The organism is Hymenobacter perfusus (genome assembly GCF_003944765.1).
GTDB lineage: Bacteria > Bacteroidota > Bacteroidia > Cytophagales > Hymenobacteraceae > Hymenobacter > Hymenobacter perfusus.
In genome coordinates, this window is record NZ_RWIU01000010.1 from 1 (window position 1) to 115,343 (window position 115,343).

Genomic DNA, 115,343 nt, shown 5'->3' on the forward strand with positions numbered 1-115,343 from the left:
CACTTCGCCAATTGTGCGGCCGCCTTGCTGACAAGCGGCCACCACACGTTCACGCAAGTCGGTGGAGTAGGCTTTCATCAACGGAATCTACACTAAAACCTGTACACAAACCTGGAATTCGCTCTAACTCCGCTTTGCCATGCCTAAATCCTATCAGCCGGAAGAAACGCCCCCGATGAAGTCGGAGGATATGACACGTGACCTGGTAACAATACCCGAAGTGCTGCGCCGCCTTGCTGAGCAGAATGCTGAGTGGCAGCTTCTGGCTAAAGCCCTGTTCACTCTTGATAGCGACGCGAAGGTCCCCACGGGCAAAAAACTACAGCAGGACCTAGGCCTTTCACCTTCCAAATACCGCCGCTGGCTTGACGCATTATATGCGGCCTTCCTGCACCTGCTGGAAAGCGATGCCGATGCCGTAGTATTCAAGCAGGTAGAGCACCAACTCATCTTGACTGGCCGGCGGGCCTCGCAGACCTTCAGTTGCCGCCTTCCCCTAACGCCCCGGGTGGGTGAACAGCTGCAGCTGGATTTCCTACGGGCCGTGACTGGTGAGACCATGTTCTATGTCCAAAGCATCATTCACGATTTCACCGAGGGCCACTACACAGTGCTTGTATACCTAGAACACGGGTATTTCAACGCGTATCAGCACCAGCTGAGGGAGCGAGCCCGCTTTGAGGAGACCATCGGTCTGGATGTCTTTTTTCATGCGCCGGATTATCTCCTGGATGATCTGCTGCGGATGCGGTATCCACCCCCTGCGGAGTCATACAAAGCAGAAGAAGCGCTTGACAAAGCGGAAGCCCGCTATGGGAGACGCTCCCTGTTTGGGAGGAGGAGAAGGTGATAAAGCGGTGACTACTTCAGAAGGCTGATGTCAGGACAAGGATATGACTTTCGGTCATAACAGTGCAGCTGACCTTTCAGCTGATTCATGTTATCCGGCGATCTGCCGCCTGCTCAACTGGTCGGGCCGTTGTCCGTGCGGGCTTCCACCGTTTGCTGCACGGCAGGAGCTACTACCGAAAGCACATCTAGGCCCGTTGCTGCTTCAATAGCGTCGACGCTGGTACGGTACTGTCCCCAGTTCGTGCTCAGGCTATTGTCGTTGGGGGTATCGATGGCAATCACCCGCGTCGCACTAGTCACCCGGGCGGCATCATCTGTCCCGACGGGCAGCACCACGACCACCTTCCAGCAGCGCGCCGGCACGGTTACCCGCCCCTGATCCAGGGTCGTCAGGTAGCCATTGCTGCCAGTTCCTCCCCGCCCATACGAGCCGCAAATGATGTAGAGCTCATTGCCCTGGCCTACCAGCGTGCGGCAGTAATCTTCCAAGTTTGCCCAGGTTTGCTGGTTGTTGCGCGGGGCCTGCGGCATCATGTTGGTCATCAGAAACGTGGCCGAGTTATCGGCCACCGTCCGCGTGCGGTCGGCCGAGGGGCAATTGTGGCCGCGGTCAAAGCCCGAGCCCGAGTAGCTGCTGGCCGACACTTGGTACCAGCCCGCCGGCAACTCGGCATCGGGGCGAAAGTCATCCTGCCGCGCGGCACTGCCCAGCCAGTCGCTGCTCAGGTGCCAGCTCACCCAGTTCGGCTTGCCCTGATCCCGGTGGTAGGACAGCGCGAACTGCGGCTTTAGCAGCAGGTAGTTTGTGGGCTGGCTGGCATCCGCGGTTGCTCCGCTAGGGTTGCCCAGCGTCAGGTGCTCCGGCAGCACCGCGGTGGCGGGGGTTGACGGGGCGGGGTCCCGGGATGTCTGACAGGAGACGGCTCCGAGCAGTATCAGGGAAAACAGCCAGCGGCTGAGTGGAAAATTCTTTAACATCATACAAAAGTAAAATACGGCTCTTCCAGCCTCTCATCAGCAGAGCCCGCTACCTGAATCCTAGGGTATCGCCGGGAGGAGAGGGCAAAATTTCAAGGTCATTGTGCGTATTTAGCCAGCCCTAACCCTGACTTAGCTGAATTCAACGCCCTGCCCTACGAGCGACAACTAGTGCTTGTATATGACCAGGGCCGCTACCTGGCCCGGCGGTGGGAGGAAGAAGACGGCGTCAACCTGTACCTGCTCCCCGGTGGGGTATTCGTTGAGCTGTACTACGACACCCACCGCAACGAGATCGCGCGGCTCCGGGCATTCACCAGCTCCGACGAGCTGCTGGACTTTGTTGGTGGGGTTCGATTGCCGGGGCTGGATTGAGGCAGCCGGCCGGCTCACCGCTCCAGCTGTTCCGCTCCCCGGTCGGCCCGGGCCGGGCCGGCGGATTGTCGCTCGGCTGCCGGGAGTGGCAGCTGCAGTACAGTCACTGCCTGGCGCAGCTCCTCCAGCGGACGACTGTTGTGGAGCGCGGGCAGCCTTTCGGCCGTTTCGATTGCCCGGCCGACATTCTCGCGATTTAATCCTCCCAGGTAGGGGTTGCGGTCCACATGGCGGATTGTTTCCTGCAGGCGCGCGGCCGCCAATGGCTCCCCGTGCTCCCGCAGGGCCCGGGCCAGCTGCGTGGCCGCCACCCCGAACGCGGCCTGGGCTCGCTCATGAGTGGGGGCTTCGGCCGCAGTTGCCCGCTGGCTTTGCTGTTCCAGTCCCTGCTGCCGGGCAATTGCGCTTACCTGACCGGCTGCTTCCCGAAAGCGCCGGGCATCGGTCTGGTCCTGCCGGGCATCCGGCCCCTGCAGGGCGGGGTGCCTGGCAATTTTTTCCGCCGCCTGTTCAAACTGCGATAAGTGGGCCTGAATCGCAGTGGGGTTTAGGTTCGTCGCCTCTACCCCCTTACCCACCGCCACGCCCTTCTCGTAATTGCCCGCCCCGGGCATGTTGGCTACTATGTCCATCACCCGGTAGCCCGTCACTTCCAGCTCGCGGCGGGTATCCATAGCTTTCATCTCCGGGGATAAGCCCGTCAGGGGCCGCGCCTGGCTGGGGTCGCGCACCCTCTCGGCTTCAAGTCCCGGCGCCGGGCTGATGACCTGCTCAAACATGGCCTTCAGCGCCTGCAAGTTCTTGGCTGCTTCCTCGGGCGCATGCGGACGGACCATGGCCAGGTCACGGGCCCGATTGAGCGTAGCCGGGTCAATGCGGGCAAAGTCGACCTGGTAGCCGGCTTCCTTGCCCAGCTGCACAAACGTGGCTTGCAGTGTACGCCCGTTGCCGTCCCGAAAAGCGTGGGTGTGGTTGTACTGGTCAAGGTAGTAGGCCGCACGCTCGGCAAACTTCTCTTCCGATAGCCCTTTGAGGTAGTTCTCTTTGCCCAGCTGCTCGCCGATGGCGTTCAGGCGCGGCTCTATTTCCTTATAGGGCGCATAGGTCATCGTCTCCTTAAAGCCGGTGACGTAGGTAGGCTTGTGCCCCTGAAACTCGCGGTCGGCCCGGGTTTCGCCGGCCCACGGGTAAACCCCCTCAAATAGCTTCTGGTGGACCTGCTTGAGGTGGGCGTGGTCGTAGCGCCCGCCAGGAATACCGCCCTGCAGGTTGAGCCGCTGCAGGCGCAGCAGCGAGGAGTCGGTTTCGGCCTGGGCCAGCTGCTGGGGATCGGTAATGCCCAGCCGGTTGATCCGTACTCCGTTCTCGTCGCTGAAACGGTCGCCGGCTACCATCAGCGCGCGGGGTTTGCCTCTGAGGTAGCAGACCCGGCTTCCGGCCGGTAGCGGGTCAGCAGCATGGCATCGGTGAGCTTAATGGCCTCCTCGATGCTGATCTCCCCGTCCACGTGTCGCTGCATGATGGCCAGCGCTTCCGGGCTGGGTGCAGGTCCGTTGCTCATCAGGATGGCAATGGAGTTGTTGGCGTGCCGCTCGCGCTCATGGCGGGCGGTCATCTGCTCCGGGTCAAGGCCGGCCGGGGCGGGCGTAAAAAAGCTCTTCATCATGGGTCTGGGGGTTGGATACTGAGGTACTTACTCAACAGCAAAAAGGGGCTAAACGTCGCTTTTTGCGGGGTTTTTGAGGCTATTCGACCTCATTCTTTGTGCCTCCTGCTAAGGTGTTTACATGCAGGGCCAGGGTTTCTCTTACCTGCTGGCTGATCCGCCGGTAATTCTCCTGCACTACCGTCGACAACGCGGCGGCACTGTCCTCCTCGTCGGTGCCAAACGTGGCCACGGGGTGCAGCGGAAATCGCTCCTGGGTAGCGTCGGCCCGGGAGATGACGCCCTGGAAGAAGGTGCGCTCGGTTTCCACCGTCTGCCCGATAAACTCCCCCTGCTGCAGGCTGATGGCATCCTGCACCCGCACTAGGCTGCGCTCCTGGTAGCTGGTGCTCAGGTTCGAACTGTGGCTGCCGTGGCTGCCGGCCCCGCCCTGGCTCTTACCGGTACTGGTACTGTGCATCTGCTTGTCCTCACGGCCCACGAGCTCGGAGATGAACTTGGCCGTGTCCAGCGAGTTGACCTTGCCAAAGAACTGGTTATTGAGGTTGGAGACCATAACTTTCATCTTTTCAGGCCCATAGGCATCAGTCATTTGAGCGAGATCCTGGGTCATGTAGATGGTGGCCACCTTGTTGCTGCGGGCCGTGGCCGGCAGCAGCTCCAAGCCCGGCACGTAGACGGTGGCAGCCTCGTCCAGGAAGACGTAGCTGCGGTGCTTGTGCTGCTGGTTCATGAGCTTGATGGCCACCGTAATGATGCAGCTGACCACGGGCGAGAAGGTTTCCTTCAGCGTGGGGTCGTTGCCGATGCACAGCAGTGCGGGCTGCTTAGGGTCGTTTAGGTTGAGCGAGAACCCCTCCCCTTTCTCCTCGTCGGGCGTGAGCACCCACACGATTTCCGGGGAGTTGATGCGGTTGAGAATCACCTGCAGCGTGCCCACGACAGCGGCCACCTGCTTTTCGGCCCGCTGCTCGACGGCCGTCACGATGCTGCGCACCATGCCGGCGCACTCCGGGTCGGTTTCCAGCATCGAAAGCACGTGCTTGAAGTCCTTGTGCACGGCCGTGGCCACCACGTGGGGAATGGTGCAGTAGCGCGGGAAGTGCTTTTTGTAAAACCAGATGATGCCCGTCAGGTAGGCCACCGCGCTGATGTCGAAGAACTCCATCTTGCGGATGCTGGCCGGGTTGAGGTTGTTGATGATGGCCCGGGAGTACTCCTCGGCAAAGGCCACCACGGGCATGTCCTCGGCCCGCAGCGGGTTTACCCGCTCGCTGCGGGTCAGGTCGCGAAAGTTGATGACGTGCAGCATTACCGCCGGCTCGGGCTCCCCATTGGGCATCAGCCGCGGCGGATCCTGCCGGCGCCCGGCCAGCTCCAGCGCCTTCTGGGCCACTTCAGCCAGCACCGGAAACTTGAAGTCGTAGATGAGCCCGGCAAAGTTCTTGACCGCCAGCTGCTCGATGACCGGCTCCCCAATGGAGTAAGTCTTACCCGCTCCGGCCCCCCCGAGCACCAGCATGCCGCGGTAGGGATTGGGTACGTTCACCCAACCGCCCCCTTCCGTGGGCAGATTGAACCCATCCGGCGTCTCCAGCTTCTTCCGTTCCACGCTCAGCCCGAACTCCGGGCTCTTCGTCATGGCCCGCAGCAGCCCTACCATGAAGCCACAGGCCAGCGTCACCGTCGCCGCACCGGGGTACGCCACCCGGATAAAATCCGGGCCGTACGTGGCCATGGTCAGCAGCACATAGGCACCGAGCAGAAACAGCCCCGCGCAGCTGCCTGTCACGATGCGCACGGCCTCGGGCCGCAAAGGCTTGCGCCGGGCCTGTCCGGGCTTGCGCTGGGGCGCTGCCTGCCCGAATACCAGTCCGATGGCAACGAGCAGCAACAGTCCCCGCAAATAGATGCCGGCGGCGTCATAGAACCGGCCGGCCTTGACCAGCAGCCTGGCTTTAACCCCCGGCCCGGCGCTGCCTACGCTTACCGCAGCTGCCCCTCCCCTGCTGACCAGCTGGTCGCCGGCCCGGCCAGTGGCCGTGACCAGCCCGGCGGCCGGCTTACCCACTACCGGGGCGGTCTGCCGCTGCAGCCGCTGGCGCCGGGCTTCGGCGCGCTGTTGGTTGATGACAACCATTCGCGCTGCCAGCCGCTGCGTGGGCGTCAGCACAGGGGCCTCGTGCTCCTGGCGCTGCCTGGCGCGGGCGGCCGCCAACTCGGCCGGGCGCTGCAGCAAGTACCATTCGCCGGCCAGCAGGCTCAGCAGCAGTAGCCCCAGCAGCAGGAATATGTTTTGCGTATTGGCCGCGGGCCGGGGTGGTTGACTGTTCATCCGAAGGTAAAAAGGTGGATAGTGAATGGGCCGGGCTTACATCTCGATGTCCAGCTCCGCACTGCGGCGCCCCGGCTTTTCGGCCACGTGCTCGGTGCGCTCGTCCTGGCCTGCCGGCGTGCTTCGCACTAGGCGCTGCACCGCGTGCAGGGCCGTAGCCGCTTGGCGCTGCGGCGTGAAAGCCTGCTCCCGGCCGGTCGTCAGCAGCTGCACGGCATTGTCAATGGGACGGCCGTCGCGGGCCCGTTCCTCCACGCGGCTGAGCATCCGGTAAAAGGTCTTGTCAAACTGCCGGCTGACGGCAATGCCCTGCACCTGCTCAGCCGCCAGCCGCTGCTCCGGGGGTACCAACAGGTTGATGCGCGCCACCCGCCCGGCAATCTTGTCCAGCCGGCCGGCATCGTGTGTGGTGTCTCTTTCTCTTGCTTTTGGCCGCAGCTTTTCATGGGCCTGAGCCACGTAGCCGAACTGTCGCTCAAACTGCCGGCCGGCAGCTTCCTGCCAGCGCATCAGATCAAACCGCTGCCGGCGCCCGCCGGGGTTCAGGGTAAGCTGCTGCTCCGCGTTGCGGGCGCTGACGATGACGTGCACGTGGGCCTGCAGCCCCGCCCGCTTCTCTCCAACTTTAGCAGTGCCGGCGACTACCTCGGGGTCGGTCCCCCGGTGGGTGCGATCCTGGTGCAGGATGGCACCCCACTTGATATCCTCGGGGCCCAGCTGCCGGCCGCCGGGCAGGGCGAAGTTCTGCGCGTATTGACGCATCACCTCCCGGGTATACGCCCGGAGCTTGTCCGGGTCGCTGCCGATGTGAGCCAGCTCCTGCTCACTCGGGCTCAGCACCAGGGAGTAGAATTTAGCTTCCGTCGCCCGCAGCCCTTTCACGTTGGTGTCGATGGTGTGCAGCAGCTGCCCGGCACTAATCTCGTCGGATTCCGAGGTGAAAAAGGCCGCTTCCCGCCCCTCCCCTACCGCCTCGTGCTGCAGGTAATTGAGCGTTTGCGCGCAGCTGCCGGTATTGGTATAGGCCGCTTTGCCGTGGGTCTTGGGATTGATTAACTTGGCGTACATCCGGGAATAGAAGGGTATTTTTCGCGTATATCGTGGGGACTTTTCCCGGCTATTGCTCCTGCCCTGCTGCCGATCCGGCCGGCTTGCTGCGCTGACCGGGGACCTCTTTTCGAGCCGCTTCCAGAGCTTCTCGCACCTGTTTTTCCACGGCCTCCTCGTTACGCTGCCGCAGCAGCTGCAGGGCTTGCTGCTGCCGTTGCATCTGCGCCTCGCTGAGCGTTTCCAGCTGCGCGTTGAGGTTGCCCACCAGGATTTCATTTAGCCGTAGCACCCGCTCCAGCGTGATGCGCGTGCGCAGCATCTCCTCCAGCATGGGCGTGAGCAGCGTACGCTCCTGCTCCTGCATAAACTCGAATACCCGGTCCCCGAGCTTTTTTATTTGCTGCATGATGAGCTGCCCCTCGCGGGCTTCGGTCTCGCGCGGGTCCAGGCCCCGGGTAGCAAAGTATTCCACCGCCGCGCTAGCGTACACGTTCAGGCTGGCGCCGACTTCCCTAGCAGCCGCTTCGGCTTTCCGGTGGGCATTGTTGTCCAAGGTGACCCGCTTGCGTAGCTCCGTGCTCATCGTGTTGTTTCCATTTTTCAGCCTTGTGGGCCATCTTTACTGCTTTAAATCAGCCACTTACCTTACCATGGCCCACAAATCAGCTCTGCTGGTTTATAAACTACTCAAGACTAGTGCGTTAGCCACGGTATTGGGTTGTTCTTCTTGCTAAGACTATTCTACGGTTAGCAAAAAGTTAGTGATAAGCTAGTACGCAGCTTTGTACCGCCGTGTTAGCCGCTGGTGCTTTTTTCACCTACCGCCCTGTTCTATCGTGCTCCGTGGTTAGCGTATTAGACCGCTGCTTATAGTTTCGGCAACTGGCCAAGCGGACTGATTTGGCCTTGGCTCAGGGTCTCCGAATTGCTTTTCAGAGCCAAGCCGTGAGTTCTCAATTCCGAACCTTCTCCCTGTAGTTCTGCAATCCTGTATTTCTGTTGCTATAGGCAAACTGAACCTAACAGCAGTACAGCAGCGGTAGCATCGATCTTCTGCTTTTCTGTTGTTCTGTTTTTCTGCAACTCCACACCCACGAACAGCAATTAGGCAAAGACAGCATTTTCTGCTTTTATGCAAATCTGTTTTTCTGTATTTCTGTTGTCAGCATCGACAATACCTCTTTTTTTTTGGGGGGGGGTCTACAGATTTGTTATTCTACAGCTACACAGTTTTGCAGAACAGAATTTCTGTTAGTCTGTGGTAATGTTGTATTGTTTTTCTGCTTTTCTGTTGTTTTGTATTTATGTTGAAAAACTGATTAGCAGAATTGTTTATCTACGTTTTTGCATAACAACATTTCTGCTAATCAGCAAAAGAGTGATTCTGTGTTTCTGCTTTTCTATTACATTTGACTCATCGTCCCGCTGGTCGTCGCAACCGGCCTCTACTCCCGACCTCAACCCCGCACCAACTATGTCCAAGGTTATCAGCTTTGCCACCCAGAAGGGGGGCTCCGGTAAATCCACCCTCGCCCTCGTGCTGGCCGCTCCGCTGGCCACCGAGTACGGCCTGCGCATCGCCGTTCTCGACTGCGACTACCAGCAGAGCATCGTCAAGACCCGCGAGCAGGTCGACGCGGCCAACTTCGCCAAGCTGCGCGAAGCCAACCCCGACGCCCAGTACCCCTACGACGTGTACCCCTGGCAGCTGAATCGAATTTTCGACTTCATCGACAACCCCGAGCACAACTACGACCTCATCATCATCGACGTGCCGGGCCGGGCCGACGGGGACGACGTGTTCAACGCCCTGACGGCCTGCGACGCGGTGATTGTGCCCCTGGTATCGGATTACCTGGACCGGGCCTCCACGGCCGAGTTTATGACCATCTTGGAGGCCATTAAGAAAGCGGCCGACGACGCGCAGATTGACTTTCAGTACTACGGCCTGCCCACCAAGCGCGTGGCGGGGCAGCGGGAGGAGAAGGAGATGGACGACTACATCGACGGGCTGGGCCTTTCGCGCTTCAACTCCTACCTGGGTCACCGCAAGGCCTATACCCGGGCCTCGACGCTCTACAGCCTGCTCAACCCGGCCTGGGCCCGCTACGCCGGCGGCACCAAGGACACCAGCGACGAAATTCGCCGCGTGTGCGAGGAGCTCATCGAGCGCCTGGGCCTGCCCGACCGCCGCGCCACGGCGGGCGCTTCTGTATCCACCGCTTCAACCTCTGCGAAATAATGGCCTTCGAGAAACCACAAATCACCCCGCGCCGCCGCATTGAAGTGCCCGAAGAAGCCCGCCAGCAGGCCCGGGCTGGGATGGGAGGGGAAGCCACCCGCACGGCCACCGCGCCGCCCGCACCGGTAGAGCCCATTGCCGCGCCGGCCACAGTTGCTGCCCCAGCCCCGGCGTCCGCTCCGGTAGAGGCACCCGCGCCAGTCGCTGCAGCACCGGTAGCCCCGGCGGCTGCGCCTGTACGCGCCTCCACACGGGGACGGAAGCCCGCCGCGGCAGCCTCGTCCGCACCGGAGGCCGAAGTGCCGTTGCACACGGTTCAAATCGCTAAATCCGTGGTGCAGGAGATTAAGATGAGCCTGCTGCTGGCCACACCCGGCCCGGACACGCCCACCACCATCAAAAATTACCTAGAAGCCGCCCACCGGCACTACGACGCGCACCTACGCAAAACCGGTAAGCTGCCGCCGGCCAAGTAGGGGAGGGGTAGAAAGAATTGAACCAACAAAGCCAGCCTCCTTGGGGGCTGGCTTTCATTTTGGGCGGTGGGGGAGGGGAGAAGTCAGTCAGCTGCTTGCTGGGTTCAGCTGTTGCCAGGTGGGCATTCCATCTCTCACATTTTATAAGCTTTACTCCCAAAGCTTGGCGCTGGAGCCTGCCGGCCCGCGGGACGCCAACCGACGCTGAAAATCCAAATAACCTTACTTGAGTGGCTTAAAACGGCATTCCGGAAGGGCAAAACCGAGGCTTTACTGCCATTGCTGAGCTAGGGTTTCGCTTATAAAACGTGCTAGTTGGCCCTCTTCAGGAGCTAGGTGACTTATAAAACGTGGTAATTCGTTGTTAGTCATAAGTTAGTACAAAGTTAGTATCAACTGATTCTACCCTGAAAGAAGTTGATATGGCTTATAAAAAGTGGTGCAGGTCCATGAGTAGCCATGGCTTCTGCCGCAACTACAGTAACTTATGAAACGTGGTTTTAAGCGGGTAATATGCTGTGACCGCTTAGAAAAGTGCAATCCCTGTGGTCGTTAGGTCAGCCTTCTTTTTTTGTTGTTTTCTTGTTTGTTCTGGCCCGGGGTTTGGACCACCATCCTAAAAGCTATTCCGAATGCGCATCAACAACCTTTGTGAGTTTATTTGTTTTTACTTGTCTATTTGTAGGGCTCACAAGTACTTGATAATCAATAGTATGTAAAGGCATAAAACCACTTTTTATAAGCGTAAAACCACTTTTTATACCTTTTATTACCACGTTTTATAAGTGAACTCTCACGTTTTATAAGTCTAACCACCACGTTTTATAAGCCAAAAACCACGTCCAACTACCACTGTGGTTTTTTAGCTTCCGGTCGCTTATATTTGCTTTGTCCCCGCGTTCTTATGTCCTAGTCTATGAAGCTTGAAGATACTGCCGTTGTACTTGTCGAGCCAGCTCCGGTTCCGGTTGTCCGCCAACATAACGCCATCACTCAGGCCCGCTACGACTACACTGCCTGCCAGCTGGACATCTTCTTCTACCTGCTCTCCCGGCTGCGCCGGGACGACACGGCCGACCAAGAGTACACCATCTACGTGAAGGACGTGGAGGCGCTGACCGGGCGGCAGTGGAATTACCAGCAGCTGCGCGAGGCGACTGCCGACATGGGCTCGCGCATGTTCGAAGTGGAGAATGAGCGCACCTACCAGCAGCTGTGGATGTTTCAGCGGGTGGAGTACATCAAGGGCAAAGGCTGCCTGCAGATTCAGCTGGCAGCGCCCATCCGGCCCTTCCTGTTCAACCTCAAGGAAAACTTTACCTCTTACCAGCTGCACTCGGCCCTGAAGCTGAGCAGCAAGTACGCCAAGCGCATCTACCAGCTGGTAAGCCAGTGGAAGGACAAGACCAGCACGCGCACGTATCCGCTGGACGAGTTCAAACAGATGCTGCATCTGAAGGACCCGAAGGGCAAGGAGCCGGAGCTGTTTCAGAACATCAGCCAGCTCAAGGCCCGGGTGCTCGACATCGCCGTGCGTCAGGTTAGCGAGCATACCGACCTCAAGATTGACTATGAGCTGGTCAAGAAGGGGCGGGCCTACGACGCGGTGCGCTTCACCATTGCCCGCCAGCAGCCCCAGCAGTTGCCCATCCCGTTTGAGCAGCCGGCCGAGGACGCCCGCGTCCACGCAGCCCGGCAGAGCCTGGAAATGCTGGGCATCACTCAGCCCCAGCTAGTGGCCACCATTCTTGCTGACCCTAAGCACTTGGATCAGCTCTTCAAGTTTACCTACCAGCTGAAAACTGATAAGGTGAAGGCGACAAAGAACCCCGGCGGGCTATTCCTGAAAATCTGCGGCCTGCGGTAACCGACGGTTGTTCGAAGGGAAAAACAAGCCCGCCCATTTAAGCAATAGGTTCTGAGCGGTATAGGATGCGTGCTTTTTATACCCTTTCGGGTATAAAGCTCGTTAGCGTGGTTATCTCTACACCCGTTCGGGTATACAATATGACTTCTTCCCTGGTAGCTTTTGTGAAGCAACGCCGCAAGTTGTTGCGTCTAACCTAGGCTGAGACGGCTGCCAAAGCCGGCGTCGGGCTACGCTTTGTACGTGATTTAGAGCAAGGTAAAGCGGCGCTTCAACTGGCTAAAGTAAATCAGGTTCTGCGTCTGTTTGGCTACCAGTTGGGCCCGGTGGCCATGGACCGCTATTAACTCCTGAATGAGTACGACTAATATCTTAATTGGTGTAGCTCGTTCAGGCTAATGCGCAATATAATGAGCTCCAATACGTATAATTGTGCACTATATTGCACATTATGCCCAAAGATCCCGTTGTACTTTTACCCCGCCTTCAGCAGTTGCTCACCCAAATGGGAGAAAACATCCGCCTAGCCCGCTTGCGCCGCAAGCTTAGCGCGGCCCGCGTGGCAGAGCGCGCGGCCATAAGCCGCAACACCCTACACGCCATTGAGCAAGGCGCTTCCACGGTGAGCATGGGCGCCTACCTGCAGGTGCTGTTCGTGCTAGGCCTAGAGAAAACCATTCTGGAATTGGCCGCCGACGACGTGTTAGGCCGCAAGCTGCAGGATGCCAATTTAGTGGTTAGCATGCGGGCTCCGAAACAGTCTTCTGGCGAGTAGACCCATGGCTAAAACCGCTGAACGTCGCCAGCTCTACGTGTACGCCGACTGGCAGGGCCTGGCCGATGGACCGCGGCTGATGGGCACGCTTTCGGCCGTGCCGGTGCGGGGCAAGGAAGTATTTTCCTTTGCCTACGACGCGCAGTGGCTGGCCCTGCCGCAGGCCCAAGCGCTGGACCCGGCGCTACAGCTGTTTGTCGGCCCGCAGTATCTGCCTGAAGACCAGGCCAACTTCGGCCTCTTCCTAGATTCTTCGCCCGACCGCTGGGGGCGGCTGCTCATGCGGCGGCGCGAAGCCGCCTTGGCCCGGCAGGAAGAGCGCCGCGAAAGGCCGCTGCTCGAATCGGACTACCTGCTGGGGGTCTTCGACGGCCACCGCATGGGCGGGCTGCGCTTCAAAGCCGACCCGGCGGGCCCCTTCCTCAACGACAACCGGGCCATAGCCGCGCCGCCGTGGACGTCGCTGCGCGAACTGGAATACGCCAGCCTGCAGTTGGAGCGGGTAGATGCGCCCCAGGACCCGGACTACCTCAAGTGGCTTTTCCTGCTGGTGGCGCCCGGCTCCTCGCTGGGCGGCGCCCGACCTAAAGCCAGCGTCATGGACGAGCAAGGTGGACTATGGATTGCCAAGTTTCCCAGCGGTCAGGACGAGCACGACGTAGGCGCTTGGGAAGCGGTGGTCAACGAGGTGGCCCAAGCCGCTGGCCTACAGGTGGCCACCGGCCGCGCCCAGCGCTTTAATAGCCGCCACCACACCTTCCTTTCCCAACGCTTTGACCGCACGGCCGTCGGCGAGCGGCGGCACTTTGCCTCCGCTATGACACTGCTGGGCTACCAGGACGGCACCGACCACCAGGACGGGGCCAGCTATCTGGAGCTGGCCGGGCTGCTCGTGCAGCAGGGCGCCCGCGTGGCCGAGGACCTGACGGAACTCTGGCGTCGCATTGTGTTTAATATCTGCGTGTCCAACACCGACGACCACCTGCGCAACCACGGCTTTCTGCTCACGCCCCAGGGCTGGCGCCTCTCGCCTGCGTTTGACCTGAATCCCATCCGGTACGGGCAGGGCCTAAAGCTCAACATTTCCGAAACCGATAACGCGCCCGACCTTGACCTGGCCCGGGAAGTAGCGCCTTATTTTCGGCTATCCGCGGCGCAGGCTGAGGCCGTGCTCGCTCAGGTGGTGGCCGCGGTGCGGCAATGGCCGGAGGTGGCCAGCCGCTACAAGCTGTCCCGAACCGAGCAGGAAATGATGGCCGGGGCCTTTGAGGCGGCGCGGTAAAACCTGGCAAGCAACGCGGCAAGCCCGTGCAGCCGGAGGTGGCGGCTATAAGCATGCCGCTCCGATTTAACCTTTGCACCAAACTTTTAACCAAGGCCAACTATGTCCCGATGGTGCCTTGCTCAGCTAAACCACTTCAACTCTATAAATCTTCTATTGACCAAGTGAGTGCTATGTACTTAGCGGTTGACATACTCAACGTGAGGTTCTGCCTGGCCAAGGAATCTTGATGCCATTGACTGAGAATAGGCACCTGCGTTATCAAAGGCTAAAAGCTCTCCTACTTTCAAATCATAGTTAAGTAAGGCTGATCCCAGTATGTCCCTGGAAAATGTGGTTCGTCCAACTACCAGTGTTTTAGTAGGAGTCTCTTTCTCAGTAAGGCACTCCTTTGTACCTATATGCCGGATCCGATGAGGAGTCTCGGGATGATGAAAAGGCCTTGGAAAAATGGCAACGCTACCGTCTACAACTGCTATCTGCTCTCCGTCAAGATCTTTGACGTCAGTTACTGAAGTAACAAACGTGCCACATCCCGCTGCTAATCCACGCCCTGGCTCAAAAACTACATCAATATGTCTACCTAGGCTAGTTTGTAATTGATTTACCAGGAATTCGATGCTTCTTCCAAAGAAGTGTATATCGAACTCTGCGCCCTCGTGTTGGTAGTTAACACCGATACCTCCCCCAATATTTATATACCTGAGAGAAGGGATACTTGCAGCTAATTCAAAGAACGCTGACAAAGTAGGCAGCATTGGTTCAGGCCTTTGAAAGTTTGTACCAAGGTAAATGTGCAGTCCTGCTAATGAGCGCCCTAAAGTGGCGGCCATTGCAAGAGCTTCCTGTACAGAGGAAGCTGGAACTCCTATTCTATTTTTTTCAAGCCCAGCTCCTAATGAGGATGCGTTAATACGTAGTCCCCCTTCAGGCGCACCTAATTCAAACCATGCTTTTAACTGAGAAAGCGAGTCCAAATTTGTGCGTATTCCAGCGTGCTGTAGAACACGCATATCATTCTCCGTTATCCCTGTAGAGGTGAATTGTATTTTACAGTTTGAAAATCCTGCTTCGCCTGCCATCCTCAAGTGAGGAATGGAATTGACGCAAGCACCTACACCGTACGCCGCTAACATCTGGAGCACTGGCAAGCGATCGTTGGCCATTGTGGCGAAGAACAGGCTCACATCTGACTTGGCAAAGGCATGTTGAATCTCCAAAAGCCTTGATCGAAGACGAGCCAAGTTGTAAACATAGAGCGGGGTTCCATGCTGGCTGGCGAGAGTAGCCAGCATAGCATCAGAAATGAGTTGGTTTTCGGGTATCGTGTCTACCGAGCCGAGCCGAGTTGCAGTTTCAATCATGATGAACACGGATTAACCCTTCGCGAGCGGCATTACTCAGCGAAGCAATGAGCGTTGAAACATCTTTTTGGGGAGCAATGCCCATCAGATCCTCATTTCCGTCAAGCTGAAATACAAATAGTTCGGCGGCAGTCATAGTACCTCGCTTAAGAGCCTTGATTACCGCATAAATACAATAGTCAACTTGCAGCAATCTAATTGAGCCGTCGTCCTGTATCTGCCACGCCAAAAATGTAGGTTCAGGATTCGCAGGCAGGTCGGAATGACCTGACAAAGCAGGCGTGACGTCATAGTCCAGAGCTATGCTTTCCAAGATTGCCCCCTGTGAGAAACTGGTACCCAGGAGAATGTCCGGAAGAGACTCTAAAGTCGGCAGTATCAATGACCTATAAGATGCGATTGAAATGCTCTCGAATGTAGACACATGTTCAGCAACCCGCATATTAACCAGTATGGCCTCAGCCGCAGCTATTGCAGCTGACCGCACTGGTGGCTGCTTACGCAGCTCCGCCAACACAAACGTTGCGAAATCGGCAGGTGTGCCATAACCCCTGCGATAGGACTGGGCATCTTCAGCATCGTTTCTTGTGTGTATCCAAGTAAGCCATGCCCGGTAGACCTCATACATCCCGCCAGTTATATCAGCAAGCGCCAAAGTTGGGGCCAGCATAGCTTCTACCAAGGGCGAGAATTCATCCAATGCATCAATGACTCCTTCTTGACCGGGCATGAGATCCGGAAGAATTGCTCTATAGTAGGAGCCAAACAAATCGGGATCGCTTTTAATTATGACTCTGTTATTGCGATCTGTCTCCACCCCAAGCGGAAGGTCCACAAAATGACCGCTACACTGCAATCCATTAAGCCTAGCGTACATTGAAGAGTCCACAAAAGGGCAATAGCCAAATAGATGCGTTGGACGGCTACCTAACCGTAGTGCCTTCTCATAAGCGTTGAACGTCTCCATTAAGCTTTGGCGATCCTCCGTAGGAAAGCCAGCAATGAAACCCGCGTTAGGCGTAATACCCGCTTTCAGACATACTTCCAACACATCCAGGGATTGCTGAAGCGGGATATCCTTACGAATTTCATGCAGCATGCGCTGTGATCCGCTCTCCAGCCCGAAGTAAATTGCATTACATCCGGCCCGGCTCATAAGATCTAACAGAGGCTTATCGACGGTATCTGTACGAGCACTACACGTCCATCTTACAGGGGATCCGGAATCGATGAGTGCGTTGCAAACCGCGACTACCCATTTTCTGTCGGTCGTGAAGAGGTCGTGTGTAAAGTGAACACGAGTGGTGCCATATAACTCCCGTAAAAGAGCTATCTCCTTTAATATTCGGGCTGGCGACTTAACCCGGTGTCTTCGCCCCCAGAAAGGTGCGGTAGAGCAGAACTCGCACTTGAATGGACATCCCCTGCCCACCTCCAAGAAAATCTCTTCGCCTGGATCAGGTTGATAATGATCATACGCTGGAATGGGCAAATCATCTAGATGAGCGATCAAAGGGCGCGAGCCACCTTTGAGTATATCCCCATCCGCACCTCTGGTTAGTGCACCAAGAACAGATTTTTGTATATCGCATTCGAGTGCGCTCAATAGGTCAATAAAGGTTAACTCGCCTTCCCCCAACACGATGGCGTCAATAGCTTTATACCTTTCGAGAGTTAGTTCTGCTACTGCTGACGCATGTGGCCCTCCCAATACAATTTTACTCTTCGGCGCATGTTCTTTTATCGCCATAGCAATCTGTAGCACGTGATGATAAGAGTCACACTCCGTCATAAAGCCTATCACGTCCGGCTGGTCTGCACAAATGTCTTCTGCTGCCGCCCTGTAAAATTGATTATCCAGTTTTAAAGCTCCGGATAGGACGCGTCTGTTTATATCGTAAAGCGCGCAGGATATATCAGGCCGACGTTCCTGCACTATGGCAGTGAGCGAAAGCAAACCAAGCGGCGCAAAACTATACATGACTGTTGCCAAAGGCTTAAAGTCACTTTGCAGAACCGCAGCGTGCCGAACATGAGGGCTGGTAGCAAGGAGCAACTTCATGGGCAAGATTGTTACTCAGCAGCACTAGCTGAAACATGAAGGTTGGTTGATTTGCCAACCGCGGAATTCTCCAATAATACAGTGCGGTAAATTGTGCTTTGTATTTCAAACTCGGAGGCCCCGCAGTTGGTAAAAGTACCGTGCCGAGCATGTGACATGGCCGGGCAGCGGGAAGCACAATAATATTTAGGATCATTTATAACACAATTGGCGCAAGTTGATGTAAAATTTGTCCAATTAAATGCACGTATGTCCCAGTTGCCTCTCCATACCTCAGCAAAAGAGCGATTGTAGACGTTTCCGGCGGAAAATATGTTCTCGGCAGCACACATAGTACAAGGGAACACGGTGCCGTCGGATGCTACATAACATAAGAACCGGCCGCTTGAGCACCTGCGAGTCATGTAGGCTAGGCTTAGGCCATAGTTGAAGATAACGCCTACACAAAGCCCCGCGGCCTGGTGGTATTGATGCTCCCATTCACACTCGCGTATCCAAAACCGGGCAGCTCGCTCAACGTCTTCAGGCCCATTCTCTAAGTCCTTTCTAAGCTTACCCCGGCCTATTGGGCTAAATGGCACACTTCTTACAGACACTCCATTTAACTCTGCCCATTGCATTAGGTCTGCTAAACCATCTATGTTTTCACGGTGGGTGTTGGTCATCACATTTGTCAGAAACCCATGTGATTTTGCACGCAGGATTGCTTCTTTACCTCGCTCAGCGGGACTGTTATGACTGCCTCGGCCTTGGTGCAAATCGTCGATACTGACACTGATGATGACCCCTTCCCGCGGTAGGCTGTCGAGTACCTCATCTGTAAGAAACAGGCCGTGTGTTGCGATGCCTACAAGCAGCCCCTTCTTCCGTGCATACGTAACAAGCTCAACGAAGTGGGGATGTAAGGAAGGTTCGCCTCCAGTAAAGGCAACAGCCCAAACTCCCATTTTTGCCATCTCATCTAAGAGCGCATACCACCGTTCTGCCGGCATCTCGTGGGGCCTAGCTGTACCACCGTTAATGTAGCAGTGGGGGCACGTGAGATCGCAACGTCGGGTCAACTCCAGCCAGACCAACGGAGGAGTTGCCAGATGAAATCCTTCGACTACCTCCAAGCTCGTGAGCAGGTGAGGGGCCAAATCTTCACGAGTGGTCTGCTCGTGGAGCACAGACATGGCTGTTGGTGCTGCCAGAACTATCTCTCCATCAGGGAAAGCCACAATGAATCCAAAGTATTCAGCATTATAACGAACGGCACCTGACATCGCTCCCTGAATTTTTAAAGGTCTCATCGGTTTCGTTCCTCGATAAATCCGTACTGCGCCATGGTGGAAATCATATTCCTGATGTGCAGTTCACAAGAAGGTTGAAGCTCGCCATTATCCTGCACCGAACAGCAACGGTTGATAACCTCTTCCACAGTTCGCGCACCATCCAAGAATCCCCAGACCGAGTATCCTAGGTTATCAAGTTCGAGAAAATAGCGACGCTGTAAATTATGTAGAACAATACCGTTAGGTGCCAATGTCCAGAGTACCCAATCGCTGCGCTCTAATACTCGTTCATCCAGCTCATTCGAGCTCTTGGGCCTATGCTCCCTTGGAGCCGAGACGTGAAAAGGGGTTGCTTTCATATTAGCACGCGCTTTACAGGTATAGTACAGCGTCCCCGAACTCATAAAAAGAGTAGTGCAGGGAGGACGCTTCACGATAGGTATGCATGGCGTTTTCCATGCCTGCAAAAGCAGCATCCAAAACAATCAAGCTATTTTGATATTGGTGAAAGTTTGTAAAATAGGCGTCTACAACATGGAATTTGTAACCAGGAGTGATGTAAAGCTTTGACCTACCCGATGTAGCCGTTAGCTGGCCATCATCTCCAACAGCCGATTCCAATGCGCGCAGGCTGGTACTTCCGCAGGCAACTACTTTGTTACCGTGCTTCCGGGCGTTTAGAACCACGTTCACTGTTTCTTTAGGAACGCAAAAAGATTCGGCCCACATTTCATGCTCCTCCACTTTGCTTTCCAAGAAGGGAAGCCAGCTACCGACGGAGTGTAATGTGACAAAGCAGACATGGACACCGTGCTGCTTCAGGGATTCTACCAATTCGGGGGTAAAATGCAGCCCGGCGAGCGGGCTTTCTACGGATCCTTCTTCAGTAGCGAAATATGGATTCAGATGTTCAGCTGTCCATATACCTTCATAAAAGAATCCCAAGATGGGTATACCCTGTGATTTAAGCAGTTCCCTTAATGAATCATTCTCTGGTCGTACTCTGGCCAGCTTGTACTTTGTCAGCTCTGTTGCCAGCACCTCCACGCTCCCACCCCTACGAAGCTCTATGCGCTCACCTGGCCGCACGTCATGCATCGGAAAGATGCGACACAGCCCCGTGTTATCGCTGTCCAGATCAACAAATCTTAATTCTACTTGCCCGCCAACAGCGGTGAAGCCTTTAAGCACGCCGGGAATACGTTTGCTGTTATTCAGCACAAGGACATCTCCTGGTGCAAGCCACTTTGGCAAATCGAACACAGTGGAATGAGTAAGAGCACCTGAGGTGCGGTCAACTACGAGCAGACGCGAAAGGTCACGTCGTCCTAGCCTGATCTCGCGAGGCGTGCCCTCGAGGTTTTCTGGGGCGAGAGTATAGCGGAACTCTTCAATATTCATACAACAACCTTTTTAGATCAGCCTGAGAGAACCATGGAAGAGACTCAATAGCACGGTAGAAGCCCTATTGTGCTACCCCGACAGTAGCTGCGACTGTGGCGATGCGTTCGTTCAGAACTCGTATTTCTTCCATTGATAAAGCTTGGGCGTTAGCTCCAGTTAACACGGGCTGCCCAACCAGGGCACTGTGAATATGACTCATCTGCCATTTGCCATCTGCCCCTTTGTCCCAGATAATCGTTTGGCGGACGGAAGATTCTATTCCATTGACCTCAACGCTGAGGTTTCTGGCAGCAAGAACTTTATTAGCCGCAATCATCTGAACGTTCAGACTCACTTCATTTACAGAACGCTTGGTTTCGAATTGAGTGAACTTTTCCCTGAATGTTTCTCGACCATCAATTGCCTCGGTTTCTTTTAAGGCAAACAGGCGAGCATCATTCGAATGGATTTGAACTTTTTCATGCAGATAATCAAAAAAGCGCTGATCTCCTTCTGCATAGGCTTCCAGAGAATCTCTCATTGCAAACTCTAGGGCGGGGTCCAAAAAATTAGTTTCCATTTCAGTATTCTGCATTTCAGCAGCGTTATTTGAGTTGAATAAAGATTCATGGAGCAGCCGCTGCATGGCTAGCCCAGGCAGTGTACCAGCTGCATCCTCCCAAGCCAAAGGGAGTTCCTAATACCTTGAAAGATAGAAGCGCTGATAACCTGAGAAATCAGTGTTATCACTGAATTATGAGCTGAACTACCCCACATAGCCATGCAATTCGTCGACCTCGCCGCTGCGCACCTGCTTCGGAGAAGCCTCGGCCATTTGCTGCTCGGCGCGCCAGCCGTAAGCTCTGACCCAGCGCAGCACCGTTACGGTCGGCATTTCAGAGAGGTGCCGCTCGTTGTTCTTCAGCAATGCAGATGCTGAAAGTAAGCTGTGCTTGTACTAGGCCGCTCGGCTTGGGCAGTGTCGTAGCAGTTAGCATCTCATCGGTAGCTGGCTAGTGCACTGGCAGTGTCGCTGCGCAGGTGCCAGGACAGCCTAGGCCCGCCGCAATCGGCTTGGATGATGAGCCGTGATCCGGGCTAACGCAGCGTTAGGGCATACTCCAGGGAAATGAGTCCCAGCTCGGTCGGCATCTATGTGTTTATATGTGTTTAGGTGTCAGTCCACCACATGCTCCAAACAGGCATCTCCAAGGCTTTGGGAGTGGACTCGTCTACCAAGCAGTTCTCGTCCCCCACAGCTTATTATCGGCTATGATCGTACTCTGCTGCAACGGGAGCTCAAGGTCTCCAAGCCATGGCCGCGCAGCCCAGTGCATAACGCATAGCGACATAATAAGTGGGGATTCAATCTCCCTCTTTTAAACAACACTAGCCTGTGCAGGACATGGAACAATGGATGGGCACAATGCTACGCTAGCTGCTTCGCACTTGGAGACACAGCCTGCAAGCGATCGACTGTCAAATCTGAGAAAAAGCCCCATGGAAAGACTGTGAGTAATTGCTTGGGCGATCCAATGAACTCTTCGGCGAAGAGAATGTAGCCGGTCCAGACCAGAACTCCAGCAATCAGCAAGGCCTGAATAAAACGTGTTCGGTTGCGAAATGATGTAAGCGCTTTGGTCCACTGTGAGAGCCCTGTGAGAGTCGTTAAGTCAGGTGCGGTATTAGTGCCTGTGTCTGGTTCTCTTGCCTGAGCATATTCGGATGCGAAAAGCAGGCTAGGAGCCGATGGTTGATTGGCAACTTTAGGGCGCACATTTCTTACACCAACTTCACGGGCGTATAACTCGCGGATACGATCCGTCGCAGCTAAGAAATCAGCTTTCGCCAACAACTCTTGAATGGCTTGCTCACCATCGGGGGAAGCCGTAGGTGGAAGTTGGTCCCCCAGAATACGCTTCCAAGCCTGAATAAAGCTCGGCACATCCGGTTCCGGTGCGTTGGTATCTCCTAGTGATGCCTTGAACTGCTTTCCCAATGCTAGCACATGCGGGTGCAGCTTTGGCAATAGAGCCGGCTGCACGATCCCAGGCAGAATAGTTAAATCGCGTTCGATCTTATTACTGAGAATGGTGAGAGCACTGATGACATTTGTTGCTTGAGCAGCCAGATTAATCTCCACATCGTGAGTTGCATTGAAAGCCGCCATAAGCTTGTCTTCCGACATGCTTACTGAATCTATTGATATGGTTTGAAGTTTTGGTAATAGTTCTTTCACAAACGCATTCCAAGCGTCTTGCTGAGCAGGGGGAATAACGCTGCCAATGTTTTGCAAAAGAGATTCACGACTAAGTTTCCAAGCAGGTAACTGAGTATTTAGTTTTTCGCACAGCTGACGAAGTAGCAGCTTCAGTTCAGAGTCAGCGCCATACGCATTTCCTGCCAGCAGAAGCCGATCTACTAGTGGCAACTTCAACCGTCCTGCTTCCACAGTATTGGCAAGCGGTTCAGGTAACTGCCATTGGGGATCTAGCAGAACATGGGTGCCGTCCGCTTTCGCTTTAACATTTTGTAAGCGCCCATCAAATTCTTTCTGCGTTTCATTAAACGAAATGGAAGCGCTGTCAATGGCTTTTGCTAATTCTATAGCAGGGCTCTCATGCACCTTGGTGATCAATTCATTTTCTATAGCTCGTAGGCTGTTGATTAATAGTTGATCTGCTGCATAAGAACTCCGCCGATTGATCTGTGTCAACAACTGTCCGGCTTGCTGCTGAGCATCGGTTCGCTCTATTGTTCGTTGCAACAATTTGCGAACCAAGTGCCCGACAGCAATTCCTACCGCCAGCACCAACAGGATCAGCCAAGTAGAGCGCCGGGATTGAACTTCAAAGGGAATAGCCAGGGGTTCTGCCAATTGAGTGGCACGCACAAGAACAGTACCCGAGAAATTTCCCACTGGAAAGTTCCCTGTCAGCTTCGGGGTTAACCTTAGCACCCCATCTGGAGCTTCAGCCTCAAAGTGAAGGCCGCCGCCGGGGGCGAGTTGCACGCCATCGAGCGTAGCACTCACATGGGTGAGCTTAATTGCCCGGCTTGCGGGCTGTACTGTCAACGGCATCAGTGGCTCGCTGTCCCACAAAGGCATGCTGTTGCGTAACTGCTTCACTGTAATCTTGCTCGCCGGCCGGAACACAGCCGGTAAAACAGCAACTTCCAGCACGAGAATACTTGCTGTGCGCTTTGGTAGCCTGCCTTCCAGAGTCAGGCTGTACGTACCGGGTTGGGACAAATGATTACAGTAGATGCTAATTTGCAATAGTGATCTCTCTGGTAGGCCGCCCAAAGTACTTGCAACAGTAAAAGCGGGCTGTCGTCCCTCAACTACCTGGTTTCCCAGACGCACACCCATTAAATGAATCTGTATAGAGGCCGCTTGTAGTGTCGTCGCAGTAGAGAGAATTACCGGTGCCACCAATTTTAGGGTATCCGATTGGCTTACTTGAGGCCAGCTTAGTTCGTAGTGCGCTCCGGCCGGCGGGAGGGATAGAATTGGCTCATCGGCAGCCATGGACTGCATGGCCCTGCACAGGAGGACTACTAGGCTAAGGCAAAATACCTTGGTGCAGGTCATGGCGCTTTAATCAACACGAGATAGTAAGCAGATTGACCTGATAAATAGAGCCCAGACCCTGGTAACCCGGAGCTTGTCAGATTTCAATTAATTCCGGAACATCAACACCCGTGATGACAAGCGCAAAGTCCTGCGGTGCCTTCAATAGATTCGCTGCAAATACTTGGACGAAATAGGTACCCACTGGCGCTTGGTTGATTCTGATGCACTCAACATTATTATCTGGATCTGGAAGCGTTAGTGCATCTGGAAGCTCCTCATTGCCCAAGTACTTTTTCCCACTTTCCTGGTGGTGCAGGATCATGTTTAGATTGTTCTGTAGGGAACGGCCCGGAGCATCCGTGTAGGCCATACATAGTCGTAGCTCAGGAGTTTCTGCCGATAGAATAAACTGATAACGCTTGCGTTCCCCGGTCCGCACAAACTGAAAAGTCTGCCACTCGTCCACAAAGCGTAAGGTCATTTCAGGGTGCAAGTCGTTAGGAACTGCTTGGCTTACGGTAACTCTACCATACCCCTGGTGAAAATTAGGCTTTCCTGTAACCAAAGCGGTAGAATCATGTCCTGACAACCACTTCGTGCTGTTTATTATCGTTGCCTTCAGCAACGCCGCGCTAGGGGAAGGGTGTCCTGTTTCTACATAATACTGGCGAACCAGGGCTGCGCAGCCTGCTACTAATGGAGCTGCCATACTGGTACCACCGTCAAAAGCGTAGTGAGGATCTTTAGGATGCCCCTGAGCTGGATAAGGACCCCAGAAGTTGGAAATGGGCGCAATTGATGACTTGGTGGAAAGGATGTCAGTCCCGGGCGCCACAACGTCCGGCTTGATTCGCCGATCATCACAGGGTCCTCGGCTGCTGAATGCTGCCAAGCACTCGGGATCACCCGATATTTTGTCGTTAGCAATAGGAGCGGAAGGAAAGTTGCCCGGCCAACCACTTCCCCATGTCTCATCGGACAAGGCCCCATCGGAACGGTCGCTACGGCTTGCCCCCACTGTCAACGCATTCTTACACGAAGCTGGTGACCCTATGGAAAGCCAGTCTACGAACCCCGGTGCAGCCTTCTTAGGCTGTAGCCCCGAGGTGCCAGCATTCCCAGCTGCAATAACGACGAGCATGTCGCGATAACGGTGGACGAATTCATCTACTTCTTCGCTGTTGACCGTGTAATAGGACGGTGTGTCAGAACCCCAGCTATTGTTGTGAATGCGCACGCCTGCCTGGTATGCCTGATAGAATAAGTCATTCAAATCGACCGGCAACCCGCCAAGCCCCCCCTGGGAATCGAGAAGGGACTGAAAGAACAGCTTCGCACCCGGCGCGATGCCTTTGATTCTTCCTGCTGAAGCCGCCCCATGGCCAAGTACCGATCCTGCGACGTGCGTGCCGTGCCCATGCGGATCGCTCGCGTTGTTTGGCCTTCCCAGAGCAACGGTTGCAAGTATGCGGCCTTGGAAATCCGGATGTTGGTCATCAATCCCGGTGTCCGCCACTCCTACAATCTGATCGGATCCGTCCAGTGTTAGCCCACTTGCCCACTCATTGCCCGTCCCAAGTTCGACACCTAACAGCCGCCGGGCATGATCGTTGAAAATTTTTGGCACAACGTATTCAGCCACAGCATCGACTTGGGGTAAGCGGGCTAGCTCATCCAGCAGCGGAGAATTTTCCGGGGCATAAAATCGAATTTTGCGACGGCCCGTTCCTGCTAACGTTGTGTTGCGCTTGAGGAGCCATTGCTCGACGCTGTCACGTTCTTCCGGAGAATTCACCCTCACATCAAAAGTGAGCATTTTCACACCGCTTGTTGGGCTGTACTCTGTACTTCCTCCGCTCACTGACTGCGTAATAACTACTGGTGCAGTCTCAGATGGGCTGATCCACTTAACATCAGCCACATAGGATAATGCTCGCAGGTTCTGTACTTGCTTTGTACTCAAGCGAGCTTTGTAGCAGCTATCCCCCAGTGATTCTAACAGGTTCACTTGTAGGCCAGCCAGCTCAGTCCTCAAATTTTCCAACAAGGGACTATTTAACCAGACTTTGTAGTAATCAATGACTTGAGGATATTGATCATCCTTTTCGCCACTTGTCATCCCCTCCAGTCCAGCATCTGCCTCCCTGCTTCGCACAGAAAAGCGGTCGCTTCTCATTTTTGTGCCTGCAGCAGGCGCATCCCGATTTATAACTGGCAGCTGCTCCTGCACGACCAATCCCTGCTGTCGTAGAGCATCAATTTGAATTTCATCGATGTTGCCAACGACAAAACTTTCCGTACCCTCAGCAGATTCAAGCATGTTAAGAGCCGCCGCTTGCTCGGTCTCGTGCATAAAATATGCGATTACACGTTTCTTGGCCATAGCGATTGCGGTGAGAGAGCAAATTCAAAGAATACAAAGCATGTGGTCTTAAAGCATTCTTACATCAGTGCCAGCACTGTAATTGATGTAAGAACGGCCTTAACTTCGTTGAGTATAAATTTTAACTGGCTTTTGTAGTTGTGCTTAATCAGTTCCACTGATTAAGCACAAGGCCTGTCAGCAGTGTTAGCCCTTATAGGACTTTCATACCGCACTTTCTCGTTGCCAGGCGCAGACCGTGCCTATTAGGAGCCAGTCATGCGCACGGGCCGGCGCACCACCCGAGCGTGGCGCAGGGCTTCAGGCATCGCGAGAGCAGACGTCCCAGCCGACGGTTTTGCGAGAGCAGCGGTCGAGTCAGAGAGCTAGGTACAGCCAGCCAAGCCGCCACCTTGGGGCAGCAAATACGTGATGAAGCGACCCGGACCCGGTTGGTGGCTGTGGGGGTCAGCTGGCCTAGCAAGCGGTTGTGCGCGGAGCGCACGTCGGAGTCGGTGGTACGGGGCACGAACGAGCGCTACTGCTGGGCCCACAAGCTGTGGGCTTTGAGCACACGGCGGATGCCCTGCGCCTGCCTTTACATCGGCTTGGGGCCAGCGCTGGCCGTAGCGCCGAACTGAGCGCTCAAAAACGTGCCGCACGCCCCTTAGTCTCTCCAACTGACCACTGAACATATGCTGGGGCCAAGGTGGAGGACGCTGGACTAGGTTTTCAGGCTCGCATCCAAATAGAACTCTCTGCAGGAACCATCAACCCATTAAATCTGATGCTTGCAACGATCATATTATACCCTTACAGGTATAATATGACTTCAATTGTATAAATTTATACCCGCTCGGGTATTATAACGATTTTACGCGTTAAATTATCCCCAAGCGGGTATAACTTATGACTACTCCCTTAGCTGCCTTTGTGAAATATCGCCGAAAGCTGCTGCAGCTGTCCCAGCCCGACCTGGCGGCGAAAGCGGGGGTGGGGCTGCGCTTCGTGCGCGAGCTGGAGCAGGGCAAAGCCACGCTCCAGCTGGACAAGGTCAACCAAGTGTTGCGCCTCTTTGGCCATGAGCTGACCCCAGCCCCGCTGGACCGCGCCCATTTACTGGATCAGCAGCCGTGAGAAGAGCCGAAGTGTATCTGCACGAGCAACTGGCCGGGCACCTGACCCAGAACGAGCAAGGGTACACCTTCGCCTACGCCCCGGCGTACCTGACGGCAAATAGCGCCGAGCCCGTCAGCCTGACGCTGCCCCTACGCCCGGCGCCCTACGTAGAGCGCGTCTTGTTTCCCTTTTTCGACGGGCTGATTCCCGAGGGCTGGCTGCTGGAAGTGGCAGAAAAGAACTGGAAGCTCAACGCCCGCGACCGGATGGGCCTGCTGCTGGCCTGCTGCCGCGACTGCATCGGTGCCGTGAGCATTCACCCTCTGGAAACCGAAGACCAATCATGAGCCGCTGCCTGTCCTGCTACCAGCTCCTGCCGGAGGGCGCCGGCCCGGACTATCACCCGGCCTGCAGCCGCCGACTGTTCGGCAAGCCCGTACCGCCCGCGTTTCCCTACACCGAAGCCGAGATGCTGGCCCTGGCCGAGGCGGTCGTACGCCAGCACATTACCGTCACCGGCGTGCAGCCCAAGCTCTCGCTGACCATTGCCCCGGCGAGTGCCGCAGGGCAGCCCGGGCGCTTTACCATCGTCGGGGCGCTGGGCGGCGAGTACATCCTCAAGCCGCCGACGCCCCGCTACCCGCACCTGCCGGAAGTCGAGGATCTGACTATGCACCTGGCCCGGCTGGCCCGGCTGCCCACCGTGCCCCACGGGCTGCTGCGTCTGGAAGGCGGAGCCCTGGCCTACGTCACGCGCCGCGTGGACCGGGTGAGGGGACAGAAGCTCGCCATGGAAGACATGTGCCAGCTCACCGAGCGGCTGACGGAAAACAAGTACGACGGCTCCCACGAGCAGGTAGCCCGGGCCATTCTGAAGTATTCTGCTAACCCCGGCTTGGACGTGGTCAACTACTACGAGCTGGTGCTCTTCAGCTTTCTGACGGGCAACGCCGACATGCACCTGAAAAACTTCTCGCTGCTGCAGACGCCCGGCCTGGGCTACGGGTTGGCGCCGGCCTACGACCTGGTGGCCACGGCCCTGGTGAACCCGGCCGATACCGAGGAGCTGGCACTCACGCTCAATGGCAGGAAACGACGGCTGCGCCAGGGTGACTTCCGCCTGGCCGCCGGGCGGGCCGGCATCGACGAAAAGGTTCTTACAGGCATGCTCACACGCTTGGTTAAGGCCCGGCCAGCCTGGCATTCATTTATCGAGCAAAGCTTTCTGCCTATGGCCCTGCAGGAGCAGTTTCACGCCCTGCTGGCCCAGCGGTTCGCGCAGCTGGACCTGGCGTAAAAGTTAAGGTTTAGCCAGCCCGTTCAGTCTCCGGCGGAATTGTCCGCCGCCCGGGAGGCCTCGGCCCGCACGACCGCAAACAGCTCCTCCTCCGACACCTGGAGCACCTTGGCCAGCTGCTGCAGCTCGCCGATGGTGCAGGTACCCGGGCTGCGCTTGCGCGTGTCGTAAGTGCGGGCCGATACCCCCCAGGCCTCCACGATGCGCTTGCGGGTGCCCGCTACCTCCAACAGCTCGGCCAGCGTACCGGGGTGGTGCACGCGCGGGGGACTGGTGAGGGGTTCGGTGAAAGCTACAGTGGGAGCAGGCATTTTAGGCATCGCGGAAAGGCTAAAAAGGCACAGAATAAAGTGCGTAAGGTAGCCTTTCTACGCGGTAAGCAGTTCGCCCGACCATCAGAGCAGCATTAACTGCCTTCAGCGGCCAGCACCAACTCTTCCCAGCGCCCGCATTCGGCCACGGCCAGGGCCAGCCAGTGCCGGAGCCGGGCGGGGTCAGTGCATTGGCAGATAAGCCGCTCGGCTGCTTGCCGCCGGGCGGGCAGGATGGCCGGGTGCTGCAGAATGCAGCGCAGCTCCGCACGCAGCGCGGTCAGCTCATCGCGGTGACCCGCCGCGCGGGCCAGGGACAAATCAGGCGAAACAGGCATCCGCTTGCGGTTAGGGGCAGTGGGGAAGGGAAGTACCCGGGTAGCCAGGTAGCCGCCCCGTAAGGAGCGGCTACGCATACCAGCTAGCGCATCATCCTGGATTTCATCAGCAACACGGGGCCGGCTACGACATCGACGGGTGAGTAGTGCTCCAGCGGGTACGTTTCATACCAGGCAGCCGTGGCCAGCGGGTTGATGAGGCGCCGGCGGTTCTTGCCCTCGTCGTCAAACACCAAGATGTACCCTTCGTAAGGTCCGTGCTGGGGGCAGTGCACGTCGATGTAGTTGGCTTCCAAAGCCGCGCACAGCTGGGCTAACCCAAAGGTTTTGCGGCCCCGCTCGGGGCGCACCTCGCGCAGGCTGCCGTCCACACCCAGCAGCATAGCCGCGCCCTCCGCGGGCAGCATGCCGGCGTGCTGGCTTAGGAAGTAATCTCCCAGCGCCTGCCGCGTGGCATACTCGTCGCCTCCGACTACCTGAAAGGGTCCCCGGTCATAGGTCGTCGTGGGGAAAAGCTGGCCGGTGGTGCCGCACAAAGCCACAATCGAGGAGGGCTGACCGGCCGGGGTGCGTAGAAACAGGCGGGGCGGGAGGGGGAAGCCGGCACCTTCGGGCTTAACTAACTCGGTGTTGTGCAAACTAAAAAGCAGGGAAGTGGCGGGAGTTGAACGCGGGCTGTTTTCCATGATATTGAGCTGTTTTGGTGGTTTTCGCTTCTGCATTAAAAACAAAACAGCAGGGTCAAACATTCACTTTTTGCTCCTTTTTTAGTATCATTTTGCTCTTTCACCATGGCCTTCTTTGCTCCCTTGCCCACCACGATATCTGCGTTAATGGTGTATCCCGCTGGGAAACCCGCTTTGCTAAGAGTGGCCGGCTTCGCCCTTCGGCTTCAATCAGCACCGGGAAGGTTTGGAGTCCCAGCAATGGGCAGGCGTTGGCCTGAACGGCGGCTCGTGACCGGTCCCTCGTCCAGCGGCGGCTCAAACCAATCCCGGTAAGCGGTCGTCAGCCGGTCAGCCACGATGGCCAGGCGCTCCGTGTCGCCGGCCCGCCTTATCCAGATGTGGGCGCTGCCGCAGCCTACCTCGTACCCGCTGCCCAGGAGCTTCTTCACCGCCCCCGCCAGCTCGCGCAAATCCGTGGTGTGGGTATGGGCCAGCACGTGCCGGCGCAGGGCCTGCAGGCTCCGCTTCTCCGCTGCATCAAGCGGCTTTAACTCGATGGCCAGGTAGGCCTGCTGCGGCGGAAATGGATCAGTAACCGGAATGGATTTCGGGGGTTGGTTCATGGGAGTGAAAAGGAATGGGAGGTAAGAGGGTTAGAGCAATAGCAGGGCAAACTGTCCGCCCAGCTCCTCGCGCGTGGCGCGCACGGCTTCCCGGGCGATGGGGCGCAAGGTCTTCACCAAGGCTTCGAGCACCTGAAAGTCCTCTAGTGTGGCCACGCCCAGCGCCAGGCGCTCGGCCACTTCAAGCGTCAGGCCTTCAAGGCTTAGGCCATAGCCGCGCTGCTTCATATCGGCTTCCACGTCGGTCAAGGCTTCGGCCACCCGGGCGCGGTACTGGTTCCAGGCAGGGTCCCCGAAAACGGGGGCTTCGCTTGCATTCATAGGGCGGTGGGAAGGAAAAAAGTAAAACAATGACCGGGCGGGACGCCGCTGCCGGCGGCCCGCAACATAGCCTTAAGCGGCGGCCAGCCAGCTGAGCTCCGCCTCCCGGTACTGCCGGCTGACTTCGTCTTCTTCGTTGGCAAACTCCAGCACGCGGGCAGGAGCGGGGGCCGGGGCCGTTTCGCCCTCCTCCGGCATGCCAAGTATCAGCTTGGCGGCGCGCTGGGCCTTGCTGCCCGCCTGCAGCACCAGCTTTTTATCGTTTTTCAGCCGCTCCAGCCACGACTGGATATAGGCCACGGCATTGGTTTCGGTCTGCTCAGTGTTGAGGCCGGAAGCGGCGCACAGAAACGATGCGCCCATCTCCGCCGTCAATTCCTCCCGAGCGTAGCTGGCCGAGAGCTTGCCCTCGCCGGCGGTCAGGTCCGGGCGGTCCAGCCGCGAAGCGTGGCCGGTGCTGTGCGTCAGCTCGTGAAACAAGGTAGCGTAGTAGCCTTCGCCTGTAGTGAAGGTGGCCCGCTCGGGCATGTTGACCAGATCCAGCGCCGGGGAGTAGTAAGCGCGCTGGTGCCGGTGCTCAATGGCCGGGCGCTCCTGCCAGCCGCTTACGATGGCTTCCGCCGCTTCAATGGGCGTATGCGCGTGGCGCTCCACCGCCGGCAAATCAAATTCGATGCCTTCGATGTCCTCCACCGAAAACACGGTGTAGTACTTCAGGAAGGGCATCTTCTCTTCCTTAACGGTCTGCTCGTTCTCGCGCACCGACACGTTGTAGTACACCACAGGGTGCCCCTTGGCGCCCTTGCGCACGTTGCCGCCCAAAGCCAGCGCCTGCTTGAAGGTCAGAAAGAAAGGTAGCGCCCCGCTGAAGTGCAGTAGAAAAGCATTGATGCCCGAGTAAGCCGCACCCGTGGCGTAGTTGCGGGGCAGGCCATAGACGGCGTTCCACGGCTTGCGCCACGGAATCACGCCACCTTCCAATGCCGCCATAATCCGGTCGGTGACCATCTGGTACACATCGGGGCGGGAGGGGGCGCCCTTGGCAGCTTGACGGGTGGCAGTTTTGCAAGTGGACGTTTTGCGGGCCTTTTTCATAATAAAGCGCTGTTTTTGTGAGCGTTTGCTATACCTATTAAACGAAAAAGACAGTCCCAATGTTATCTTTTTGCTCTATATTTAATATCTTTTTGCTCTTTTTGTTCCACTTTCTTTCCCCACTGCCCCTTTGAGAAATTGGCGTAAACCAGCGCTTCTTTCCACTGCTCAGCTTTTGGGCTGATGAGCGGAAAAACCACTTTTTATAAGCGACGGCAGCCCCGACGCGGACCTGTTTTGGAGCAGGCTGGCGTCAGGGCACAGGGGGCTGGTCCGGTGGAGTTTGGTCGGATTGAGCCGAACCAATCATCGCCTTAGCTATTATCTTTAGCTTTATTGCTACTAATTTTATTAGCAGCGCGTATTATTGCCAGCCCACCTACTTTACACCACCAATGCGCAACGTCGAATTAATCCCCGTCCACGACTCCCAAACCCCGTTTTTACTTCCGCTTTTCAGCTGCTCGGTATCCGCGGGCTTTCCCTCCCCGGCCTCTGATTACACCGATGAGCTCTTCGATTTGAACCGCTTGCTCCTGCGCCACCCCGACGCCACCTACTTGGTGCGGGTGAGCGGCGAGAGCATGAAAAACGCCGAGATTCACGAAGGCGACCTGCTGGCCGTGGACAAGCAGATGGAAGCCGACCACAACCACATCGTGGTGGCCGTGGTCGACGGGGAGTGCACCGTGAAGCGCCTCGTGTGCGAGCACGGCACCTGGTGGCTGAAGCCGGAGAATCCCGACTACCAGCCCTGGGAGATTCACGACGCCGGCGCCGTGCGCATCTGGGGCGTCGTGACCCACGTGCTGCACGAGCTCATCCCCGGTAAACTCGCAGCCCTGCTGCGCACCCGAGACTAGCCATGTACGCCTTAGTCGACTGCAACAACTTTTACGTCAGCTGCGAGCGGGTTTTCCAGCCCCGACTCGAAGGTCGGCCCGTAGTGGTCCTATCCAATAATGACGGCTGTTTGATATCCCGCAGTGCCGAAGCCAAGGCCCTGGGCCTGCAAATGGGCGACCCATACTTTCAGGTCAAGCCCCTGCTGGAGCAGCACAACGTGGCCGTTTTTTCCAGCAACTACGCCCTCTACGGCGACATGTCGCGCCGGGTAATGTGGTACCTGAGCCAGGTGGCACCGGCGGTGGAAGTGTACTCCATCGACGAGGCCTTTCTGGATCTGCACGGCATGGAGCGCTTCGTGGTCAGCAGCCTGGAGACCTTTGCCCGCACCTTGCGCGCCAACGTGCTGGCCCGCACCGGCATTCCCACCTGCGTGGGCGTGGCACCCACCAAAACCCTGGCCAAGCTGGCTAATCGACTCGCTAAGAAAGACCCGGCGATAGGCGGCGTCTGCTACCTGGACACCGCTGAGCGCCGCCGCTGGGCGCTGGAGCAGGTAGCGGTGGAAGACGTGTGGGGCATCGGCCGTCAATATGCCCAAAAGCTCTACGCCGCCGGCATCAGCTCCGCCGCCGGACTGGCCCGCTGCTCGGATGCGTATGCCCGCAAGCACCTGGGCGGAGTGGTAGGCGCCCGACTCGTACGCGAGCTGCAGGGATTCCCCTGCCAGGGGCTGGCGCCGAGTGAAGACGGCACGCTGTCGCGCCGCAGCTTGTGCGTATCGCGCACCTTTGGCCGGCCGCTCACCGACTTCCCTGACGTCACGGGTGCCGTCAGTGCGTTTGCTTACCGGGCGGCCGAGAAGCTGCGCCGGCAGGGCGGCGCGGCCCACTTAATGACGGTGTTCCTGAGCAAGAGCCGCTACGGGCTGGAGCCGCCACCGTACTCCTGCTCGGCAGTGCTCACCCTGCCCGTGGCTACGAATGATACCGTGGAGCTGGTGCGCTTTGCCCGGGCGGCCCTCAAGCGCCTCTGGCAGCCCGGCAACCGCTACACCAAAGCGGGGGTCATCCTCGATGGGCTGGAGCCGGAAGGACAAACCCAGCTCTCGCTGTTTGAGGCCAAGCCCGCTTCGGAAAAGCGGAACCGGCTCATGGCCGAACTCGATGCGCTGAACCGCCGCTTTGGCAAAGGCACCGTGAAACTGGCAGCGCTGGTGCTGCCGCCCGGGCGACAGCAGGCTCCGTGGGAGGGGCAGGCACAGTGGCGCACGCCGCAGTACACCACCCGGCTGGAAGATTTACTTTTGGTAGGGTAGGGCTACAAGCACATGTATACTCAAGCCTAATGTAAAGCGGTGCTGTTATACTCATTACCTTCTAGCATCAATCCAAATTCTATCACGAATTTATACTTTCGAACCTCGAGAGAAAATCGCACCTAAACAGCATGACGAGAATTGCACTTTTCGATAATTGGATACCATTCCATATTGGAAATGAGGTGAAGCACCCACTTGTAGACAATCCTATCAACTGGTCTGAGTTTACAAGTTCACCAAATTTCAAGTTAGTGTATGATGAAGGTAATCATCAAGAATATCGCTTAGAGGACAGACGAGCTATAGATGAAATTCATAGGTTGCTAAAATTTCAAACCTGTCCCATATGCAGAGCACAAATGGCGGCGAGGGAACGTGATTTCAATGAAAGCCTATTCGTCTGTTTAAGATGTGGTTTTTGGGGAGGTCGGGGAAGTAGGATGGACAATGTGCACGAAGGCATTCCTTTTCGGGGTGTTCTTGGATTTTACAAACCCTTAAAGCCACTACAAGAGCTTTCAACAGAGTACTTAGTTACGCATCTAAAAAGATTTCCTGACGCGCTACCCAAAATTGGTCCCAAACGAGCCGAAAAATTTGTAATGGACTTGCTGTCCGATTACTTGAACTGTGAAGTAAAGCCCATTGGAGGTTTTAAAGACAAAGGGGTTGATGGATACATCATCAAAGGCGACGAAATCAGTTCTATTGTTCAAATCAAATGGAGGGAGAATGTCAAAGGAGCGGAAAGCGTAAAGGTTATAAGAGAGGTAGCAGGAACATTGTTAGCGAGGGGTGTTCCATCAGGAATTCTAGTTTCCAATAAAGACCATTTTTCCAAAGACGCTATTTCGGATGCAAATTCTATTTCAAATATCACTATTGAAAAGCTTGGGAAAATGGAGCTTCAATTAATTGATTATCACAATATTATAGATATGCTAGACATTTCTAATACTTTACTTACTGACAACATGAAAATCAATGACTGGATAGATATAGAGAATGCTTATGACGTTTTTGAAGGCGCGATGCGGCTGCATGAAGATTTTGTCAAAATGTTTAAATAACTAGCTCTTGGAGAAGCGTAATTAGCTATTAAGTCGACACTTCAATTTATCCTTACAGCTGAAGTCTTGCTTATTCGACTCATCGTTCCATTTGCTGATAAGCCTGCTTGTCTTCATGCTTAGACCAAATTGCCTCGTGCCGCTCCGCCCGGTCGCGGCTATGCTCAATCAGCTGACTGCCATCTTGCTTCCCTACGGCATCAAGTGTTTGACTTATCTGCGCAATTTCAGGCTGGTCGGTGCGGTAGGACACCTTTATTTCCGAGTGCCGAATGCCTTGCTCGTCGGTTATGGACTGCACGTTGCCTACTCTGGCCCCGCTGGCTACCACGGCAGCCTGTACGGCCTCTGCCTGGCCTCGCTCGCCCGTAGCCAGCGCCGGCTCGTCCACCCGAATAATTGCCTGCTTCTCGCTGCCTGACGTTTCGGGGCTAACTGCCTCCTGTGCCGCCGCACCAACTGAAGCTATCGGCTTAGCGGCCACGTCCAAGCTTCGGTCCCGATTGTGGGGCTGGATAACCGCGGCTTCGGCCGCCAGCTGCCGGGCGGCGCGGTCTTCGTCGCGCTCATCAACGCGCACCCCGGCGTATTGCTCTTTCCCGGAAGCGGCCCGGACGTTGGTGTTGGTCACGATGGCGTGAATGATGGCAATATCGGGCTGGTCATTGCGGTACCGCATGTCAAACTCGGCCCGGCGGATGCCTTGCTCATCCACGGTGCTGCGCACTTCGCTCGTGTGCATGGAGTAGCCGGAATTATCCAGCAGGGCTTTCCAGGCCTCGGCCCGCCCAGTGGCGTTGGGCTCCAACTCATCCACCTTCCAGGTGGCGGTTTTCTCCTCAGCAGCCGAAACTGTGCGCACACTGGCAGCCGCGGAGGCCTCGGTGTAGCGGGCGCGGGCCCGCAGCCCTTCCTGCTCGGCTTCGTCGACTTTACGGCCGGTGGGCGGGGGGTTGTCATGGATGTACTCTTTCAGCAGCACCAATCCGGCGTCTTTAGCGTACACAAACTGCGCAGTGTGCTCGGCAGCTTCCTGCTCGCTGCGGTAGGAGCGGGTGGGCCGGTCTGCGTCGCTCGCGGCAGCGGCCAGTACCGCCTGATTGAGGCGCTGGTCGTTTCGCTCCTGCTCGGCCTGGGCTTCGGGGGTGTTTTCCCGCTGCCGCTGGGCCTCCCGCTCCAGGGCGCGTTGCTCCCGCTCCAGGCGCTGGGCTTCGGCAAGGCGCTGCTGGCGCTCCGATTCCCGCTGCTGCTCTTCGCGCTGGGCCGCGGCGCGAATCTGCTCGGCGCTCAGCCCCTGGTTGGTGTACTCCAGCTCTTTGTTGAAGTCTTTCGCCAGTGGGTAATCCACGCGCAGAAAGCTTTCCTGCTGGCGTTCCGCTTCAGGCCGCAGCTGCTCGCGCTGCCGGTAGAGCTCCTGGGCCACCACCTCCAGCTGGGCCGTGTCGGCGCGGGCCACGGTCAGGCGCACGATGGTGGCCTGCTCGGTGCTGCGCTGAATTTCTACCGCTAGGGAGGGGCCATCCTGCTGCGTCCGGTTGATGTGCTCCACCCGCTCGCGCAACTGCTGCACCTGGCCCGCACCCTGTTCGGCCGACTCGTGGTGCAAGGTCACCTTCAGGCTGGTGTGGTACTTGTCGCTGGTGGCGTGCCACTCCACGGGCCGAGAGGCCTCGCGGTAGGCTTCCTGCTCGGCCACGGGCACCAGGGCGCGGGCGGGCTGCAGCTCGTTGAGGTAGTTGATGTTGAACTGCCGGCCGCCGGCGTCGCGGTCGTTGGCCAGTACCACTTCCTGCGGGGCCTGCTTGTCTATGACCCGCTGAATCAGGGCAATCTGGGCCTCGGTGGGCGTGCCGCTGGTGGCAATGTAGAGCGTGTTCCTGGGGTCCTGCGCGTGCTTGAGCTGAAAGTGGGAGAGGGAGTCGATGGCCGATTCGCTCACCACCACGCGCTCCACCTGCGTATCCTTGCCGTCGGTGGGGTGTGACACCCAGACGCCGTTTTTGGGCAGCGGCAGCAGGCTTTTGTAGTGCTCGTTCTTCTGCTCCACACTGGCCAGCCCGTGCTCATTATAGAGCGGAAAGGCCGTGTTCTTGTGCTCGTTCTGCTGCGCGGTGAAGATGCGCCCCTGAAAAGCCGGGCTGTCGAGGGTGGCATCCGTGATGCCGCGCCCGTGCAGGTAGCCGCGGTCCGTAAGCTCTTTTTTGACGCCCAGCACCTCCGAAATCAGGCGGGTGCGGCGCTCCTCCTCGGCCTGCCGGGCGGCCTGCTCCGGGTCGCCCACCGGCAGGCTGCTCAGGCGCGCGGCATCGGGTGGGGTGGCATACTGGCGGGCCGGGGCCGGCGCGCCGTCCAGGTACTCCCTTAGCTGCTGGCGCACCTGGCCCAGATTTAGGCCGTGACCGTCACCGCCCCGGGTTTTGGCGAAGTCGATGATGGAGCCCGCGTCGCGGTCGTCGCCGGTGTTCAGGTACACCTGGTGGTCGCCTTTGCGGGTGACGATGACGTGCTCGTCGTCTTTAACCAGGTGGTGCCAGTCGCCGCGTCGGCTTTCCTTTTTGATGGTGTAGCCCTGGCGCTGAGCGTAGTCAACCAGGTCAATGTCGCGCTTGAAGCGGTCGAGTTCAGTAGGGTCGTTTTCCCGGGGTGCGTTCATAGGGTGGGCTGGGGGAGTGGAGCCGGACAGCTCCATCTCCTTGCCAGCACCCGGGGGCGGGGCCCCAAGCAGGAAAGCTATCCGGGGTTAGGTGGTCGGTGGCGAACCGCCGGCCCGCTGCGCGGCGCCGTCGAAGAAGGCCAGCTGCTCGCGGAATTGGGTCAGTAGCTCACTGGTGCCAAACACGTACTGATTAGCACCGCTGCCGATGTCGATGCGCACGATTTCCGTGGAGACACCCAGCGCTCGCAGTACCTTCTGCACGAGGCGCGGCTCGTCGCGCTTGAGCTTGCCATTCTTCAGGTTGACGACATTGGTATAGGTCAGGCCATGCTGGGCACAAAAAGAGGTTAAATCACCCTGCGGAAGGGCTTTAAGGCGAAACTGCACGTAGCGCAGGCACTCCGTGTAGGGCGCGGACAGGCTAAGGTCAGGAAACCCCAACGGGGCAGATAGATGGTCAGATGACGACATGCGGGGAGGTGTGCTGCCGGGGGCAGTAGGGGCTAAAAAATCGGAGCAATACTCCAAAGGACGCAAACCACGGCTACAAGATGCCATGCCCTTGGGTAAAAACTCAAATCTTCTATCTACTACCGATTGCAGGGTCGCAACTGGCAACACACTTCTTCACGCATAGCCGCTTCATACGACCAAGTAATTTTTAAGTTTTTACTAACTTTTTACTAACACAAACACGCATCCTCCCGTAAGGGGCCGGTATGCGTTCCGGATTACTCTTACTGGTGGTGATACTGGCCATGGCCGCGCTGGCGGCGCTGCTCTGGTGGCGCTTCAAGGGCAGCGGCCTGCCGGCGGCCCCGCCTGCAACGGCCACCCGCAACCACCATTCCCTGCGCACCTTCCACTACGGGACGGCCTTAGCCGCGCAAGCTTCGCCTGTAAATGCCGGCGCCGCCCTGGCCCGGCTACTGCCCAAGGAAGACCTGGCTGCGCCCGTAGTCGCGCACTCCGCCGAGGAAAAGCAGGCCCTGAATCCGGCCGCGGATTCGCAGCCGGCCGCTGCTGACCAGGAGGAAGGGAAGCAAGAAACGTCCCTGGACGAAACACCCCGACCCACCTCTATTCGTCACGCGGCCGGCGCCCTGGCTTCCCTGCTGGATGCGCAGGAAGAGGTAGTCGCACCTCCAGACCCAAGTTACGAGCAGGAGTCCGAAGCTGACGAAGAGCCGGCCGCAGCCTTGTTTCATAACCCCATGACCGCACCGGCGCCCACGGCCAACGACCAGGCTAACCGCGCCGCCGAAATCGCCCTGCGCCAGCAGCGGCGTGCCCTCATGAGCACAGACGCGGCCGCTCAGCGCGCCGCCCTTAGCGGGCTGTTTCCCAGCGCCGGCAGCCCCGTGCCCACTGCTAAACCCTCCTAGATGTCACACCTGCTTTCCGGGGAGATAAGCGCCCTGTTTCCACCTATTACCCCTTTCTATGCTAACCCATTTGCTTTTCCGGGCCCGAACCCACGCCGCAACGGCTACTGAAACCCTGCACACGCTGGCCGCCGCCGGTCAGACTTACCAGCCTTCTAAAGCCGAACAGCGCGTAGCGGCCCTGGTGACCACCCTGGCCCTGGCCACCACCCCCGCCAGTGCCCAGCGCGGCGGGGGTGCCGCGGCCGCGCTCGAAGGCGTACAGGAAACAGTAGTCAGCATCGTGCAGGTCATTTTCGCCATCGTGCTCATCGTGGGCCTGATTCGGGTGGTGATGAAGTTCGTGCAGGGCGCCCCCGACGCGCTGGGCTCTCTGGGCTGGCTCGTGGGCGGCGTGATTCTGTGGTTCGGCTTCCAGTTGTTCAAGGACGATTTGGTCAGCGCCGTGGGCGGCGGCGACGGGGGCGTACGCTAAGCTGCCATGCGCTCTTACAAATCCATTGAGCGGCCCGCCCAGGTGCTGGGCATGAACATCCAGGACCTGGGCATCATGGTCGGCCTGTTCATCGGCTCGGTGCTGCTGCTCGGCTTTCTGGGCATGGCGGTCAAGATTCCGCGCCTGGTGTACCTGCTCGTCATCCTGGTGGAGCTGAGCCTGATTCTGGGCCTGCGCTACCTGAGCAAGCGGCAAGCGCCCGGCTTTTTGATGGGCTGGCTCTCCTTCACCTTCATCCAGCCCCGCCGCCTGGCGGTGGGGCCCCTTCCCACTCCCAACCATGACCAAAAAGCCCAAAACGGCCGCGTTTAACGCCGTGATGCCCGTGCACAGCTTCGAGGGCGACAAGGTAGTTTTCAAGGACGGCCGCGTCGCGGTGGGCTTCCGCGTGGAGCCCGCCGAGATGGAAAGCTGGACCTCGGACGACTACGAGGCCTTCCAGACCGCGCTGGTGGGCGTACTGCGGCCCCTGCCGGTGGGCACCATCGTGCAGAAAACCGACATCTACTACGACCGGCCCTACCGCGAGGACAAAACCCAGCAGACCTACTTCGAGAACAAGATGAACAAGCACTTCTTCGAGCGGCTGGTGCTGTTTCAGAAGTCATACCTGTTCCTTTCGTTCGCGCCGGTGGCGGTCAAGTCGCCCAAAACCAACGCCGTGAATGCCCTGGTGGCCCGCGCCGGCGAGGCCGTGCTCAAGAACCCATTTGCCCAACTCGTGCACACGCTCGAAGCGGCCGAGAGTGGCGCCGTGGAATTCATTCAGGGCATCAAAAACCTGGGTGGCGTGACGTTTGAGCGGCTGCCCAGCGCGGAGATTCACCAGCTCTACCTGCAGTACTTCAACCTCAACTTCGACGGCCAGCCTACGCGTCAAGAGCGCGAAATCGGCAATGACCTGGGCACCTTCAGCGTGGGCGAGCACAAGGTAAACGTGCTGTCGATGGTGGGGCAGGGCTCCGACGCCTACCCGGCCGTGCGCAACTCCTACGGGGTGACAGCACCGATGCTCTACCCGCTCACCCACATCCTGCAGTGCCCGCACGTGCTCACCCAGGCGTTGCTGATTCAGGATACCCGTGCTGAGCTCAGCTCGCTGGATACCGACCGCAAGCTCAACGCCTCCCTCTCGTTTCTGGCCACCCAGAACAACCACCTGCGCGCGGCAGAAGTCGAGGAATTCACCGCCGAGGTGCGGGCCGAAAACAAGCAGATTGTGGGCCTGCACCTGAGCTGCGTGCTCTGGGACACCAACGACACCAGCCGGCGCGAGAACGTGGAGCGGGCCACGGCGGCCTTTCGCTACATGTTTGGCACCGAGAGCGTGGTGGAAAGCTACCTGGCCCTGCCTGTGTTCTTCGGCCTGCTGCCCGGCAACGCCTGGCAGGTGCCGGACCGCTGGCTGACGAGCACCGCCGACCGCGGCGCCTGCTATACCCACTGGACGGCCACCTACAAAACCGACCCGGTGGGGGAGTACCTCACCGACCGGTTCCGCAACCTGGTGCAGGTAAACCTCTTCAACACGGCCCTGGATAACCAGAACGCCATTGTCATCGGGCCCTCGGGTTCGGGCAAGAGCTACACCTTCGGGAACCTGATTGTGCAGCGCTTCGAGAAGGGCGCCCGGCAAATTATCATGGACGTGGGTGGTACCTACCGCAACGTGCTGCAGTCGCTCAACGGCGAAGACTTCGACAACACCTACTTCGAGTACGACCCGCAGCGCCCCATCGAGTTCAACCCCTTCGTGGTGCCGCGCGACGCGACGGGCAAATGGCTCTACAACGACGAGAAAACCAATTTTCACCTGGCTCTGCTGGCCGCGCTCTGGAAGGGTGGCAAGGACACGGCCCTGGACAAGTCGGAGCGTACCATTCTCTCGCGCTTTCTCATTGAGTACTACGCCTGCCTCAACGAGAGCCCGCGCCTGAACCAGAAGGACGAGGAGTTTCCCGGCATGGAAAGCTTCTACCGCTTCGTGGAGCAGTACGACCAGGAAATGCAGAAACCGGTGGCCGTGTCAGGGGAGGGCGCAGAGCCCGACCCGCTGGACGGGGCCCGCCGGCAGTACCAGAAAAACCTGAAGTACATCGACATGCACCAGTTCTTCCTGGTGCTGGGTCAGTACATCACCGGCGGCCGGTACGAGCGGGTGCTCAACGCCAAGCGCGACGTGGACTTGTCGGAGTACCGGCTCATCTGCTTTGACCTGGCCAAGGTGCAGGCCGACCCTGACCTCTACCCAGTGGTGGCCATGCTCATCACCGAACTCTCGCTGGACCTGTTCCGCAAGTTTCCCGACGACATCAAGTACATCGCCCTGGACGAGGCATGGACCATGCTCTCGGGGGTGCTGTCGGAATTCATCGAGTCGATGTACCGCACCATCCGCAAAACCAACGGCTCGGTTACCATCATCACCCAGGGCATCACCGAGATTACCAGCAGCAAAATCGGTCCGGCCATCATCAATAACTCGGCTACCAAGATTATCCTGCGCCACGTCAACCCCGACTCGCTAACCCAGCTGCAGGCCCCGCTGGGCCTGACCGGCCACGAGATGGATCTGATTAAATCGGTGCGGTCCACCGAAGCGCTGCGGGAGTTTTTCATCAAGCAGGGAGCCAAGGGGAAAGTTTTTGCGCTGGAGGCATCGCCGCAGCTCGATGCCGTTCTGACTTCCAAGCCCGTGGAGCGCAACCACCTCAACAAGCTGGTCAAGTTCTACCAGCAAACCCAGCAGCGGCCCCGCACCGACAAGAACGGTCACGTGCTGCTCAACGCCGAGGGGCAGATTGAGTACGAGCCCGTGCGGGTGCAGCGCCTGGACTACGCCGTTGACCAGTTCGTGGAAGATAAACAGGCCCGCAAAGGGGCCCTGGCGAAATGAGTATGCTCGCGATGGTAGCCTACGGCATCGACCCGGGCTTTCTGCGGGCCTGCGACCAGACCCTGCAAGTGGTGCTGACCGCCTGCCGCTTCATCACGCCCAGCTTGATGGGCATTGCCCTGCTCTACACTATCGGGCGCGGCTTTATCTCGGGCAGCGGCCTGGCCATGGACTGGGGGCCGATTATCAAGGCCACCTGGATATTTTTCCTGCTCTTCTTCTACCAGACGCTGATGGATACGCTGGGCACGGGCATTGCGGCCTTTACGGCGCTATTTGCCACGAACCAGTCAGCGGCCGAAGCTCTGCGCGACCTGACCACCCCGCCGGCCGTGGCAGCAGCGGCTCGTAACGACTCCATGGGTATCGGCGACATCGTCTCGGGCGCTTCGGCGCTGATGACGAGCATTTCAGAAACGCTGTCCACGTTCACATTTTCGGGGCTGATGACCCGGCTGTTTACGGCCACCACGGTGCTCATCATCCGCAAAATCATGACGTTCATCCAGCAGTTCATCCTGGGTTTCCTGTACGTCTGCGGCCCGATTGCCATGACTCTGTCAGTCGTCCCCTCCTTCGGACAGCTGGCCATGAAGTGGCTGCAGAACTTTTTGGCGGTGCAGATGTGGGGCCTCACGTTCGTGCTGCTCGACACGCTTTATAAGTTCTACGCCGAGTCGGCCCGCGCCCCCGGAGGGCTGTTTGGCAACATCGTGAACGGGCCCCAGCAGTCAGTCGATGACCAGATGTTCATGCTCACCTCGGTAGCCTTCGTGCTGCTCTACGTGATGGTGCCTTACCTCACGTCGATGTTTATCGGCTCCTCGGCCGCGCAGGGTTTTATCGGCTCCATGACGGGCATGGCTGTTGGCGCGGCGACGGCTGCCGCCGGCGTCGTGGCTCCCGGTGGGGGCGGCTTATCGAGTGCCGTTGGTCGCGCGCTGGGGAACGGGGGCGGCGGTGGGAGTGGGGGCGGCGGCACTACTCCCACCGCCTCAGGCAGTAACGCCTCCGGTAGCGAAGCTCCCAGCGCTTCCGCTTCCTCCGGCCTGCCGGTCATAACGATGTCCGATGCGCTGAACCCATCCTACCGGCAACGCGCCTCCGGCATCTGGACCAAATAGCTCCTTCCACCTAACCTGTCACGCTATGAAAAGCCTGCCTTTATCCTTCGCTGCTATCATACTTTGCTGCCTTGCTTCGAGCTGCCAATCAGACAACACCACACCGGCTACTACCACCCCCGAACCTGGCTCCAGCCAATCTGCCCCAGCGGCAGCCGCTCCAACCGGCAGCGCGCCGGCTCCTTTGTCCCCTTCTACATTCGATGTGCGCCCGGGCGTGGAGCAACAAACGCCAAAGCAAGGCTACCTGCAGGTCGTTTCCGCCAAAGTCTTGAAGGCAGAGCCAATGCAGCTAACGCTACCCTGGATGTGGGGATCGGACCCGGACCGACCCGGTGGTCGAAAAGTCGGAACCGCGCCCGGCTACCGCATTTCCTACGAAGCCGTGCTCCGCTGGCAACCCATAGGAGGCTACGGGCCTAAGGAAAAAGTACCGGCCTCGCTGCCGCTGTACGCTCCTAATGGCACCGATTCGCTGGCCAGCTTCAAGGTCGGAGCCCAGGACCTGACAAAGCCGGAGCACTTCACGGTGTCGCAAATCCAGCCCCACACGCCCGTGACAGTACGCGGCACCTTGTATGCCTACACGGGCCAGAACAATCAGAAGCAGCCTGCCCTGATAGTGTACCCCTACCGCGACCCTTCCGGTTTGCCGGAACCCAACAGGATGACCTTCCTCACGCTCCAATCATCGGGGCAGTAGGGCAAAAAGGCATTCCCTTCCAACACTCACAACCACTCACCAATGGATTCCGCCAAAGACTTAAGTACTTCTTTCTCCACCATGCGCAACCTAGCGCTGGGCAGCGTGCTTGCCCTATTGCTCGTGGCTCTGGCCTCGGGCTTCCTGGTGTACCGCGCCTATGAAAACAGCGGCCGGCGAGTGTATGTCGTCTCGCAAACCGGCTCGGTAGCGGCCCTATCGGCCGGCAACGACGCGCATACGCCCTACGAGGCCCGCAACCTGGTGCGCCAGTTCATGCAAACCATGTTCGGCCACGACCAATACACCTTCAAGGCCAACCTGGACGCGGCCCTGCCCCTGATTGAGGGGCGCGGTGGCCGGCGCATCTACGAGGGCTTCACCCGCGGGCAGGTGCTGCAGAACTACGAGCGCTACGCGGCCCGCAACGTGGTCACCGTCGACAGCGTGCTGGTGGACATGAGCAAGCGCCCCTGGTCGGGCTCGGTCTACATCAAGCAGCGCATTTTCATCGGGGGCCAGCAGAAGGAGCCCCTGCCGCTGGCCGCCAAGTTCAACCTGGTGGAAACCAACCGCTCGGATGCCAACCCCTACGGGCTGCTCATCACCAACTTCGACTACATCCCTTACTCGCCGCAGCTGACGCGGGAAGAGCAGGAGCTGCTGCAGGCCCAGGAGGCCGACCGGCAGCGCCGCCTGCAGGAAGCCGAACGCGGCCTGGCCCCGGCCGGCGCGCCCGCCGCGCCGGCGGCTCCGGCCACCACGCCCGCTCCAACTGCCCCCGCCAACTAACCACCAATCCCTTACTCCGATGCGACTTTACACCCTCCCGGCCTTGCTCGGGCTGTTTTCACTACTTCTTCGGACGGCGCCGGCTGCCGCGCAAAGTACTGCCGCCACCCCGACTACGGCCTTAGCTACCTCCGACAACCTGTTGAATGTGGCCGTGTCCGACTCCTCCACGACCTACCTGGTTTTTGGTGGCCCCGTGTCGCTGGTCGATGTGGGCATGGCTAATAACTACCTGGTCAAGATTGAAGCCAACGCCGTGTTTGTGCGCGCCAGGCGCAAGCACGCCCCGCCCACGCCCATGCTCATCCGCTACGGCTCGAAGTACTGGATGGGCCGGCTGGTGTACGCGAACCGGCCGGTGCTGCAGCTCTACGACTTTCAAAAGGACGGCGCGCTGAGCATCAACGGCAAAAGCGTCTCGTCCACAGGGGCCGCGCCGGAAAACGAGCTGGCCCTGGACAAGGAGCGGGAAAAGAAGGCTGTTGTGGAAGGCAAGCTCAGCCAGCTGCGCAAAGCCAGGGAAGAGCACCAAGCCGTGGCCGTGGTCGACAACGACTTAGTGCTGTCGCTGGCCAACGTGCGCAATGACAAGGATTTTACCTACCTGCGCTTCAAGGTCATCAACAAGACCAACATTGACTACAACGTGGATTTCACCGACTTCCAGCTGGTGGAAAACGCCCAGAAGAAGTTTCTGGCCCGCAAGAAGAACGAGGCCCGGCGCCCGCTGGCCCCCTCGGGCGGTAGCCCGAACCAGGTGATTACCGGCCGCACTACCGGCTACCTGACTTATGCCATTCCGCTGTACGCGGCCACCGAGCGCGGCTTCCTGGAAGTAACGCTGCGTGAGCTCAACGGCGCCCGGGTGCTGGTGCTGCCCGTGCCTTCCCGCGTCATCAATCGCGCTGCCACCATTTAACGCCGCTCCTCCCGTTATGGAACCTATCACACCTCTTACTTTGCCTAGCCGTCCGGACAGTGAGCAACCCACTCCGGCAGCAGAGTCCCGCAAGCGCACTCCGGCAGAACTACTTCGCGCCAATTGGGTAGCACTGGCTGGCCTGCTCGTGGTCCTTATTATCGGTGGCCTGCTGCTGTGGCTGAAAGCCGCGCAGCGAGCGGCCCAGCAGGAGCGCGAGCCTGTGGCAGCCGCCTCGGCTAACATCGAGCCCGAAATTCCCTCGGTGGAAACCGCGCCGCCGGCACCGGCTGCCTCGCCCTCTGCCCAGATTGAAGCTCAGCGCCGCGCCGAGCAGGATGCTCAGAGCGCCCCGGCCCGGGCGACGGACCAGGATGTGGTGGACGTGTTTGCCGTTGACACCACCGGTCTGGCCCTGCGCAAGCGGCGCCGCGCCCAGGCTGCCGCGCAGGCCGCGAGCCGCCGGGCAGAAGCGGCCCGCCTGGCCGCGGCCGACGTGGACACGATTGAAACCACCATTCAGGATCCCTCGACGGGCTCTTACCGCGCCCAGACCCTTGTTGTGCCCCGTCGGCGCCTCGCGGCAGGCAGTAGCGGTACTAGTGGCCGCCGCTCTTCGGGCACCGGTCGCGGGGGCCGCCTAATGCCGGCCCGCGATACGGACGGCACCCCGTTTGAAACCGACCCGGACGTACTGGCCATGCTGGGCTCCTCCCCACCGGAAACCCGCGCGGCTTACGAGCGCATGACCGGCAAGCGCTACCGCGACCCCAACCAGACCGCGCAGCTGCTGGCCACGCGGATGAGCGCGCCCGGCATGGACGGCTTCAACACGGTCAAAGTGGGCAACGCTACTCGGAAGATGGCCCAGGGCAGCCAGCGCGAGCAGCAGCTGGCCCCGGACGTGTTTTTCAAGTGCGTCATTAACGGCGAGCAGAAGGTGCGCACCGGCTCGGTGGTTATCCTGCGCCTGCTGGAAGACGCCGTGGTGTCCGGGGTGACCTTCCCCAAGAACCTGGTCTTTGCCGGCGTGGCCACCGTGGGCACCAATAACGTGACGCTGGAAGTCAACCGCCTCGGGCCAACGCGGGTGCAGGCCGACATCTACGACTTCAACTACATGCCGGGCATCATGATTGACCCGGTAAAACGCGTGGCCCGCGAAGCCGGCCTGGCCGGCAACGAGCTGCAACAGCATACCACCCAGGAAATCAGCACGGCCATCGACCGCTCGGCCTCGGCCGCCAATTCGGTCGTGGGCGTGGGTGGCCGCGTGGCTGCTACGGTGCTGTCGCGGCCCAAGACCCGCACCAAGCTGCGCGACGTGCTGCTGCCCGATGGCTACCCCATCCTGATTACCACGGCTGCCGCCGGCCAACTGGGCCCGGAAGCCGCGGCGCGCTGATTCAGTTCCACTCACTAAACCGGATACGACGATGAAAAAGACGCTTTCCTCGGCCCTTGTGGCCTTCGCGCTGATTCTGGCTTCTGGTCAGGAGGCTACCGCCCAGATGGTGGTCAACGACCCCGTGCACATGGGCGTGCACATCGGCGACTTCGCCAAGCGCCTCAAGCAGTGGACCGAAACGGTCAAGAACTATCAGGTCATTAAGGACGCCAAGCAGATTGCCGGCGTCACCAAAGACATTACCGGCCAGGTCAAGAATATCACCGACGAGACCCTGCAGCTGCAGCGCCAGGTGCAGGCCGACCTGCGCAAGGTGCAGAGCATCCAGGACCTGCGCCTCTCCAACCCCCAGGAACTGTTTGCCCGCGCCCTGGCCATGTCGGGCCGGGGGCAGAGCAACCAGTACATGCCCGTGTTTCAGAAGGCTGAGCGCCTGCGCCAGGCCCTGCAGCTGAATAACCCCCAGCAGGATTTGAACACGGTGTACGACGTGTTTTCGCGCTTCGGCTCGGGCGCTACGGCTGGCAATAACCGCATGAGTTCCCAGCAGTACCAGCAGAAGCGCGAGGAAGCGGCCGTCTCTACGTTTGCTTACGAGGAGATGATGCAGAAAAAGAAAATTGCTACCGCCTTCGGCTACTACAAGATTGCCGACGAGATGACGCAGCAGAGCATTGAGATGAATGCCACGCTCAAAAACCCCGGCCGCTACGCCATGACGGAAGGAGAGCGGATGGTGGCCCTGAATACCTCGAACGACAACATGATTAAGGCCATGCAGCTGCGCCAGGAAGCCGACCGCCTGCTGGCCGAAGCCGCCCAGCCCGGCCCCTCCCGGCAGGCGGCCGAGATGGTCTACTCCGACATCCTGGTGCAAAACGCCCTCATCAAAGCGGACCGGGCCCGCCCCCGCAACTAACCCTTATGAAGAACCTACTGCTAGTGGCCCTGCTGCTGGCGGGGGCCGGCGCCGTACCGGCCTTCGCTCAGCGCCACGTCCATCACATTTCCAGCTGGGGCGCCCATCTGGGCCGCTCCGAAACCGGCGACTACTACGAGCTAAGCTACACGGCCATGCTCACCAACCGCCTGGCGCTCCGGGCCAGCGGCCTGCGCGACGCCGGCAACCTCGCCGGTCGCGGCGAATATTCGAGCTACGTGGGCCGGGTACTGCTCGCCCCGCAGCTTTTTCGCCTGGGCGAAGTGGCCTACGTGCACCTGCTGCTGGGTGCCGGCGCGGGTTACGAGCGCACAGGGGAGAACGGGACCGGTGAAATAGCAGCAGACGCCAAGGAGCCGCAGCGCTTTACCTACGGCCCGCAGACCGGGGCTGAAGTCGATGTATTCCTCGGCAACCGCTTCTCCCTGGTGGCCACCGCCACCAAAGGCTACTTATTCAACAATCCTCTCATCGACCAGTGGCCGGGCTACGCCAGCGCCGGCCTGCGGTATCATTTCCGCTAACCCTTTCTGACCTATGAAACGACTTGCTTATTTACTCCTGAGCTGTGCCGCCCTGGGCCCAACCACGAGCTGCTCCAAGGACGAGGCAGCCCCCACTGGGCCGAAAGAATACCAGGTAGAGTATCAGGTTACCTCGAACGCCCCGGTATCGGACTACCTGAGCTACACCAACGAAAGCGGCGGCAACACAACGCGCAACAACACCCCACTACCGGCCAGCTACCGGTTTAAGCGCACCATGAAACGGGGCGACAACCTGACCATCCTGGCCAGTATCGACGGGGGTACAGCAGCATCGGAAATCACCTGCGCCATTCTGCTGGATGGCAAAGAGGTGAAGAAGGAAACGGGACGGGGCGTCGGTGCGCAAGCGGTGCCGGTGTATGTAATTGGGCAGTAGGGAAGAAATCAGCCACGTATTATTCTCATGGACTCTCCCTTTGCTTCCGCTGCCTTTCCGGACCCGGCGCTCATCATTAACTACCCCACGGCCTTGCGCTTTGTCCGCTTCCGCCTCAACCGCATGCCGCACGGGCAAATGAAGCCCTGGGCAACTGCGCAGCGCTTCAACTACGCCCGGCTGGTAGAAATCAAAAAGGATGACCGCCAGCTATACGCCCCGCTACTCAAGCGGCTTTTGGCAGCTTTTGGCTACTCAGTTGACGTGCTTCGCTTGATTTCCATGACCAACGAAAAAAGACATTTCTACTGGTTTGCGACGCCCGAAGCGCATGCTCTCTTTTGCCTGGAGCTGCGCACCTACGAGGAACTGGTCCTGCAGGCCAGTCGATAGAACCTCCCGCCAGTATAATAAAAAGGCCGCCCAGCAATCTGGGCGGCCTTTTTTGTCAGGAGCTTGGAGCGGTGCTACGCGGCTTTGGCCAACTCCCGCTGGAGGCACTCGCGCAGCATCGGGTAGGATTCCGGGCAAATCCGGATAGTAGGCTCCTGCGCGGTGCAATACAGAAAAGAAGGGTCAGCTAGGGCAACAGCGCGTGACCAAGCAGACGCGGGGGCTTCGGTGGAAAGGGATAGCAGTGGGGTGAATTCTTCTTGAATGAGCCGAATCACCAGCGCCTGCACGGTAGGGCAGATGCGGGAAAACCGGCAATAGGGACTCGCGGACATAAGGCTTGCTTCGACGGAAAGGGTTGACAACGCCCCGCCTGCGGCCGCGCGAAGGGGGCCGGGCAGGAAACAGCTTATCAGCGGCACTGCTCACTCCGTGCATGGGGTGGGGCAGTGACCTGCTGATACAGTGAGAAAGGAGCGTTAGGCGAGGGAACCCACGAAGAGGGCGGGCCGCTGCTGGATGGGCAGCGGCTGCCGGTGAGCCCAGCTCAGCCAGTCCGCAGTGAGGCCTGCTGACAGGGGGCAACTATGCAGATCGGTAGATTTCAAGGCCAGCATGCTCGGGCAATCGGTGTAGAAGCAAAGCTAGCCAATACGGGCAAAACAGGCAGCTGTTTTGCCTTTTAACCAGCAAAAATTGATATTACCTGAGACCAGCTGGTGTCCTGGACTACATCTTTTACCATGGCCCGGCGCTAGCGCAGAAGTCCCCTACGTTGGCGCATGATCTATGCAAAACAACCTCAAATGCTTTGCACGAAGGCGACAAAACCGACTTAATGCTCCTTATTGGAAAATACTCACCACTTCCTGGGCCTTACTGGAATTCCTTTACCCTTAACGCTCCGATGAGTCCTACCAATGGAAAGATATACCATTGTGCGACCTGCTCGTTCTACCAGGTCAACCTCCACTTGATCTGGATATTCTGACTTGCTAATAGATAACAAGCGGTGCTGCCAAAGCTGTCACACAATTGAGCCTTTCAGATTCTTGAGCACCGCACCCGTGAGCCCTTGATGAGCCCATTGGAAGAGTGCCTGCTCATCTTCAAAACCGGCCTCTAAATACTAGAAAAGCGCATTTATCTAATTCGACTACTGGATGATGAGCCAATTGTGAGCCCATTAGCAGAGTCGCAATGATTAGAATTCCGGTAGTGCAGCAGGTCCAAGCAATTCAATCTGCAGCCTATGCTTGTATGCTGTCCCGCTATATCCAGCTGCTCTTCCTACCGAGTTCATTGCTATCTGAACTTGGCTCCTACTGAATTCTGCTGCCCGCGCACCGGGCTAATCCAATATAACCAGGGAATTAGCGCTGGGTCCACCAGCTTGCTAATCCGTGAGTAGCTGAAATCCGGCCCAGTAAAAAGGCTGCGTGTATTTCGCCTGCATTGCTATCTGTGCGCGCTTCAAGGCAATATTTTTAGGCAGGCCTTGCACATACCCTTCGTAGAAGAGAGCCATAAGTTCAGCTGTCTGCTTATCCGGCACTTTCCAAAGGCTAACCAGGAAGCTTCGTACGCCAGCCATTTTCAGAGCTCGTTGCAACCCATAAATACCTTCACTGCCCTTAACGGCTCCCAAAGCTGTTTCGCAAGCGGAGAGCACCACCAAGTCAACGTGCGCCATATCCAGCCGGGCGAGTTCTTCAGCGGTCAGGATTCCGTCTTGATCTGCCTGCGTCGCACGGGCAGAGTTGGCCCCAGCCAGAATAATACCGCTACGGCTTAGGGGCTGCTCATCATAAGCGCTACTACCGCCTGATAAAGTGAGCTGATTCGGAGTGCTTTTGCCAGGTAAAAAGAACCCGTGCGTGGCTACGTGCAGCACAGTGGGATTCGCTTGGGCCACGCGCCTGAAAGCAGCCTCCGAAGCTACGGTGTCTTCAAAAAGCGCAACCGCTCCCGGCCCCCTTCTTTCCAGCAGCTTTTGAATGGACGCCAGCTCAACTGCGGTGTAAGGCAATGGAGCAAAATGGGAGCGCACTTGCTTGTCAGTGACGACAGTTGACCGAGTAGCAGCTGCTGGATCAGGCTGTTTACCGGTTGAATAATCGTAGTTGATGTTGCCAAATAAAGCGGCTGCTTTATAGCCGACGGCAGCATCCCGGCGGGTGGTCAGCTGCCGCGTACTGCTCAGTAGCACGACTTCAGGCGTTGCGGGGGGCAAAAAGCCCGCAAAGGAAACCGTGTGCAAAACACCGCTTACGGAAAGATAAATCTTGCGCGACCCTGTGACTTCGGACGCAATAGGAGCCCAGATGAGGTTATATAGGGAGTCGCGCTTTTCCTGATAAATGCGGTTGACACGGGCCTCCGTGGTACCAGCCTGGTTGAGTAATCGGGTCAACCGATGTTCCTGAAACAGCGGCACCACTTTGGGCTGTGCGTATGACCGCTGGGTGAGCAGGGCGTAGTAGGTAACCGAATCGGGAGCCTGCGGCCGCGTCGGCAGGGCGACGATTTCAATGGCCGTTTCCCGGTCCTGAAGCGCCTGGCGTACATCAGTCCACCGCACAGCGCCAGGATTGAAAGGCGTGAAATGAGAAGTCGTAGACAGTTGGTTCAGCAACTGTTTTTCCCGGCTTTTCAGCGCAGTTTCCTCTACTATGGCTTCCGATGCCCCTGATAGCTTTCGCCGGTTCAACGCAGCGCGGTCGCTAAGCAGGCTGTAATAACTACTTAATTCCTGGCCTTTGGCTCCGGCCAGCGCCTGCCGCAAATGCTGCGTGGCGAACAGCGCGACACTTTTGGTTCCTAATACGCTGTTGTACACCTGCTCGCCGGCAGTGGCTCCACCCTGCAGCAGGCGAATACTGTTAAGCGTATTGGTAACATTGCTTATCCCCAGCACATAGTGCTCACGCTCTTCCTCGGTAAACAAGGCGAATCGCGAGGCTAATGCCGTAAAATAGTACTGCTCGATTTCGCGTATGGCCGGCTCTAAAGGCTGCTTCTTATTGGCGTAGTAGCGATTTACCGTTCCCTGAAGCTGAGCCGCAAAGTAGGCATCCTGGTTACTACTTTTGAATTCGCGGAGGACGCCTAGCGCCTGGTCATTCAGGGGCTGTGCCCGCGAGAACTGCCGTTGCCCGGTGTAAAGCTGAGCTAAGGCCAGCAGGTTCTGCGCGTACGCTACCGAATTGGCTCCGTTGCGCTCCTCGCTTGCCGCAGCCAGTTCCTGCAGGCAGTGTTCGGCTTCGAGACGAAACTGCTCGCTGAGCGGCCGATCCGGTTCCAGCAGCTGCCCCAGTGTGTGCCAGAATCCTGATTGAAGTAATGCCTCATCGCCAGCGCCAGCTTGCGCCGCTTGCATACAGTAGAGGCCTTTGGCGTGCAAAAAATCGAGGTAAACCTGCTTGCTGCGCTTCGAGTCCACTACCTCCTGGGCTTTGACCAGATACTGGCCCGCCTGGGTCAGGCGCTGCGCGCGCAGTTCCGCCAGCCCGGCACTGATCAGCAGTTGAGCGTAAAAAGATGTTTTCCGGCTTTCGTCACTTTGCTCGTAGAGCGTTACGGCATGGGTGAGCAAGCCAAGTGCCTTTTCCGATTGCCCGGTCTGATAGGCCCGCTGGGCGAAGATGACCAGCGCAGAGATAGCGTAGTCGATATCTTCCCCCTGTGCTAGCTGCGCATAAGGCAGCAGGGCATCGAAGTAACGCTCGGCCTGTTGGTACTGGCCCTGAGCCAGGCTTATGCGGCTCAGGCTGACCAATGGAAATATCCGGTATTCAGGCTGCGTGCTGAACTGCTTGCTTTCTGCCAGACGGAGCGCTACCTGATAAAGGCTGTCCGCCTGATGGGGAGAAGTATTGGTTTCCGCCAAGCAGTAAGCGTAGTTAACGGTTGTAGCATAAGTGTTCGACAGCTGCTGCGTCCGGGCGTAAGAGGAAGTCTGATATAAACGCGTCAGCAGGAAAAACTTACTGGAACGGACATTCGCCGCCTGAGCCTGCTCATAGGCTGCCCGGGCTTCGGTGAGGGCTTGATCATAGCTGCCGGCAGCGATCAGCTTGTCGGACTGAGTAACGTAGCTGTACTTATCGGCCAGCGCTGCATCCATTTTGAAGCCCCACCATACGCCCCACCAGTATTCAAACAAGGCCGATAGCAATATCACAACAACGTAGGCTAGGTCGTGCAGCAGATTGACCTTCTCCGCATCGCGACGCAGCTTGCTTCGCACGTAGCGAAAGACGCTGGAGCACAGAAACCCGAAGGCCACCAACACGAGCACTACGAATAGCAGGCCGAAGAAAGTCGTGCGCAGCACGTCAATAAAAACCTGAAAGCTCCAGAATCCCTCGGGGTTGACGTACGTCCACACGAGGTGGACAATATTTACCACTAAGTAGGCTACAATGCCAAAAAAGCCCAGTACCGCAACGGTCGGTAGATGTTTATTCATTCACGTTTTAGTTGATAATCCGCTGAGCTAATTCCTTACTCAACCGTTAAAACCACCAGCGCATTTTATCCAGAATAGCAGCGGCCGGCCTAGCAAGCGATGAATTGGATTCGGCTACCCCATGCAGCAGTGCCCTGGCCTGGCGCAGCTTCCCCTGCTTGATGTAGCCGAGTGCCAGGTCATAGTCTACCTCCTCGCGGGACTCCAGCGACGGACGCTGGCGCAGGGCTTCCAGATGGCGAACGGCTTCGGCTACCTCATTGGACTTCAGTTGAGCAACGGCCAGGTTTTGCAATAGAACAGTCTGCTCCCCCTTGGCCTTCACTAACTGCTTCAGCAGCGCTTTAGCCTTATCGTATTCTTCCGCCTGCAGCAAGTCTATTGCTTGGGCGAACGCTTCTGTTTCAGCTGCAGTAAAGCCTTCCAGAACCATTTCTCCTCCTCGGGTTCCTGCTGTCCCCTCTGGTCCGGTAAACTCTTGTTGCTTGAAACTACTGGCCGTTGTTCCGGTGTAAGCCGCAAATATTTCATCGTTACTGCTTCTGGTGGGCTGCCACACCAGTAAACCAATTGCAATAGACGCCGCAATGCCGACGCTGGCAAAAGGCCACCGGATAACCTTGGGGGTACGCGTGCTGATCGTTGAATCGTCCTGGGGGTGGCTGGTTATTGGAATGACCTTGGAGTCAGATTCTTCAACCGGTTCCGGGGCAGCGCTTTTGTCGTCCACCGCTTGCAGCATTGCTTTAATCCGCCGACGTTCCTGTTGCCGGGCAACTCGCTGCACGGACAGGGTAAAGTTGTATAGCTCCTGAAAATCATTGTCGCGGGCCAGCCGCTCAGCTACGGCCGCCTGCTCTTCAGCCGACAAGGTGCCGTTGATGTACGCGTCAATTAACGTGAGGTCTTGTTCGGAATCCATAGCGTCAGGCAACCTGAAATTTTCGTCTGAGCTGCGTCATACACTTGTGTTTCTGGGAAGTGACCGTCTCTACGCTGCTGTATTGGTATTTAGCGGCCAACGTCTTCAGACTGTTGCCACCTGCATAAAAATCCACGATAATAGCGCGGCAGCGCTCCCCCAGCTCGTTTAACAGGCGTTCCAGCTGCTGCTCCAGCACCGACAACTCTTCTTCGGGGCTTTCTTCCTCCATCAGCGCATCTTCTTCCCCTAGCTCCACCAGCGGCATATTGCGGCCGTCCCGCTTCAAAGTCATCAATTGATTCTGGCATACCCGGTAGATGTAGGTCGTCAGCTTAGCCGTGAGAACCAGCTTTCCCCTGACCACTTTGTCATAGAGCAACCAAACGGCCTCCTGCAACACGTCGGCGCAATCCTCCGGTGAGCACTGAAACTTCCACTCCAGGCTTTTGACTCGGGGCTTGCATTCCTTGTACACCCATTCGAGTGCCGCTTCTCGCCGCGCCCCGGTCCGGATAGCTTCAAGTATCTCTTCGTCTGATTGAAACACGTGCCGGGCTCTTTGGCGATGATAAACCTGTTCGGACGTCGCACCACGTCCAAACAGTACTTTTTAGGGGAGACGGGCTCGGCGGTTCCGTCAAAAGTAGCAGTTGACTGATTCTATCTGATACCGGTAGCGGTTGCTCGTCAATAAATTCTTCCGGAAGCTACTCAAAACTGTATGCTTGCCAAGCGCAAAAGAGTACCACCCAAGGCAGAGCAGCTGGCAACGAAATTAATTTTGGACTTTATTGCACTGACTGTCAGTGCTATAATCGAGTCGTGAGAATATTTTTCAAAATAAAGACAGGAGCAGGGTTGAGGTTTTGGCTGGGTTGCTATCCACTGTTGTACCCCTTAGAAGTTCACAACATGAAGCCAACCCTCACCCCGCGCCACGAGGCCGACCCACTGCTCAACTTCCGCTTTGAAGTCCGCGACCCCAAGTCTCAGCGCAGCGAAGTGCTGGAATTTAATCACACCCGGCACTCGGCCGTGCGGGCTGCCCAGCGCGGCATCGACACCGACAAAATTGCCTTGGTCATACAGTATGGGGAGTGCCTGTGCAAGCAGAAGCTACTGTACTATATCCTGGGCGAAAAGAGTATCCCGGCTAGCCTCCTTAAAGTGCACAAGGAGTTGAAGAACCTGGTGGTAATTGTCGCAGGGGATTCAAATCAAGTCGTCACCTGCTACCGTTCCGATAACCCGTTCAAGCACATTCGGCTGAAATCCAAGCGCCTTAGCCTCAACCTGGCCGCCTAGCTTATGACCGGCAGCAAGTTAAACCCCAGCTACGCTGATTTGCTCCGAACTCCCCAGTGGCAGTACAAAAGGCAGCAAATACTGGCCCGCGATGAGCATAGGTGCCGCAACTGCGGCGCAACAGCTGATCTACAGGTGCACCACCGCCAGTACCACCTGCTTCAGTACCCCGGCGAGTTCCTGGCTCCCTGGTGCTACCCAACCCACCTTCTCATTACCCTTTGTGCATCCTGCCACCGGAGTGGCCACGCCAGCTTTCGCGTCCCTGTTTTCGTCATCTAACCCCCTCAGGTCCCAACAGCCATGTTTAAATTCAATTTCTTCAAAAAGAAACCCGAACCGGTTACCCTCACTGCCGAATTGCCGGCCAGTCCCAATGTACCCTCAGCGGACTTGTTTGTTGATCCTACTCCACCGCAACCCACAAGGCTTACTAACGCGAAAGAAGCCCAACCAACCAAGCTGACGCTCTTTCTAAACAAAGACTATTGGAGCCTGGGGCGGCGTGATGGCTACCTCTACCACACGGCGGAGAGCTTTGTGATCTGGAAGAGGAAAACCAAAGCGGAATTTCAGCTGGTAGTGGATCAGCTGATTCAGGAGAAAAGCACCCAGCGCCTCACCCTGCTGAACCACATCGTAAGCATCGGGGGCATACACGATGCCACTTCCACCCAACTAACGAATTCGATTCGCGAAGTGGAATCGGATATCGAGCGCTTAACTACGCAAAAGGAGTTATCGGCCGTTGATGAAGGCTGGATTATGAGCGTACTGCACGGCTATCAGCTGGGCTTTACCCAAGGGCTTAAAGAATATGTGGAAGGCGAGGCCCTGCTTAAGCACGGCTCCCTGTTTTAACCCTCTGCACCACCATGCTGAAATTCGCCAGTATCCTCATCGGGGAAGACCCTGCCTATACGGCCGCTTTCCAACCCGCCAGCAAGCGGAAAATCATCCTGCTCGCTTCCTGCCTTCTGCTGCCGGTATGCCTCTGGTTCATCAATGGCTTTCTTCTGGTCCGCCAGGTAATTCAGGGAAGCCTCGCAGCGGCGCTGGTCACCGCAACGATCGCCGCGGTGATCATTTTCCTTATCGAGCGCTCCGTTATCATGTCCAGGGGCAACAAAGTAATCACTGCCTTTCGCTTTATGCTGGGCTTCGTGATCGCCTTGCTCGGCTCCATCAGCATGGACCAGGTGGTCTTTGAGGATGACATCAGCAATCGGGTAGCCAGCTATCGCACTGCTTATACCGCGCAGGAAGCCGCCAGAGTCGACTCCAGCTACAGGGCCCGGATTGAAGCGCAACAACAGCTTGTGAGCGGCAAAGACAAGATCCGGCAGGAAGCGCTAGCTGCCGCGGGTGCGGAAGCAGATGGGACGGCTGGCAGCGGCATCGCAAAAGTGGGTCGTATTGCCCGGCTTAAGCTACAGCTCGCTGGTGATCATGAAAAAGCGTACCGCGCGGAGGCGGACAAACTCGATAAATTGAAAGCGGAATGTGCGAATCTCGCCAGGGCCGCGCAGGACACTGCCCGTCAGGACTTTAAAGGAAGTGCGCTGCTGCTACGCCTTAAAGCGATGCATGAGTTAATCCGAGCAGATGGGGTTATGCTGTTTGTGTACTTGCTCTTCACGGCGACTTTCTTTTGCTTCGAATTTATCGTCGTTGTTATCAAAGCCTACAGCGAAAAATCCATCGATGAAAAGCTGGAGGAGGCCAAAGAGCAATTAATCCTTTTCCGCGCTCACAAGATTCTGGAGAACACCTCACTGCCCTTTGAACCACAGGTTGAAGACAGCCGGATTCGCAACGCCCAAGCGGCAATCGGTCAGCTGAGTGGAGGCAAAAGCCGCCTACTGTAGCCGGAAATATCCGTTTTTAATGCCTGTCGCTGCAGCACAAAGCTTACCTGACTAGCTAGCCAACACCAGCGAAGTACGCCTATCGTTCACGGTCGCTGTAGTCTAATTTTTTAGTACTTATGCTATCGTTCCTTCACCAGTAAAATACTATATGCTCGCGTAGCAGCCCAGACATGCATCTTTTCGTTTATTCATCCCTTAGTCCTATAGCCCGGAAATATCTCCAGCGTAATCTTTCTCCTGAAGTAGTAGCCACATTTGGCCAAGACTTGCCCCTTGAGCAGCAGTTATTAGCCTTCCAGAACGCCGAGGTGCTGATGGGGAATCCGCCAGCGGCTTGGTTTGAATCAGGAAACACACCAATACTGCGCTTCTGGCAAATCGACTCAGCTGGTTTTGAACAGTACCGACACCTGCGCATGTCGCTACCCGTGGCCAACATGGGCGACTTCTTTGCTTGGCCCTGTGCCGAAACCATCGTAGGAGGCCTGCTCAGCATATATCGCCACCTAGCCGAATTGTCCGTGCTGCAGTCTCGCAAAGCCTGGATGAGCGGTACCTATATCCGCAGTCGGACAGGACTACTGCGCAGCAAGCGCGTAGTGATTCTGGGGGCAGGTGCCATTGGCTTGGCCGTGCGCCAACAGCTTTCGGGCTTCGAGTGCCAGGTGCAGTTGTTGGCCCGCACCCACCCTGATGCCCAACTGCATTCGAAAGATGACCTACTGGCCGTTTTGCCCGAAACTGATATTGTCGTCAACTGCTTGCCCGGCAGCGCCGATGGCTTTTTCTCGGCCGACCTAGCGGCTGCCATGCAACCCGGTAGTATTTACGCTAGTGTGGGACGAGGAAATACCACCGACGAACCCGCCTTGGTGCGCCTGCTGCAGTCGGGCCATCTTGGCGGAGCAGTGCTTGACGTAACGGCTATTGAGCCCCTACCTACCGACAGCCCCCTTTGGACCCTGCCCAATGTGCTACTCACTCAACACACCGGCGGCGGTCAGTACCAGGAAGACGAGGGCAAGGTGGATGTGCTTTTACGAAACCTGTACCTGCTCAGCACCGGCAAGCCCCTGGAGAACCTAGTGGAGCTAAGCCGGGGATACTGAGCATTACAGAAGCTCACATTGCGGGAAAGCGCCCGTCTTTCACTGAACCGAGCGCCGTAAGTCTGCCTTAGTACCAAGTTTCGGCTGGCTCTTCCTGTTATGTCTTGGGAAAGGCCATAACTTCGCTACAACCACGGCCTTCGATTACTCTCCTTATCAAGAGACTTTTTACGCTCATCATATTGTGTATTCTTGCTAGCTCCCACTTGGCAAGTATGGCAACCGAGAGGTCTACCAATAGCCCTTGTCCGTGTAGGTCAACGAGAAGGATAGCCTCAGCTTTGCGCACCCTCAGATGGTGATTAACCTTGCCCGCTTACGTTCGCTATGTATTTAGTCTTTGATACCGAAACCACTGGGCTACCCGCAAGCTTCAGCGCCCCACTGTCAGACGGTGACAACTGGCCGCGCCTAGTGGAACTGGCATGGGGCATATATGGGAAGAATGGGCAGCTGCTAAGCAACGGGCAGTTGTTGGTTCGGCCGGACAACTTCGTTATCCCATCGGAGGCCGTGAGCATCCACGGCATCACGACTGAACAGGCCACGGCGCACGGCGTAGAGCTGCGTGAAGCCCTGGAAAAGCTGGATGTTGCCGCCAGGGAATGTCAGTACGTGGTCGCTCACAACCTGGAATACGACTTAGCCATCGTGGGAGCAGAGCTACATCGACTGGGGCAGCAAATGTTTGGGGCAGATAAGCAGTTGGTTTGCACCATGCGTATGGGCTCAAATCTGGAAGGCAAGCGCAGCAAGCCCCCAAAGCTGAATGAGCTGCATGTCAATCTGTTCGGGGAAGAAATGACGGGAGCTCATCGGGCGGAAGCGGATGTGACGGCCTGTGCCCGGTGCCTGTTTGCCCTACTGCAACGGGGCGTAGCACTCCAGGCGCCCAATACTCCAGTACAGCCTGCTGCGCCTCAACCCAAGCCGGCTCTGCCGGCGATGGACTTGAATAACCGGGAATTTCAGGTCGCGCTGGATTTGATTGAGAATACCAATCGAAGCGTATTTCTGACGGGCAAAGCGGGTACGGGTAAGTCCACGTTCCTACGGCACATCGTGGCCAACACGCGCAAGAAAGCCATCGTGATAGCCCCAACGGGTGTGGCTGCTTTGAATGCGGGCGGGATGACCATACACAAGATGTTTAGTCTGCCTCTGAGCATCTTGCAACCCAATGACCATCGAATACCCTATTTCGGCCCCCAACGCTACACAGGCGAATGCCTGAATAAAGCCCGGTACGACCTGCTCCAGGCAGTGGAGCTGGTCATCATTGATGAAGTATCGATGGTACGAGCTGATATTCTGGATGCAGTGGACCGGGCGCTGCGGCTGAATAGCCGGCGGCTCCGAGAGCCATTTGGCGGCAAGCAAGTGCTGCTCGTAGGCGATGCCTACCAATTGCCCCCGGTGCTGGTACCGGCCGACCGACAGTTGTACGAGCGTTTCTACGGGACCCGGTATTTTTTTGGAGCTCGGGTATTTGCCCAATTTCCGCTTATTACCGTGGAATTGCGCAAAGCCTATCGACAGCAGGACCCTCATTTCATCGGGCTCCTGGACCGGGTGCGGACCAACCAAGCAGACGGGACGGATATGCGCGAGCTAAACGGCCGGCTAACAGATGCCCCCAGAGCAGCGGGACGCGGAATTACCTTAAGCACCCGGAACAAGGACGCCGAGGATTACAATGCCAATGAGCTCACCAAGCTGACTGCCCCACTGGTGAAGTTTACGGCCGTGGTGACGGGCGACTTCGCTGAAGGCGACTTTCCGACAGCAAGAGAACTCGTGCTAAAATGCGGGGCCCAGGTAATGTTTGTGCGCAATGACCGTAGTGGCCGGTGGGTCAATGGCACCATCGGGAAGATAGTGAAGCTGGAAAAGAGCATCGTTGAAGTTGAAACCGAACAGGGTGCTACCTACACGGTGGAGGCCGAAACCTGGGACAAGTTCACGTATGGCTACGATGAGGCGACTGGCCGAATTGAGAGCAAGGTAATCGGGACGTTCACCCAGCGCCCCCTGAAACTGGCCTGGGCGCTGACGGTACACAAAAGCCAGGGTCTGACATTTGACGCGGTTGAGATTAATGCGCCGGGAGGCTTCTTTGATGCCGGCCAGTTATACGTAGCCCTGAGCCGGTGCCGCTCGTTTGAAGGCCTTCAATTGCGCACGGCCGTGGCACCGCGCGACGTGCGGGTGAGCCAGGAGGTGGTGGCGCTGCACCGCGGTGCTAACGACGAGCAGCAAATAGCCACTGCGCTGGAGGAAGCCCGCCCCACCAAGCTGTATCAGCGGTGCGTAAAGCTTTTCAATCGAGGTGACCTTCCAGGGGCTACAAAGGCTTTCTGTGAAGCGTTGAGCCTACGTAATGATGCTCAGAAACCAATATTCGGGCGTCTGATACGGCACAAGCTCCAAGGGCTCCTCAAGACTAAACAGCAGCTAGCTGATTTAACCGCCGCTCACGGTAAGCTAATTAGTGCTACTCAAGCGGCAGCCGCTGAGCAAGCCGTCCGAACAGCGCAGGAGCAGGGCGCCCTGGCATTAGTCAGGATGGAGCTGGATACGGCAAAAGCACAAATTCATGAAGCGCAAAAACAGCACAAAGCGCAGCAGGTTCAGTGGCAAGAAGAAAAACAACAGCTTCAACAGAAGTTGACTAGCGCCGAGCTCAAAGGGGCTTCTGAAAGCGAAAAGGCCGTCCGACTACAAATGGAACTGCAGCAGACGGTACAGGCACATCTGCAGCAAGTAAACCAGCTAACAGATACCGAAAGACTGAAAACTGCTGAAGCGACCAAAAACGCACAGAAGCTACAGGAGAGACTAGCGCAGGCCGACGATTTGATTGAGGCTTTGCGAGCCGAAGCAGCAAAGAAAGACAGCCACAACAAGAATCTGGAGGAAGAGCTGAAAAGGGAAAACTCCGTTATCACCCGCCTAAGAGAGGATTACAAGAAGTGTCAGGCACTGAACGCAAAACTCGAGGCCGACCTGCGCCAAGAACAATTGCTTAACCGTCCTTGGTGGCGGAAACTAACGGACTCTATCAAGTCACCATCATGAGTTCAATCGATATACGCCCGAAAATCCTCATCCATTGCCAGTACGTGTATGGCATAGGGCACTATGTCCGAACGATTGAGCTTGCTCGGGGCCTCAGTTCACAGTTTGAAGTATTCGTGCTTAACGGAGGGGAGATAGTGCCAAACTTCGACGTGCCGTCATCGGTAACAGTCATTCAGCTCCCAGCCATTTACAAAGAGGAAACAGAAGCCTTTCTAACTCCTGTAGACCGCTCGCAGACGCTGGAGGAATGCTTTGCCCTCCGGAGCAGAATCATAAATCAGGCGGTTGAAGAAATTAAGCCAGCCGTTCTGATTACTGAGCACTTTCCCTTTGGATTGCTATTCGAGGGCGAAGTAGTGGAGCTGATAAACAAGGTAAAGCATGTCAGGCCAACCGCTAAAATTGTATGTAGCGTGCGGGATATCATCGAGTCCAGTGTGGGGGGAGTTCGGGATGCCCACACGTGCGATCTGCTTAATCGCAGCTATGACATGGTTCTGGTGCACGGAGATGAGCGGTTCGCCGCATTATCAACGAGTTTCCCCCTGGTCCACGAAATAAAGGTGCCCATTGTTCAGACTGGCTACATCGCGAGAAGCGTTTCAACGGTCAGTCAAAACAGCAGCAACCCCATTGTACTGGCTTCGGTTGCAGGGGGGCGGTTGGGCAATGAGTTGCTCGATGCTCTGATTGATAGCTACCCGACGACCAATGCAATAGTGAGGCATAAGCTCATCCTCTTTTCAGGCGCCTTCCAAAAAGACATTATAGCGCAACGGGATAAGCTTGGCCAGATGCAATCCGACAACATCACGCTGCATCAGTTCGATAGCCAAGAATATCTCAAATCATTTTCAGCAGCATCGCTGATAATTTCCCTGGGGGGATATAACTCTTTAATTGAATCTATAGCAGCAAATAAGCCTCTCCTCATCTACAATCGTGATTTTGCAGGGACCAACAAGGAACAACACCTAAGAATAAAGCTATTCGAAAGCAGCGGCCACTTAGCAATCATAACCCCAGCAGACCTGTCCCCAAACAAGCTATCGAACCTCATCAGCCGGAAGCTCACCAATTTGCAGGTTCCTGCATGCGCGCTGAACGTGAAGGGCGCTGAAGCCTCGCGCGAGAGCCTAGCAAGGCTATTAAACGACTAGTTAATACAGGATTAGGTGAACGAGAACCACAACCCCAGCGCCCCTCACAGCATTCACCTTTTGCTGTATCACCAGGTTGGCGACATCCCGCATGCGAACACTAACCTGGACTGTTTCTGTAGAACAGTAGACTTTTACTCCCAAATGGAGTTTTTAAGTAATTCCAGTTATCAAGTCATTTCATTAAGCAAGGCAACAGAACTCATCAGCAGCCAGAGCCCACCAGATGCCGATTATGTGGTGCTCACTTTCGATGACGGATGCGAGCGGTTTTATGATATAACCTTCCCCATTCTGGAAAGCTTCGGCTTCCCCTCAGCAATCTACCCGGTAGCCAACTACTTGGGCAAGCGCGCTACATGGGGGAATGTTAGGAACCGTGAGCTCAGAATCCTTTCCAGAAGCCAAATAACGGAGCTGGCTGGACTCCAGGTTGAGATTGGGGCGCACACCATGGACCATGTTAAGTTGACAACAGTCAGTGAAGATGATGCTATCGTCCAAGTGCTCGAAAGCAAGAAGATATTAGAGCAGCTGATAGGGCGAGAGATTCGCTCCTTCGCCTATCCACACGGCGCCTACACGCGGGAAACCATTGGTATTGTGAAAGAAGCGGGCTTTAGCAATGCCCTGACCTGCGTAGCACGTGCGGCTGGGGCTGCCGAATCCATGTTTGAAATACCGCGCAAGTACATAACCTACTACGACGATTTAAATGCCTTCAAACAAAAGCTTCTTTGAGATGATTACCCCACCATATCCGCTGTTTGAAAAGATTTCAATCGAATGCAACTCCTTCTGCAATAGGAATTGCTCATTCTGTACAAGGTCGACCGAAAGCCGTGAGAAAGCACGAATGCCGGAAGCGTTGGTGCATAAGGTATTGTATGAACTTGCCGAGATAAAGTACCAAGGGCTTATCTCATTCCATTTTTACAATGAAGTATTTACCGACAAGCGCATCTTCTCATTCTTTGAGAAATGTAAAGAACTGGGGCTGAACAATTACTTATTCACCAATGGCGATTACTTGACCCGGGAAACTGTTGAGAAGCTAAGCACCTACAATATCAAAGAGTTTACTTTATCTATTTATGACTGGAAGACTGACGAGGAATTTCAAGAGAAATGTGATGCTTTCGAGGAAGAGCTCAAGCTAAAGGATTACCCCTGGAACTTCTACATTGTCAAAGGCGGGGAAAACTTCGGAAATAGGGCGGGATATGTTCAACATAAAATGGAAGAACTATCCTTGCCTATTACAGCGGGATGCTCCAAGATTGAGAAAAAGGTCGAAGTCAGATACGACGGCTCGGTCGTTATGTGCTGCTTAGACTATCATGCAATTCATAAAATTGGTGATATCCGGCACGAAAACATCATTGATATATGGTATGGCAGCATACGGCAGAAACAAATCGCCGACTTGCGCAAAGGTCTGAGAAAATGCTATAAGCTATGCTCTAAATGCTCTGACTATATACAGGAGGTTGCAGTAGATGTTTAGCCAAAAGCCTCTAATGAAGCGTTTAAAAGCATTAATTGATAGCCTAAAAAGGGCGTTTAACGCGCCGTCGCCAAGCTCAACTATCGGCGACAGAGATGGCGCCCTATTGCGTGTTGAGAGAAAATTAGACTTACTTTCTCAGCAGTTGATTCAACTAGGCCTTGAACCGTTGGCCAACCAGACTGATGAGCCTACAGAAGACCAACGCAGCAAATTAGTGCCTGGCAGAATCCCTGTTATTGATCAAAAGCTTGAAAATCAATTTCTCCAGCTTGAATCCCTGTTTTCGATATACAATAGCCTGCCTAACTTAAAACTTCTGCCGCCAACCAGAGGGTGGGCTGGGTCACCGGACTTTCTTGCAAAAATTATTGAGGTAATCCTCAAGCAAAAACCGGCTTTCGTTCTAGAGGCAAGCAGTGGGGTGTCAACAGTGGTAATTGCGCTGGCCCTGAAGCTAAACAACTGTGGCAAAGTGGTTTCGTTGGACCACGAAGACCATTATGCTGCCAAAACCAGAGAGAATGTTAAAGTAAATGAGGCAGAGTCCAACTCTATTGTTCAGCACTGCCCTCTCAAGGAGTATACCGTTGGTGAGCAAAGTTGGAAATGGTACGACATTGAGGAAGTGGATTTAACAAGGAAGATAGATATACTCGTCATCGACGGCCCGCCCCGTACCACTCAATTCTTAGCTCGGTACCCGGCAGTTCCTTTACTACATGAGTACTTTGCCGACAAAGCATTGGTTCTGCTAGATGATGCAAACAGGGACGATGAGGTTATCATAGTGGGAAAATGGATAGCGTTTTTAGAGGCCATCAACTATAAAGTTGAAGTCCATATGTTTAATCATTTCGAGAAAGGAATGGTCATGTTGGAGGTTTGCAGGGTGGCGTAAGAGTCAGGCTATCCACCGCCGTGAGACCAAAACGAATACAATTGGACGAGTGTAGCTTGGACATGTGGCCAAAACGCTGAGGCTCCTTTTTATAAAGAGACTACCATCAATCGTGGCTACCTTACTACTTAGAATCGGGAAGATTGACAGGACTGAACTAGAGAGTTATTCTCTATCAAGCTTTGCACTACCCGTTTGAACAAAGGCTCAACTACCAATTCCGCCTCAACAATACCTATACGAATGACCAAGCTCTCCTTTACAGTAAACAAAAATGGTGTAGGCGTCACAGTCCACGAAGCCAACGTAGCCACTGGCATCACTGTAGCTCAAGTATTACAAATCCAGGACCTGCTCAGCCGTCACCGGGTCGTAGTCATTCCAAATCAGAACCTTACTGACGAGCAACTGCAGGATTTTGCTTTCAAATTTGGTCCGCCTTTCGTTCCTGATGATAAGTCTCCTGTTTTGGGGAGCAAGGACTCGGCAGGCTCAATCGTGGTTGTGGGTAACCAAGCTCACGAATTCGCAAAGTCCTACCTAGGGCATCAGGAGGTCCTGCCACACTCAGACCATCAGTGGCTACGCTGTCCTTCATCGGCTTCGCTGTTGTACGCCCTGGATATTGAAGAAGGCTCTCCACCGACTATCTGGACAGATATGGTGAAAGCGTATAGCCTACTTGATTCTAAAACCCAGCAGTCTATCAGTGAATTGCAGCTAACTACCTTCAATCCCTTCTACAGGCCATTTGGGTCGGTAAGTGCAAAATATGTGGATCGACGCGAGGATGTTCCGCCAGGTGAAACCTTCTCGCACCCCCTGGTTCGTACCCACCCGTTGAATCACGAGAAAATACTATATCTAAACCTGGCCTACGAAATGGAGATTGATAATGTCTCCTACGAGAAGGGAAAGCGCATTTGGTCACTCCTGTATGACCATGTTGGGCAGCTGAGCTTCCGATATGAGCATCATTGGAGGAAAGGCGATTTGGTTTTTTGGGATAACCGGGCAACGATTCACTATCGCCCAGCTTTCGACTCAACCGTTAGGCGAGTTCTCAAACGTGTTACAATTGGTGGAGAAATTCCTTTTTAACTCACTGGGTTAAGGATGATGCAGGCGATATGCTGGATGCATATCGCCTCCCGTTAGCTGCTCGATATAAGCAACAATTGAGTAGCGCAACATACCCTTGTGATAGAATATCAGGCCAGTATGAGTGAAGGTTATACGAAGGCTCGCATCATCTTAGTGGGATGCGGTCCACATGCCAGGCGGGTTTATCTACCCGCATTGCGTCAACTGCGGCACATAGAATTAAGCTTGGTTATTGACCTAGAAAGTCAAGAAACCGCCGTTCGTAATGCCACCAAAGAAATTCCCGATACAGAGCTGTGGTTTATCAGACCATTTGCAGACAATATTCCGGATGACGTTGCGCAAAAGCTTTCATCCTTCGTAATCGAAAATGGGGTTACGGGGGTGATTATCGCTACGGAACCCTTGGTACATAAAGCATACGCTAAGTGGGCACTGTGCAATCACTTAAGCATCCTCATCGACAAACCCATCACAACCCGAGCGGATGCCGCTACTAACGTAGCCAGTGCAGAAGGCATTCTCGACGACTATACATTTCTACTGGAGAAGTATAATGCGCTTCAGCTTAGAAAAGAGACGGTCTTTATGGTTAATTCACAAAGACGGTTTCATAAAGGGTTTCAGTTTGTGCAGGACAAAATTCGCGAAGTCGCGAAAGCAACAAATTGCCCAGTAACATTCATTCAAGCGTACCACTGTGATGGGCAATGGCGTTTACCCAACGAAATCGTTACGCAAGAGTACCACCCTTACTGCTTCGGATACGGAAAAGTGTCGCACAGTGGTTACCATATTTTAGATACTGTTTATCAGTTATATAAAGCATCCGAAACACGTGACAAGCTGGCAGACTCGATGGAAGTTGTTAGCTCATTTGTACAACCTAATGGATTTTTTAACCAGCTGACAGAGGATGATTACCTGAAAATATTTGGCAAAGAGTACGAGAAAGTGAATCAGTGGTCTGACGAGCAGCTCAGACAGCTTTGCAACGATTTTGGCGAAATCGACGCGTCAGCTATTATCACTTTAAAAAAGAACGAGGCAGCGATTGCTAATTTCAATATAAACCTCCTACACAATGGATTTGCGGGCCGCACCTGGGTTCAGCCAGGTCATGATTTGTACAAAGGAAACGGTCGGATAAAGCACGAGAGCTATCACATTCAACAGGGACCTTTCCAAAACATACAGATTCATGCCTATCAGGCCTCAGACAAGCATGATGAGCACAATGGGCCGGAAGATTATCTAGGGGGCAAAAACCACTTTGACATCTATGTTTTCAGAAACCCCTTTGTAGCTGATGCAGTCAGTCAGCCTCAGGTTTACAAGCTAAGCGACATCACGGTGAACATTAACCAAGCGGCTGACTCCATGATTACAATGGAGCGGGTCAAGTACCAGGTTGTAGCAGAGTTTGCAGCCTATCTTACTGGACGCCTACCTAAAGCCGCGGTTCAATCTCAGATTGACGACCATTTCGTTCCCGTGCAGATGATGAGTGGGATGTATTCTTCCCACATTCGTAGGCAGAACAATCAGTCTAACGTGATTAAATGCGCCTTAAGTCTGGAAGAAGTTGTATGGAGTGGTATAGCTCCCACGAACAGTGAGCTAAGGTAGGTGCTGGGCGATGGCAAGGTTGCCGCCAAAGTCAGCTAAATTTTCGGGATATCTTGGATTTGCACCGTCCCGCTTCGAAATGCTTATTGGGTAGAACTTCTTACCCAACGCTCCTATACCAATGCAATCAGAACAAACCGAGGCCGACGAGTTAGAGGTCTTGCTTAACGTGTACCGTCGCCGCTACCCACACGCGGAAGATCCTATGAGCAACCTCTTTGGGTTTGGCCCCTGCGGCTTACTCTCACTGCTGCGCGAGGCTCAGGGCCGAGAGATTGTATTTAGCTACCCCGGCCTGGAAGAAGGCGTATTGGACGGCTGCACCTATCATTTCAAGGAGGCGCCGCGGCCGGTACTCTCGCTGCAAGAACTGCTCTACTACCGGGGGCTGCCGCCGCAGGCCCGCACCAAGCTCGTCCGCCACCGGGATACCAGCGGGGCGCTGGACGTGCATGAAGTATACCGGAACCGCTACGCAGACTTCCTAGACTACCAGCGGCAGCAGGGTAACCCCATCTTCCACAAGTGCGACTACGTAGTCGCCTGTCTAGGTGAGTCCGGCTCCCAGGCCCGGTTCGTTGGGGTGTACCGCGTGCTAAGCGTCGAGCGTGAGACCGACGAGCACTACTACTACCAGCTAACCGAAGTGCCCGGCTTCGAGGAGCTGAAGGATCGGGTGCTCATCGAATGGGGCAAAGCCGCACTGAGCTGGCACCAGTGGCTACGGCCCGACACCCCGAAGGTGGTACTGGAGATCCAGCCCAAACCGTTCAGCCGGCCCTTTACCGATTACCTCGACTTCACCCTCTCGTTTGCGGAGCTACAGGAGCTGGTCGGCAGCCAATCCCCGCGGGACGACTGGCGCCGGATGTTGTCGGCCGTCGCCGGCATTTACCTGATTCTGGACTCGTTCACCGGGCAGCAATACATTGGCTCGGCGTACGGCGAGGGCGGCGTCTGGCAGCGCTGGAGCGTCTACGCCAAAACAAACGGCCACGGCAACAACGTGGCGCTGCGCAGCTTGCTGGCCACCGCGCCGGACCACGCCCGTCACTTTCAGTTTACGCTGCTGATGACCCTGCCTAAGTCCATGACGGACCATGAAGTGTGGCAACACGAAAAGCTGTTCAAGCGCAAGCTGGGCTCCCGGGCGTTCGGCCTCAATCTTAACTGATCCCATGAAGGCTCCTAAAATCGTAACCCACGTGGGTCTGACCCTCGACTTAAGCCAGGTAAAGTGCTTCAAGCTCTCGCCTTTCACGAGCAGCGAGAACGATTGCCGCCAACTGGTGGTGGAATACAGCACCCGCACGGATTACGTGTGGCACCCGGGTACTCAGCAATGGGAGTCGTTGCCAATCGCCGAAATCATCCGCTACGACTTCCCAAGCTACGAATTGGCCCAAGCGTACGTGCGCGAGTGGGAAACACTGTGGCAAGACTATTTAGACGAACATGCCCACTGAATTATCACCCCATCCCATGTCCGATTCCGCCACGCTGGAGCAACACCCGTTTCCGCCTTTTATGCCAGCGCAGGCCCGCTACTTGCTCATCGGCACCTTCCCGGGCCGCCAGCTGACGCAAAAGTCGGCGGCCGAGCGCACGCCCGATGACTGGTACTACGGCACGCACAAGCGCAGCCTGTGGCACATCCTGGAACAGGTGTACCAGCGTCCGCTGCCCACTGTCGCGGACCGGCAGCGCCTGCTTACGGAGCTGGGCCTAGGCTGCACCGACGTGGTGCTTTCGGCCCGGCGCAAGCAGGCCAGCAACCGGGACGCCGACCTGTCCAATGTAACGTTCCAGGTCCGTGAGCTGGCCCGGCTGCTGTAGCTCCCCTTGCAAGGGCTCTACTTCACCAGTAAGCTGGCCCAGCAGTGGTTCAAAAGCCTGGCCGGCGAGCTAACGCAGCATGGCGTTTCGGCCGCGCAGCTAACCGTTCCGCAGCAGGTACTCCCCTCCCCATCGCCTGAATACATCCGGTTCAAATTCGATACGGTTGAAGGGCGCCTCGCCACCTACCGGCAGCTGCTACCGTCGCTAAGTTAGAGACCGAAACCTGTTAGCGACGGGCTACTGAGGCTCGATCAGTAGGACCCGCCCGCGTTGCACGAAACCAAGCAGCGCGGGCTCTGACGGGCAGCTTCACAGCTTGATTTTCGGTATTTCCAGCCTGCGCCCGTCGATTTCAAAGGAGAAGTGGGTTGCCGTCTGCTGGGTCAGACGCACGTTGCCGTAATGCAACTGGCGGTGGTGGTTGGCGCACACCGTGATGAGGTTGGCTAACCCCAAAGAACCTACTGCCCGTTGCGCCACGGGCTCGACGTGATGGGTTTCGACGTAAGGAGTACCGTCCGACTTGGCAAAGCCTACTGGGTTCATCCCCAGCGCCTCACAGACCAGGCACTTGTACTGTGTCAACGCCTTCACCCTGCTGGCTATAGCTCCGCGCTCAATGAAGGACGAAACGCGTTCCTTCAGCTGCGCGCGTAGCTGATGCATCTTCTTTTCCAGCCGGGCGAGCGACTCCAAACTGTCCGCGTCCTGGCTGCCTAGGAAATCCCGAAACGCATCCGTGTCAATAACCTCGGTGACGTAGCTCAGGTCGTTGGGGAATTTCTTCAGCAGCTGGGCGAGCTTGGCATTATTGGGGTTTTGCCGAGCGGCCAGCAACAGGATGTTGAAGACGTTGTCTGAATCCAGGTAGTTGAACCCCTGCTGGGAAATCAGCTTGCCCTTCGGCAGCAGCCCCTCCCGCACGACGCGCTCGTTGTCAATGACCACCGGCTGCTCGAAATAGATGATGTCGTCCACGTGCGAGCGGACGTTGCCGGCGTCGTACGTCTCGTAGACCGGGTGCTCCGCCGTGCGCTCAAACCATCCCAACTCGGGAAACCCGTACATCCCTACAATGCACTTGCGGTTCTGCTGCTGGTAGTCCGAGCTTAGGAAAAACACCGCACATACATTTTTGGCCTTTTCTACGTCTGGCAAGCGGCGCAGCATTGGTGTATAACCAATGTAGAACCCGTCAGCCTCGGCCGGGTACCGCTCATGCCCGAAGTTGATGCTTTCGTGCGTGTGCTGGTTTTCTTTGACAAAGTCGTACTTCGACCGTTTCAGGTCGGCCGCCGTTGGGTCGGCACTCCAGTTGTTGCTGTTCCAGGCGATGGAAGCCAGGATGCCGTAATTTTCAATGAACTCCATGGTTAAGCGTGGGCGTAGAGGTGTTGAGAGAGGATGCGTTTGCTTAGTACCCGGGATAGCGCTCCCACCATTCGTGGTCCAGCGTCAACGAGTCGCCCTTGACGCGGGTAAACAAGTCATCGGCCAGCGCGAGGGTCAGCCCGGCCAGGTCGTGCCGGCTGCGCCACGCCGCCGGCCAGGCCGACTCGCCCAGCTGCGCCCCGAGCAGGGCTCCCGTCAGCGCTGCCATGGTGCGCCCACCGGCTTGGGCCGCTGTTGCCAGGGCAGTTTCCGGGGCCTCCCGGAAGTGCAGCGCGTGATAGACCGCCCCCATCAGTGCCGCCGGTGCGGTGCGCGCCTGCATGTACCGGTGGTAGTCGTCCGCAAGCAAGTGGGTCGGTTTTTCGTGCAGCTGCAGGGCCATTCGCACGGCGTGCCGGCACCGAGCGCCTGCTTCTGAATCGGGCGGCAGGAGGTGCCAAGCTACCTGAGCCGATTCCACCAGCGGGAGACCACGCACGAGCAGGGCCACCGTGGCCGCCACCCAGCCGGCCGCTGCCTGGGCCACGGCATGCCCGTGGGTATAGGCCGTTACTGCACTCGCCTGCTCCAGGGCATATGGCGCGGAGTGGAAGTGAAAGAGACCAAAAGGCACCACGCGCACCAGCGGGTCCGCGCCCATGCTGGTGTTTACCGCGGGCTGCGGGGGGTGAGCCGGCGAGGTGGTCAGCGCCAGCCAGGTAGTGGGCGCCGGCTTTCGAGAGTGCTGTAGCGCCGGTTGCCGGCTGAGCCAGCCCGAAGGCCATTCCTCGGCCTTGTGCCACCCCGGTCGGTCGATGCCCTGCGTGCTGAGCCAGCGCAGCCAGCTTTCCCAGACGATCTGCGGCCCGGCCCCGCCGATGCCTTTTTGCATGGCGCGATGCTCGGCCCGGAGCAGCCCTTCCGCCGTGAACAGCATCAGCTGCGTCACCGCCGTAGCCTGTGCTGGAATCTGGGTGGGGGCGCTTTGCGCAGCCAGTGCATCGCCGTAGGTAGCGCCGAGCAGGCTCCCGCGGTAGCGGTCCCGCCGGTCCAGAGGACGGATCGGCTCAGAGGAATCGCCCCATGTCTGGAACAATACTCGCCCATAGTAGGAGTGTGCGTTGGGCAGAGGCAACTCTGTGGGCAGGGCATGTACGCCGGGCTGGTCAACGGCCCAGGTCACGCAGTGCAGCAGCCCGCCATGAGGAGCCAGCTCGTTTGCCAACATGGGTACCACCTGGCACCCGGGAAACAATAGCTCGGTCTGGTACACCGCCGCTTCGTCGGTAGGCAGCCCGAACACTGGCAAGAGCACCAAGGCTCCCACCCGTACGAAATTGATGTAGGCGCCCACCGCCGAGGTAGCACTTCCTTCCTGGGGAAAGTAGGGAAACGGGATGACCGTCAGGCCGGCGTTCTGCAGTACGCTGGTCACCTGCTGCCCCAGGGTGGACTCTTTGCCTCGGTAGTTGTTGACGAGCACTGTTTGCTCGTCCAGGGCGTACACCATACCGTCGGCATGGCCTGTGAAGTCGCGCGGATCGGCGGGAATAACAATCAGTTCGGCCCGCAGTTCCTCGCTGAGCTGCCGGCGCACTTGGTCCACCGGAATGCCAGGGTTTTCGGCAAACACCCGGTCAGTGACGATAACCTTCTGTCCCACCCGGACCACGTTGCCGCCGTCGAGGCGCAGCATACTGGTAGCGGCTACCGGTAGGGGCAACATCGCCATAATCGGAGCGGCATCGGTTCGCTTGTCGGCGTACTTCTTGTACTTCAAGTACGATGGATCATAGCGGAACTGCACGAATTCCGTTCGGCTCACCTGAACCGGCATGTAATCGACCGCCCAGATATCCTTGGTCAGCGGCAACAAGTGATACGGAATCTTATGCTCGTCCAAAGCGGCTGCTAACGCCCGCCACAGCACAGGGGCAGCGGTCGGCAGCAAGTCGGAAAAGCAGACCAAACTAGCAGTAAACATCTGACTCATAAACACACAGGTGTTTGATAAAATAACGTGAAGCTAGCCGCCCCAGCCAGCAGAATGGAAGACCGGGTTAAACTACCTCCACGCTCGCTGGCATCACGATGCGAGCTTGCAAGAATTCTTCATTAACAATTTCCTGCTTGATGCGCTGCACTAACTCTATGACCTGCTGCATACTGGTTACCGTGGCATAGGGATAGTTTTTTCGCACCAGCCAGTAGTCATCCTGCTCAGCGTCGGTGACCAGCTCGTTGACTTCGAGCGCTGAGGCACCCGAGCGCATTACCCCGATGCGTAATGTATGCCAGGGGTCAAATTGCGCTGTCAAGGTCCACTGGCCGTCTGGCCGGTGGAGCGTCAGCCAATCGCCCCAGAAGCAAGCGCTGTTTCCGCAGCGCTGCTCCGTGGTGAAGCCTAATAGCTCAATGAGGACGTTCGCTATTTGGTTGCGATAGGTATCCAGCATCACCCGCGTGTAATCGCGCCCAAAATACCGGTAAGCGTATATGTGTTCGTCCTTCCATTTAAGCCCCGTTGCCCCAATGTTCCGAGTCTGCATCCATCGTTGCAGGTCGACCAACTGGTAAAGGTATTCGTGCACCAGGCGCACCCGCTGTTCCAGGTGCGAAGCAGGGACTTCCAGCCTGGAAGGCTGATCTACCAGGTCCGGCAGCGTCTGCTCCGTGATTTCCTCCCATGTCAGTTCTGTAAGCTGCCCGATAAAAGCGCGTACGACGTCATTTCTTCTGAGCAACAGCCGCCAGTTGTCTTCGCTATCCTCTAGGTTCAGCTTTTGCAGCCAGTCCCAGTCAGGCGCCTGGCTGATAACGGCCCGCAGCAGCAGGTATTCTTCACCTAGGTTTTGCTGAGCCCCCCTGGCCGAAAACAAGCTGCTCGCTACAGCAGCACGGCGTTGAAATTCCGGCAGGGACGGGGCATCCAATAGCAGGAACCCAACATTGCCCCGAAAAAGCCCGTGCTTTTCACTGGCCACCAGCGCGTCTTCCCAGGCCTCATCGGCTAAGATCAGGATGGCTTTCTGCCGCTCCTCCGACAGCTGCCTGCTGACAAAGGAACCTTCCGGTTGAACAATGACCGCGCACTCATCGGAAGCTAAGAAAGAGTAAATGCTGGGTGCTCCCACGCCCAGCTTGGCCACCACCCGCATGACGGAAATCATGGCTTCGGCGCTACGCACGTCGGGGTCGATGCTGAGATTCCAGACCACGCGCAACCAACGCCGCAACGCCACCTCGTCAAAGCCGGGCCTGTCTAGGTATAGCATCAGGGCCAGAAAGAGAATGCGTTGCCGTTGGCTGATAGGGCGCGCCAGCACGTTCCAGTCGGTCGCCTGTTCTCCCCACGTGGCCGCAACGGCCGCATGAATCGCGGCGTGATGCGCGACTAGGCCATCCAGCAGTCGTTCAGCCGCGGCAATGGTGCCCGGCTTGGCGAACAAAGGTTGGTACTGCGAAAAACCGGTGTACTCCGCACGCTCATGCCCTTTGTCCAGGTCAGTCAACGGCTCTGCCAGCTTAGCAGTCGCCTCGGGCTCTACCAGGTAGCGCGCCGCCAAAAAGCGGTTCCAGAAGCGCAGGTAGGCTGCATCCAGCATAGTGCTCCTGAAGCCCAGCCCCCAGAACAGATCGGTCCAACTCGTATCAAGCTTGGTAGCAAATATCAGGTAGTAAGGCAGTTGATGGCCATTTAACATGGTTGTTTGCTCAAACTCGGCGCGGTAGGAGTTGTCTTCGGCACCCAGCCAGTTCAGCAAGTCCGCTTTAAAATTCTCAAAGCTTGTAAGCTGTTTGCCCCGCGCATTCATCTTGATGTACAGCTCATCCGACAGGCCGAAGCCATCAAGGGGTAGGACGTAAAACGTCAAGCCAGCCAGCGCGGGGAACAGAGTCGTTACGCCGCAGGCCCGGTACTTTTCCCAAATGGCATCAAGCATACCCAGCATGGCTTGGACGGTGGGGTCCTGCTCGTAGCTGCGGTAAAACCAAGCTAGGTTGCGGATGGCGGAGCTGGGCTCGGCTGCGGGCTCGAGCACGACGGCCGTGAGGTTTTCGCAAAAGTCGCGGGCCGTGCTGCGGGTCGCGTAGCTGAACCGGCGGAGGCGCGCTTGCTGGTCATTTCGTTCGTCGCCGGTCAGCTCGCAGTTGCCGATGTACCAATGCAGCAGAAACAGCGTCGTCAGCCGCTGCTGTCCGTCGAGAGGCACGAAATACGATTGGTCATCCAGCTTCTGTACCGAGCCATAAACAAAATCCAGCGTGAGCGGGCGACCACCGAGCAGCGCGTCGAACAGCGCTGTAAGGAAGCGGTTACGCACGGCTGCTTCCGACTTTCGCCCCTGGGCATAGTCGCGCTGAATCATGGGTACCTGCACGCCGGCAAAACGGATGGTTGATTGCTCCGCCAACGCTATCTCGCCAGCCAGCAGTTGCTCTAAGTTGTATTTTTCCATCTCAGTTGAGCGGCTTGGCGGGTAAGAAATCAGCTAGCGCGCTTGCTATTCGGTCGCTATGTGCCCGGATATCTGCCACCCCCCAACTGGTTCTGGTAACTCCTTGCAAGTCGAAGTATTTTAAAAACACATTTTTAGTACAAGGCGGGATGAATTGTCCAGCTGTGTCATTCTCAATGATTCGTCGGCGCTTGGTGACGAAGAGCGCGTTGCCATAGGAGCGGTTCGTGCGCGCATCGAGCAGGGTGAGGTTCCCAATACCATTCTTTGTTTGGGTGTCATTCTCGGCTTCGCCAGCGAGTTCCACGATGGCCTGGTAGATATCCTGAAAGTCTTCCCGCTGCTCATGCTTTGCAACCTCGAATGTTTGGATGCGTTGCAGCAGTAATGAATTAGCCTTCAATTGGGGCAGGTCGTGCTGCGCGGCCGCCAACCACTTGAGTTGGTCCTCCGCATTGGTCAAGGGCCTTTCCGATGAAGAGTCGATATGCTCGATGTCCCACATTTCCTGCTTGAATACCTTGAATGGAAACCGGGTGAATCCCAGCGAGGAATGGCGCTGGCGAATTACTTCCTGCAGGTTAAAGAGCAGCAGCACCCGGCGCACCAGTTCCCGGTTCCGGTCATTGTAAGGCAGTTGCAGCGAGTATACTCCGGTAGCGTCACACTCCCATTGCAAACGTCCCGTTGATGTATCAGCCAGCCTAGCCGCGATTCGGGCTTTCAGCGCTGCCGTGATAGCACTTCTGGTCGCTTCCTGGTAAAGCATCACCAAGTCTTCAATCCGCTCCCCGCAATAAATTAGGAAGCCCACGTAGTGATACCACTCCGGGTCCTGGTACCACTCTAGCAACTGGTTGAAGCGCATCTTGACAGCGGCCCACTGCTGTTGTACGAAACGGGATGCGTCAGCCCCGGTAGCGCGCCGGTAGTAAAAGCGAAACGTGGCGTAGTCATCCGAACCGATTTGCGCAGCCGGGTCGGTCGTGCCCTGGCCCTCCAATTGGTTGATAAGGTCAAAAATGAATTCGATGCGGGCGCTGGCGTTGTTCTCTCCCTTGTTTAAGAACCACCACAAGTCGTCGTTCTGCAGCGTGTTTTCTATCCGGTCCCACTCCGCAGCAATCTCCAGTTGGCGCAGCCGCCCCAACTCGCCCCCATCGGCGCCAAAGTTTCTGGTTTGCAGAAACAACGCTTTGATCAGCTCAGCATTTGTCAAGGGTATCTTCCCTAGGTTGATGCGTGTAAAGCTGTCAATTGCATTTTCAGTTGCCGCGAGCTCATACCAGATAACCTGCACGATTCCCTCGGCACGGTGCTGTTTGCTGGTCCCCACCAGCGTCCGAAGAACTGATTCCCTGATAAACCCAGGCTCGTCCTTTTCCTCAAACCACTCCCGAATGTGCGTGAAGGCCTGAGCGATGTAGTAATGGTCTATGCATTCCTCGTTCCCTTCCTCTATATTTTCCAAAAAGGAATTGGTGGTCGCCCGGGTCTCGTAGTGCAGGTTGAATAACTCCCGCTTGTATTCGCTTCTGAAGGATGCCCCCCGCAGATGCACCCGGATGAGGTAGAGAAAGAGAATCTTCAGCGTCGTCAATCGCTGCTGCCCGTCTACAACTTCCCAGCACGGTTCAGCAGGAATCTGTTCGCCCGTTGGAGACGCGCCGGCGGTTCGTGGCCGCACCACCACCGGCTGCAGGCAATAAAACTCCCCCTGTTTCTTGTTCGGCTTCTCGGCAAAGCTCGCGATGTCATTCAACAAGTCGACCACTTGTTGTTTGTCCCACCGATACCCCCGCTGGTACGCCGGGATGAAGAAGTTCTTGCCCAGCAGTTCGCCAATGGCAGAAAGTCGTACTGCGCTCTTCATTTACTACTGGTCGTTGGATTCACTCATGATGCGGTCGTATTCCTCCGAGGCGTGGAGCTTCCGAAGCTCGGCCTCGGTGCCGAAATAGCTGTCAGGCTCCGGCAAGTGTAGATTGATCAAGTCCCGGTCGAGTTCCTTGTCCGTGATGTTGTGGGAAGGAACCGTTGGCTCTTCTTCGGGATCGGAAGTCGGACACATATAATAAGGAGTGGTGGAGGATCAGCCGCAAAAGATTCAGGGGCTATAGGGAGTGCAATCTACACGGCCAGCCGGATACCTGCACTACGGCCCGTAACCACCCCATCACGAAAGTTTAGGAATCATAACTGTTAACTATGAAACCTAATCACCGGAAAAAACAAAATAATCTGGCAAAGTATAATATATTGGTATTATACATTAACCAATCGTGTAAGTTCAATTAAGCCTGGAATTATGATCGTTCATCTTATCGTAAGAGGTCGCTACATCTTTATCCGGAGACTCGTGTAATTGCTGCCCAGGAAAATGCAAGTAGCCACGTTCTAGGTAGCGCTTCGCCAAGAAAAATAGATAGGAAGCGGAAGAGACCCGTGGTTGACCACCCGACCGTTTGGCGGAGGAAGTGAGAAGATACTGATAGGCATTATACAAACACAGGCTCCAGTGCATCTGCTGTCGGCACCATGCTGGCAGGGCAGCCGGATCGGTTTCGGAATGTGTTTCGAGGACGATCGTTTTGCCAATTTTCTGGGATAGGGCCTGGGGGATGTCCACTAGTGAGCGGGTATAACTCACTTGGTATAAAAACTCGGATAACTCGGCGTTCGTCAGCGAGGTCAAGTGCTGATCATAGAGCAACACCAGTTGCTGGTCGGCGGCTAAGTGCGTCAGGTAATAGTGCGCGCCGCCGCGCTACAGATGAAAATGCCCCAGCGGGCGGCTTCGGCGGGAAGGCAGATGCGTTCTGGCCGAGGGCAAGGACCCGGGCGGAAAACAGCTCACGCCCCGCCCGTGCTCCTGGGCCGGATTATGTAGTTCTAGCGGTTGCACCTTGTCTATGGACGAGGCGAGGTGCGCGATCAGGCGGGTGAGCACGGACTGGTGTGCCGCGAGCGACGGGGCAGGAGCTGTAAGCACAGAAGCCGAGAAGTTCCGGCAGCCTTCCCACAAATAGGGCCGGATGGACTCGGTCGTTGGGTAGCAGGCCGTGGCGCTTACCTTCAGACTGGCTACTGCCCAGCCGCCCGCAAGAAAAACGGGTGGTGCTGGCCGTGGAGCTATGAGCGAAGCCGGAAGGGGCATGGCCTGCTCGACAGCAACCTGCTCGCGCAATCCGAAGGAGACCGTAGGAACCAAGTTTGACAGCAAAGGGATGACGGGAGTAAGGGCGGGAAAAAGCAACTTCGCCTGCGTGGCGGCCGGCGACCCTAACAGGTGACACACGACGCCTTGAGAGCTATACCAGTCGGGTGCAGGTAGCAGGGAATGCACTAGAAAGTATGCCTTGCCCTGCCAGCGGAAGGATTCTCCGCGCACGTGTAGCGACACCACTCGCCCTAGTTCCCAATCTAGCTGCAAACACGGCACGGGCACTTCCGGCTGCTGCCGTCGGCGTGCCCAGGCCTGTGCCAGCCGGGCATGCGTGCGCCGGATGGTGTGGTAGCAACCGGGAGTAAACAGCATTTCGGCAAACAAGCGTATCTCCATGGGGCGTAGCGTATGGGCGGCTAGGCAGAAATGGGCCGTCTGATGCAGCGTCTCGTCCGGGGACGCCAGTGGCCAGCAGATGTGATCTAACGCTAGTCGGGAAAGGCAGAAGTCAACTACCTGCGGGCCATGGGCATAATAGAAGGCGCGGGCGACCTCAAAACAGGGTAGTAGCATTCGTTCCGTGCTGGTATCCACTGTCAGGTACCAACCTTGCAAGCCCCGCAGTAGCAACGCAGCGGGACGTTCAGCGGTGGGAAACAGGTGATGTAATCGTCGAGCGATCAGCCGATGGGCCCCGAAAGAAAGAGCGCGTGTTTCGACCGAGACAGTGTCTGGTAATGTAGGCAGTAGATAGCCGGTCGCCGACCAGCGGGTGCCTGGAATCAGCAGCCCGGCGCGCTGTAGCGGGATGAGACACGCCACGAGGCTAGCAGGCGTGGTCAGTGCGCTCTCCAATGCTTTGTGGCGGATCAGGAACCGTCCTTGCACCATACAGGAACCTTGCTGGCCCGCACCTGGGTGCAACGATCCGGCTTCCAGCAGCTCATACCAATGTCCCGGCGCTAGCGGTGATAAGTCAGTCCCCAACCAGGCCGTAGCTGAAGTCGCCATCCGTCCATCATATGGTAAGAAGATTGGACCATCGGGCTGGACTATCCGAAATTAGAACTAGCCTCTTAGAGCAAAGGAGTCATTGTCTTCGAGTAGCTGACGATCACTACTTATAAGATACACAGTCATCGTCTTCGAGCAGTTGGTCATTGTCTTCGGTATTTAACAGATAGGGTGCCCTTTATCACCACCGAATAAAACATCTTACTACCGATAATCGTTAGTTATCGGTACTAAGTTATTTTAGCTACTTTCGGGTTAAAATATCATCGCTACTCCTTAGTTATATAGGTGCATGGAAAATTCGTCGTTGCTTCCTGTGGTCGTGCCCACTCGCTCGCACTCACTGGTCGAGTTGCCGCCCTCGGTGGCGCGCTACGTCGAGGCCGGCCTGCATGGAGCCGAGAATACCAAGCGCGGATATGCCGCCGATCTGCGTAGCTTCCAGGATTACTGCGAGCATCATCAGGTGCTGCACTTACCGGCCGAGGTGACCACCGTGGCGGGGTACGTGTCCCAGATGGCGGACCGCGGGATGAAGCTGGCCACCATCCGCCGGCACGTGGCCGCTATTGCCAAGCTGCACCAGCTGGCCGGTCAGCCGTCGCCCACGGGGCACGAAGCCCTGCAGGTGGTGCTCGATGGTATTGCCCGCCTGGTAGGCAAGCGCCAGCGCCAAGCGCCGGCCTTTACGGTGGCGGAGCTCAAGCAGTCGATTCGGGCGATGGACGTGACGACGCCTACCGGCCTGCGGGACCGAGCATTGTTGCTGCTGGGCTTTGCCGGGGCGTTTCGCCGTTCGGAACTGGTAGCCTTGAATGTGGAGGATGTGGAGCTGACCCGCCAAGCCTTGGTGATTCATCTGCGCCAAAGCAAGACGAACCAGTATGGACTGGAAGAGGACAAAGCGGTGTTTTACTCGCCTAGTGCAGATTTCTGTCCGGTGCGGGCCGTGCAGGAATGGATTGAATCATTGGGCAGAACGAGTGGGCCCCTGTTTACGCGTATGAGCCGGGGAACACAAGTGCGGCCAGCTCAGCCTGGTCAGCATCGGTTAACAGATCAGAGTGTGAACGACTTGGTTCAGCGTCATCTCGGGATTAGCTATTCAGCGCACTCCCTGCGCGCTTCTTTTGTCACCATTGCCGTCGAAGCGGGTCAGTCCAATAAGGCGATTAAAAATCAGACCAAGCAGAAAACCGATGCGATGATCGAGCGCTACGCCCGGTTAGATGACGTAAAGCGATTTAATGCTGCACAATATTTAGGACTCTAAGTGAACTGTAAAATTATGCATAAGTGCATCACGCCTTCAATTGAGTATAACACGAATGCAAACTACAACTAGAGAATTGCCTGTAATATTTAGAAAATACAATTTCAAGTTACAACCTTGGCAACTTCCAAAAAGGAGAACTTGGCAACTTCCAAAATGGAGAAAACATCCGAACAAAACACTTTTTTCGAATGACTTGAAGTTTCACATTCAAGTACAGGAGAAGTCAAACTGGTGCTGGGCAGCTGTATCTCAAGCCGTATCAAGATATATATTAAAATACAAAAAATATGAACAAGTAACCATTGCCAGTAAAATGACAGGTTGTAGTTGTATTACCACATGCCTCGAGAATTACCCATGCAATAAAATGCAATTGTTAGATAAAACTTTCCGGGTTACTGGCTGTAAATACAATAGTATATATAGCTGCGGTAAAATTATGCCTGCCTGGGTCTTACCTAAAATCATAGGTCGGATTGACATGCATCGACCGATTCCGTGTCGTATCCAATGGGTAACGGAGAGAACCGGACATTTCTCCGTTATCTACGGGTATTATTTAGAAAATGTGAATTGGATTTTTGTGGCTGATCCTGATTCTGGTTATTCAGTATGCAACCTTGATGAGTATTATTCTGGTTCTTCGTCTATACTCACCAACATAGTGATATTAGCTGTTTAAATGGAACTGTCTTTGGAAACACCCCCCAAAGGAGTTTACGAGGCTCTCAGGGATGGTCTTGGAATTCGTCATACCTACAACACCTTATATTTTGATGTATATAGTACAGGCTTGACGCTTACTGAGCCTCACCCTGTTTATCAACTCACTTTAACGTCACTAATTAATGGCTCCTTTCTTAACGAGGCATTTTTAGTCAGTTGGCGATTCATAGTGTTAGAAAATGACTCTGCAACAGCGGCCATAGAAGTTGCAGTTAAAAGCTCTCCGGTTGAAGCATATGTGTTTTCTAGGTGGAATGTAGGAAGATATGTAGAAGGAACTATAGAAGGGGTTTCAAGAATTGAAACTCGTATATCCAATCAAAATATGTATCTGCGACTTTTGCAAATACCGTCATTGCAGTTGACAGCATTGTGGCTACATGGTCCCAATAATCCTGGAGGGCCAATCGATTTTATTCTGCCAATCGTTTCTCCCCCGGCACCTGTTGAGCCTTATCTCCTTTATACACCAGATACACTACTCAGCATTTTACGCCCATTGGCTAATGACTATTTGGACATGAATGATTTTACTGAGCCATTCGGCTAGGATAGCTTAATTCATTAAATGGCTCCCCTCATCTACTCCATTGGCTTTAAACTTGTGCGGGACACTTTATCAAAGATTTTGACAACCATAAAAAAGCCTAAGGAAGTTAGTGCCACTTAAGCGTTGGCGCGAGCGGCCACCTGCTGGCCGTACATGTGGGGCCAGCTAACGGAAACGACCGGGCGGGTGACCTCGCGCTGGAGACGCTTTTAAGTACAGATAATTTGCAAGGCGCATCCGCATCATTGTCCTGAAAGACACCAGTTGTTATGGTCAGCAACTGGCCAAGTGGATCGAGGTATATTGTAATCGCCACTCGGCCTGAGCAGTTAAGGCCGCTTTATACCCATCCTACGCACAATACCCTAGTCAAAAGCCTGAATCAGTAGAGTGACTAATGTATCTTTGTCTGATGCCATATCTAGAAAGAATAAATGAGCTTCTGCACCCGGCGGCTCAGTTTGATTACCATGCTGTCGACCTTTTTGCAGGCTGTGGCGGTCTATCCCTGGGTTTTGAGTCAGTGGGCATAGATACCACAGGATTTGAGATGGATCCCTATGCTGTCCAGACCTACAATGCTAACCTGCACGGGCGTTGCCACCAGCGTAAGCTCACGCCAGAAGTCGACTTTCTGGACCTGGTCACCCAGCATACCGACTTGGTCATCGGTGGTCCTCCATGCCAGCCATTCAGCGTTGGCGGGCTTCAGATGGGGCTGGAGGATGCTCGCGACGGTTTTCCGATTTTCATCAATACGGTTGCGGCTTTACAGCCCCGGATGTTTCTTTTTGAGAACGTCCGGGGTATGCTGTACACCAACAAGTGGTACCTCAACCAAATTGTGACGGAGCTACGCGGGCTCGGCTACATCGTAGAAGCCAAGCTCTTTAACGTTGTGAACTACGGCATTCCCCAAAATCGTGAGCGGGTGATTGTGGTGGGCCATCGTGGAGGGTTCCAGTATCCGCAGCCACAGCGTCACAAAGTAACAGCTGGCGAGGCCGTAGGCGATACCATGAACCTGCTGCTGGATGAATCTAAGCTGCTCACCGAGTCACAGGATCGGTACGTTAAGAAATATGAAATAGCGTCCAAGTGTGTGAATCCCCGCGACCTGTACGCTGACCGTCCTTCCCGCACGGTCACATGCCGTAACCTGGCCGCGGCCACTGGCGATATGCACCGGGTTCGGTTGCCTGATGGCCGTCGTCGTCGCTTAGTGGTTAGGGAGGGTGCCCGGATCCAGAGCTTCCCTGACAATTTCGATTTCAAAGGTCCGGAGGCGAAGCAGTTCTACCAGATTGGAAACGCTGTTCCTCCTTTATTTGCCTATCAGCTGGCGCAATCTGTTCGCAATGTCCTCGACGCCCCGGACATGTATACGGCGGAGCAAATCCGTGAAATGGCGGACCAGTTTGTGGGCAATCCTGCCCTGTTTTAATTCACTTAATACTAGTACGGCTCCGATGCCCACCTTGCCTAAATCCGCTAAATCAGTCAAAACGCCTGAAGTGCGCACCTTAATTTCAGGAATGCTTGATATCCTACAGGCCGTGGGTATTCCAATGGATGTAATGGGGATAAGGGCAAATGGGCGAATGGCAATGGCCATGCTAGCCATTGCAGACCTGTCTCCGGGAAAGAGCTGGGCGCAGGCCAAAGGCATCCTCGAAAAGCACCGGGTCGGTACGCGGGATATCATATTGTTTGACAACCTCCATTTTGGGGAGAATATTAATTTAAGCTCTTACGACGACGTAAAGCGCCGGGACCTGCTGCTTCCTGAAAACTCAAATCTGGTTTTGGCGGTAAATCCCAGGTTTGAAATTGTTGCCACGAACGACCCAACTCGTAAATACACGATGGAAGCAAATTTTGCGGACGTCGTGCGCGCTTATGGTTCCGCGAACTGGCCACAGTGTGTAGCGGACTTCCGGAAACTACAGCCTTCCTTAAAAGAGGACCTGAATAAAGCCCGTGGTCTGGTGCGGGTGCCGGTGAAATTACCGACCGGCGAAGAACTCGTATTCGAGCCGGGAGAGCACAACCAGCTACAGAAAGCAATCATTGAAGACTTCCTGGCCCTTTACGTGCCGCATTGCGAAGTGCTGTACGTCGGGGATGCCGTTGATAAAGCACTCTACCGCTTGGATGACAGGCTGGGTGAGCTGGGTTTCAAGGACCTTGCGCACGAAGACCTGCCGGATGTCATTGTCTACGATAAGGTGCGTGACTGGATTTTCATCATTGAGGCAGTGCACAGCTTCGGTGCCATCAGTGAGATCCGGGTTCGCGAAATCAAACGTCTGATGGCTGGGTGCAGCCAAGACGTTGTCTATGTTACGGCCTTCCTGAACCGGAAAGCTTTCCAGAAATGGTCTGCCAAAATTGCCTGGGAAACTGAAGTGTGGATTGCTGACAATCCCGAGCACATGATCCATTACAACGGCGACAAGTTTCTTGGGCCGCATAAGCCTGGCGTTCAATCAACGATCCGGAATAGCGCTGAGCCCGCCAGAACAAAGCCTGCCCCTCCCCTGACACCACTGGGATTTTAGATTAAGTCAGCTACGCTGTTACCACGAGCACTGGGCCAGTGCAGGACAGCATCCTCATTGCTTGGGTCAAAATCGACCCCGGAGACCGCAGATACTGCTTAAACCTGAACACCTGTCTTTATAGCGTGAAAGTGATTTAAAATTACCCGCTATACCTGATTCTTCGGCCAGGATAATCCCGCCGAAACAGAGGTGTAGACAGTTAGCCAGCGAAACGTCACAGCAGGTCTGAGGGCGATAATACACATACACCCAGGCAGGTGCAACAATCTGCAAGCAGGCAATGAAGGCAGTATTTGTGATCAGGCTGTTTGCAGCACGGGTATTACATAACCATGGCGCACTACGCTGTTCTGCAGGTACCACACCTTGCCTTTGACAGAGTCGCTGAGCCGCAGCTCTCTTTTATTAATTTTAATCAGAAAGCCGGCATCATCTGCTTTAAGCTTTTTATTTGCTCTTTCCCATTCGAGCAAGTGCTCTACATCCTGCATAGTGACAATTCTGCGGGGTGCGGCAGCGGTTGCTGACACCGTCTGCTCCGCATACAGCTCTTCGAGCAGCTGAGGGTTTTTCTCGACCACCAGATCAACTATCGAGCGGCCATTTTCAATCTCACTGTCTGTAAGAGGGCGTTGTTTGCTTATGTTAGAGGAAATACTGGAGCATTTCGCCCGTTTGTGAGGTGTCAGCAGGTCGGTCTGACGCCCCCACTGCTCGATGATTTCCCAGGATTTAGCTCCCAGGGACCGAAGAGATTCTTCTTCCTGCCGGCGTTCCTCAGCAGCCAGCTCATCGTTGTTCTTGCTGTAGCGTTTCTTTTGCTGCTGCGTGTCAGAAAAGTCATCCACCAGCAGATCGAGCAACTTCTGACGACCATCACCGGTCGGGGCCTTTGCAAGCAGGAGCTTCCAGTAATCCTCCTGCTTAGCCCGCTCACTCACCAGTTTCCCGCCGGCATTGTCCAGCAGGAATTTATCGGCCACGTAGAGCAGCTTGCGGATGACTTCCCGCAGGTTTTCCGAAACCTCCTGCTGCTTCCATATTTTGAACAGGTCAATCCGCCCCCCCGTAAGATGATTCAGAAGGGCAAGGCTGTAAGGAACCGTAAGGAACTTGAAATCGCCGATTTTGGTGGCTCCGCGGCCGTATTCCGTGTCAGCAGTCCGGAACAGAATGGCCTTGGCTATCAGGTCTTCAAAGAAGACGTTGTTGGGCAGGCAATCCTTTTTCAGCTTCTCCTTCAGAAACTCTGAGTAGTTCTTCTGGGCACCCCTGGCCACCAAGTAGGGGTAGCCGTTCCATATGTGCTCGAACTTTGCGACCATCTCCTTGCTGAAAAGCTGTTTGCGCGGGTTCTGCTTCTCAAAAGCTGTGCGCCGGCTGGATGACAGCTCACGGTTGTAAGCCACCTTGTACTGGCCGCGAGCCCTCTCAAAGAACCACCGGGTCTGCAGCGCTGAGCCTTTGATTGCCGGCGCCCAGCAAGTGCGGGAAATCTTTTCGAGTTGCCGGTTAAAGGCATTGTTAGCCGACAGGTCAGCCGCCTGAATACCGTTCTGGCTGTTGGCGTACTGGGAAATGAGCGGGATAATTTCATCCATCTCCTCGGGCCGCCGCAGCACCGTCAGCTTCATTTGCACGAAGACCGTGCTGATGTCCGCCTTGTCTTGGCGCTGGGTGCGGAAAATGGCGGCCGTAGTCTGGCCCCCGTTTACAATCTGTAGGTCGCGGACCTTGTAAATCGCCCATCCTCCCCCGGGCATCTCCCGCACTTCTGCATCCTCGGCAGTGGCCGCGATGCCGTTGTTATAGGCTAAGAACCGGTGGGGAGCTGTGCGGATGGTATTGCGGATTCCCTTGTTGACACCACCCGTGAAATCAAGAAAGGAACGCACGTTCTGCTCCAGCAGACGGGCGCCGTATCGCTCATATATTTCCGCCAGCATCGTCCCGGAAACTATCGCCAGGCAGGACTGATAGTCGTTGTTGCTCACCGGCATAGGCAGGCAGGCAAGCGGCTTTCCATAGCTCTTTTCAAAGTCTATTTCAATCGGCTCCCGCCGGTTCCGGCTGGTCCATAAACGATGGAAGCGCTCAAGGTCCCACAGATGGTACTGGACATGCAGCGTGTCCCGCAGTTTGCGGTCCGGTAACACGATATCCGAGGTCAGCCGGGCATTGGTCAGGATAAAGATGCGTGCCCGCACCACTTTGACGGCATGCTCAAACAGCACCTGCGCCAGGTCATAGACCGGAGCCGACTCATCGAGCTTCTCACGGTAGCCGTTAAAAACATCCTTCAGGAAACGCTCGGACTGGTTGGCAGCCGTTGTCACTTCGCTTTTGGGAAACGAGCGAACCTCCCCGCCCTCCTGGAAAAAGGTGATGAACAGGTCGACGGTTTCGTAGTCCTCACTGAGCGCGTATCCGTTGATTTTATGCTGAATCTGATTGGCTTTGTTGGCCTTGATGCTGGTACAAACGCGGGCGTCTTCCGTTTCGCCCGCATCCGACAACATGCCAATCATGTACTCAGTGGCTTTCTCTTCGAGTTGTGCTCCATCCTCCTCTGCCTCTGTCAGAGCGCGGATTTCCTGATTCATGTCGGTCAGAAAGGTAATCAGTTCGCCGGTATCAGACATTGGATTCAAGCGCGGATATGAGAGTAGTAAAGGACACCAGATAAGGAAGCAGCTGGTCTGTGCCGACGGTATAGGAAACTGAGCCAATCCCTGGTGGAAGGTCCGCAGCACGGATGCGCGGAAATGCCTCGTGGACCCGGGCCACCATCGTATGCCGTACCCGGAATCCCTCCGCGTGGTAGTGCTCAGCCTGAGAATGAAAGTAGCCGGCTTGGTGCAGGCGCATCTCAAAGGTTTTGGATGCCGCCGGATCGGATTCTATCCGCGCAGTAAGATGCTGCACGATCTGAGGCAGCGTTTCCCCTGCATTTTCTGTTACCTCCAGATAAAGATGCAGCAGAAAGAGATGCTCAAAAGCACTGTCGTCCAGCTGGGACGCGCCGCTGACCTGAAAGGACTGTGAGCTGCCGGAGCTGGTTTTTACTTCCACCACATTCCGGCCAAAATGAAAATCCTGGGGGTCATGCAGCGGACCTGTCCAGGCATTGATTACCAGATCAGGTGCCAGTCCGTCAGCCAGCAGCTCCCGTATGAGGTGCAGCTCACCGAAAAGCCCCTGCCGGGCCGGGCCGCTGAGTCCCACCGGACTGAAGGCGCTGAACAGGTCGCGCCATCGGGCGAGCTGGTCTGTGAAGGCACGGAGCCGGGCAACGCCGTCGCAGGCAATGCTGACGGCCGCTACAATGTCGGCGGCGAGAATTGCGAAAATGTCAGTGAACCGCTCCTCTGTCAGAATAAGGGCCAGCTGAAACACGCTGGCCGGATCGTCCGGGTCGGGCAGTAGTTCCAGGTTCAGACTGGCATGCTGAGGGTTGGTGGCCACACGGGTTCGCAGCCGCAGGGGAAGTCCCAGAAGCAGCACACGTCGCAGCTCACCAGCTGTTGTATGCAGCAGGCCTACTACCAGCGGGCTGCCGGGATCGGCGGGCAGACAAGGCATAGAGACCAGCTCACCTGGCGAAGGCGGGTTAGTCACCAGTCCGTTCCAGATATCTGCCAGGTCGGCAGCGGAGCCAGGGTTATTCATCGTCGCGGCTCACTAAGTCATCGGCCTCAACGTCGAGCTCGTCCTCGTCCTCATTGACAAACTCTTCTGCCAGCTGGGCGTTGCCGAGGTAGGTAACCCTGCGGTCATCTTTCATACGGGGGAAGCTGATAGCATACCCCATTACAGGAATCATGGGCACACCTGTAGCATGCTCATACCCACCCGGCCTGGGGTCCAGGGGGTAGAGCAGGAGCAGCGCCTCGGCGGGGGCGCGCTGCTTACGGACTTCATCGCCAAGGGGTACTGTAGCCGCTGGCCGGGTGGTACGTGTATTGGTTAAAGCCTCAGCAATCTGAGCGGTAGTCAGGTCCAGGTACTCATGCCGGGAGCTGATGATATGGCCCCTTGGAATTATATACTCAGTGGTGCTCACACGCGCGGGAGGCACTGGCTGGCCGGGTTTAGGCCTGGGATTGGCACCGGCAGCTTCGCGGAACGTGGTGCGTACAGGTGTGATTACCCCGTTTATGTCAAAATCCGCTTCCGGGTTTATAGCGTTGTCGGCTTCTTTCAGAATAATAGTCCAGTGAATCAGGCGGTCATCCGCCTGCTGTTTTCGGATGTAATCGGTAAGCTTTTGCGGCTCAATATCCCGTTGCTGGGTCCGGTACTGGAGCAGGAAATTTATTACCACCTCGGCCTTTACTTCCCGCCAAGCGTAGTGCTGGCGGCCAATGTAGTACTGGTGCCCGGTGGTGACCGGAGCTCCCAGACTGGCTATCAGACGGTGAGCAGCTTCGTAATTGGCGCGGATAAAATCCGGGTCCCGGCGCGGGAAGGTGTAGGTTTGCATCAGCTCACCTGCAAAACTCAGCTGAAGCGGCCACGCACTGCGCATACGGTTGGCAGCCGTTACCTGTAAGACACCAGGCTTGGAGCGGATTTTCAGTCCGTATTTGTCCGGGGTGCTCCCAAGCCGTACCATGCGGTCAAATTCCTGGCGAAGCTGCTCGGTAGCCAGGGTGATATGCCGGTACCAGCCGATGATTTCGGAACTGGTAAACAGGCGGCATAAGTCGGCATAACCGGGACGGTAGCCAAACCATCGGCCCATCTGCATAAGCGTATCATACATCCGCGACGCCCGCAGGTAGTAGCTGACGCATAAGCCCTCGAGCGTCAGGCCGCGCGACAGCTTGTTGCCTCCGACAGCGATGACAAACAGGCCTGTACCATCGTATTCATTGTAGTCAAGGGGCAGGTGCAGCGGGTCGCCGGTCTTGCTGGGAGTTCCATGAACGACGCGCACCCTGATACGGTCGAGTGCAGGGCGCAATTGCTTTCGCACAGCCTCCCAGTTCATGGGCTTGATGTTAGGGTCCTCAACCAGTTGCTCATCGATAAAGCGGGCTGTTGCCGGCATATACTCTTCCTCCCAAAGCTGCTTCAGGCGGGGCTCAAGCGAATTTTTGCGCAAGGCCAGGGTAGCGCGGCATTCGCTGAGGTATTCGCTGACCAGCTCCCCGGTTTTGTTCTGCCACCGCACGAACCGGGAGATGTGGATGAGCATGGAGCTGTGCTGCCGGTTGTGGCCACGCACCAGACGAGCGGCACACGTCAGGAAGAAATGCAGCACGGCGTTCTGAAGTGAATCGGGCAGGTACTCCGGCAGATCACCATCCTTGCGGTGCCTGTCGGGGAACACGTCAGGGTAATTGTCACCTTCAGGGTGTTTGTTGCTTTTGGGAGTTATTTCGTGCATTACCGGCAGCACGTTCTCATGGGAACCCTCCTCATCGTCCTCAGGCTCACCAATGCCAAAAATCCGGTCAGGGCCTATGTAATTTGATGGCGGCTGGATGTTGAAAATAAAGTCCCGTGGAAAAAGCTCCTGTCCTATCGCTGCATCAAGTGTGCGGTCACCTACCTGTACTGTTTTATTCAGCTTCTCGAAATCAGCAGCCGTCAGAACAGGAATAAAAATATTGGCAAATGGGGTGGCCGTGTAGCCAACGTATGCGCGTTGCTCAAACAGCGACAAAAGAATACGGATCAGACCATTAATAGCTGAAATGTTGTCTTTGCTGACGTTGATCGAAGCATTATCAGCCTCATCATCAATCAGCAGCAGCGGCAGGTCGCTGAGTGTCTTGTGACCCTTCTCGTTGAGTTCCCCTTTGTTTGCCAGCCACAAAATGAGATTATTCAGAATGCTGACATTCTTTTTAATGACAATGACCACCGGGTCTGAACCGAAAATATTGGTTGGGACCCGGTCTGCAATATTGGTTTTGAAGTCACCGTTGGGTGCACTGGTAGTCAGCGAGTGAGCGGATACGTCGCGCTTGCGCTTGCCTACCCCTATCCAGTGGTTTCCTGTTTTGTTGGTGCGGGCATCCTCCGTGTTATAGCCCACAAAACCCTCGTCAATTCTCTCCTGGGTCTGGCTGCGCAGACTACTGTGAATGCCGGCCAGTACAATGATGAGCTTATAGCCTGCATCTGCGGCTTTGCAAATCAAGCCGGTATAATTGGCGGTTTTTCCCGACTGAACCTGTCCCACAACCATGCCGCGCCGGTCAAAATTTTCCAGGTCGCGGGGGTTGCCCAGGCGGTCAAGAACAAGGTCCGTGAGTTCTCCCAGCTGGTCAACCGTCTTGGCAGCCAGACGACGGTCAAACTGCAGATGATCACGGTAGCGGTCCCAGAAGCGCCACTTAATATTTTCCCGCTCTTTATCAAGCCACGGCTGCCGTCGGTTCCGGTCTTCCAGAAATGAAAAGGGCAGCGTACGAACCCGGAAGTGCTGTAGCAGGTCGGCCTTCATCCGCTCCGGGTCAGCATCCGGGTACAGTATCAGCAGCCGCTCAACCGTTTCACCGATAACTGCCGGAGTCTTATGGGGTTTGGGCGTGAGCATGGTAATGGCCACGCTTAACACGTCTTCGTGGGTATCAGACATCAGACAGTTTATCAATAAGGTGCGGGAAATAATTAAAAGGCTCCATGTTGAGCAGCATCTGCCGCACGTCCGCCGCACAGCGGCCGGCGGCCCGGAAATCCCTGAACAGGTCCTGTAGCAACGGCATGATTTCCTCGTCGCCAACGTTTTCGTACGGTACGGCCTGTTCGCGGGGCTTTTCGGCCTCACTCAACACAATCAGGGGCACGGGTATGGTTTCCTCGCACATCCGCAGCACGGCATGAAGCAGTGCGGACGACTGGCCTTTGCTTTTTTCCAGCAGGTCTTTCACCAGGGGGTGCTGGCGGTTGATGGTATAGTGCCGCTGGCCAAGACGGACATTTTCCTGCCAGACCGGGGTAAAACCGATGCTATGGGTGTGCTTGAGCCTGCGCCCGCGGGCCCGGTATACTTCAACTGCCCGGGTGCGGGCATGGGTGCCGATGCGTTTGAAGTCCCCCTGCAGCGTGGTCGGCGGGAAGGACTGCGCCTTTCGGATGTCAATCTGCCATGCATCATCCAGGGTGTTGGGCAAGTCCACCATGATGCGGGCCAGCTTGCAGTGCTCCTCGCGCCGGAACAGGCCCAGCCAGTCCCCCGCTACCAGCAGACGCCGGTTACGGTAAATGTAAAAGCCCTGGTGGGCACCCCAGCCGCGCATGCCCCCGGCCTCTTCAAACAGGTCGGGATGGGAAAGCCGACGGTGATGGGGCAGGATGTATGGCCGGATAACCACCTGTCCGCTGAGCAGGGTTTCGTCAAGCAGACGCTGGGTAAAGGGTTCAGCCGTGAGAAACGGGTCCCAGGGGCTCAGCTTTTCCCCATTGACATAAATCGTCAGGCTGCCGTCTTCCAGATAACGATGAAAGACCATGGACAGATGATGTTCGACCATCTTGACGTACTGGCCAAAATGTACTTCATGCTTTTGATTGCCCAGCTGTAGGTTTCCAACCAGCCGGTCCATCTTCTCCCAGAACACAATGGTCCCCTGCGGCTGGGCTGCCAATTCCTCCACGAGGGATTCATCCGAAACGTGGCACAGCAGGTTCCAGGCCTTTGCTTCGTTCACATAATCCAGATCCCAGCAGCGGAAGGTTACTTCTCCTGCCTTGGGCTTTGAAAGAACCGTGAACCGGCGGCACTGGGAGAAAGAGGCGGTTTTCAAGCCAAGCCCGAAGCGTCCCAGGTCATCTTTGTGGCGCACCTGACCAGGGTGCCGGCTTCCTGGCCGCATAGCTTCCCGCAGTGCTTCAGCGTTCATGCCCCGGCCATTATCCGACAGCGTCAGTGTGGACTGCTGCCCCTGCCAGACGATTTCGAGCTGCACGTCTGTTGCACCCGCTGCAATGCTGTTATCAATTATATCGGCCACTGCCGTTTCCAGCGTGTAACCGATAGAACGCAGGGTCTCAAGCATAGCATCGGCCCGTGGGCCGGCCTCCTCGAAAGGAGTAGTATCAAAATTCATTTATAGCCAGCCTTTTGCCGGGTTAAAAATCCAATGGTTAAAGTATCGGAACGCTGTAAAATTTATCTCAAATGCGGGGATTTAATGGGAGAAGTTGGGTGCCTCAAAATGACTTGTTGCACCCAACTCCGGCATTCGAACCACTGCTTTGAGGCAGAGGTGTTTAAGCCTCAGGGTTATCCTGCATAGCTTAGCACCAGCTGCTCGGATGCTTTGGCCAGTTGCTTTTCTACCTTACCAGAGCGTCGCTTTCCTACCGGAGAATCAGGACTGAGAAATGCTGCACAGCCACCGAGAGCATCACGGACACTTTCAGCGATACGCGTACCCATAAGCGGTGGGACTGCATTACCAATCTGCTTCAGTACCGAAGTCCTGGGACCCTCGAAGTAGAAGTTGTCGGGAAAGGACTGTAACCTGGCAGCTTCACGTACTGAAAGTGAGCGACGCTGGGCAATGTCCGGATGGATATAGTAATGCCCGTCCTTGCTGATATGTGCCACAACAGTCTGAGAGTACGTCATGTCGCGGGCTACTACCTTAAATCGGTCCGTAAAATCCTTTTTGTTCTCGTGGAACATCAGGTTTGCGGGAAGTTCATCATAGCGCATCCGCTGGTACTGATCTCCACCGTCATTCCAGTGCTCAATGAACAGCCGGTATATCTCCCGGTCTGCCTCCCGATGCGGCCGGGTTTCATGCCATGTAATTACCGGGCAGTCCCGGCGCAGACCGGTTTTCCTGATGTAAGGTGTCTGTTGCTGTGTGTAGGCTGTGGCATTGGGTAGTCTCTGGCCTGGCTCCAAAGAGGGAAGGTCATCCAGCAGTTCAGCTACCAGATGCTCATTTTGTTCTTCCGGCGTCAGAGTTTTAAATACCGGGTAGCCCAAGGCGGGTTGATCAATCCGCCAGCCAATGATTATCAGGCGCTCACGGCTCTGCAATACGCCGAAGTCCCGGGCGTTCCATTCCCGAACATCCATCACGTAACCCGCATCCAGAAACGTTTCCCGGATAAGATTCAGTTGCTGGCCGTTTTTGAAGCTCAGCATGCCGAGAACATTCTCAAATACGAACATCCGGGGACGGTACTTGCTCAGAAACTTGGCGTACTGCACATAAAGCTTGCTACGAGGGTCCTTTTCCATCGCAGCGCTACCCAGGCGGGCCCGGCCGGCAACAGAAAAAGTCTGGCAGGGAGGACCGCCGACAATCAGGTCAATTTCCCGTTGTCCTTCCGGCAGCCGTTGGAGGAGCCGGTCAATCCGGTCAAATATCGCCTCCCGTGTGTCTTCCCCGATTGTCCCATTGATGACAGAATCCAGTACTTCAGACGGGATCAGCTTGTATAACTCTTCACGCGGCAGGCGCTTGCGCAGGTAGTCAAAATAGGGCTGGTGGTTTTTCTGATTCTTCAGATAGTACCAAGCCAACCGGGTCCGGATGGTGTCGCAGGCGTAAGCGTCCATCTCCACGTGGGCCACCGGAGTAAAACCCGCATTATGGAAGCCTTCAGATAAGCCACCTGCGCCGGCAAACAGGTCTATGTAGTTCATTCCTAGATATTTGACAAAATCAATTGTCTTTGCAGATTACAAGTACGGGAATTTCTGCTGTGTGCCAGCATTTTTAATGCTCAAGTTCGTCCGATCCGGGGGCAGTCAGGGAAAAATAAAGCCGCTCCAGCGTGCGTTCCCGCACAGGGGGCTTCAGTTCACACTCCCATACGGTCAGCACCCGCCACCCTTGGTTCTGTAGTTCAGCCTGCTGCCTTGCGTCATTTGTCACATTGCGTCCGATTTTATTCACCCAGAATTCCGTTCGGGTTTTAGGCACCACAAAATACCGGCAGTTCTCGTGGCGGTGCCAGAAGCAGCCGTGTACGAAAATTATAGTACGAAGTCCGGAGAATACCATGTCAGGTTTGCCGGGAAGGTGCTTTGCATGCAGGCGGTAACGCAGTCCGCGGGCGTGCAGGTACTGCCGTACCAGTAGTTCAGGTTTGGTATTTTTGCCCCGGATACGGGACATATTGAAACTCCGCGTGGCAGCGCTGTGAACGTCACTCATATTTGGTTAAACGTTCGAAAATACCATAAGGTGCGACGTTTTCTTTCTGTGTTCATCAGGAAGCAGGCCATCCAAACCCTTATATTTATCACACATTTCTCTCCTGCTGTATGAAAGATAAGCGGCAACTCACCCCTGCTGTAACCGGTACCGGTTTCCAGACTGCCACCTTCATTCCGATGTTATGTACGCACGATCAAAAAGTCACGCCTCATTCAGCAGGAAAAGTATTATCCCGAGATGGTGTTATGATTGAAGTCGAGCTACGGTGTCGTATATGCGGACTGGAGGTGATATATGCCACCGATCAGCTACCGGATGGTTACCAGATATATCACATCCGGGTGACGGGTGAAGACGGACCGCATCTGCCGGCTGAATTCCGTCCTCTCGCATACATTGAGGAGGAGTTCGAAGTAGTAGGAAACTCTCTTCAGGATGCTCACGAACGAGCAGAATTTGCCTGTACCCTACGTTTTCAGGGTCATAGAACAACATGGTTTATTGATGGTGCCACGCATCTGGATGAGCGTTTTTAGTGTAAAACTATTAGCTCTGCAATATCCTGTTTTTGTAATATGTGAGCAGCCGGAGTCAGAACCCTGATTTGGATCTGATGCTGATAGCAGAACCAGTGTCTGACCAGTGTCTGGCTTATGGTATGTGCAGGGACTGAGGCGGCACTGCGTTATGAGCAAAGCATTCCAGCAAATACAGTAGAAACAGGGGAGAGTCTATGCCCTGTGGTACAATGCAGTCGGGATGATTACTTTACTGTTGGCTCATTGTTTATCAGGGAAGAATACCAATATTGGTGAATTATTCGATTGAATCGATTGAATCAGTAGTATGTGCTGATCAGCTTTTATAAATGTCACACTTATTGTCTGAGCCTTACCTGGTTTTTCTTCATGCCCCGTCCTCTGCCCCCGCTGACTTACGAACTGTATGGTCAGCAGCAGCCTCTGCCAGAATGGCTGAAATACTTTACTGAACTGGGAAGCCTGCTGGCGACGGAAAAAAATGACCTGGTGACGGTGGGCGTTATGGCCCCGACAGATCTTTTTATCGCGCCCTTTTGTGCACTTGGCTTTATTCTGGGCCGGCTGGAGGAGCCTGCGCACAGCCCCGCACTTGCAAAAGAATGGGGTGACTTTCTGCTAACCATGCAGGGGCTCACACCGGTGAGTTATTTCCGAAATGGCAAGCTAAAGCAAGGATGGATGGCAGCTAACCGTCCGTGCAGGCGACTTGAGCTGACATTTAATCGTGCCACCAAGGCCAGCCCGCATCCAGCGGTAACGCTGGTTTCAGTCGACTGCCCCGCAGATATGCGAAGGGTGCTTGCCATTCGACCAATCAACGTCAGCCAGGATGAATTTATCCTGCGGCGAAACCGTGTCCGGGTCAGCAGTGAGCTCGTATTTCTGAACCGTTTTCTTGACGGCTACCCGCTACCGGACTTCATCGCCACCAGCCAGCCTGACTGTGTGCTTTTCGGCAATCATTCTCATCTTATAAGCCAGTGTGAGAGCCGCTTCGGTTTCAGTGACAAGGAAAACGTCAGTGGCCGGCTTGAGGATGTACTGCGCATTCGGGACAGCAGCAATGCCTGGAGGACCGCGGTTCTTACGGACCGCGCTCCCTGCCGGCCCGTACTGCTGCAGGGAACTCCTCCGGGGGTGGTGATTTTTGTCGGTCACACCGCCTGGTTTCGTTTTAAATCACGATTCCCTCATTCGCACCACTTGGTTATTACTACACATGATCATTTCGGGACGCAGGAAGTAGTCTCCGATCTGCTGAATGCGGCTACCGTCCGAAAGGATGGTTTCAGCCTGGGAGAAAGCCCCACGCCCCCCGGGATGGAAGTTATTGCCTTTCGCCGCAACTCTCTGTCCCTTCTCAACCGCTGATGAACTTACTTGCCTTTGCGGATTCCATTATTGAGCGGTCAAGCAGCTTTCAGAACCTTCAGGTTACGGTCTACGATCCGATAACCGGCCAGCTTGCGGATCTTATTCGGGATCTGTCGGTACGCATGCGGGAACTGGAAGCCGAAGAGCATTTCGGGAAGCTGCGCTCCGCACTCAGAAGCTACCTCTTCAGTCTGCGGGCGACTCCGCTCCCGCCAAACGACCCGTTTATTTTTCCTGAAATGCTGGGCGCACAGCTCAGCAACGCGGCGGTATTGACGGACGACGAGGGGCTGTCCCGTATTTTTGAACAGCTTGAGAGCATACTTGACGAACTCTCCCATCAGCATGCGAGTGTGGCAGGGCAGGCTCTGTATTCCTATCTGAGCGATCTGAAACCAGGAACAGGAGTCGCGGTGGCCGTTCCGGAAGGACGATTTGCGCCGTGGGTGCGCGCCTGGCTGGAAGGCGTAACAGCGGAGCTGTCCGTAATGGTTGATGTAGTAAAGTGGCCGGCAGACCTGCGAAACGCGGTTTACGATCAGGTATGCTTTTTCGGACTGGAGGAATGGTATTCAGGCGACCTGCTGAGGTCCGGTCGGGCAGGGACGTTTATCCACTTTCTGTTCAGCTGGATGTCAGCGGAGCCCCAAGTGGCTTCATGGTTTGGAGACCACCCGCTGGCCCGGCGGACCCCGCCGGAGGCGTCCCAAACCAGCAGAAAGTATTTTGCCGCAGGGGAGCCCGCACTTTCAGCAGAACCCCTGATGCAGACCCACCCAGCTATACCCACGGCAGAGCTTGAGATCAGCCCGAATATGCTGGAGAATGTGCTGTCAGCTAAAAGAGAGGCCTTTAATTCCGAGGGGAGCGCTGGAGAAACTGCCAAGGCACGTCTGTATATGCTGGAGGGCATGCACGCGGTGTACCTGAACGCCAAGCCAGGAGCAAAGGAATGGGGGATGAGCACCGCATATGAACTCACCAAAAAAATGGTGGCGGAGCTGCGGGCGGGAGATTTTGTTATGCTTCGTACCGGCTATGATCGCGATTATGTGATTCAACAGGCCAATCGGGTAATGGGGGGGCGCTGTAAAGAGCTGCGGCAGTGTGAACGGACCTGGAAGGCGGCCCTTTCCGGGGTAATTGCTTCCAGCACCCTAGCCCGGGTCGCCACAGAGCTGCGAGCTGCCGGCTGCCTTTCCGCCGAAGAGGGAAATGTCAGGGGCTGGGCTCACGGCAGCACTATCCGGCCCGACAACCCGGCCTATTTTGCCATTATACTGGACTACGTCGGGATGGGTGCCGATACGGAGTATTACTGGCGGTGCCTCTCAGCGGTGCAGAATGCCCACCTGCGGGCCGGAGTGCACATTGCCTCTGAGGTGCGCAGTCTCTTCCGAAAGGTTAATTCCCTTGAACTGGAGCGGGAAGGCCGGATGGTTCGCTCCATTCCAGGCACCCGGGTAGAATATACCCTCATGCGGATCACCGCCGATGCAGGGCCGATCGAAGTAATTCCTCAGGGGCTGCTGAATCAGGTCCTTGCCCTTTGAAACTGACACTTCGGTAAAATCAGATATGGCACGTATGTACCCCCCGGTAGTTCCGGGCGATGCCCCACCCGGGGAGAAAACAGTTTTCAGAATGCTGCGGGATGATCCCGACACGATTGCCTGGACGGTTCTTCACTCACTTGATCTGGCCCGGCATCATCGCCGGCTCACCGGCGAGATTGATTTCGTTGTCATCGTTCCAGGGCAGGGCATACTGTGTATTGAGGTGAAGTCCCATGAGGAAATCACTGTCAGCCAGGGACAATGGGAGTTCGGCAAAGCCAGGGAGCGGAAGTTAAGCCCTTTTAAACAGGTCTCAGAGGGCATGCACACGCTAAGGAAATACATCGCGCAGCGCCAGCCTGATCTGGCGGCAATACCATTGTGTTCCGCCGTTGCCTTTCCCCAGATGGGATTCGACCTGCGTTCCCCGGAATGGGAACCATGGCAGGTAATTGACGCACATGGTATCCGGCTGCGCGGGTTGCGCAGCTGGGTGCTGGATAATTTATCCCACATCCGCCGGCGTATCCGGGACCGGGGGATTCCCGGATTTGACATACACGGCTCTGAACCCACCCGTCGCCAGTGTGATCGACTGGTTCAGCTGCTGCGTCCCGATTTTGAGGTGTTCCGCTCCCCGGAGCTTCGACGGCTGGAATCGGAAGAGCAGGTGCTGCACTATACCCAGGTTCAGATGAAGGCCCTGGATGCCATGGCCGACAATCCCAGGGTGCTCTTCAACGGGCCGGCCGGAACGGGTAAAACCATGCTGGCCATTGAGGCGGTGCGACGGGCCCTGCTGGAGGGGAAGAAAGTACTGTTCGTGTGTTATAACCGTTTTCTGGGGAGTTATCTGGAGCGGCAGTTCGGTGACCAGAACCCCGCCCTGACAGTCGGAACCTTCCACCGGTTTCTGATGCGGGTTGCTCAGATCCCGGCGGGCGGGGCAGCGGGCAGGAATGACGACTTCTGGAAACAGCAGCTGCCTCAGCAGGCTCTTGATGCCCTCCTGAGTGTGGATGCGACCGGCGCAGCCAAGTGGCAGTACGACCTGCTGGTCGTGGATGAATTTCAGGACCTTCTGGTCCCTCTGTACCTGGATATACTCGATTTGTGCCTTTCGCAGGGACTTGTCCGGGGGAAATGGCTCTTCTTCGGGGATTTTGCCCAGAATATTTACCAGACGGATACGGCCGACATGGAGTCGCTGCGTGACCTGCGGCCTGACATTATGTGGTCACCTTACCGGCTTCTGGACAACTGCCGCAACACCCCTCGGATTGGTGCATTTGTGCAGAAGTACTCAGGGTTGAAACCGGGTTATGCCTCTCACCTCCGACCGGATGACGGCCAGAGCGTGGACCCGGATATGCAGTTTTATTCCAATGCCAAACAGCAGATCAACCGGCTAAGTGACATTCTCAGCGAACTCCTCAGCGTGCACTACCAGCCGCAGGACATTGTGATACTTTCTCCACTTGGCCAAGAGAGCTGCGCCGCTACAGTTCTTGCCGGGCAGCAGGAGTGGGCAGAAAGGCTGCAGTTTGGTGCACCGGGAAAGGTCAATGACCGGGTCGCCTACACTACCATCCAGAGTTTCAAGGGCATGGAGGCCCCTGTGGTAGTGGTGACTGATATTCGGGAACTGGAGGGGCAGCAGGGTGTGGCGCTTTTCTATATAGCAGCCTCCAGAGCCCGCAATCAGCTTTTTCTGCTGATGGATGAGAAAGTCAGCCCCGGCCTTATCAAAGCGCTGAAATTACGCTAACCAACCTACAGAGCTTCTCCGCCATTAATTATGCTTGTTGAAAACACTGCCAACCGCACTAAACTGCTGCGTTCGCTTCGGCTGGAACTGGTCGGTCCGGAACAGCCCTCGGAGACTGAAACCCTTATCCGTGAAAGACCGGGAGGCCGGTACGGGGTAGGCATCCTTTACCCGATCGGGGCATCTGCATTTGAAGGCACCAATCCCACGCAGAACGAGCCGGAGGATGAGAAGGAAGAAGAAGCTGATGAGGAGGAAGTGACCTTCCGGCGGGTGGGTGGTGAGGAAAGTTCAACGCCGGACGACGACGCACCGGATGACGATGGTGAATTTGACCTGACACTGGCAAACGCCCGGCGGCCTTCCAGCATGGCGCTGAGCTTTGTAGCAGACATAATGCCAGGCATGGCACTGGCAGTTCACGTGGCCGGGGGGCGCTATAATCGCGTGCGTCCTTTGCCAGGAAGTTCCATTGCCTCCGTTGATGGCAGTGCGACCACAGCGCAGGAGCCCGCTGATCGGAAACAGGCCTGTGAAGAGAATGAGAATCAGAAGGATCTTTCGGCGCCCGGCACAACGTGGCATCGACATGGGGTCGAAATTACTCTGGATCATATTGCCGCTGAGGAGCTGTGCGGACCACATGCGACGTATCGGAAAACAATTAAATTCACCAGCGATCAGTTGCAGCTGGAGGTGCAGATAATCTCGCGCCGGCAGGAGAAGGATAACATACGCTTGCTGACTGTAGCTCTGACTAACCGCACCTTAGCGGGAGAAAGAAGGGGACAGGACAGCAAGGCGCTGTTTCAGGCTGAAATGCTAGTTCGGATCCTTATCGGAGAAGAGCCCGTAGCCCGGATACTGCCCTATCCAAGCGTAGCCGGAGTAAGCGAGGGACACCTGGATAGGGCAGCCCGGGAAGAGGAAGCCTCCATGGCCCTGCTTTATCGTAACCAGCACATTTTTGCCATCGGGCACGGCTGTGCGGCTGACTGGACGGCGGAACCGCTGTCGGGGGCAGCCCTGACGGTTAAAACGGATATGCTGCCTCAATGTGAGGTGGCAGCACTTACTCCTGACATCCGCATGCCGAATGAATCCGGCGAATGGGCTGTGCTGAGTATTCCCATGGCTCCGCTGGCTGGACTGACTCCCGGTGAAGACGGGTTAAGTGACGTACGGAACCTGCTTGAACTGTATGGGAAATGGATTGCCGATCGGCACGCCGAAGTTAAGGGCTTGGCCGCGCACTTCCGGCCGGCTGCCAATTCCAACCTGAAGGAGGCAGAGAAATGCCTACAGCGCATGCGGGAGGGACTTGAATGGCTGGGACAGGATAAGGAGGCAGCAGAAGCCTTCCGTTTGGCCAATCATGCAATCCTGCTCCAGCAGCGCCGGGGAGGCTCGCTGAGAGAACCCCGATGGAATGAAGCCGAAGCAAAGCTGACGTTTGCCCCCTTTACAGATCCTGACCTGACGGAGACCGGCGGCACGCGGGGCAACTGGCGTCCGTTTCAGCTGGCGTTTATCCTGATGAACCTGCGCTCCGCCGTTGTGGGGGACGATTTGCAGCGGGAGAATGTAGAGTTGATCTGGTTTCCCACGGGCGGCGGGAAAACGGAAGCTTATCTGGGCCTTTCCGCCTTTGCCGTTTTTTACCGCTACCTCACGGCGCCGGATAGCGAACTACAGGGCACACACATCCTGATGCGGTATACCCTGCGGCTGTTGACTGCTCAGCAGTTCCAGCGTGCGGCACGTCTGATCTGTGCCATGGAGTGGCTGCGCGCCCGTAGCCCCGACCAACGGCTGAATGGTGCTCCTGTAGTTTCCATTGGTCTCTGGCTGGGCGGGGAAACCACGCCGAACTGGCGGGCAGGTGCGCTGAAAGCTCTGCAGGAACTAACGGGTCGCAATGCAGGCACAGCGAAAAATCCGTTACTCATCAGCCGTTGCCCCTGGTGCAACGCACGCATGGGGGTTCGCGCCTCAGCCATTACGGGCTTTCCTGCCCGGGCTGCCCGGGCTGGCCGGGGCAGGGGCATGGCCGCAGCTCCAGCCGATTTTGTGCTGGGCTACCAGCAGGAAGCAGTCGGCGACGGTATTCAACGTACGGTGGTATTTGCCTGTCCGGACGCGGGCTGCCACTTCAGCTCCGCGTCCTCCCGCACTCTGCCGGTATACGTCGTGGACGAGGATATCTATGAGCTGCGCCCCACCCTGGTTATCGGCACGGTAGATAAATTCGCCCAGCTCGCGGCCCGGCCGGAAGCCCGGAGCTTATTCGGAATCGATGCGGACGGGCATAGAATAGTAAGTCCACCCGGACTCATCATACAGGACGAGCTTCATCTGATTGCCGGTCCGCTTGGCTCCATCGTGGGCCTCTACGAAGGGGTGATTGAGGAACTGTGCACTGACCGTCGGACCGGCAGCGCGGTACGTCCCAAGATCATTAGTTCCACGGCAACGGTCAGGCGCTACCGCGAGCAGATAAAAAACCTGTACGCCCGGGAGCAGGTAACGCTGTTCCCTCCGCCCGGCCTAGTTCACACCGACTCATTTTTCTCGGCTCCTTCCCTGAATGTGAATGGGCAGGCAATGCCAGGAAGAATTCATGTCGGCGTTCATGCTCCCGGCCTCGGCTCGCTGCAGACTGCACAGGTTCGCACTTTTTCCAGTCTGCTTCATTCTCCCACCCGCTTCGGCTCCGATCAGGCAAAGGACCCGTGGTGGTCGCTGCTGCTCTTTTACAACAGCCTGCGGGAACTGGGCGGCGCAAGCACGCTATTCCAGTCTGATATCCGGGAATACCTGCGGGTGCAGTCCCGACGGGAGCCTGAGCAATCTGGTGGTAAGCGGCTGCGTCGCAGGCTCTGGCAGGTTCTGGAACTTACCGGCAGGGTCACCAGTGAGGAAGTAGTTGGCTTCATTGAGGACATGGAGCGTCCCTGTGGTAATCGCCCCGTGGACGTCTGCCTGGCCTCCAACATCATCGAGGTAGGCGTGGACATCGATCGTCTGGCGCTGATGGCCATTGTCGGGCAGCCGAAGACGACTGCTCAGTACATTCAGGTTTCGGGCCGGGTAGGGCGTCGTACCTGGGAGCGGCCGGGGGTAGTAGTTACCCTGTATTCGCCTTCCAAGCCCCGGGACCGTTCGCATTTTGAGCAGTTTCGCTCCTACCATGAACGGCTATATGCGCAGGTCGAGCCCACAAGTCTGACCCCCTTCTCACCGCCGGCCCTGGACCGGGCACTGCATGCCCTGATGATCTGCTGGGTACGGCAGCGCCTCCCAGTCAGTATAACGCCGGATCAGATGATCCCAATACGCAAAGCGCTTGACGAGCTGCGGGATCGGATCATACTGCCCCGGGTGCGCACCATTGCTCCCGGTGCGGAGAGCGAGGTGTCTGCCATGCTGGCACTTCGCCGCTCAGAGTGGGAAGACTGGCAGCCCCAGACATGGCAGGACACCATAGAGGCTCAGACTCTATCCCCCGGTCTGACCTATCCGGCCGGGGAGGCTGAACCAGTTTCAGGTAATCGCCAGTGGGCCCTGCCTGGGTCCATGCGCAATGTAGATGCTACCTGTAGCCTAAAGGCCGGTATTTTAAACTCTAACTCCCTGCATATATGACACAGGTTCGCCGCAGTCAGCTGATTTCTCCCTTTGGTTCCGGCGCGTTGCTCACGGATGAAAAGGGCATCACGCATGTTACTTCCGCCATTGATAAGTGGTTTCCTTCGACGGCTGACAGTCCCACGCTCGATGTTGACAGTTTTCGGGTGGATGAACCAAGACTAAGTCGTCGTTTGGGGACGGATCATTTCCGGCTTCCGCCGGATTTCAACCTCCGCCGGAAAAAGAATGCCAAGCTTAGCATTCCTTCACAGCGCTTTCCCTCCTGGCACTTCTGTCCGGAGCCCTATTGCGGGCTGATGCGGCAGGCCAGCCCGACTACGGACATGGCCGTTTACTGTGAAAACACCACAAACCACTCCGGAGGCAAAAAGGTGAGAATGTTTCAGGTGCGCTTCGTAGCGATGTGTGACCACGGACATATGAGTGACTTCCCGTGGCGGGAGTGGGTTCACCGGCAGGTTGAACCTACGTGCACCATGCCGATGCGGTTAAAGGCAATGGGAGGCGCAGAACTGAGCAGCATTCAGGTAAGCTGTAGCTGTGGATCGGTTAGCCCCCGCAATATGGGCGGCGTTCTGGAATCCAATCGTGATGAGCAGACCACACGGCTTAGCACCACACTGGCCGGGGATGGTATCCTTTACACATGCCGGGGTGCCCGGCCATGGGCAGTAGTGGGGGACCAGGGTAAAGGAGACTGCGGGCGCCACATACAGGGTAGTTTGCTCAACGCATCCAATCTGTATTTTGGCGACACAGTCAGTTCCATCTTTCTTCCTCCGGCGGAAGGATCAGGCATCTCAGATGAACTGCTTATAAAAGTTAATGACCCGGACCTGGCGGACCTTAGACCCGCCATCAAGTCGGGGGCTTTAAAGATCCCTCCGGCCCGGAAAACGTTTCGTTCTGTTCTGAAACTTCGGGAAGATGTGGTACCGGATGAGATCCTGGACGCTGCCATCGGAATTGTCTGTGGCCTACGCGAAAAACCTTCCGATTCCGGCACGGATCCAGGGAACGAATATCCCGATGAAGTGGCCTACCGACGGGAAGAGTACGAGGTACTGCTGAAGGAACGTTCGGGAAGACTTCTGACCATTCGTGATCCTGGACAGGAAAACTACAGCGAGGAAATCCGAAGCTGTTTTTCCAAAGTCATGCTGGTCGAGCGGCTCCGGGAAACGAGGGTGCTGACCGGATTCACGCGCGTAATGCCCGGTGGTGGGCCAGCGCTTACCCCGGAAATGAAACGAGACCTGCTGCGGGCTGTGCCCGAGGCTGCCGACATACCTAGTGAAAACTGGCTTCCCGCTTCGCTTACCTACGGGGAGGGCATCTTTATCCAGTTCGACGAGGATCAGCTCAGGGTTTGGGGAAAAGATGAGGATTCCGAAGCCAGATCACCCCTTAACCAGCGGTTCGATAAACTTCACAGTCGTTATGAGAGTACCATGCGATACCAGGAAGGACATCTGGACGGACCTCGCTTTGTCTTGATCCACACCTTTGCCCACCTGCTTATAAACCAGCTGGTATTTGAATGTGGGTACAGCTCAGCCTCGCTGCGCGAACGTCTCTACGTTTCAAGTGACCCTGATAAGCCCATGGCAGGCCTGCTGATTTATACCGCTGCCGGGGATTCGGATGGGACCATGGGCGGACTGGTCCGTTCCGGCGAGCCGGCTAATCTGGAGATCATCATCAGGCGGGCACTCTCTCAGGCCGAGTGGTGTGCCACCGATCCGATCTGTATGGAAGCCGGAGAGGCAGGTCAGGGGCCGGACTCCTGCAACATGGCCGCCTGCCACAACTGCGCGCTGATACCGGAAACTTCGTGTGAGGAATTTAATCGGTTTCTGGATCGTGGTCATGTGATCGGGGTGGAGGAAAAAGGCATCAGCTCCTTTTTCACCGCTCTTCTATAACACCTGCCAAAATGTAGTCAGTATCCACAAATCAGCACCTTCAGAGTTTCACCCATCCATGCATGGCGACCTGAGCAACGCGAACGAAGCTTTCCTGGACCTGGCAATCCATGATCCGGACAGTAATTGGCAAATCCTGCTTCGATGATTAAAGTACCTTTGTCTCCTGTAGCAATCAGCCGGGACCCTTTACATGATCATCCAACATCCTCTCAACGACTTTCTTTACAGCCTTTTCCCGGACGCCGAGATCTTCGGCCAGAACCCGGAAAAGCTCGTTGAGCACCTGACCGACTTCTACACCTTTGGCCCCTACCGCCCCACTGTTACTATCAAGGGGGCAGTGGTGGAAGTAAAGATTGATACCAAAGCCATCAGCAGCCAGAAAGCGGAGTACGACAAGGTGCTGCGCCAGTGCGAGGCCCGCCAGTTTCAACGGGCCCTGCCGCGTTTGCGGCAGCTCATCCAGCAAAATCCGACCGTCTCCGAGTATCACCGCGTGCTGGGCCAGGTACTCTCCGAGCTGGGCCAGCCCGATGAAGCGCTGGACGCTCTGATTGACGCACTGCGCTGGGATCCGCGCAACGGCTACGCCCTGATCATGGCGGGCAACATCTACGCCCGCCAGAAGGACGATCTGAAATCCGCCAAGACCTTTTACGACCAGGCCCTGGCGGTAAACCCCAAGGATTTCATTGCCATCAACAACATCGGCGGCAACCTCATGCAGCTGGGCCGCCATCAGGAGGCCGAGCGCTACTTCGAGATTGCCCACGAAATCGAACCCGACTACCCCAACACGCTTTATGCCCTGGCCATGGTCAGCCAGCAACGCCGCGACTACGCGTCGGCGTTTTACTTGGCCACGCGTGCCCTGCGCAACGCCCGCCCCGGCGACCCCATCCTGCGGGCCAGCTTGGCTCTGGCCACCGAGACGGCCACCCAGTACCTGAACAGCACCAACACCTTCGCCATTGCCAACGAGTACCAGGAAGCGGTACAGGACCGGGCCGGGCTGGAGATCCGCGTGGATGAGGACCCACTCATTCCGACGGCCGCCAAGCTGGAGATTGCCGAGAATTACGGCCGCCGCTACCACCAGGTGCGCTTCAAGCCCGGTTACCCGGCCGTGGAGCACCTGATCATGCACGAGATAGTGCACCTGGACTTCATCCTGCAGGCCCGGGCCGCGGACGGCAACCTGTTGTTCACGACCACTGGCAAAAGCAAGGAGAAGTTTATCCGGGCCGCCGAGCCTCAGCTCAAGAAGCTGCAGAAGACCGGCTTCCCGGAGCAGAACATTACCAGCTACATCAATTCGCTCTTCGAGGGGATGATGCGCCAGGTGTACAACCAGCCTATCGACCTATTTATCGAGGACTTCCTGTACCGGGAGTTTCCCGAGGCCCGGCCCCTACAGTTCCTCTCCCTGCTCAAGCTGCTGCGCGAAGCAACGGAAGCCGTCCGCAACAAGCATGCGCAGGAATACTCTCCGCCGGCCGTACATAAGGCCAGCACGGTGCTCAACCTGGTGATGGCCCTACAGTTCCGGGACTTGTTTGGCTACGATGCCCTGCCCGACTTCAAAGCCCCGGCCCTGCAGGTGAAGGAAGCCGAGCGGCTGTGGTCGGAATACCAGGAATACCGGGCCGACCGGCAGCCCGGCGAGGAATACGAGCTGGTGCAGCACTGGGGCGAAGACCTGGGGCTGGCTGCTTACTTTGAGTTGAAGGACGAGACGACAGTACGCCGGGAGCAGTCATCGGCTTCTGCTGACGTGGCCCCCTTCCTGGCGCCCACCGACGAGCCAGCGGGGCAGGCCTCCCCCGAAGACCTGCTGGCCCGTATCGAGCGCGACCCTTTGGGACTCGATGAGCCCGAGCCCGCCGACGCCCACCAGGGCCAGATGTCCTTTGCCGACAGCCCCGCCGGCGGCATGGCCGTCATGTTTTACTGCCTGGACTGGCTCAAGCACTTCGACGGCAAGTCGCGCCAGCAGGTGCAGGACATCACCTTTGAGATTGCCATGCTGGGCCGCTCCGGCCTGGACCCAAAGGACTCCGCTCAGAAGTACAACTTGGCCTCGGTACCGGGCAAAAAGTACTCGGCTTTGCACCTGCTCACCGGCATGTACACCGGCTTCCGGCAGCTGGACCCCAGCCTGGATACCGGGCTGGACTTTGGCAAGGAGCTGGAAATGGCCCGGGCCATGCACAAAGGAAAGGATGAGTAGCCCCATCGACGAGCTGCTGGAGCAGCTGCGCCAGTTCCGCGACGAGCGGGACTGGGCGCAGTTTCACAACGCCAAGGACCTGGCGCTGGCCCTGAGCATTGAGGCCGCCGAGCTCAACGAGCAGTTCCTGTGGAAGACGGCTGAGCAGGCCAGTCCCGATAAGGTCCGGGAGGAGCTCGCCGACGTGCTGCTCTACGCTTTTCAATTGGCCGACAAATACGACTGGGACATTGCCGAGCTGATGCGCGAAAAGCTTGCCCGCAACGCGGAGAGGTATCCGGCCGACAAAGCGAAAGGATCAGCCACCAAGTATGACCAACTGTCATGATAGCTGCCGAATCCTTATTGGCTTGTGCTTAAAGCAGTGGGATTAAAAATTCCCTTAGCCTATTTGCCAATGTTTTTTTACTCTTGCCAAGCTCTCGGGGTGGAGTTCCTTTTCGTCGTTCAATGTGATTGCCTGCGCAAACGCCAGCTGATGGCCGGCGTTGGTTTTCTGGAGGGTGCTCGCACGATCTAACTCCCCTATGACGGCAAACCCAACGAGCAAGAACTTGTCCACCGGGCTGGTGGGGGCCGATTCCTAGTTCCAGGGTCTTAAAGCGGATACCAAGTTAGTGGGTGCGGTTAGCTTAATTCACTAAGAGTGTGTGCACCGGCAACGGATACTCCCGTTGCGGCTGACAACACTCACGCCCGTGCGTCCGTGCGGGCAGCGGCAGCTTCTGGGGGCATCAGCGACTAAGCTTTTTACTGCTGGGGCAATCAAGCCTACTTCTTCGGCGGCAATGTTCGCCACCGCCGCTTTAGGCTGAACCTGAATCGCTACTACTTCATACTCCCCTCCCTGGTGTTGGTCCTGTAAGTGCTGGTTGATGAGCTCCAACAAGGGAAGCTTTTTCAAGAGCTCTTGCACCTCGTGCTGCTGCTCGGCGGTGAGTCTGGCCATACGATTTATCAGGTTAATGATGGATTAAAAGTTGACGGTGAGCAGGACGGAATCCGCCACCCGGGTTTTAAGGCCATTCGCGTCGAGCACTGTGCCCCGGACTTTGATGGTTGTGCCAAGTGGGTAGGCTGAGGCCGCATAGACTGTACTTACCCGGGACGTGTCGTTCGACTGGAGCTGGTTATTGCGAAACCGTCCGTTGGCCCGGGTGCCGCTAGGCAGAAAGTCTTCAAACAAAACCCGGTTACCCGTCGACACGTTTCGCCGCTGCGTATTACGCAGCGTCCCCACCAGCCGCACTTCACCGGTAAAGTTGGTGCCCAAACCGAAGCGGTTTGGCTCAATAACCAGGGAGGCGGGTACTGAAGGGGTGGCTTCGATAACGTCCTTCAGCGCGTACTCCTGCACGGGGCTGTCGTACTCGAGTTGGGCGGTCACCTCAACGGAGCCGGGCTGCAGGGGCATGCGCAAGGTGGCTTTGGCGATCAACTCTCCGTTGATGAACTCGGCTTTGGCCGTGTACTTGGCTGTGCCTGCCGGGGAAAACAATCCCTTCCCAGCGGTGAACACCACGTTGCGCCGATCCGCACTGGTTTCGGGCGGCAGTTTCACGCTAACCTCCGCCGTAGATTGCCCATCAGCTTCCAAGGTGCGGGGGCTCACGGTAAAAGCTTGCAGCACGTCCCCCACAGGTACATCTTTTTCGCACCCGGTCAGCAGGCCGGCGGCAAGGAACAGAAAAACGAGCTGTTTCATTTAAATAGAAGGGAAGTGACATCCTTCAGCCCTTGGATGAAATCAATGTCGGTGGAGAGTGACAGGTACATGCCTGGCGTAACGACCTTGTTGGACGTCTCCGGGTGCTTGGAAGTGCGCTTGAGCAGGGCCAGCCCGCCGCTGACCTTGAATGCCCGCCGGAACCGGTAGGCCGGCCCGACTAGGAGCGACATGTTGTTGTACAGGTTGTCGAATTCGCTGTTGGGCAGGGTACCCAGCGTAAAGCCTAGATTAAGCGAGAGGTGCTGCCAGACTGAGTTGCGCGTTACGAAGCCGTAATCCGGGCCATACCCCTGCGAGTCATTGCCTCCGGTCTTTAAGGGCGGGTCAAAATATTTGGGAAACCGATTACGCCGCGTGTTTTTGTCGATTGGGCGGAAGTAAATGTTTACACCCCAGTACAGGCGTGGTAGGTACACCAACTCATCACGGAGATTAGGCACAGCTATGTTGGTCAGACCAGCATCAAGGAAAAGGACGTTGCCCCCAGCAGTCTTCAAGTCACTGGCCACCGTGCCACCGACCAGCGTCGTGCTTTGCAGTATTTTATCCGTCTTATCAATTAAGCTTTGGATGGTTTTCCCGCCACTCGCCAGTCGTCCGTAATTTTTGCGCATCCCAGCGCGTATGTCTGAGACGACCTGCCGGGCGCTTCTTAGGACGACTGGCACAGGCGTGCTGCCACTGACAATTGCCGCGTCTACCAGCTGCTGCAAACTATCGCAGTAAGCGATGTTCGCTTCCAGGTTTTGTAAGCGCCTGTGCAAATATTCCATCTCCGTAGGCTGGTCCTGATACAATCTGGTGGCATTAAGCAGCCCGAGTTGCATATCTCGGTAGCGAGTACCGGCAAGCAGTTCCAGGCCGTCCCCTACCCGCTGGAATCCGAGCTTCGCCATCTTGACCGCTATGCCCATCGCCTGGATTTGCGCTTGGGTAAGTGGTGCCGCGACGTCAAACTTCGCTGGGTTGGATAAACGGGTGTAAACGGTATCCAGGGTAGCCTGGTAGAATGTACTGTACTCAGCGTAATCGAAGTCCAGCGCCGTTCGTTGCAGGTCGGCGTTGAGGACTTGGCCTGCCAACTGGTCGTACTTGCGCTTGGCAACCGGTTCCATTTTCTTTTCGGCCACACGGGCCGGGTCGGTCTTGCTTTGCTGTAGTAACGCATTCACATCGAGAAGCGCGGTCGAGTTATCCGGCGAGAACTTCTGTATAATCTCAATGTCAAATACCTTGTTGGGCTTTAGAGGGGGAAAGAAGATGTCGATGCCCGTAGCAGTAACGTGATAGGTTAAGGCCACGTCTTTCACAGCCCGCAAAGTCCTGGCTGGCTTAGCCGCTGCCTTAATTTCCTCCGCTGTTAGAGGCACCCCATCGGCAGCCTTAGCTTTCGCCTCCAAGGTTAACTGGGCTTCCTCCACAGCTTTCTGCTTACTCGTAACACCCTCGCCTGTCGCAGGGTCAATAACGGTCATGACCAGTTGCCGCCTGCCGTGCGCATACCTGGACTCGTAAGCATGTACGTCCAGCACGTCTTTGACCGTCAGGTGCTCGATAGTTAGGGTAAAGGATCGGTCAAACGGAATAGGCTTATCGGTTTTGTGGGTCAGGTAATCATACTTTATAAGGCCCTCAGAATCATAAGGTGTCTGGGCCCGAGCGCCCAATGCGCAAAACATCCATATAGACAGAAATAGGGTGTATCTCATAAAGTGGAAGTGTTTTTATATGAATATATAAACAAAATATTGGCGTGCAACTCTTGACGCTTCTCAAGGCAGTGGCAAATCAGGCATCGCTGACACATATAGCAGCACCTGTTAGAGATGGCTTTAGAATGATCGTTGCTAAACTAGTAGGTGCAATTGCAGATAAGTAATATAGGCGGCTACAAGGCCCGCTTCTGCTATGGTTGAGATAGCACTTTCTTGGACGACCCTGGGTTGGCTGACGGATGCTACCAGCATACCCTGATTAAAACGACCTCACGCGTTCAGGGCATAATATGGACGTGTGCTTATCCTCCCTCACAATAAAACGGCTCACCTCCTAAAACACTATGTGTTTAACATGGCGACAAGTAGAGATCGACGCCATACCCTTATTATCTGTGACCCGAACTTGCTTTCTATGGACGCATCAACGCTTCGGTGCAAGATTAATTTAAAAGCTTATATGTATAGCAAGCCGCTGAATTTTAAATCTTAAGGTCGATTACACCCCTGAGCTGCCTTTGAATTTAATCGATAAAAGCAAGGATGGCAACCTGTGCTTCCCCCCTCTACCCTTCAGGTATTTCCGTGCATTAATTAGCTTCAGATTGGTACCTTGAGTCCCCATTTGCCTGTATTCAAGCTGACGTGATATTTACGATTGATACTTTCTGCGACCGCGTAGAGTCCGACATGAACGGGCTGATTGACGAGCTCATGTATACCACGGGTCGTGATACGCCCGCCGAGCGACAAGCCTGGCAGAAATCCCTGCCCCGGATGTCCGTAGTGCTGGCGCAGGCCCAGCAGCTCAATCAAAAAATCAAGGGCGCACACCTATACCTTGGCAGCGTTACGCTGGAATACAAGCTGCCCGCCGCCTCGGCCTGGTGCGACGTCGTGCTACTCGGGCGCAATGCCCAGGGCCAAGCGCAAGTAGTCATCGTAGAGCTCAAGGACTGGGACACCAAGGATGACGAACCGGGCGTGAGCGAGGCCCTGATTCGCCACCACGGCCAGGATCGCCTGCACCCCTCCGATCAGGTGCGCGGCTATACGCTCTACTGCCAACGCTTCCACTCGGCCGTGCACGCCTACCAGGCCCAGGTAGACGGGTGCGTGTACTTTACGACTACGACCAGCGTAGCAGCCTACACCCAGCCACCGCACACTTCGCTAACCAGCACCTACCCGGTATTCAGTGCCGGCAAGGACGTGGGCACGCTCGCTGGCCACCTGGCTGGCCTGCTGCAGGAGTCTGACGAGCAGTTTGCCCACGACTTTGAGCGCGGCACCTACAAGCAGGACCGCAACATGCTGCGGCAGGTCGCCAGCTCCCTGCGCAATACATCTTCCCGGCCCTTTGAGCTGCTGGACAAGCAGCGCCTGGGCTACGAGCTGGCCTTGCAGACCATTGAGCAGGCCAGCCAGCAGCCTAAGCAGAAGCACGTGGTGCTGGTGCTGGGCCCGCCTGGCTCAGGCAAGTCGGCCCTGGCCACCAACCTGTGGGTGGAGGCTGCCTTGCGCCACAACGCGCGCGGCAACGTGGCATTCGTGACGACATCCAGCTCGCAGAAGACGAACATGAAGCACGTGTTCGACACCGCCAGTAAAATCACCGGGGCCCAGTACCACGTGCTGCCCGCCAACCAGTTCAATCCCGGCCTCTACGGCAAGCAGGTTAAGCAGCTGCAGGGCGAGGGCTACACCATGAAGCCCTTCTCCTGGCGCGAGAACCTGAAGGTGCTGCGGCAGGAGATCGGGGACTTCAAGACGCCCGACGACATGAACTTCCTCTCGGTGGTCGACGAAGCGCACGCCCTGATCAACCCCGAAGGGCACGACATCGGCTTCTCCGCCGGCTGGTGCCTGCAGGCCGGCCCTCAGGCCTGGCACATCATGCGCTGCTCCCAGGTCAGCGTGTTCCTGCTCGACGCCAAGCAGAGCTACCGCGACAACGAAACCACCACTCCGGCCGACCTGGAGCGCTTTGCCCAGGACTTCGGGGCTCAGGTGCATACGGTCGATTTGAGCGGGGCGCAGTACCGCTGCGGCGGCTCCACCGAGTATGTGGAGTGGATGGAGGGCTTGTTTGGTATCCATGACGAGCCGACCACCCTGGACTGGCGCAAGACGCCGGCCAAGCCGGATGCGCCGTTCGGGCTACAGCTGGTAGACTCGCCCACGGAGTTGGAGTCCGTGCTCGGCCAGCACCACGCTGATGGGCAGCTGGTGCGGTTGCTTTCCAGTTACTCAGTGGAATGGAAAACCAAGAAGGCCACCGACGTGCACGGCGTCGCGCCGAAAAACCAGGATTTCTACCTCTCCTACCTTGATTCCAGCGGCCAGCGCCAGTCCTGGTCCCGGCCCTGGAACTACGCCCCGGCCGAGGACTACACACTGTACGTGCAGGCTCCGGAAGGATCAAGAATGCACCAGAACCCACTGGCCGAAGTGGGCTGCCCCTACGTCGTGCGGGGGTTTGACTTTGACTATATCGGCCTGCTCTGGCTCAATGACTTAATTTGGCGAGAGGGCCGGTGGATGGTCGATCCGGAGCACGTGCACGAAACCGCTTTTGCCAGCACCAAGTCCAAGAAGGCCTTGAAGCAAGCCGACGGGCTGGATCAGCTCCTGCTGGCCGTGCTCAAAGGCTACCGCATTCTGCTGACCCGCGCCACCAAGGGCGTGTATTTGTACGTGCAGGACGCCCAGACCCGGGCCCACCTGCAGCAGTTGCTGGCCGATGCAGACCACTGAGCTGCTGACCTACCTGGAGCAGGAAAAGGAGCTGGTAGAGGCCGACATTCGGCAGATTGACGCCATGGGCCTGCCCGAGCGGGTGCAGCGCGGCCTGGCCGTTGTGAACCTGCGGCCGCTGCGCCAGGAAGGCGTGGAGGTCTTGCTGGCCTGCGAGGAGAACCTCACGCGCTGGAAGCCCGGCGACTGGGTGGAGATCAGCCTGAACGGGCGCTGGAGCACGGCCACGATCGCCGAGAACGGCTTCAGCGAGATTCTGGTGCTGCTGCATGCCTACTTCGACGTGCGGCCGGCTACGCAGATCGTGCTGCAGTCCAACAAGAGCCAGCTGCTGGATCCCATCATTCAATCGGTGCGCCGACT

Annotated in this window: 97 protein-coding genes (1 of these 97 running past the window's edge); 56 read left to right on the plus strand and 41 right to left on the minus strand. The window is 56.4% G+C overall.

The genetic code is table 11. The features are described 5' to 3' along the window. Positions 1 to 139 precede the first annotated feature (139 nt). The gene (locus tag EI293_RS20485; protein ID WP_125440422.1) at positions 140 to 850 is read left to right on the plus strand and encodes a hypothetical protein; all 711 of its coding nucleotides are present in this window, start codon (positions 140 to 142) and stop codon (positions 848 to 850) included. A gap of 113 nt (positions 851 to 963) precedes the next feature. Here EI293_RS20485 and EI293_RS20490 read toward each other — a convergent pair whose 3' ends face one another. Next, entirely contained in the window at positions 964 to 1,830 is an 867-nt protein-coding gene (locus EI293_RS20490) for a DNA/RNA non-specific endonuclease (protein WP_125440423.1), read from the minus strand. Positions 1,831 to 2,001: 171 nt separating this feature from the next. Here EI293_RS20490 and EI293_RS20495 point away from each other — a divergent pair, with 171 nt between their 5' ends. Continuing rightward, positions 2,002 to 2,205 carry a hypothetical protein gene (locus tag EI293_RS20495; protein ID WP_125440424.1) on the plus strand — a complete coding sequence of 68 codons (204 nt, stop codon included), beginning with the start codon at positions 2,002 to 2,004 and terminating at the stop codon, positions 2,203 to 2,205. 14 nt (positions 2,206 to 2,219) lie between these two features. Here EI293_RS20495 and EI293_RS20500 read toward each other — a convergent pair whose 3' ends face one another. From EI293_RS20500 to EI293_RS20520, 5 genes are all read right to left on the minus strand, one after another. After that, entirely contained in the window at positions 2,220 to 3,599 is a 1,380-nt protein-coding gene (locus tag EI293_RS20500; RefSeq protein WP_125440425.1) for a Fic/DOC family protein, read from the minus strand. Beyond that, positions 3,599 to 3,871: an antitoxin VbhA family protein gene (locus EI293_RS20505; protein ID WP_125440426.1), complete on the minus strand. Its 273-nt coding sequence runs from the start codon at positions 3,869 to 3,871 to the stop codon at positions 3,599 to 3,601. Before EI293_RS20505 ends, EI293_RS20500 begins: the two co-directional genes overlap by 1 nt. A 79-nt stretch (positions 3,872 to 3,950) precedes the next feature. After that, positions 3,951 to 6,206: a type IV secretory system conjugative DNA transfer family protein gene (locus EI293_RS20510; protein WP_125440427.1), complete on the minus strand. Its 2,256-nt coding sequence runs from the start codon at positions 6,204 to 6,206 to the stop codon at positions 3,951 to 3,953. A 36-nt stretch (positions 6,207 to 6,242) separates the two neighbouring features. Further along, positions 6,243 to 7,274 (minus strand): DUF5712 family protein, encoded by a 1,032-nt coding sequence (locus EI293_RS20515; RefSeq protein WP_125440428.1) that lies wholly within the window; start codon positions 7,272 to 7,274, stop codon positions 6,243 to 6,245. A gap of 49 nt (positions 7,275 to 7,323) precedes the next feature. Next, entirely contained in the window at positions 7,324 to 7,839 is a 516-nt protein-coding gene (locus EI293_RS20520) for a BfmA/BtgA family mobilization protein (RefSeq protein WP_125440429.1), read from the minus strand. A gap of 891 nt (positions 7,840 to 8,730) precedes the next feature. On the opposite strand from EI293_RS20520, the gene EI293_RS20525 reads away from it, so the two are divergent. The 5 genes from EI293_RS20525 (at position 8,731) to EI293_RS20550 (ending at position 13,898) form a co-directional block, all read left to right on the plus strand. Beyond that, complete coding sequence (locus tag EI293_RS20525) at positions 8,731 to 9,498, plus strand: ParA family protein (RefSeq protein WP_170170468.1); 768 nt, start codon at positions 8,731 to 8,733, stop codon at positions 9,496 to 9,498. Beyond that, on the plus strand, positions 9,498 to 9,974 hold the full coding sequence (locus EI293_RS22170) for a hypothetical protein (RefSeq protein WP_170170469.1): 477 nt from the start codon (positions 9,498 to 9,500) through the stop codon (positions 9,972 to 9,974). The genes EI293_RS20525 and EI293_RS22170 overlap by 1 nt, the downstream gene beginning before the upstream one ends. A 916-nt stretch (positions 9,975 to 10,890) precedes the next feature. Further along, the gene (locus EI293_RS20535) at positions 10,891 to 11,841 is read left to right on the plus strand and encodes a replication initiation protein (RefSeq protein ID WP_125440432.1); all 951 of its coding nucleotides are present in this window, start codon (positions 10,891 to 10,893) and stop codon (positions 11,839 to 11,841) included. A 451-nt stretch (positions 11,842 to 12,292) separates the two neighbouring features. Further along, positions 12,293 to 12,616 (plus strand): helix-turn-helix transcriptional regulator, encoded by a 324-nt coding sequence (locus EI293_RS20545; protein WP_125440433.1) that lies wholly within the window; start codon positions 12,293 to 12,295, stop codon positions 12,614 to 12,616. 4 nt (positions 12,617 to 12,620) lie between these two features. Further along, the gene (locus EI293_RS20550) at positions 12,621 to 13,898 is read left to right on the plus strand and encodes a type II toxin-antitoxin system HipA family toxin (RefSeq protein ID WP_125440434.1); all 1,278 of its coding nucleotides are present in this window, start codon (positions 12,621 to 12,623) and stop codon (positions 13,896 to 13,898) included. Positions 13,899 to 14,077: 179 nt separating this feature from the next. Here the strand turns inward: EI293_RS20550 and EI293_RS20555 are convergent, their stop codons facing one another. From EI293_RS20555 to EI293_RS20590, 8 genes are all read right to left on the minus strand, one after another. Further along, entirely contained in the window at positions 14,078 to 15,262 is a 1,185-nt protein-coding gene (locus EI293_RS20555) for a diaminopimelate decarboxylase family protein (protein ID WP_125440435.1), read from the minus strand. After that, complete coding sequence (locus EI293_RS20560; RefSeq protein ID WP_125440436.1) at positions 15,255 to 17,324, minus strand: B12-binding domain-containing radical SAM protein; 2,070 nt, start codon at positions 17,322 to 17,324, stop codon at positions 15,255 to 15,257. Before EI293_RS20560 ends, EI293_RS20555 begins: the two co-directional genes overlap by 8 nt. 11 nt (positions 17,325 to 17,335) lie before the next feature. Further along, positions 17,336 to 18,616, minus strand: coding sequence for a radical SAM protein (locus tag EI293_RS22685; RefSeq protein ID WP_211339625.1), 1,281 nt, complete (start codon positions 18,614 to 18,616; stop codon positions 17,336 to 17,338). A gap of 354 nt (positions 18,617 to 18,970) precedes the next feature. Beyond that, entirely contained in the window at positions 18,971 to 19,999 is a 1,029-nt protein-coding gene (locus EI293_RS20575; RefSeq protein WP_125440438.1) for an S-adenosylmethionine:tRNA ribosyltransferase-isomerase, read from the minus strand. A gap of 64 nt (positions 20,000 to 20,063) precedes the next feature. After that, positions 20,064 to 20,627 carry a nuclear transport factor 2 family protein gene (locus EI293_RS20580; RefSeq protein ID WP_125440439.1) on the minus strand — a complete coding sequence of 188 codons (564 nt, stop codon included), beginning with the start codon at positions 20,625 to 20,627 and terminating at the stop codon, positions 20,064 to 20,066. A gap of 120 nt (positions 20,628 to 20,747) precedes the next feature. Beyond that, the gene (locus EI293_RS22175; protein ID WP_170170471.1) at positions 20,748 to 20,909 is read right to left on the minus strand and encodes a hypothetical protein; all 162 of its coding nucleotides are present in this window, start codon (positions 20,907 to 20,909) and stop codon (positions 20,748 to 20,750) included. 501 nt (positions 20,910 to 21,410) lie between these two features. Further along, positions 21,411 to 23,234: a hypothetical protein gene (locus EI293_RS20585; protein ID WP_125440440.1), complete on the minus strand. Its 1,824-nt coding sequence runs from the start codon at positions 23,232 to 23,234 to the stop codon at positions 21,411 to 21,413. Between the two features lie 418 nt (positions 23,235 to 23,652). Further along, positions 23,653 to 25,941 (minus strand): S8 family serine peptidase, encoded by a 2,289-nt coding sequence (locus EI293_RS20590; RefSeq protein ID WP_125440441.1) that lies wholly within the window; start codon positions 25,939 to 25,941, stop codon positions 23,653 to 23,655. An 888-nt stretch (positions 25,942 to 26,829) separates the two neighbouring features. Here EI293_RS20590 and EI293_RS20595 point away from each other — a divergent pair. From EI293_RS20595 to EI293_RS20605, 3 genes are read left to right on the plus strand one after another with little or no spacing between them, the layout of a single operon-like run. Further along, positions 26,830 to 27,057: a helix-turn-helix transcriptional regulator gene (locus tag EI293_RS20595; RefSeq protein ID WP_125440442.1), complete on the plus strand. Its 228-nt coding sequence runs from the start codon at positions 26,830 to 26,832 to the stop codon at positions 27,055 to 27,057. Beyond that, positions 27,054 to 27,386 (plus strand): HipA N-terminal domain-containing protein, encoded by a 333-nt coding sequence (locus tag EI293_RS20600; protein ID WP_125440443.1) that lies wholly within the window; start codon positions 27,054 to 27,056, stop codon positions 27,384 to 27,386. Before EI293_RS20595 ends, EI293_RS20600 begins: the two co-directional genes overlap by 4 nt. After that, positions 27,383 to 28,336: a HipA domain-containing protein gene (locus EI293_RS20605; RefSeq protein ID WP_125440444.1), complete on the plus strand. Its 954-nt coding sequence runs from the start codon at positions 27,383 to 27,385 to the stop codon at positions 28,334 to 28,336. Before EI293_RS20600 ends, EI293_RS20605 begins: the two co-directional genes overlap by 4 nt. A 23-nt stretch (positions 28,337 to 28,359) precedes the next feature. On the opposite strand, the gene EI293_RS20610 is transcribed toward EI293_RS20605, so the two are convergent. The 7 genes from EI293_RS20610 to EI293_RS22180 all read right to left on the minus strand — a co-directional run bounded on the left by EI293_RS20610 (position 28,360) and on the right by EI293_RS22180 (position 31,892). After that, a complete protein-coding gene (locus EI293_RS20610) occupies positions 28,360 to 28,647 on the minus strand; it encodes a hypothetical protein (RefSeq protein ID WP_125440445.1) in 288 nt (95 codons plus the stop codon). A 95-nt stretch (positions 28,648 to 28,742) separates the two neighbouring features. Next, positions 28,743 to 29,063 (minus strand): hypothetical protein, encoded by a 321-nt coding sequence (locus tag EI293_RS20615; RefSeq protein WP_125440446.1) that lies wholly within the window; start codon positions 29,061 to 29,063, stop codon positions 28,743 to 28,745. A 5-nt stretch (positions 29,064 to 29,068) separates the two neighbouring features. Continuing rightward, positions 29,069 to 29,671 (minus strand): hypothetical protein, encoded by a 603-nt coding sequence (locus EI293_RS20620; protein ID WP_125440447.1) that lies wholly within the window; start codon positions 29,669 to 29,671, stop codon positions 29,069 to 29,071. Between the two features lie 206 nt (positions 29,672 to 29,877). Further along, the gene (locus tag EI293_RS20625) at positions 29,878 to 30,276 is read right to left on the minus strand and encodes a hypothetical protein (RefSeq protein WP_125440448.1); all 399 of its coding nucleotides are present in this window, start codon (positions 30,274 to 30,276) and stop codon (positions 29,878 to 29,880) included. Between the two features lie 30 nt (positions 30,277 to 30,306). Then, positions 30,307 to 30,597, minus strand: coding sequence for a hypothetical protein (locus tag EI293_RS20630; protein ID WP_125440449.1), 291 nt, complete (start codon positions 30,595 to 30,597; stop codon positions 30,307 to 30,309). Between the two features lie 72 nt (positions 30,598 to 30,669). Next, positions 30,670 to 31,692, minus strand: coding sequence for an ArdC family protein (locus EI293_RS20635; RefSeq protein ID WP_125440450.1), 1,023 nt, complete (start codon positions 31,690 to 31,692; stop codon positions 30,670 to 30,672). Positions 31,693 to 31,754: 62 nt separating this feature from the next. Further along, a complete protein-coding gene (locus EI293_RS22180; RefSeq protein WP_170170472.1) occupies positions 31,755 to 31,892 on the minus strand; it encodes a hypothetical protein in 138 nt (45 codons plus the stop codon). Between the two features lie 195 nt (positions 31,893 to 32,087). On the opposite strand from EI293_RS22180, the gene EI293_RS20640 reads away from it, so the two are divergent. The 3 genes from EI293_RS20640 to EI293_RS20650 all read left to right on the plus strand — a co-directional run bounded on the left by EI293_RS20640 (position 32,088) and on the right by EI293_RS20650 (position 34,929). After that, a complete protein-coding gene (locus EI293_RS20640) occupies positions 32,088 to 32,555 on the plus strand; it encodes a LexA family protein (RefSeq protein WP_125440451.1) in 468 nt (155 codons plus the stop codon). 2 nt (positions 32,556 to 32,557) lie between these two features. Beyond that, positions 32,558 to 33,856: a Y-family DNA polymerase gene (locus EI293_RS20645; RefSeq protein ID WP_125440452.1), complete on the plus strand. Its 1,299-nt coding sequence runs from the start codon at positions 32,558 to 32,560 to the stop codon at positions 33,854 to 33,856. A gap of 131 nt (positions 33,857 to 33,987) precedes the next feature. Then, positions 33,988 to 34,929, plus strand: coding sequence for a restriction endonuclease (locus EI293_RS20650; protein WP_125440453.1), 942 nt, complete (start codon positions 33,988 to 33,990; stop codon positions 34,927 to 34,929). 79 nt (positions 34,930 to 35,008) lie between these two features. Here the strand turns inward: EI293_RS20650 and EI293_RS20655 are convergent, their stop codons facing one another. Then, the gene (locus tag EI293_RS20655; RefSeq protein ID WP_170170473.1) at positions 35,009 to 37,582 is read right to left on the minus strand and encodes a toprim domain-containing protein; all 2,574 of its coding nucleotides are present in this window, start codon (positions 37,580 to 37,582) and stop codon (positions 35,009 to 35,011) included. 87 nt (positions 37,583 to 37,669) lie between these two features. Continuing rightward, on the minus strand, positions 37,670 to 38,056 hold the full coding sequence (locus tag EI293_RS20660; protein WP_125440455.1) for a hypothetical protein: 387 nt from the start codon (positions 38,054 to 38,056) through the stop codon (positions 37,670 to 37,672). 248 nt (positions 38,057 to 38,304) lie between these two features. Here EI293_RS20660 and EI293_RS20665 point away from each other — a divergent pair, with 248 nt between their 5' ends. The 13 genes from EI293_RS20665 (at position 38,305) to EI293_RS20725 (ending at position 49,565) form a co-directional block, all read left to right on the plus strand. Next, a complete protein-coding gene (locus EI293_RS20665) occupies positions 38,305 to 38,970 on the plus strand; it encodes a hypothetical protein (RefSeq protein WP_125440456.1) in 666 nt (221 codons plus the stop codon). 58 nt (positions 38,971 to 39,028) lie between these two features. After that, complete coding sequence (locus EI293_RS20670) at positions 39,029 to 39,445, plus strand: hypothetical protein (protein WP_125440457.1); 417 nt, start codon at positions 39,029 to 39,031, stop codon at positions 39,443 to 39,445. Between the two features lie 6 nt (positions 39,446 to 39,451). Further along, positions 39,452 to 39,778: a hypothetical protein gene (locus tag EI293_RS20675; protein WP_125440458.1), complete on the plus strand. Its 327-nt coding sequence runs from the start codon at positions 39,452 to 39,454 to the stop codon at positions 39,776 to 39,778. Further along, complete coding sequence (locus EI293_RS20680; RefSeq protein ID WP_125440459.1) at positions 39,747 to 42,362, plus strand: TraG/VirB4 family ATPase; 2,616 nt, start codon at positions 39,747 to 39,749, stop codon at positions 42,360 to 42,362. Before EI293_RS20675 ends, EI293_RS20680 begins: the two co-directional genes overlap by 32 nt. Positions 42,363 to 42,364: 2 nt before the next feature. Further along, on the plus strand, positions 42,365 to 43,486 hold the full coding sequence (locus tag EI293_RS20685; protein ID WP_170170474.1) for a conjugal transfer protein TraG N-terminal domain-containing protein: 1,122 nt from the start codon (positions 42,365 to 42,367) through the stop codon (positions 43,484 to 43,486). A gap of 184 nt (positions 43,487 to 43,670) precedes the next feature. Continuing rightward, positions 43,671 to 44,189 carry a hypothetical protein gene (locus EI293_RS20690; protein WP_125440461.1) on the plus strand — a complete coding sequence of 173 codons (519 nt, stop codon included), beginning with the start codon at positions 43,671 to 43,673 and terminating at the stop codon, positions 44,187 to 44,189. A 42-nt stretch (positions 44,190 to 44,231) separates the two neighbouring features. Further along, positions 44,232 to 44,981 (plus strand): conjugal transfer protein TraK, encoded by a 750-nt coding sequence (locus tag EI293_RS20695; protein ID WP_125440462.1) that lies wholly within the window; start codon positions 44,232 to 44,234, stop codon positions 44,979 to 44,981. A 19-nt stretch (positions 44,982 to 45,000) separates the two neighbouring features. After that, positions 45,001 to 45,900 (plus strand): DUF4138 domain-containing protein, encoded by a 900-nt coding sequence (locus EI293_RS20700; RefSeq protein ID WP_125440463.1) that lies wholly within the window; start codon positions 45,001 to 45,003, stop codon positions 45,898 to 45,900. A gap of 40 nt (positions 45,901 to 45,940) precedes the next feature. Then, entirely contained in the window at positions 45,941 to 47,305 is a 1,365-nt protein-coding gene (gene traM, locus EI293_RS20705; RefSeq protein WP_125440464.1) for a conjugative transposon protein TraM, read from the plus strand. Positions 47,306 to 47,336: 31 nt separating this feature from the next. After that, on the plus strand, positions 47,337 to 48,227 hold the full coding sequence (locus EI293_RS20710; RefSeq protein WP_125440465.1) for a hypothetical protein: 891 nt from the start codon (positions 47,337 to 47,339) through the stop codon (positions 48,225 to 48,227). A gap of 5 nt (positions 48,228 to 48,232) precedes the next feature. Next, positions 48,233 to 48,772: a hypothetical protein gene (locus EI293_RS20715; protein WP_125440466.1), complete on the plus strand. Its 540-nt coding sequence runs from the start codon at positions 48,233 to 48,235 to the stop codon at positions 48,770 to 48,772. Positions 48,773 to 48,785: 13 nt separating this feature from the next. Further along, on the plus strand, positions 48,786 to 49,172 hold the full coding sequence (locus tag EI293_RS20720; RefSeq protein ID WP_125440467.1) for a hypothetical protein: 387 nt from the start codon (positions 48,786 to 48,788) through the stop codon (positions 49,170 to 49,172). Positions 49,173 to 49,199: 27 nt separating this feature from the next. Continuing rightward, entirely contained in the window at positions 49,200 to 49,565 is a 366-nt protein-coding gene (locus tag EI293_RS20725) for a hypothetical protein (protein ID WP_125440468.1), read from the plus strand. A 74-nt stretch (positions 49,566 to 49,639) separates the two neighbouring features. Here EI293_RS20725 and EI293_RS20730 read toward each other — a convergent pair whose 3' ends face one another. From EI293_RS20730 to EI293_RS20745, 4 genes are all read right to left on the minus strand, one after another. Next, complete coding sequence (locus tag EI293_RS20730; protein WP_125440469.1) at positions 49,640 to 49,900, minus strand: hypothetical protein; 261 nt, start codon at positions 49,898 to 49,900, stop codon at positions 49,640 to 49,642. Between the two features lie 1,061 nt (positions 49,901 to 50,961). Next, positions 50,962 to 54,036, minus strand: coding sequence for a CHAT domain-containing tetratricopeptide repeat protein (locus tag EI293_RS20735; protein ID WP_125440470.1), 3,075 nt, complete (start codon positions 54,034 to 54,036; stop codon positions 50,962 to 50,964). Between the two features lie 46 nt (positions 54,037 to 54,082). Next, a complete protein-coding gene (locus EI293_RS20740; RefSeq protein WP_125440471.1) occupies positions 54,083 to 54,958 on the minus strand; it encodes a tetratricopeptide repeat protein in 876 nt (291 codons plus the stop codon). A 4-nt stretch (positions 54,959 to 54,962) separates the two neighbouring features. Next, positions 54,963 to 55,508 (minus strand): RNA polymerase sigma factor, encoded by a 546-nt coding sequence (locus tag EI293_RS20745; RefSeq protein WP_170170475.1) that lies wholly within the window; start codon positions 55,506 to 55,508, stop codon positions 54,963 to 54,965. A 365-nt stretch (positions 55,509 to 55,873) separates the two neighbouring features. Here EI293_RS20745 and EI293_RS20750 point away from each other — a divergent pair, with 365 nt between their 5' ends. From EI293_RS20750 to EI293_RS21990, 15 genes are all read left to right on the plus strand, one after another. Beyond that, positions 55,874 to 56,266, plus strand: a complete 393-nt coding sequence (locus EI293_RS20750; RefSeq protein WP_125440473.1) for a DUF4258 domain-containing protein — start codon at positions 55,874 to 55,876, stop codon at positions 56,264 to 56,266. 303 nt (positions 56,267 to 56,569) lie between these two features. Continuing rightward, entirely contained in the window at positions 56,570 to 57,127 is a 558-nt protein-coding gene (locus EI293_RS20760) for a hypothetical protein (RefSeq protein WP_125440475.1), read from the plus strand. Between the two features lie 14 nt (positions 57,128 to 57,141). After that, the gene (locus EI293_RS20765) at positions 57,142 to 58,134 is read left to right on the plus strand and encodes a DUF4407 domain-containing protein (protein ID WP_125440476.1); all 993 of its coding nucleotides are present in this window, start codon (positions 57,142 to 57,144) and stop codon (positions 58,132 to 58,134) included. 419 nt (positions 58,135 to 58,553) lie between these two features. Continuing rightward, on the plus strand, positions 58,554 to 59,246 hold the full coding sequence (locus EI293_RS20770) for an NAD(P)-dependent oxidoreductase (protein WP_317127232.1): 693 nt from the start codon (positions 58,554 to 58,556) through the stop codon (positions 59,244 to 59,246). A 327-nt stretch (positions 59,247 to 59,573) separates the two neighbouring features. After that, positions 59,574 to 62,324 (plus strand): exonuclease domain-containing protein, encoded by a 2,751-nt coding sequence (locus EI293_RS20775; protein WP_125440478.1) that lies wholly within the window; start codon positions 59,574 to 59,576, stop codon positions 62,322 to 62,324. Continuing rightward, on the plus strand, positions 62,321 to 63,487 hold the full coding sequence (locus tag EI293_RS20780) for a glycosyltransferase family protein (RefSeq protein WP_125440479.1): 1,167 nt from the start codon (positions 62,321 to 62,323) through the stop codon (positions 63,485 to 63,487). The genes EI293_RS20775 and EI293_RS20780 overlap by 4 nt, the downstream gene beginning before the upstream one ends. Positions 63,488 to 63,631: 144 nt before the next feature. After that, a complete protein-coding gene (locus EI293_RS20785; RefSeq protein WP_125440480.1) occupies positions 63,632 to 64,228 on the plus strand; it encodes a polysaccharide deacetylase family protein in 597 nt (198 codons plus the stop codon). Further along, a complete protein-coding gene (locus tag EI293_RS20790) occupies positions 64,203 to 64,994 on the plus strand; it encodes a radical SAM/SPASM domain-containing protein (protein ID WP_125440481.1) in 792 nt (263 codons plus the stop codon). The genes EI293_RS20785 and EI293_RS20790 overlap by 26 nt, the downstream gene beginning before the upstream one ends. A 13-nt stretch (positions 64,995 to 65,007) precedes the next feature. Next, positions 65,008 to 65,895, plus strand: a complete 888-nt coding sequence (locus EI293_RS20795) for a class I SAM-dependent methyltransferase (protein WP_170170476.1) — start codon at positions 65,008 to 65,010, stop codon at positions 65,893 to 65,895. A gap of 243 nt (positions 65,896 to 66,138) precedes the next feature. Next, a complete protein-coding gene (locus EI293_RS20800) occupies positions 66,139 to 66,996 on the plus strand; it encodes a TauD/TfdA dioxygenase family protein (RefSeq protein ID WP_125440483.1) in 858 nt (285 codons plus the stop codon). Positions 66,997 to 67,116: 120 nt separating this feature from the next. Beyond that, a complete protein-coding gene (locus EI293_RS20805; protein WP_125440484.1) occupies positions 67,117 to 68,628 on the plus strand; it encodes a Gfo/Idh/MocA family oxidoreductase in 1,512 nt (503 codons plus the stop codon). 121 nt (positions 68,629 to 68,749) lie between these two features. Next, positions 68,750 to 69,802, plus strand: coding sequence for a GIY-YIG nuclease family protein (locus EI293_RS20810; RefSeq protein WP_125440485.1), 1,053 nt, complete (start codon positions 68,750 to 68,752; stop codon positions 69,800 to 69,802). Between the two features lie 4 nt (positions 69,803 to 69,806). Further along, entirely contained in the window at positions 69,807 to 70,094 is a 288-nt protein-coding gene (locus EI293_RS20815; RefSeq protein WP_125440486.1) for a hypothetical protein, read from the plus strand. 16 nt (positions 70,095 to 70,110) lie between these two features. Continuing rightward, positions 70,111 to 70,464: a uracil-DNA glycosylase family protein gene (locus EI293_RS20820; RefSeq protein ID WP_125440487.1), complete on the plus strand. Its 354-nt coding sequence runs from the start codon at positions 70,111 to 70,113 to the stop codon at positions 70,462 to 70,464. Positions 70,465 to 70,470: 6 nt separating this feature from the next. Next, positions 70,471 to 70,680: a hypothetical protein gene (locus tag EI293_RS21990; RefSeq protein WP_148103288.1), complete on the plus strand. Its 210-nt coding sequence runs from the start codon at positions 70,471 to 70,473 to the stop codon at positions 70,678 to 70,680. Between the two features lie 96 nt (positions 70,681 to 70,776). Here the strand turns inward: EI293_RS21990 and EI293_RS20825 are convergent, their stop codons facing one another. The 5 genes from EI293_RS20825 to EI293_RS20845 all read right to left on the minus strand — a co-directional run bounded on the left by EI293_RS20825 (position 70,777) and on the right by EI293_RS20845 (position 78,369). Further along, a complete protein-coding gene (locus tag EI293_RS20825; protein WP_125440488.1) occupies positions 70,777 to 71,838 on the minus strand; it encodes an HNH endonuclease in 1,062 nt (353 codons plus the stop codon). Between the two features lie 43 nt (positions 71,839 to 71,881). Beyond that, complete coding sequence (locus tag EI293_RS20830) at positions 71,882 to 73,789, minus strand: ADP-ribosylglycohydrolase family protein (RefSeq protein ID WP_170170477.1); 1,908 nt, start codon at positions 73,787 to 73,789, stop codon at positions 71,882 to 71,884. A 109-nt stretch (positions 73,790 to 73,898) separates the two neighbouring features. Then, the gene (locus EI293_RS20835; protein WP_125440490.1) at positions 73,899 to 76,298 is read right to left on the minus strand and encodes a DUF262 domain-containing protein; all 2,400 of its coding nucleotides are present in this window, start codon (positions 76,296 to 76,298) and stop codon (positions 73,899 to 73,901) included. Position 76,299: 1 nt separating this feature from the next. Further along, positions 76,300 to 78,171, minus strand: coding sequence for a DUF262 domain-containing protein (locus EI293_RS20840; RefSeq protein WP_125440491.1), 1,872 nt, complete (start codon positions 78,169 to 78,171; stop codon positions 76,300 to 76,302). Between the two features lie 3 nt (positions 78,172 to 78,174). Continuing rightward, complete coding sequence (locus tag EI293_RS20845) at positions 78,175 to 78,369, minus strand: hypothetical protein (protein ID WP_125440492.1); 195 nt, start codon at positions 78,367 to 78,369, stop codon at positions 78,175 to 78,177. A 2,401-nt stretch (positions 78,370 to 80,770) separates the two neighbouring features. Between EI293_RS20845 and EI293_RS20850 the strand changes: the two genes are divergently transcribed. The 5 genes from EI293_RS20850 to EI293_RS20870 all read left to right on the plus strand — a co-directional run bounded on the left by EI293_RS20850 (position 80,771) and on the right by EI293_RS20870 (position 85,591). Next, positions 80,771 to 81,751, plus strand: coding sequence for a tyrosine-type recombinase/integrase (locus EI293_RS20850; RefSeq protein WP_125440493.1), 981 nt, complete (start codon positions 80,771 to 80,773; stop codon positions 81,749 to 81,751). A gap of 55 nt (positions 81,752 to 81,806) precedes the next feature. Then, entirely contained in the window at positions 81,807 to 82,436 is a 630-nt protein-coding gene (locus tag EI293_RS22690) for a papain-like cysteine protease family protein (RefSeq protein WP_125440494.1), read from the plus strand. Then, positions 82,437 to 83,030, plus strand: coding sequence for a hypothetical protein (locus EI293_RS20860; protein ID WP_125440495.1), 594 nt, complete (start codon positions 82,437 to 82,439; stop codon positions 83,028 to 83,030). It begins immediately after the preceding gene. A 412-nt stretch (positions 83,031 to 83,442) separates the two neighbouring features. Beyond that, positions 83,443 to 84,474, plus strand: coding sequence for a DNA cytosine methyltransferase (locus tag EI293_RS20865; RefSeq protein WP_125440496.1), 1,032 nt, complete (start codon positions 83,443 to 83,445; stop codon positions 84,472 to 84,474). A gap of 25 nt (positions 84,475 to 84,499) precedes the next feature. Next, the gene (locus EI293_RS20870) at positions 84,500 to 85,591 is read left to right on the plus strand and encodes a BsuBI/PstI family type II restriction endonuclease (protein ID WP_170170478.1); all 1,092 of its coding nucleotides are present in this window, start codon (positions 84,500 to 84,502) and stop codon (positions 85,589 to 85,591) included. Positions 85,592 to 85,893: 302 nt separating this feature from the next. On the opposite strand, the gene EI293_RS20875 is transcribed toward EI293_RS20870, so the two are convergent. From EI293_RS20875 to EI293_RS20900, 6 genes are all read right to left on the minus strand, one after another. Beyond that, on the minus strand, positions 85,894 to 88,236 hold the full coding sequence (locus tag EI293_RS20875) for an AIPR family protein (protein ID WP_125440498.1): 2,343 nt from the start codon (positions 88,234 to 88,236) through the stop codon (positions 85,894 to 85,896). Further along, entirely contained in the window at positions 88,229 to 89,263 is a 1,035-nt protein-coding gene (locus EI293_RS20880) for a PD-(D/E)XK motif protein (RefSeq protein WP_125440499.1), read from the minus strand. The genes EI293_RS20875 and EI293_RS20880 overlap by 8 nt, the downstream gene beginning before the upstream one ends. After that, positions 89,256 to 92,186, minus strand: coding sequence for a Z1 domain-containing protein (locus tag EI293_RS20885; protein ID WP_125440500.1), 2,931 nt, complete (start codon positions 92,184 to 92,186; stop codon positions 89,256 to 89,258). Before EI293_RS20885 ends, EI293_RS20880 begins: the two co-directional genes overlap by 8 nt. Continuing rightward, positions 92,179 to 93,606 carry an ATP-binding protein gene (locus EI293_RS20890; RefSeq protein ID WP_170170479.1) on the minus strand — a complete coding sequence of 476 codons (1,428 nt, stop codon included), beginning with the start codon at positions 93,604 to 93,606 and terminating at the stop codon, positions 92,179 to 92,181. Before EI293_RS20890 ends, EI293_RS20885 begins: the two co-directional genes overlap by 8 nt. Positions 93,607 to 93,833: 227 nt before the next feature. Beyond that, entirely contained in the window at positions 93,834 to 95,213 is a 1,380-nt protein-coding gene (locus EI293_RS20895) for a DNA cytosine methyltransferase (protein ID WP_125440502.1), read from the minus strand. Positions 95,214 to 95,286: 73 nt separating this feature from the next. Next, on the minus strand, positions 95,287 to 95,727 hold the full coding sequence (locus EI293_RS20900) for a very short patch repair endonuclease (protein ID WP_125440503.1): 441 nt from the start codon (positions 95,725 to 95,727) through the stop codon (positions 95,287 to 95,289). Between the two features lie 110 nt (positions 95,728 to 95,837). Between EI293_RS20900 and EI293_RS20905 the strand changes: the two genes are divergently transcribed. The 8 genes from EI293_RS20905 to EI293_RS20940 all read left to right on the plus strand — a co-directional run bounded on the left by EI293_RS20905 (position 95,838) and on the right by EI293_RS20940 (position 109,107). Continuing rightward, complete coding sequence (locus tag EI293_RS20905) at positions 95,838 to 96,266, plus strand: hypothetical protein (RefSeq protein ID WP_125440504.1); 429 nt, start codon at positions 95,838 to 95,840, stop codon at positions 96,264 to 96,266. A gap of 372 nt (positions 96,267 to 96,638) precedes the next feature. Continuing rightward, a complete protein-coding gene (locus EI293_RS20910; RefSeq protein WP_125440505.1) occupies positions 96,639 to 97,643 on the plus strand; it encodes a hypothetical protein in 1,005 nt (334 codons plus the stop codon). Next, positions 97,643 to 99,199: a hypothetical protein gene (locus EI293_RS20915; protein WP_125440506.1), complete on the plus strand. Its 1,557-nt coding sequence runs from the start codon at positions 97,643 to 97,645 to the stop codon at positions 99,197 to 99,199. The genes EI293_RS20910 and EI293_RS20915 overlap by 1 nt, the downstream gene beginning before the upstream one ends. Positions 99,200 to 99,233: 34 nt before the next feature. Beyond that, positions 99,234 to 100,970, plus strand: a complete 1,737-nt coding sequence (locus EI293_RS20920) for a nuclease-related domain-containing DEAD/DEAH box helicase (protein ID WP_262706539.1) — start codon at positions 99,234 to 99,236, stop codon at positions 100,968 to 100,970. A gap of 30 nt (positions 100,971 to 101,000) precedes the next feature. Next, entirely contained in the window at positions 101,001 to 104,615 is a 3,615-nt protein-coding gene (locus EI293_RS20925; RefSeq protein ID WP_125440508.1) for a helicase-related protein, read from the plus strand. Beyond that, entirely contained in the window at positions 104,612 to 106,546 is a 1,935-nt protein-coding gene (gene drmB, locus EI293_RS20930; protein ID WP_125440509.1) for a DUF1998 domain-containing protein, read from the plus strand. Before EI293_RS20925 ends, drmB begins: the two co-directional genes overlap by 4 nt. Before the next feature lie 193 nt (positions 106,547 to 106,739). After that, positions 106,740 to 108,779 carry a tetratricopeptide repeat protein gene (locus EI293_RS20935; RefSeq protein WP_125440510.1) on the plus strand — a complete coding sequence of 680 codons (2,040 nt, stop codon included), beginning with the start codon at positions 106,740 to 106,742 and terminating at the stop codon, positions 108,777 to 108,779. Further along, a complete protein-coding gene (locus EI293_RS20940; RefSeq protein ID WP_125440511.1) occupies positions 108,772 to 109,107 on the plus strand; it encodes a nucleotide pyrophosphohydrolase in 336 nt (111 codons plus the stop codon). The genes EI293_RS20935 and EI293_RS20940 overlap by 8 nt, the downstream gene beginning before the upstream one ends. A gap of 312 nt (positions 109,108 to 109,419) precedes the next feature. Here the strand turns inward: EI293_RS20940 and EI293_RS20945 are convergent, their stop codons facing one another. From EI293_RS20945 to EI293_RS20955, 3 genes are read right to left on the minus strand one after another with little or no spacing between them, the layout of a single operon-like run. Then, entirely contained in the window at positions 109,420 to 109,728 is a 309-nt protein-coding gene (locus EI293_RS20945; protein ID WP_125440512.1) for a hypothetical protein, read from the minus strand. A 24-nt stretch (positions 109,729 to 109,752) separates the two neighbouring features. Beyond that, positions 109,753 to 110,484: a hypothetical protein gene (locus EI293_RS20950; protein ID WP_125440513.1), complete on the minus strand. Its 732-nt coding sequence runs from the start codon at positions 110,482 to 110,484 to the stop codon at positions 109,753 to 109,755. Beyond that, on the minus strand, positions 110,481 to 112,217 hold the full coding sequence (locus EI293_RS20955; protein WP_125440514.1) for a hypothetical protein: 1,737 nt from the start codon (positions 112,215 to 112,217) through the stop codon (positions 110,481 to 110,483). The genes EI293_RS20950 and EI293_RS20955 overlap by 4 nt, the downstream gene beginning before the upstream one ends. A 651-nt stretch (positions 112,218 to 112,868) precedes the next feature. Here EI293_RS20955 and EI293_RS20960 point away from each other — a divergent pair. Together EI293_RS20960 and EI293_RS20965 are read left to right on the plus strand one after the other, a co-directional pair. Further along, on the plus strand, positions 112,869 to 114,980 hold the full coding sequence (locus EI293_RS20960) for a DNA/RNA helicase domain-containing protein (RefSeq protein WP_125440515.1): 2,112 nt from the start codon (positions 112,869 to 112,871) through the stop codon (positions 114,978 to 114,980). After that, positions 114,967 to 115,343, plus strand: the 5' portion of a protein-coding gene (locus EI293_RS20965; protein ID WP_125440516.1) for a DEAD/DEAH box helicase. The gene runs 1,399 nt beyond the window's last position; 377 of the gene's 1,776 nt are visible here — the first part of the coding sequence; its start codon is at positions 114,967 to 114,969; its stop codon lies beyond the right edge, outside the window. Before EI293_RS20960 ends, EI293_RS20965 begins: the two co-directional genes overlap by 14 nt.

Excerpts from the sequence above, each read along its gene's own strand:
- EI293_RS20490 (WP_125440423.1), bottom strand. The coding sequence starts at position 1,830 with ATGTTAAAGAATTTTCCACTCAGCCGCTGGCTGTTTTCCCTGATACTG.
- EI293_RS20780 (WP_125440479.1), top strand. The coding sequence starts at position 62,321 with ATGAGTTCAATCGATATACGCCCGAAAATCCTCATCCATTGCCAGTAC.
- EI293_RS20815 (WP_125440486.1), top strand. The coding sequence starts at position 69,807 with ATGAAGGCTCCTAAAATCGTAACCCACGTGGGTCTGACCCTCGACTTA.
- EI293_RS20650 (WP_125440453.1), top strand. The coding sequence starts at position 33,988 with ATGACGAGAATTGCACTTTTCGATAATTGGATACCATTCCATATTGGA.
- EI293_RS20850 (WP_125440493.1), top strand. The coding sequence starts at position 80,771 with ATGGAAAATTCGTCGTTGCTTCCTGTGGTCGTGCCCACTCGCTCGCAC.
- EI293_RS20840 (WP_125440491.1), bottom strand. The coding sequence starts at position 78,171 with ATGAAGAGCGCAGTACGACTTTCTGCCATTGGCGAACTGCTGGGCAAG.
- EI293_RS20560 (WP_125440436.1), bottom strand. The coding sequence starts at position 17,324 with ATGAAGTTGCTCCTTGCTACCAGCCCTCATGTTCGGCACGCTGCGGTT.
- EI293_RS20895 (WP_125440502.1), bottom strand. The coding sequence starts at position 95,213 with ATGAACTACATAGACCTGTTTGCCGGCGCAGGTGGCTTATCTGAAGGC.
- EI293_RS20575 (WP_125440438.1), bottom strand. The coding sequence starts at position 19,999 with ATGAATATTGAAGAGTTCCGCTATACTCTCGCCCCAGAAAACCTCGAG.
- EI293_RS20520 (WP_125440429.1), bottom strand. The coding sequence starts at position 7,839 with ATGAGCACGGAGCTACGCAAGCGGGTCACCTTGGACAACAATGCCCAC.
- EI293_RS20720 (WP_125440467.1), top strand. The coding sequence starts at position 48,786 with ATGAAACGACTTGCTTATTTACTCCTGAGCTGTGCCGCCCTGGGCCCA.
- EI293_RS20890 (WP_170170479.1), bottom strand. The coding sequence starts at position 93,606 with ATGCTTGAGACCCTGCGTTCTATCGGTTACACGCTGGAAACGGCAGTG.
- EI293_RS20695 (WP_125440462.1), top strand. The coding sequence starts at position 44,232 with ATGGATTCCGCCAAAGACTTAAGTACTTCTTTCTCCACCATGCGCAAC.
- drmB (WP_125440509.1), top strand. The coding sequence starts at position 104,612 with ATGACACAGGTTCGCCGCAGTCAGCTGATTTCTCCCTTTGGTTCCGGC.
- EI293_RS20925 (WP_125440508.1), top strand. The coding sequence starts at position 101,001 with ATGCTTGTTGAAAACACTGCCAACCGCACTAAACTGCTGCGTTCGCTT.
- EI293_RS20645 (WP_125440452.1), top strand. The coding sequence starts at position 32,558 with ATGTACGCCTTAGTCGACTGCAACAACTTTTACGTCAGCTGCGAGCGG.
- EI293_RS20950 (WP_125440513.1), bottom strand. The coding sequence starts at position 110,484 with ATGAAACAGCTCGTTTTTCTGTTCCTTGCCGCCGGCCTGCTGACCGGG.
- EI293_RS20500 (WP_125440425.1), bottom strand. The coding sequence starts at position 3,599 with ATGGTAGCCGGCGACCGTTTCAGCGACGAGAACGGAGTACGGATCAAC.
- EI293_RS20790 (WP_125440481.1), top strand. The coding sequence starts at position 64,203 with ATGCCTTCAAACAAAAGCTTCTTTGAGATGATTACCCCACCATATCCG.
- EI293_RS20800 (WP_125440483.1), top strand. The coding sequence starts at position 66,139 with ATGACCAAGCTCTCCTTTACAGTAAACAAAAATGGTGTAGGCGTCACA.
- EI293_RS20670 (WP_125440457.1), top strand. The coding sequence starts at position 39,029 with ATGCTAACCCATTTGCTTTTCCGGGCCCGAACCCACGCCGCAACGGCT.
- EI293_RS20595 (WP_125440442.1), top strand. The coding sequence starts at position 26,830 with ATGACTACTCCCTTAGCTGCCTTTGTGAAATATCGCCGAAAGCTGCTG.
- EI293_RS20860 (WP_125440495.1), top strand. The coding sequence starts at position 82,437 with ATGGAACTGTCTTTGGAAACACCCCCCAAAGGAGTTTACGAGGCTCTC.
- EI293_RS20665 (WP_125440456.1), top strand. The coding sequence starts at position 38,305 with ATGCGTTCCGGATTACTCTTACTGGTGGTGATACTGGCCATGGCCGCG.
- EI293_RS20825 (WP_125440488.1), bottom strand. The coding sequence starts at position 71,838 with ATGGAGTTCATTGAAAATTACGGCATCCTGGCTTCCATCGCCTGGAAC.
- EI293_RS20550 (WP_125440434.1), top strand. The coding sequence starts at position 12,621 with ATGGCTAAAACCGCTGAACGTCGCCAGCTCTACGTGTACGCCGACTGG.
- EI293_RS20590 (WP_125440441.1), bottom strand. The coding sequence starts at position 25,941 with ATGGCCAAGAAACGTGTAATCGCATATTTTATGCACGAGACCGAGCAA.
- EI293_RS20660 (WP_125440455.1), bottom strand. The coding sequence starts at position 38,056 with ATGTCGTCATCTGACCATCTATCTGCCCCGTTGGGGTTTCCTGACCTT.
- EI293_RS20870 (WP_170170478.1), top strand. The coding sequence starts at position 84,500 with ATGCCCACCTTGCCTAAATCCGCTAAATCAGTCAAAACGCCTGAAGTG.
- EI293_RS20655 (WP_170170473.1), bottom strand. The coding sequence starts at position 37,582 with ATGAACGCACCCCGGGAAAACGACCCTACTGAACTCGACCGCTTCAAG.
- EI293_RS20725 (WP_125440468.1), top strand. The coding sequence starts at position 49,200 with ATGGACTCTCCCTTTGCTTCCGCTGCCTTTCCGGACCCGGCGCTCATC.
- EI293_RS20885 (WP_125440500.1), bottom strand. The coding sequence starts at position 92,186 with ATGTCTGATACCCACGAAGACGTGTTAAGCGTGGCCATTACCATGCTC.
- EI293_RS20545 (WP_125440433.1), top strand. The coding sequence starts at position 12,293 with ATGCCCAAAGATCCCGTTGTACTTTTACCCCGCCTTCAGCAGTTGCTC.
- EI293_RS22690 (WP_125440494.1), top strand. The coding sequence starts at position 81,807 with ATGCAAACTACAACTAGAGAATTGCCTGTAATATTTAGAAAATACAAT.
- EI293_RS20820 (WP_125440487.1), top strand. The coding sequence starts at position 70,111 with ATGTCCGATTCCGCCACGCTGGAGCAACACCCGTTTCCGCCTTTTATG.
- EI293_RS20945 (WP_125440512.1), bottom strand. The coding sequence starts at position 109,728 with ATGGCCAGACTCACCGCCGAGCAGCAGCACGAGGTGCAAGAGCTCTTG.
- EI293_RS20845 (WP_125440492.1), bottom strand. The coding sequence starts at position 78,369 with ATGTGTCCGACTTCCGATCCCGAAGAAGAGCCAACGGTTCCTTCCCAC.
- EI293_RS20710 (WP_125440465.1), top strand. The coding sequence starts at position 47,337 with ATGAAAAAGACGCTTTCCTCGGCCCTTGTGGCCTTCGCGCTGATTCTG.
- EI293_RS20630 (WP_125440449.1), bottom strand. The coding sequence starts at position 30,597 with ATGAATGCAAGCGAAGCCCCCGTTTTCGGGGACCCTGCCTGGAACCAG.
- EI293_RS20760 (WP_125440475.1), top strand. The coding sequence starts at position 56,570 with ATGTTTAAATTCAATTTCTTCAAAAAGAAACCCGAACCGGTTACCCTC.
- EI293_RS20730 (WP_125440469.1), bottom strand. The coding sequence starts at position 49,900 with ATGTCCGCGAGTCCCTATTGCCGGTTTTCCCGCATCTGCCCTACCGTG.
- EI293_RS20905 (WP_125440504.1), top strand. The coding sequence starts at position 95,838 with ATGAAAGATAAGCGGCAACTCACCCCTGCTGTAACCGGTACCGGTTTC.
- EI293_RS20750 (WP_125440473.1), top strand. The coding sequence starts at position 55,874 with ATGAAGCCAACCCTCACCCCGCGCCACGAGGCCGACCCACTGCTCAAC.
- EI293_RS20880 (WP_125440499.1), bottom strand. The coding sequence starts at position 89,263 with ATGAATAACCCTGGCTCCGCTGCCGACCTGGCAGATATCTGGAACGGA.
- EI293_RS20875 (WP_125440498.1), bottom strand. The coding sequence starts at position 88,236 with ATGTCTGATACCGGCGAACTGATTACCTTTCTGACCGACATGAATCAG.
- EI293_RS20920 (WP_262706539.1), top strand. The coding sequence starts at position 99,234 with ATGTACCCCCCGGTAGTTCCGGGCGATGCCCCACCCGGGGAGAAAACA.
- EI293_RS20915 (WP_125440506.1), top strand. The coding sequence starts at position 97,643 with ATGAACTTACTTGCCTTTGCGGATTCCATTATTGAGCGGTCAAGCAGC.
- EI293_RS20605 (WP_125440444.1), top strand. The coding sequence starts at position 27,383 with ATGAGCCGCTGCCTGTCCTGCTACCAGCTCCTGCCGGAGGGCGCCGGC.
- EI293_RS20555 (WP_125440435.1), bottom strand. The coding sequence starts at position 15,262 with ATGATTGAAACTGCAACTCGGCTCGGCTCGGTAGACACGATACCCGAA.
- EI293_RS20955 (WP_125440514.1), bottom strand. The coding sequence starts at position 112,217 with ATGAGATACACCCTATTTCTGTCTATATGGATGTTTTGCGCATTGGGC.
- EI293_RS20715 (WP_125440466.1), top strand. The coding sequence starts at position 48,233 with ATGAAGAACCTACTGCTAGTGGCCCTGCTGCTGGCGGGGGCCGGCGCC.
- EI293_RS20535 (WP_125440432.1), top strand. The coding sequence starts at position 10,891 with ATGAAGCTTGAAGATACTGCCGTTGTACTTGTCGAGCCAGCTCCGGTT.
- EI293_RS20505 (WP_125440426.1), bottom strand. The coding sequence starts at position 3,871 with ATGATGAAGAGCTTTTTTACGCCCGCCCCGGCCGGCCTTGACCCGGAG.
- EI293_RS20615 (WP_125440446.1), bottom strand. The coding sequence starts at position 29,063 with ATGCGTAGCCGCTCCTTACGGGGCGGCTACCTGGCTACCCGGGTACTT.
- EI293_RS20740 (WP_125440471.1), bottom strand. The coding sequence starts at position 54,958 with ATGGATTCCGAACAAGACCTCACGTTAATTGACGCGTACATCAACGGC.
- EI293_RS20775 (WP_125440478.1), top strand. The coding sequence starts at position 59,574 with ATGTATTTAGTCTTTGATACCGAAACCACTGGGCTACCCGCAAGCTTC.
- EI293_RS20485 (WP_125440422.1), top strand. The coding sequence starts at position 140 with ATGCCTAAATCCTATCAGCCGGAAGAAACGCCCCCGATGAAGTCGGAG.
- EI293_RS20940 (WP_125440511.1), top strand. The coding sequence starts at position 108,772 with ATGAGTAGCCCCATCGACGAGCTGCTGGAGCAGCTGCGCCAGTTCCGC.
- EI293_RS20735 (WP_125440470.1), bottom strand. The coding sequence starts at position 54,036 with ATGAATAAACATCTACCGACCGTTGCGGTACTGGGCTTTTTTGGCATT.
- EI293_RS20795 (WP_170170476.1), top strand. The coding sequence starts at position 65,008 with ATGAAGCGTTTAAAAGCATTAATTGATAGCCTAAAAAGGGCGTTTAAC.
- EI293_RS20515 (WP_125440428.1), bottom strand. The coding sequence starts at position 7,274 with ATGTACGCCAAGTTAATCAATCCCAAGACCCACGGCAAAGCGGCCTAT.
- EI293_RS20935 (WP_125440510.1), top strand. The coding sequence starts at position 106,740 with ATGATCATCCAACATCCTCTCAACGACTTTCTTTACAGCCTTTTCCCG.
- EI293_RS20640 (WP_125440451.1), top strand. The coding sequence starts at position 32,088 with ATGCGCAACGTCGAATTAATCCCCGTCCACGACTCCCAAACCCCGTTT.
- EI293_RS20625 (WP_125440448.1), bottom strand. The coding sequence starts at position 30,276 with ATGAACCAACCCCCGAAATCCATTCCGGTTACTGATCCATTTCCGCCG.
- EI293_RS20765 (WP_125440476.1), top strand. The coding sequence starts at position 57,142 with ATGCTGAAATTCGCCAGTATCCTCATCGGGGAAGACCCTGCCTATACG.
- EI293_RS20785 (WP_125440480.1), top strand. The coding sequence starts at position 63,632 with ATGGAGTTTTTAAGTAATTCCAGTTATCAAGTCATTTCATTAAGCAAG.
- EI293_RS20835 (WP_125440490.1), bottom strand. The coding sequence starts at position 76,298 with ATGGAAAAATACAACTTAGAGCAACTGCTGGCTGGCGAGATAGCGTTG.
- EI293_RS20770 (WP_317127232.1), top strand. The coding sequence starts at position 58,554 with ATGTCGCTACCCGTGGCCAACATGGGCGACTTCTTTGCTTGGCCCTGT.
- EI293_RS22170 (WP_170170469.1), top strand. The coding sequence starts at position 9,498 with ATGGCCTTCGAGAAACCACAAATCACCCCGCGCCGCCGCATTGAAGTG.
- EI293_RS20510 (WP_125440427.1), bottom strand. The coding sequence starts at position 6,206 with ATGAACAGTCAACCACCCCGGCCCGCGGCCAATACGCAAAACATATTC.
- EI293_RS20810 (WP_125440485.1), top strand. The coding sequence starts at position 68,750 with ATGCAATCAGAACAAACCGAGGCCGACGAGTTAGAGGTCTTGCTTAAC.
- EI293_RS20635 (WP_125440450.1), bottom strand. The coding sequence starts at position 31,692 with ATGAAAAAGGCCCGCAAAACGTCCACTTGCAAAACTGCCACCCGTCAA.
- EI293_RS20900 (WP_125440503.1), bottom strand. The coding sequence starts at position 95,727 with ATGAGTGACGTTCACAGCGCTGCCACGCGGAGTTTCAATATGTCCCGT.
- EI293_RS20525 (WP_170170468.1), top strand. The coding sequence starts at position 8,731 with ATGTCCAAGGTTATCAGCTTTGCCACCCAGAAGGGGGGCTCCGGTAAA.
- EI293_RS20685 (WP_170170474.1), top strand. The coding sequence starts at position 42,365 with ATGCTCGCGATGGTAGCCTACGGCATCGACCCGGGCTTTCTGCGGGCC.
- EI293_RS20910 (WP_125440505.1), top strand. The coding sequence starts at position 96,639 with ATGCCCCGTCCTCTGCCCCCGCTGACTTACGAACTGTATGGTCAGCAG.
- EI293_RS20580 (WP_125440439.1), bottom strand. The coding sequence starts at position 20,627 with ATGCAGCGGCTGCTCCATGAATCTTTATTCAACTCAAATAACGCTGCT.
- EI293_RS20680 (WP_125440459.1), top strand. The coding sequence starts at position 39,747 with ATGACCAAAAAGCCCAAAACGGCCGCGTTTAACGCCGTGATGCCCGTG.
- EI293_RS20865 (WP_125440496.1), top strand. The coding sequence starts at position 83,443 with ATGCCATATCTAGAAAGAATAAATGAGCTTCTGCACCCGGCGGCTCAG.
- EI293_RS22685 (WP_211339625.1), bottom strand. The coding sequence starts at position 18,616 with ATGAGACCTTTAAAAATTCAGGGAGCGATGTCAGGTGCCGTTCGTTAT.
- EI293_RS20620 (WP_125440447.1), bottom strand. The coding sequence starts at position 29,671 with ATGGAAAACAGCCCGCGTTCAACTCCCGCCACTTCCCTGCTTTTTAGT.
- EI293_RS20700 (WP_125440463.1), top strand. The coding sequence starts at position 45,001 with ATGCGACTTTACACCCTCCCGGCCTTGCTCGGGCTGTTTTCACTACTT.
- EI293_RS20805 (WP_125440484.1), top strand. The coding sequence starts at position 67,117 with ATGAGTGAAGGTTATACGAAGGCTCGCATCATCTTAGTGGGATGCGGT.
- EI293_RS20610 (WP_125440445.1), bottom strand. The coding sequence starts at position 28,647 with ATGCCTGCTCCCACTGTAGCTTTCACCGAACCCCTCACCAGTCCCCCG.
- EI293_RS20675 (WP_125440458.1), top strand. The coding sequence starts at position 39,452 with ATGCGCTCTTACAAATCCATTGAGCGGCCCGCCCAGGTGCTGGGCATG.